This is a genomic window from Chelativorans xinjiangensis (genome assembly GCF_009812055.1).
GTDB lineage: Bacteria > Pseudomonadota > Alphaproteobacteria > Rhizobiales > Rhizobiaceae > Chelativorans > Chelativorans xinjiangense.
In genome coordinates, this window is the sequence record NZ_WQNH01000003.1 from 112,964 (window position 1) to 224,365 (window position 111,402).

Annotated in this window: 107 protein-coding genes, 1 tRNA gene, 1 other RNA gene and 1 riboswitch (1 of these 110 running past the window's edge); of the genes, 41 read left to right on the forward strand and 68 right to left on the reverse strand. The window is 65.6% G+C overall.

Annotation, left to right across the window (positions count from 1 at the left end; genetic code table 11):
* From GM910_RS03610 to GM910_RS03630, 5 genes are all read right to left on the reverse strand, one after another.
* On the reverse strand, positions 1-29 hold the 5' end (the start) of the coding sequence (locus tag GM910_RS03610) for a substrate-binding domain-containing protein (RefSeq protein WP_159586147.1). Its footprint begins 1,006 nt before the window's first position; the window shows 29 of its 1,035 coding nt (coding positions 1-29); its start codon is at positions 27-29; its stop codon lies beyond the left edge, outside the window.
* A 215-nt stretch (positions 30-244) separates the two neighbouring features.
* Complete coding sequence (locus GM910_RS03615) at positions 245-3,154, reverse strand: PAS domain-containing hybrid sensor histidine kinase/response regulator (protein ID WP_343032956.1); 2,910 nt, start codon at positions 3,152-3,154, stop codon at positions 245-247.
* A gap of 174 nt (positions 3,155-3,328) precedes the next feature.
* Positions 3,329-3,404: transfer RNA gene (locus GM910_RS03620), tRNA-Glu, on the reverse strand.
* 65 nt (positions 3,405-3,469) lie between these two features.
* Positions 3,470-3,883: a VOC family protein gene (locus tag GM910_RS03625; RefSeq protein WP_159586149.1), complete on the reverse strand. Its 414-nt coding sequence runs from the start codon at positions 3,881-3,883 to the stop codon at positions 3,470-3,472.
* Complete coding sequence (locus tag GM910_RS03630) at positions 3,880-4,269, reverse strand: fimbrial protein (RefSeq protein ID WP_159586150.1); 390 nt, start codon at positions 4,267-4,269, stop codon at positions 3,880-3,882. The genes GM910_RS03625 and GM910_RS03630 overlap by 4 nt, the downstream gene beginning before the upstream one ends.
* A 29-nt stretch (positions 4,270-4,298) precedes the next feature.
* Here GM910_RS03630 and GM910_RS03635 point away from each other — a divergent pair, with 29 nt between their 5' ends.
* Positions 4,299-5,324 (forward strand): RluA family pseudouridine synthase, encoded by a 1,026-nt coding sequence (locus GM910_RS03635; RefSeq protein ID WP_159586151.1) that lies wholly within the window; start codon positions 4,299-4,301, stop codon positions 5,322-5,324.
* Positions 5,325-5,500: 176 nt separating this feature from the next.
* Positions 5,501-6,421 (forward strand): RNA polymerase sigma factor RpoH, encoded by a 921-nt coding sequence (rpoH, locus tag GM910_RS03640; RefSeq protein WP_159586152.1) that lies wholly within the window; start codon positions 5,501-5,503, stop codon positions 6,419-6,421.
* A 33-nt stretch (positions 6,422-6,454) separates the two neighbouring features.
* Here rpoH and GM910_RS03645 read toward each other — a convergent pair whose 3' ends face one another.
* Complete coding sequence (locus GM910_RS03645; RefSeq protein ID WP_159586153.1) at positions 6,455-7,888, reverse strand: hypothetical protein; 1,434 nt, start codon at positions 7,886-7,888, stop codon at positions 6,455-6,457.
* A gap of 152 nt (positions 7,889-8,040) precedes the next feature.
* Positions 8,041-9,339 (reverse strand): adenylosuccinate synthase, encoded by a 1,299-nt coding sequence (locus GM910_RS03650; RefSeq protein ID WP_159586154.1) that lies wholly within the window; start codon positions 9,337-9,339, stop codon positions 8,041-8,043.
* A 208-nt stretch (positions 9,340-9,547) separates the two neighbouring features.
* Here GM910_RS03650 and GM910_RS03655 point away from each other — a divergent pair, with 208 nt between their 5' ends.
* Positions 9,548-10,474 carry a DMT family transporter gene (locus GM910_RS03655; protein WP_159586155.1) on the forward strand — a complete coding sequence of 309 codons (927 nt, stop codon included), beginning with the start codon at positions 9,548-9,550 and terminating at the stop codon, positions 10,472-10,474.
* A 10-nt stretch (positions 10,475-10,484) separates the two neighbouring features.
* Here the strand turns inward: GM910_RS03655 and GM910_RS03660 are convergent, their stop codons facing one another.
* The 24 genes from GM910_RS03660 to GM910_RS03775 all read right to left on the reverse strand — a co-directional run bounded on the left by GM910_RS03660 (position 10,485) and on the right by GM910_RS03775 (position 33,537).
* Complete coding sequence (locus GM910_RS03660; RefSeq protein WP_159586156.1) at positions 10,485-10,712, reverse strand: type II toxin-antitoxin system HicA family toxin; 228 nt, start codon at positions 10,710-10,712, stop codon at positions 10,485-10,487.
* Positions 10,713-10,738: 26 nt separating this feature from the next.
* Complete coding sequence (locus GM910_RS03665; protein ID WP_159586157.1) at positions 10,739-10,963, reverse strand: DUF1902 domain-containing protein; 225 nt, start codon at positions 10,961-10,963, stop codon at positions 10,739-10,741.
* 78 nt (positions 10,964-11,041) lie between these two features.
* Positions 11,042-12,640, reverse strand: a complete 1,599-nt coding sequence (serA, locus tag GM910_RS03670; RefSeq protein ID WP_159586158.1) for a phosphoglycerate dehydrogenase — start codon at positions 12,638-12,640, stop codon at positions 11,042-11,044.
* 65 nt (positions 12,641-12,705) lie between these two features.
* A complete protein-coding gene (locus GM910_RS03675; RefSeq protein WP_159586159.1) occupies positions 12,706-13,878 on the reverse strand; it encodes a phosphoserine transaminase in 1,173 nt (390 codons plus the stop codon).
* Positions 13,879-14,043: 165 nt separating this feature from the next.
* On the reverse strand, positions 14,044-14,745 hold the full coding sequence (locus GM910_RS03680; protein ID WP_159586160.1) for an outer membrane protein: 702 nt from the start codon (positions 14,743-14,745) through the stop codon (positions 14,044-14,046).
* 202 nt (positions 14,746-14,947) lie between these two features.
* Complete coding sequence (locus GM910_RS03685) at positions 14,948-15,793, reverse strand: outer membrane protein (RefSeq protein ID WP_159586161.1); 846 nt, start codon at positions 15,791-15,793, stop codon at positions 14,948-14,950.
* Positions 15,794-16,001: 208 nt separating this feature from the next.
* Positions 16,002-17,354, reverse strand: a complete 1,353-nt coding sequence (gene glmM, locus GM910_RS03690; RefSeq protein ID WP_159586162.1) for a phosphoglucosamine mutase — start codon at positions 17,352-17,354, stop codon at positions 16,002-16,004.
* A gap of 252 nt (positions 17,355-17,606) precedes the next feature.
* Positions 17,607-19,544: an ATP-dependent zinc metalloprotease FtsH gene (gene ftsH / locus GM910_RS03695; protein WP_159586163.1), complete on the reverse strand. Its 1,938-nt coding sequence runs from the start codon at positions 19,542-19,544 to the stop codon at positions 17,607-17,609.
* A 123-nt stretch (positions 19,545-19,667) separates the two neighbouring features.
* The gene (tilS, locus tag GM910_RS03700; protein WP_159586164.1) at positions 19,668-20,939 is read right to left on the reverse strand and encodes a tRNA lysidine(34) synthetase TilS; all 1,272 of its coding nucleotides are present in this window, start codon (positions 20,937-20,939) and stop codon (positions 19,668-19,670) included.
* A 65-nt stretch (positions 20,940-21,004) separates the two neighbouring features.
* Entirely contained in the window at positions 21,005-21,958 is a 954-nt protein-coding gene (gene ybgF, locus GM910_RS03705) for a tol-pal system protein YbgF (RefSeq protein WP_159586165.1), read from the reverse strand.
* 158 nt (positions 21,959-22,116) lie between these two features.
* Positions 22,117-22,626, reverse strand: a complete 510-nt coding sequence (gene pal, locus GM910_RS03710) for a peptidoglycan-associated lipoprotein Pal (RefSeq protein ID WP_159586166.1) — start codon at positions 22,624-22,626, stop codon at positions 22,117-22,119.
* Positions 22,627-22,806: 180 nt separating this feature from the next.
* On the reverse strand, positions 22,807-24,123 hold the full coding sequence (tolB, locus tag GM910_RS03715; RefSeq protein ID WP_159586167.1) for a Tol-Pal system beta propeller repeat protein TolB: 1,317 nt from the start codon (positions 24,121-24,123) through the stop codon (positions 22,807-22,809).
* A 49-nt stretch (positions 24,124-24,172) separates the two neighbouring features.
* Entirely contained in the window at positions 24,173-25,222 is a 1,050-nt protein-coding gene (locus GM910_RS03720) for a cell envelope integrity TolA family protein (protein ID WP_159586168.1), read from the reverse strand.
* Between the two features lie 5 nt (positions 25,223-25,227).
* On the reverse strand, positions 25,228-25,680 hold the full coding sequence (gene tolR / locus GM910_RS03725) for a protein TolR (RefSeq protein WP_159586169.1): 453 nt from the start codon (positions 25,678-25,680) through the stop codon (positions 25,228-25,230).
* Positions 25,680-26,408 (reverse strand): protein TolQ, encoded by a 729-nt coding sequence (gene tolQ, locus GM910_RS03730; RefSeq protein WP_159586170.1) that lies wholly within the window; start codon positions 26,406-26,408, stop codon positions 25,680-25,682. The genes tolR and tolQ overlap by 1 nt, the downstream gene beginning before the upstream one ends.
* A gap of 257 nt (positions 26,409-26,665) precedes the next feature.
* Positions 26,666-27,136, reverse strand: coding sequence for a tol-pal system-associated acyl-CoA thioesterase (gene ybgC / locus GM910_RS03735; protein ID WP_159586171.1), 471 nt, complete (start codon positions 27,134-27,136; stop codon positions 26,666-26,668).
* A 6-nt stretch (positions 27,137-27,142) separates the two neighbouring features.
* Positions 27,143-28,183, reverse strand: a complete 1,041-nt coding sequence (gene ruvB / locus GM910_RS03740) for a Holliday junction branch migration DNA helicase RuvB (protein WP_159586172.1) — start codon at positions 28,181-28,183, stop codon at positions 27,143-27,145.
* Positions 28,180-28,578 carry a type II toxin-antitoxin system VapC family toxin gene (locus GM910_RS03745; protein WP_159586173.1) on the reverse strand — a complete coding sequence of 133 codons (399 nt, stop codon included), beginning with the start codon at positions 28,576-28,578 and terminating at the stop codon, positions 28,180-28,182. The genes ruvB and GM910_RS03745 overlap by 4 nt, the downstream gene beginning before the upstream one ends.
* Positions 28,575-28,871: an AbrB/MazE/SpoVT family DNA-binding domain-containing protein gene (locus tag GM910_RS03750; RefSeq protein WP_159586174.1), complete on the reverse strand. Its 297-nt coding sequence runs from the start codon at positions 28,869-28,871 to the stop codon at positions 28,575-28,577. Before GM910_RS03750 ends, GM910_RS03745 begins: the two co-directional genes overlap by 4 nt.
* Positions 28,872-28,936: 65 nt before the next feature.
* Positions 28,937-29,557 (reverse strand): Holliday junction branch migration protein RuvA, encoded by a 621-nt coding sequence (ruvA, locus tag GM910_RS03755; RefSeq protein ID WP_159586175.1) that lies wholly within the window; start codon positions 29,555-29,557, stop codon positions 28,937-28,939.
* Complete coding sequence (gene ruvC, locus GM910_RS03760; RefSeq protein ID WP_159586176.1) at positions 29,554-30,069, reverse strand: crossover junction endodeoxyribonuclease RuvC; 516 nt, start codon at positions 30,067-30,069, stop codon at positions 29,554-29,556. The genes ruvA and ruvC overlap by 4 nt, the downstream gene beginning before the upstream one ends.
* A 132-nt stretch (positions 30,070-30,201) precedes the next feature.
* Entirely contained in the window at positions 30,202-30,732 is a 531-nt protein-coding gene (gene rcdA / locus GM910_RS03765; protein ID WP_159586270.1) for a protease adaptor protein RcdA, read from the reverse strand.
* 339 nt (positions 30,733-31,071) lie between these two features.
* Positions 31,072-32,715: an acyl-CoA synthetase gene (locus GM910_RS03770; RefSeq protein ID WP_159586177.1), complete on the reverse strand. Its 1,644-nt coding sequence runs from the start codon at positions 32,713-32,715 to the stop codon at positions 31,072-31,074.
* A 48-nt stretch (positions 32,716-32,763) separates the two neighbouring features.
* Entirely contained in the window at positions 32,764-33,537 is a 774-nt protein-coding gene (locus tag GM910_RS03775; protein ID WP_159586178.1) for a sulfite exporter TauE/SafE family protein, read from the reverse strand.
* Positions 33,538-33,832: 295 nt separating this feature from the next.
* Here GM910_RS03775 and GM910_RS03780 point away from each other — a divergent pair, with 295 nt between their 5' ends.
* The 4 genes from GM910_RS03780 (at position 33,833) to GM910_RS03795 (ending at position 37,030) form a co-directional block, all read left to right on the forward strand.
* A complete protein-coding gene (locus GM910_RS03780; protein ID WP_159586179.1) occupies positions 33,833-34,489 on the forward strand; it encodes a thiamine phosphate synthase in 657 nt (218 codons plus the stop codon).
* A 1-nt stretch (position 34,490) separates the two neighbouring features.
* On the forward strand, positions 34,491-35,474 hold the full coding sequence (locus GM910_RS03785) for a tetratricopeptide repeat protein (RefSeq protein WP_159586180.1): 984 nt from the start codon (positions 34,491-34,493) through the stop codon (positions 35,472-35,474).
* A gap of 160 nt (positions 35,475-35,634) precedes the next feature.
* Complete coding sequence (efp, locus tag GM910_RS03790; RefSeq protein WP_159586181.1) at positions 35,635-36,198, forward strand: elongation factor P; 564 nt, start codon at positions 35,635-35,637, stop codon at positions 36,196-36,198.
* Between the two features lie 37 nt (positions 36,199-36,235).
* A complete protein-coding gene (locus GM910_RS03795) occupies positions 36,236-37,030 on the forward strand; it encodes an inositol monophosphatase family protein (protein ID WP_159586182.1) in 795 nt (264 codons plus the stop codon).
* A gap of 18 nt (positions 37,031-37,048) precedes the next feature.
* Here the strand turns inward: GM910_RS03795 and GM910_RS03800 are convergent, their stop codons facing one another.
* Positions 37,049-37,987: an NAD-dependent epimerase/dehydratase family protein gene (locus tag GM910_RS03800; RefSeq protein ID WP_159586183.1), complete on the reverse strand. Its 939-nt coding sequence runs from the start codon at positions 37,985-37,987 to the stop codon at positions 37,049-37,051.
* Positions 37,988-38,223: 236 nt separating this feature from the next.
* Between GM910_RS03800 and GM910_RS03805 the strand changes: the two genes are divergently transcribed.
* From GM910_RS03805 to GM910_RS03815, 3 genes are read left to right on the forward strand one after another with little or no spacing between them, the layout of a single operon-like run.
* Positions 38,224-39,240 (forward strand): MotA/TolQ/ExbB proton channel family protein, encoded by a 1,017-nt coding sequence (locus tag GM910_RS03805; protein ID WP_159586184.1) that lies wholly within the window; start codon positions 38,224-38,226, stop codon positions 39,238-39,240.
* On the forward strand, positions 39,240-40,271 hold the full coding sequence (locus GM910_RS03810; protein ID WP_159586185.1) for a peptidoglycan -binding protein: 1,032 nt from the start codon (positions 39,240-39,242) through the stop codon (positions 40,269-40,271). The genes GM910_RS03805 and GM910_RS03810 overlap by 1 nt, the downstream gene beginning before the upstream one ends.
* Before the next feature lie 55 nt (positions 40,272-40,326).
* The gene (locus tag GM910_RS03815; protein ID WP_159586186.1) at positions 40,327-41,985 is read left to right on the forward strand and encodes an FAD-binding dehydrogenase; all 1,659 of its coding nucleotides are present in this window, start codon (positions 40,327-40,329) and stop codon (positions 41,983-41,985) included.
* A 3-nt stretch (positions 41,986-41,988) separates the two neighbouring features.
* On the opposite strand, the gene GM910_RS03820 is transcribed toward GM910_RS03815, so the two are convergent.
* Positions 41,989-43,794 carry an ABC transporter transmembrane domain-containing protein gene (locus GM910_RS03820; RefSeq protein ID WP_159586187.1) on the reverse strand — a complete coding sequence of 602 codons (1,806 nt, stop codon included), beginning with the start codon at positions 43,792-43,794 and terminating at the stop codon, positions 41,989-41,991.
* Positions 43,795-43,988: 194 nt separating this feature from the next.
* Here GM910_RS03820 and rpmE point away from each other — a divergent pair, with 194 nt between their 5' ends.
* Positions 43,989-44,210, forward strand: a complete 222-nt coding sequence (rpmE, locus tag GM910_RS03825) for a 50S ribosomal protein L31 (protein WP_159586188.1) — start codon at positions 43,989-43,991, stop codon at positions 44,208-44,210.
* A gap of 50 nt (positions 44,211-44,260) precedes the next feature.
* Here rpmE and GM910_RS03830 read toward each other — a convergent pair whose 3' ends face one another.
* Both GM910_RS03830 and GM910_RS03835 read right to left on the reverse strand, forming a co-directional pair.
* On the reverse strand, positions 44,261-44,560 hold the full coding sequence (locus GM910_RS03830) for an Rdx family protein (RefSeq protein WP_425482647.1): 300 nt from the start codon (positions 44,558-44,560) through the stop codon (positions 44,261-44,263).
* A 4-nt stretch (positions 44,561-44,564) separates the two neighbouring features.
* The gene (locus tag GM910_RS03835; RefSeq protein ID WP_159586190.1) at positions 44,565-45,314 is read right to left on the reverse strand and encodes a YebC/PmpR family DNA-binding transcriptional regulator; all 750 of its coding nucleotides are present in this window, start codon (positions 45,312-45,314) and stop codon (positions 44,565-44,567) included.
* Positions 45,315-45,495: 181 nt separating this feature from the next.
* Here GM910_RS03835 and GM910_RS03840 point away from each other — a divergent pair, with 181 nt between their 5' ends.
* Positions 45,496-46,290, forward strand: coding sequence for an MBL fold metallo-hydrolase (locus GM910_RS03840; RefSeq protein WP_159586191.1), 795 nt, complete (start codon positions 45,496-45,498; stop codon positions 46,288-46,290).
* A 4-nt stretch (positions 46,291-46,294) separates the two neighbouring features.
* On the opposite strand, the gene GM910_RS03845 is transcribed toward GM910_RS03840, so the two are convergent.
* The 4 genes from GM910_RS03845 to ssrS form a co-directional block, all read right to left on the reverse strand.
* On the reverse strand, positions 46,295-47,062 hold the full coding sequence (locus GM910_RS03845) for a TerC family protein (RefSeq protein WP_159586192.1): 768 nt from the start codon (positions 47,060-47,062) through the stop codon (positions 46,295-46,297).
* Between the two features lie 67 nt (positions 47,063-47,129).
* Positions 47,130-47,954: a TIGR00282 family metallophosphoesterase gene (locus tag GM910_RS03850; RefSeq protein ID WP_159586193.1), complete on the reverse strand. Its 825-nt coding sequence runs from the start codon at positions 47,952-47,954 to the stop codon at positions 47,130-47,132.
* Between the two features lie 9 nt (positions 47,955-47,963).
* Positions 47,964-48,551: a 5-formyltetrahydrofolate cyclo-ligase gene (locus GM910_RS03855; protein ID WP_159586194.1), complete on the reverse strand. Its 588-nt coding sequence runs from the start codon at positions 48,549-48,551 to the stop codon at positions 47,964-47,966.
* 105 nt (positions 48,552-48,656) lie between these two features.
* A non-coding RNA gene (ssrS, locus tag GM910_RS03860) (6S RNA) lies at positions 48,657-48,811 on the reverse strand.
* A gap of 1,186 nt (positions 48,812-49,997) precedes the next feature.
* Here ssrS and GM910_RS03865 point away from each other — a divergent pair.
* Entirely contained in the window at positions 49,998-50,438 is a 441-nt protein-coding gene (locus tag GM910_RS03865) for a GNAT family N-acetyltransferase (RefSeq protein WP_159586195.1), read from the forward strand.
* 141 nt (positions 50,439-50,579) lie between these two features.
* Here the strand turns inward: GM910_RS03865 and GM910_RS03870 are convergent, their stop codons facing one another.
* A complete protein-coding gene (locus tag GM910_RS03870; RefSeq protein WP_159586196.1) occupies positions 50,580-51,467 on the reverse strand; it encodes a LysR substrate-binding domain-containing protein in 888 nt (295 codons plus the stop codon).
* An 80-nt stretch (positions 51,468-51,547) separates the two neighbouring features.
* Here GM910_RS03870 and GM910_RS03875 point away from each other — a divergent pair, with 80 nt between their 5' ends.
* The gene (locus tag GM910_RS03875) at positions 51,548-52,720 is read left to right on the forward strand and encodes an MFS transporter (protein ID WP_159586197.1); all 1,173 of its coding nucleotides are present in this window, start codon (positions 51,548-51,550) and stop codon (positions 52,718-52,720) included.
* 225 nt (positions 52,721-52,945) lie between these two features.
* Here the strand turns inward: GM910_RS03875 and GM910_RS03880 are convergent, their stop codons facing one another.
* From GM910_RS03880 to hemC, 6 genes are all read right to left on the reverse strand, one after another.
* Positions 52,946-53,731, reverse strand: coding sequence for a glutamine amidotransferase (locus tag GM910_RS03880; RefSeq protein WP_159586198.1), 786 nt, complete (start codon positions 53,729-53,731; stop codon positions 52,946-52,948).
* Positions 53,732-53,739: 8 nt separating this feature from the next.
* The gene (locus GM910_RS03885) at positions 53,740-54,213 is read right to left on the reverse strand and encodes a tellurite resistance TerB family protein (RefSeq protein ID WP_159586199.1); all 474 of its coding nucleotides are present in this window, start codon (positions 54,211-54,213) and stop codon (positions 53,740-53,742) included.
* Between the two features lie 131 nt (positions 54,214-54,344).
* On the reverse strand, positions 54,345-55,970 hold the full coding sequence (locus tag GM910_RS03890; protein WP_159586200.1) for a heme biosynthesis protein HemY: 1,626 nt from the start codon (positions 55,968-55,970) through the stop codon (positions 54,345-54,347).
* A gap of 12 nt (positions 55,971-55,982) precedes the next feature.
* On the reverse strand, positions 55,983-57,371 hold the full coding sequence (locus GM910_RS03895; RefSeq protein ID WP_159586201.1) for a COG4223 family protein: 1,389 nt from the start codon (positions 57,369-57,371) through the stop codon (positions 55,983-55,985).
* 92 nt (positions 57,372-57,463) lie between these two features.
* Positions 57,464-58,180 (reverse strand): uroporphyrinogen-III synthase, encoded by a 717-nt coding sequence (locus GM910_RS03900; RefSeq protein WP_159586202.1) that lies wholly within the window; start codon positions 58,178-58,180, stop codon positions 57,464-57,466.
* A gap of 3 nt (positions 58,181-58,183) precedes the next feature.
* The gene (gene hemC / locus GM910_RS03905) at positions 58,184-59,113 is read right to left on the reverse strand and encodes a hydroxymethylbilane synthase (RefSeq protein WP_159586203.1); all 930 of its coding nucleotides are present in this window, start codon (positions 59,111-59,113) and stop codon (positions 58,184-58,186) included.
* 97 nt (positions 59,114-59,210) lie between these two features.
* On the opposite strand from hemC, the gene tsaD reads away from it, so the two are divergent.
* The 8 genes from tsaD to GM910_RS03945 all read left to right on the forward strand — a co-directional run bounded on the left by tsaD (position 59,211) and on the right by GM910_RS03945 (position 65,415).
* Positions 59,211-60,299: a tRNA (adenosine(37)-N6)-threonylcarbamoyltransferase complex transferase subunit TsaD gene (gene tsaD, locus GM910_RS03910; RefSeq protein ID WP_159586204.1), complete on the forward strand. Its 1,089-nt coding sequence runs from the start codon at positions 59,211-59,213 to the stop codon at positions 60,297-60,299.
* Complete coding sequence (locus GM910_RS03915; protein ID WP_159586205.1) at positions 60,296-61,282, forward strand: NAD(P)H-dependent glycerol-3-phosphate dehydrogenase; 987 nt, start codon at positions 60,296-60,298, stop codon at positions 61,280-61,282. Before tsaD ends, GM910_RS03915 begins: the two co-directional genes overlap by 4 nt.
* Positions 61,283-61,427: 145 nt before the next feature.
* Complete coding sequence (locus GM910_RS03920; protein ID WP_159586206.1) at positions 61,428-61,724, forward strand: YciI-like protein; 297 nt, start codon at positions 61,428-61,430, stop codon at positions 61,722-61,724.
* Positions 61,724-62,149: an EVE domain-containing protein gene (locus GM910_RS03925; RefSeq protein WP_159586207.1), complete on the forward strand. Its 426-nt coding sequence runs from the start codon at positions 61,724-61,726 to the stop codon at positions 62,147-62,149. Before GM910_RS03920 ends, GM910_RS03925 begins: the two co-directional genes overlap by 1 nt.
* Entirely contained in the window at positions 62,104-62,805 is a 702-nt protein-coding gene (locus tag GM910_RS03930; protein WP_159586208.1) for a class I SAM-dependent methyltransferase, read from the forward strand. The genes GM910_RS03925 and GM910_RS03930 overlap by 46 nt, the downstream gene beginning before the upstream one ends.
* Positions 62,806-62,862: 57 nt before the next feature.
* Positions 62,863-63,270 (forward strand): DUF1761 domain-containing protein, encoded by a 408-nt coding sequence (locus GM910_RS03935; RefSeq protein WP_159586209.1) that lies wholly within the window; start codon positions 62,863-62,865, stop codon positions 63,268-63,270.
* Positions 63,271-63,367: 97 nt separating this feature from the next.
* Positions 63,368-63,637, forward strand: a complete 270-nt coding sequence (locus tag GM910_RS03940; protein WP_159586210.1) for a helix-turn-helix domain-containing protein — start codon at positions 63,368-63,370, stop codon at positions 63,635-63,637.
* An 83-nt stretch (positions 63,638-63,720) separates the two neighbouring features.
* A complete protein-coding gene (locus GM910_RS03945) occupies positions 63,721-65,415 on the forward strand; it encodes a SulP family inorganic anion transporter (protein ID WP_159586211.1) in 1,695 nt (564 codons plus the stop codon).
* 4 nt (positions 65,416-65,419) lie between these two features.
* Here the strand turns inward: GM910_RS03945 and GM910_RS03950 are convergent, their stop codons facing one another.
* From GM910_RS03950 to GM910_RS03970, 5 genes are all read right to left on the reverse strand, one after another.
* Entirely contained in the window at positions 65,420-66,073 is a 654-nt protein-coding gene (locus GM910_RS03950; RefSeq protein WP_159586212.1) for a septation protein A, read from the reverse strand.
* The gene (gene ftsY / locus GM910_RS03955; protein ID WP_159586213.1) at positions 66,070-67,722 is read right to left on the reverse strand and encodes a signal recognition particle-docking protein FtsY; all 1,653 of its coding nucleotides are present in this window, start codon (positions 67,720-67,722) and stop codon (positions 66,070-66,072) included. Before ftsY ends, GM910_RS03950 begins: the two co-directional genes overlap by 4 nt.
* Positions 67,723-67,737: 15 nt before the next feature.
* Positions 67,738-69,021, reverse strand: a complete 1,284-nt coding sequence (gene mtaB, locus GM910_RS03960; RefSeq protein ID WP_159586214.1) for a tRNA (N(6)-L-threonylcarbamoyladenosine(37)-C(2))-methylthiotransferase MtaB — start codon at positions 69,019-69,021, stop codon at positions 67,738-67,740.
* Complete coding sequence (gene dapF / locus GM910_RS03965) at positions 69,021-69,902, reverse strand: diaminopimelate epimerase (protein ID WP_159586215.1); 882 nt, start codon at positions 69,900-69,902, stop codon at positions 69,021-69,023. Before dapF ends, mtaB begins: the two co-directional genes overlap by 1 nt.
* Before the next feature lie 173 nt (positions 69,903-70,075).
* A complete protein-coding gene (locus GM910_RS03970; protein WP_159586216.1) occupies positions 70,076-70,237 on the reverse strand; it encodes a DUF1328 family protein in 162 nt (53 codons plus the stop codon).
* Positions 70,238-70,460: 223 nt separating this feature from the next.
* On the opposite strand from GM910_RS03970, the gene GM910_RS03975 reads away from it, so the two are divergent.
* The 12 genes from GM910_RS03975 to lpdA all read left to right on the forward strand — a co-directional run bounded on the left by GM910_RS03975 (position 70,461) and on the right by lpdA (position 83,812).
* Positions 70,461-71,000, forward strand: coding sequence for an AprI/Inh family metalloprotease inhibitor (locus GM910_RS03975; protein WP_159586217.1), 540 nt, complete (start codon positions 70,461-70,463; stop codon positions 70,998-71,000).
* A gap of 63 nt (positions 71,001-71,063) precedes the next feature.
* Positions 71,064-72,233, forward strand: coding sequence for a cell division protein ZapE (gene zapE / locus GM910_RS03980; protein WP_159586218.1), 1,170 nt, complete (start codon positions 71,064-71,066; stop codon positions 72,231-72,233).
* A gap of 206 nt (positions 72,234-72,439) precedes the next feature.
* Complete coding sequence (mdh, locus tag GM910_RS03985; RefSeq protein ID WP_159586219.1) at positions 72,440-73,405, forward strand: malate dehydrogenase; 966 nt, start codon at positions 72,440-72,442, stop codon at positions 73,403-73,405.
* Positions 73,406-73,415: 10 nt separating this feature from the next.
* Entirely contained in the window at positions 73,416-74,609 is a 1,194-nt protein-coding gene (gene sucC / locus GM910_RS03990) for an ADP-forming succinate--CoA ligase subunit beta (RefSeq protein ID WP_159586220.1), read from the forward strand.
* A gap of 53 nt (positions 74,610-74,662) precedes the next feature.
* Positions 74,663-74,959: a hypothetical protein gene (locus GM910_RS03995; RefSeq protein ID WP_159586221.1), complete on the forward strand. Its 297-nt coding sequence runs from the start codon at positions 74,663-74,665 to the stop codon at positions 74,957-74,959.
* On the forward strand, positions 74,886-75,308 hold the full coding sequence (locus tag GM910_RS04000) for a PIN domain-containing protein (protein WP_159586222.1): 423 nt from the start codon (positions 74,886-74,888) through the stop codon (positions 75,306-75,308). Before GM910_RS03995 ends, GM910_RS04000 begins: the two co-directional genes overlap by 74 nt.
* A gap of 25 nt (positions 75,309-75,333) precedes the next feature.
* A complete protein-coding gene (locus GM910_RS04005) occupies positions 75,334-75,705 on the forward strand; it encodes a cupin domain-containing protein (RefSeq protein WP_159586223.1) in 372 nt (123 codons plus the stop codon).
* An 8-nt stretch (positions 75,706-75,713) separates the two neighbouring features.
* Positions 75,714-76,619, forward strand: a complete 906-nt coding sequence (gene sucD / locus GM910_RS04010; protein WP_159586224.1) for a succinate--CoA ligase subunit alpha — start codon at positions 75,714-75,716, stop codon at positions 76,617-76,619.
* A 140-nt stretch (positions 76,620-76,759) separates the two neighbouring features.
* Positions 76,760-79,744: a 2-oxoglutarate dehydrogenase E1 component gene (locus GM910_RS04015; RefSeq protein WP_159586225.1), complete on the forward strand. Its 2,985-nt coding sequence runs from the start codon at positions 76,760-76,762 to the stop codon at positions 79,742-79,744.
* A gap of 130 nt (positions 79,745-79,874) precedes the next feature.
* On the forward strand, positions 79,875-81,437 hold the full coding sequence (gene odhB / locus GM910_RS04020) for a 2-oxoglutarate dehydrogenase complex dihydrolipoyllysine-residue succinyltransferase (protein WP_159586226.1): 1,563 nt from the start codon (positions 79,875-79,877) through the stop codon (positions 81,435-81,437).
* Positions 81,438-81,740: 303 nt separating this feature from the next.
* Positions 81,741-82,352 carry a LysE family translocator gene (locus GM910_RS04025; RefSeq protein ID WP_159586227.1) on the forward strand — a complete coding sequence of 204 codons (612 nt, stop codon included), beginning with the start codon at positions 81,741-81,743 and terminating at the stop codon, positions 82,350-82,352.
* Between the two features lie 47 nt (positions 82,353-82,399).
* Entirely contained in the window at positions 82,400-83,812 is a 1,413-nt protein-coding gene (gene lpdA / locus GM910_RS04030; RefSeq protein WP_159586228.1) for a dihydrolipoyl dehydrogenase, read from the forward strand.
* A 120-nt stretch (positions 83,813-83,932) separates the two neighbouring features.
* On the opposite strand, the gene GM910_RS04035 is transcribed toward lpdA, so the two are convergent.
* From GM910_RS04035 to GM910_RS04055, 5 genes are all read right to left on the reverse strand, one after another.
* The gene (locus tag GM910_RS04035) at positions 83,933-85,000 is read right to left on the reverse strand and encodes a TraB/GumN family protein (protein WP_159586229.1); all 1,068 of its coding nucleotides are present in this window, start codon (positions 84,998-85,000) and stop codon (positions 83,933-83,935) included.
* Positions 85,001-85,063: 63 nt separating this feature from the next.
* Entirely contained in the window at positions 85,064-86,005 is a 942-nt protein-coding gene (locus GM910_RS04040; RefSeq protein ID WP_159586230.1) for a tyrosine recombinase XerC, read from the reverse strand.
* 93 nt (positions 86,006-86,098) lie between these two features.
* Positions 86,099-86,923, reverse strand: a complete 825-nt coding sequence (locus GM910_RS04045) for a DUF2066 domain-containing protein (RefSeq protein ID WP_159586231.1) — start codon at positions 86,921-86,923, stop codon at positions 86,099-86,101.
* A gap of 62 nt (positions 86,924-86,985) precedes the next feature.
* Positions 86,986-88,797 carry an ABC-F family ATP-binding cassette domain-containing protein gene (locus GM910_RS04050; RefSeq protein ID WP_159586232.1) on the reverse strand — a complete coding sequence of 604 codons (1,812 nt, stop codon included), beginning with the start codon at positions 88,795-88,797 and terminating at the stop codon, positions 86,986-86,988.
* Position 88,798: 1 nt separating this feature from the next.
* Entirely contained in the window at positions 88,799-89,446 is a 648-nt protein-coding gene (locus GM910_RS04055) for a thiamine diphosphokinase (protein ID WP_159586233.1), read from the reverse strand.
* 84 nt (positions 89,447-89,530) lie between these two features.
* Positions 89,531-89,634, forward strand: a riboswitch (TPP riboswitch).
* A 39-nt stretch (positions 89,635-89,673) separates the two neighbouring features.
* On the opposite strand from GM910_RS04055, the gene thiB reads away from it, so the two are divergent.
* The 4 genes from thiB (at position 89,674) to GM910_RS04075 (ending at position 94,689) form a co-directional block, all read left to right on the forward strand.
* Positions 89,674-90,675, forward strand: a complete 1,002-nt coding sequence (thiB, locus tag GM910_RS04060) for a thiamine ABC transporter substrate binding subunit (RefSeq protein ID WP_159586234.1) — start codon at positions 89,674-89,676, stop codon at positions 90,673-90,675.
* Positions 90,651-92,288, forward strand: a complete 1,638-nt coding sequence (thiP, locus tag GM910_RS04065) for a thiamine/thiamine pyrophosphate ABC transporter permease (protein WP_159586235.1) — start codon at positions 90,651-90,653, stop codon at positions 92,286-92,288. Before thiB ends, thiP begins: the two co-directional genes overlap by 25 nt.
* The gene (gene thiQ, locus GM910_RS04070) at positions 92,285-93,034 is read left to right on the forward strand and encodes a thiamine ABC transporter ATP-binding protein (protein ID WP_159586236.1); all 750 of its coding nucleotides are present in this window, start codon (positions 92,285-92,287) and stop codon (positions 93,032-93,034) included. The genes thiP and thiQ overlap by 4 nt, the downstream gene beginning before the upstream one ends.
* A gap of 260 nt (positions 93,035-93,294) precedes the next feature.
* A complete protein-coding gene (locus GM910_RS04075; RefSeq protein ID WP_159586237.1) occupies positions 93,295-94,689 on the forward strand; it encodes a M48 family metalloprotease in 1,395 nt (464 codons plus the stop codon).
* Positions 94,690-94,758: 69 nt separating this feature from the next.
* Here GM910_RS04075 and GM910_RS04080 read toward each other — a convergent pair whose 3' ends face one another.
* The 7 genes from GM910_RS04080 to GM910_RS04110 form a co-directional block, all read right to left on the reverse strand.
* Positions 94,759-95,622, reverse strand: a complete 864-nt coding sequence (locus tag GM910_RS04080) for an RNA polymerase factor sigma-32 (RefSeq protein ID WP_159586238.1) — start codon at positions 95,620-95,622, stop codon at positions 94,759-94,761.
* A 418-nt stretch (positions 95,623-96,040) separates the two neighbouring features.
* Positions 96,041-96,613, reverse strand: coding sequence for a CarD family transcriptional regulator (locus GM910_RS04085; RefSeq protein ID WP_159586239.1), 573 nt, complete (start codon positions 96,611-96,613; stop codon positions 96,041-96,043).
* Positions 96,614-96,974: 361 nt separating this feature from the next.
* Entirely contained in the window at positions 96,975-97,313 is a 339-nt protein-coding gene (gene fdxA, locus GM910_RS04090) for a ferredoxin FdxA (protein ID WP_159586240.1), read from the reverse strand.
* 169 nt (positions 97,314-97,482) lie between these two features.
* Positions 97,483-97,860, reverse strand: a complete 378-nt coding sequence (locus tag GM910_RS04095) for an RNA-binding S4 domain-containing protein (protein WP_159586241.1) — start codon at positions 97,858-97,860, stop codon at positions 97,483-97,485.
* 14 nt (positions 97,861-97,874) lie between these two features.
* Positions 97,875-101,003, reverse strand: coding sequence for a helicase-related protein (locus GM910_RS04100; RefSeq protein WP_159586242.1), 3,129 nt, complete (start codon positions 101,001-101,003; stop codon positions 97,875-97,877).
* A gap of 561 nt (positions 101,004-101,564) precedes the next feature.
* A complete protein-coding gene (gene phbB / locus GM910_RS04105; RefSeq protein ID WP_159586243.1) occupies positions 101,565-102,287 on the reverse strand; it encodes an acetoacetyl-CoA reductase in 723 nt (240 codons plus the stop codon).
* 127 nt (positions 102,288-102,414) lie between these two features.
* Complete coding sequence (locus GM910_RS04110) at positions 102,415-103,596, reverse strand: acetyl-CoA C-acetyltransferase (protein WP_159586244.1); 1,182 nt, start codon at positions 103,594-103,596, stop codon at positions 102,415-102,417.
* A gap of 230 nt (positions 103,597-103,826) precedes the next feature.
* Between GM910_RS04110 and phaR the strand changes: the two genes are divergently transcribed.
* The gene (gene phaR, locus GM910_RS04115; protein WP_159586245.1) at positions 103,827-104,423 is read left to right on the forward strand and encodes a polyhydroxyalkanoate synthesis repressor PhaR; all 597 of its coding nucleotides are present in this window, start codon (positions 103,827-103,829) and stop codon (positions 104,421-104,423) included.
* 103 nt (positions 104,424-104,526) lie between these two features.
* Here the strand turns inward: phaR and rpmF are convergent, their stop codons facing one another.
* The 3 genes from rpmF to mtgA all read right to left on the reverse strand — a co-directional run bounded on the left by rpmF (position 104,527) and on the right by mtgA (position 106,034).
* On the reverse strand, positions 104,527-104,709 hold the full coding sequence (rpmF, locus tag GM910_RS04120; RefSeq protein WP_159586246.1) for a 50S ribosomal protein L32: 183 nt from the start codon (positions 104,707-104,709) through the stop codon (positions 104,527-104,529).
* Positions 104,710-104,870: 161 nt separating this feature from the next.
* Positions 104,871-105,278, reverse strand: coding sequence for a hypothetical protein (locus GM910_RS04125; protein WP_159586247.1), 408 nt, complete (start codon positions 105,276-105,278; stop codon positions 104,871-104,873).
* Between the two features lie 18 nt (positions 105,279-105,296).
* Positions 105,297-106,034, reverse strand: coding sequence for a monofunctional biosynthetic peptidoglycan transglycosylase (gene mtgA, locus GM910_RS04130; protein WP_159586271.1), 738 nt, complete (start codon positions 106,032-106,034; stop codon positions 105,297-105,299).
* Between the two features lie 126 nt (positions 106,035-106,160).
* Here mtgA and GM910_RS04135 point away from each other — a divergent pair, with 126 nt between their 5' ends.
* A complete protein-coding gene (locus GM910_RS04135) occupies positions 106,161-107,075 on the forward strand; it encodes a polyprenyl synthetase family protein (RefSeq protein WP_159586272.1) in 915 nt (304 codons plus the stop codon).
* 92 nt (positions 107,076-107,167) lie between these two features.
* On the opposite strand, the gene GM910_RS04140 is transcribed toward GM910_RS04135, so the two are convergent.
* Together GM910_RS04140 and GM910_RS04145 are read right to left on the reverse strand one after the other, a co-directional pair.
* Entirely contained in the window at positions 107,168-108,139 is a 972-nt protein-coding gene (locus GM910_RS04140) for a glycerophosphodiester phosphodiesterase family protein (protein ID WP_159586248.1), read from the reverse strand.
* Between the two features lie 61 nt (positions 108,140-108,200).
* A complete protein-coding gene (locus tag GM910_RS04145) occupies positions 108,201-110,714 on the reverse strand; it encodes a hybrid sensor histidine kinase/response regulator (RefSeq protein WP_246225839.1) in 2,514 nt (837 codons plus the stop codon).
* A gap of 181 nt (positions 110,715-110,895) precedes the next feature.
* On the opposite strand from GM910_RS04145, the gene soxR reads away from it, so the two are divergent.
* Entirely contained in the window at positions 110,896-111,354 is a 459-nt protein-coding gene (gene soxR, locus GM910_RS04150) for a redox-sensitive transcriptional activator SoxR (RefSeq protein WP_159586249.1), read from the forward strand.
* The last annotated feature ends 48 nt before the right edge of the window (positions 111,355-111,402 follow it).

Sequence of the window (111,402 nt, forward strand, 5' to 3'; positions counted from 1 at the left end):
GCCGATGCCGTAAGGATGAGTTTCTTCATGAGGGCTACTCCCTGTTCGGAATTCGACGTGACACCATTTCTTTTTAGGGCGTCGGGGAGTCGCATAAAGGCACTATGTAACAGTTGGATGACAGTTCCGTGTCAGTGCCGTAAAGATAGACAGATGCACGCGTTGCGGGTTCCGGGAAAGCCATTTCTCAACCATTGAGGACCACGTTGCCGGCGCAGGTGCCGCCTGTTTCCGCCCGCCGGGCTCAAGCGATGACGGACTGCCCGCGCTGCCGCCCAGCCGCCCAGCGGCTGACCTTCTCGAGCAGGGTTTTCGGGCTGATCGGCTTCGACAGATAATCGTCCATACCCGCTTCCAGGCAACGCTCGCGGTCGCCCTTCTGCGCGTGGGCGGTCACACCGATGATCGGCGCATGCCGCCCGCCCTCTGCCTCCAGGCGGCGGATCTCCTTCGTGGCCTCCAGCCCGTTCATCTCCGGCATCGAGACATCCATCAGCACGAGCCGCGGGTTGAGCCTTCGGTAGGCCTCGACCGCCAAGCGGCCATTGTCGACGATCTCGAAGCGAAGCCCGCTTTCGCTCAGGATCTGGGTGAAGACGAGCTGGTTCACCTCATTATCCTCCGCCACCAGGATGTCGACGCCATGCACCGCCTCCCGGTCACCGGCCGTGCGTGGGATGACGGGCGAAGCGGATTGCGGCCCCCTTTCCGCCCCACCGGCGCCCTCGCTCGCCCGGCCGCGCACGCCCGGCGCGCCCTCGGGCTCGTCGACGCGGTGCTTCTGGATCGTGTGCACTATCGTCTCCAGCAGGCTCGACGCCCGCGCCGGCTTGACCAGTTGCGCATCGATGGCAAGCTCGCGCGCACTGGCGGTCGACAAGGATTGGTCGACGGAGCTTAGGAAGATCAGGGGCGTCCGTGCGATCTCTTCGTTGGCGCGTATGGCGCGCGCCATGTCGATGCCGGTCATGCCCGGCATCTGGTAGTCGACCACCGCGCAGTCCACCTGCACGCCGAGGCGGGCCGCCGCCCGGAGCACTTTCAGGCCCTCCTCGCCGCTTTCCGCCGCGCAGGCGTCGAAGCCCCAATGGGCCATCTGCTCGGCGAGGATCGTACGGTTGATGGCGTTGTCGTCGACCACCAGAACCCGCGCACCCGTCACGTCGCGCGGAGCGACCCTGGTCTGGGCATCGCTTTCGGCGTTCGGCAGCGTCAGGGTGAACCAGAAGGTCGAGCCCTTCCCTTCTTCGCTCTCGACGCCGATCTCGCCGCCCATCAGATCCACCAGGCGCGAGGTGATGGCGAGGCCGAGACCCGTGCCTTCATGCCGCCGGGTCGAGGAGGCGTCGGCCTGGCTGAACTTGTCGAAGATGAGGTCGAGTTTTTCCTTCGGGATGCCGATGCCGCTGTCGGTGACTTCCACCTTGATCCGCGTGTGCCCCTCCGCCGTCTCTCCGGTGACATCCACGAGGACGTGCCCGTGGTCGGTGAACTTGACGGCGTTGCCCAGGAGATTGGTGACGATCTGTCGAATGCGCCCCGCGTCGCCGACGAAGGTCTCCGGCAGATCCGGGTCGACGCGCACGATCATCTCCAGGTCCTTCTCCCTGGCGCCCGAGGAAATCAGCGTGGCAACGTCCTCCACGGCTTCGGCCAGCTTGAAGGGCTGCGGGTCGAGCACGAGCTGGCCGGCGTCGATCTTGGAGAAATCCAGGATGTCGTTGATGATGGTGAGCAGTGCACTGCCGGACTTGGCGATGATGTCGATGAACGTCTTCTGCTTCGGTGTGACCCCTGTCTTGGCCAGAAGCTCCGCCATGCCAAGCACGCCGTTCATCGGCGTGCGGATCTCATGGCTCATATTGGCCAGGAACTCCGACTTCGCCCGGTCGGCCAGGACGGCCTTCTCCTGGGCGATGCGCAATTCCTCCTCGCGGCGCTTCATTTCGGTGATGTCGGTGGTCGAGCCGATCAGGTATAGCGACCCGTCGGAGGCGACCAGCGCATCCTTGCGCGCGATCTGGTAACGCACCGCACCGTCCGCCAGCGTGTGCGTCTCCTCCACCACCTGACGTTCTCCTGTACGAAGGACGGCAAGGTCTCCTTCCATGAACGCTTCGCCGTTGGGTCCAAAGAGTTCCACGTCGGTCTTGCCGATCGCCTCCTCCCGCGGCACACCGAGCAGGTCCGACCATCCCTTGTTGACGTACATCAGCCTGAGGTCCGGGCGCTTCGCATAGATGGCGACGGGAACGTTGTCGATGAGGTTCCGGAAGACCTCGTTCTCGCGCATGCTCTCCTTGAGCTCGCGTTCGCGCTCCTTGATCTCGGTGATGTCCACGCGCACACCGACGAAGGTGCCGTCCTCGCCCCGCGTATCGAATACCTTGAACCAGCGGCCGTCGGGATTGCGCCGCTCGACGATGCGCGATTTATCCCCATAGAGCTTTGCGTAACGGTCGATCCAGGCTTCCGGATCGCTATCGTAGAGCCGGTCGAGCTCCGGGTCGCCGCTGCCGCGGAAATAGCCCGCCTTGTGCGCCAGCTCGATCGCCTCGCGCAGCGGTTTGCCTGGCTGCATGGCCGGCACCATGGCGGGAAGCGCGTCGTGGATCTTCTGGTTGGCGAGCACGAAGCGGTCGTCCCGGTCGTAGATGACGACGCCGGCCGGCAGCGTTTCCAGCACATGGGCGAGCTGCGCGCGCGCCTCCTCCGCGTCGACCTCGCGTTGCTTGAGGTCCGACACGTCGAAGATCGTGCAGGTCACGTAGTCCTTGCCGCTTGGAAGCCGCACCCGGTTCTTGCGCACGATGCGGCTGCCGCCGATACCCCGGAACTCGAAGTCCTCCTGCGCCTGGTAGTCCTCGCCGGTCTCCAGCACGCGCCGCTCCGTCTCCTCGAACAGGGCGGCGTCGGCGGGCTGCACGTAGTCACTGCCCTTCTTGCCGATCATGTCGCGCGGCTCGGCATCGAACAGCTTGGCGAACGCCTTGTTCACCAGCACGAAATCGAGGTTCGCGTCCTTGACGAAGATCGGGCTGGGAAGACCATCGAGCACCGCCTGGGCGAGCTTCCACTGCTCTAGCGCCGCGGCCGACGCGTCGCGATCCTCACGCCCCTGTCCGGACGCGGACTCTAGGTTTTTGCCCTTCACCCCCAAAGGTCGTCCTCTCGCAACACCCCCGAGTTTCCAAGGATGACCGCTAAGCCTTAACGATTGACTAAGCTTAACAGCGGGCTAACGCGGCGCGCATGGAGAGCGCCCGACGCCGGCCGCGAGGGCCTGCGGTTGTGCGCCGGCAGGGGGGCGACAGCGATTTCGAGAAAATGGCACTCCCAAGGGGAATCGAACCCCTGTTTCCGCCGTGAGAGGGCGGCGTCCTAGACCGCTAGACGATGGGAGCGTCCGGGTGAAGGCCGCGATATAGTCGTGATTGCCGGCAAATGCAACAGGCGCGATGGCGCTGCCTCAAACATTCGTAGCTCCGGGCTCGATGAGGTCCCAAAGGTTGCCGTAAAGGTCGGCGAAAACCGCCACGGTGCCATAGTTTTCCTGACGCGGCTCTTCGCGGAAGATAACGCCGCGCGCCTGCATGGCACGGTAGTCGCGCCGGAAGTCGTCCGTGTGGAGAAAGAGGAAAACCCTGCCGCCCGTCTGCCTGCCGATGGCCGCCTCCTGGGCCGGGCCGTCCGCCTTGGCAAGGAGCAGAGAGGCGCCGTCTGCGCCTTGCGGCCCCATCACCACCCAGCGCTTGCCCTCCCCGAGCGGCGTATCTTCAGAAACCTCGAAGCCGAGCTTTTCGCGGTACCAGGCGATCGCCTCGTCATAGTCGCGCACGACAAGCGTCGTCAGCGCGATGCGGCGCTTCGCCCCGGGGTTCATGGCGTCTCGTAGCCGATCTCGAAGCGGCCGACCGTCCGCCCTTCAGTCATGTCGTAGACGACGATCGCTTCGCCGCCCTCGGAAAGCCGGAGATGCAATGTCAGCCGGTTGCCCGAGACCGCGTGCGAAACGATGCGCGATCCCGCCGGCAGACGGATATCGCCCGACAGCGCATCGGCGGAGGGTGGCGCCTGCGTGAGGGCCGCATCATCGGCCTGCGGCGTCATGGACCTGTAGACAAGGGCCAGCACCACCGCCATAACCGCCACAAAGAGGATGGCGAGATTGATGCCCATGAAACGCACGAGCTTGCGGCGCACGCGCTCCGCCGCCGGGTCCAGCGGCTTGTCTTCGTCGGTGTGGTGCGGCGCTGCCGGTCCGGCCATGGGTGCCCAATCGCAGGATGTGTCGGAAAATGAGCGACCCTGATAGCGAAGCCGGCATGGAATTGAAAGAGCTTGCGGCAGACGAAGCGGCGACGGGCAAGCGGCTCGACCAGTGGCTCGCCGCAGCACTTGCGCCGGATATCTCGCGCAACCGCGTCCAGGCGCTCATCCGCGCCGGGGCGGTGACGCTCGAGGGTGCCGCCGTCACGGAGCCGAAGCGCAAGGTTTCCGCCGGCGAACTCTACCAGATCGTGTTGCCTGAAGCCGAAGCGCCGGAACCCGAGGGCGAAGCCATTCCCCTTACTGTTCTCTACGAGGACGATACGCTCATCGTCGTCGACAAGCCTGCCGGCCTGGTAGTGCACCCCGGTCCCGGAAACTGGACCGGCACGCTGGTGAATGCGCTCATCCACCATTGCGGCGACACGCTGTCGGGCATCGGTGGGGTGCGCCGGCCCGGCATCGTGCACCGGCTGGACCGCGAGACGAGCGGCGTCATGGTGGTGGCGAAGACGGACCGCACCCACCGGGCGCTGGCAGAGGCCTTCGCCGACCACGGGCGCACCGGCGATCTGGAACGCGCCTATGTGGCGCTGGTGTGGGGAGTGCCGAAGCGCCTTTCCGGCACCGTCGACGCCCCGCTCGGCCGCTCCACCCGCGACCGGACCCTGCGCGCCGTGGTGCCGGAGGGCCGCACCGACGCCCGTCTCGCCGTCACCCATTACACCGTGCTTGAGCGCTACGGCCAGCCGAACGACGAGATCGCCGCCCTCGTGGAATGCCGCCTGGAGACCGGCCGCACGCATCAGATCCGCGTGCATATGGCGCATATCGGCCATCCGCTCATCGGCGACCCCGCCTATGGCCGTGCCTTCCGCACCAAGGCGAAGCGCCTGCCGCAACCGCTGGCGGACATGGTTGCGACATTTCCGCGCCAGGCGCTGCACGCGCGCCTGTTGGCCTTCCGTCATCCCGAAACCGGCGCTATAATGCGATTTGAAGCGCCGATTCCGGCCGATATAGCGGAACTGATGGCGCGTTTCGCTCGTTTGTAACCGGAAGCAGGCGTAGTATCGCTTTTCACGGTCGGTCACGGTTTGTTGACTGTTATCGGAAGCTTTTGCTTTTCGGAATTTGTTCCTATATACCATATGGCGCGGTGCGCGCTGATGCGGCCGTGCTTTCCGTCCGCCTCGGTTAGGGGACGTTGAAGATGAGGAGGGTGCTGTAAATGGCCCAGACACTACCAAGCATCGTTTCGGGCGAGGGTGGTCTTACCCGTTATCTCGAAGAAATCCGCCGCTTTCCCATGCTGCAGCCGGAAGAGGAGTACATGCTTGCGAAGCGTTATCGCGAGCATGACGACACCAGTGCTGCGCACAGGCTGGTCACCAGCCATTTGCGGCTCGTGGCGAAGATCGCCATGGGCTACCGCGGCTACGGCCTGCCTATCGGCGAAGTGATCTCCGAAGGCAATGTCGGCCTGATGCAGGCCGTGAAGAAGTTCGAGCCGGAGCGCGGCTTCCGCCTGGCCACCTATGCCATGTGGTGGATCAAGGCGTCGATCCAGGAATACATCCTGCGCTCGTGGAGCCTGGTCAAGATGGGCACCACGGCCAACCAGAAGCGCCTGTTCTTCAACCTGCGCAAGGTGAAGGGCAAGATCCAGGCGCTCGACGAGGGCGACCTCAACCCCGAGCAGGTGTCCGAGATCGCCACCAGGCTGAACGTGAGCGAGGAGGAGGTGGTTTCCATGAACCGCCGCCTTTCCGGCGATGCCTCGCTCAACGCGCCCATCCGCGCCACGGAGGGCGAGTCCGGTGAATGGCAGGACTGGCTGGTGGACGAGCACGACAGTCAGGAAGAGATGCTGGTCGAGCAGGACGAGCTCGAATCCCGCCGCCGCATGCTGGGCGACGCGATGGGGATCCTGAACGACCGCGAGCGCCGCATCTTCGAGGCACGCCGGCTGTCCGACGAACCGCTGACGCTGGAGGAGCTTTCCGGCGAGTTCGACATCAGCCGCGAGCGCGTGCGCCAGATCGAGGTTCGCGCATTCGAGAAGGTCCAGGAAGCGGTGAAGGCTTCGGCAAGGAAGCAGGCACAGCCCCCGCGCACCGCTCAGGGCGAAGGCCAGGGCGCCGCCGTCTGATTCTCCCGCAAGGCAGAAGGGAAAAGCGGGGCCTTACCCGCTCGACGCCCTTTGCCAGGCTTCCAGTGCCTCACTGAATATCCGGTCGCCGGGCACGCCCTTTTCCAACGTGATGAGGGCGCGGCGGCCGGACGTATAAACGATCGGAATGTCGATCCAGCTCTGCCGCCGCATGAGCAGCGTGTTGGTCTCGACATCCGCCCTGTTGTCGCTCAGCGCCACGAGGAAGAAGCCCGGGGCGATCCTCGCCGGAATGCCGAGAAGCGGGCTGCCCGTATCCTGCTCCGACCGCTTCATGGCCACCCGCAGCACATTGTCGATGCTGCCGCCCTGAAAATCGTCGGGCGTCAGGAAGATGAGCTCCATGATGTGGCTTGCCGGCAAAGACTGATCGACGTTGCGCCGGATGGTCATCTTGAGCTGCAGTCCCTTGTCCGGAACGGTAGCCTCGCCGCGGATGGCCGGCTCCGGCGGTAGATTGTTGCCGGGCGACTCCTCGACGATCGACCATACCACCGCACCGCTGTCGGCAGAACCTTGCGACGCATTCGTGCGCTCCTCGTAGAAGATCGCCCTCTGCCCCACGGGGAGGGACGCTTCACCCTCAAGCTCGCCGGTGCCGCCATCCTCGCCCGGCGCGGCACCGCTTTGCGTGGCCTCGGCAACGGAGGTGCCCTCCCCCACACCCGCCTGGCCTTCGGCGGGGCCCGGATCGATTTCCCGACCGTCCGGCGTCAGGCGCTGGGTGAATTTGGGTGGCTGCTCGTCGCCCGCCGGCGCCGAACTCTCTTCCTCACCGCCCGCCTGCGTGGTTTCGGCGGGCTCCTCCCCCACCGCCTCAGGCGGTGTGGTGTCGGTATCCCGCGCCATCATCTGGTCGAAGCTCTGGAACCCGGCGAGCTGTGCCACGTCGTCGCGATAAAGCCACGCGCCGGCCGCTGCCGCGCCAAGCAGAGCCACGATGAGGAGCAGCGCGACCCATCCGCCCGCCCAGCGACGTCGGCGGTCAGGCTGGTCGCCGGGAAGGCTTATATCGTCATCATCCGTGCTGGATTCCGGCCCTTCCACGGGCACATCCGATGCACCGATCCCCGGCCATTCGGACGTTTGGCGATGCGCCTCATCGGAGCCTTGCGCTGCCGTCTCCGCAGTCGGCTCAGCTTCCGCCTCGTCGGCATCGGGGTAAGGGCGCAATCCGAACGGAGTGCTCAACTCCGCCATGACGTTGTCAAGATCGTCTTCCGCCGGGGCGGCAGGCTCCGCGTACTCGTCCTCGACAGTGCTGATGGCGTCTTCCAGCAGTTTCTTCTGGCGCTCGACAAGCTGCGGCGAAGGTGGCGGCGCGACCGCGGCCAGCTTGGCGTCGATGGTGGCGCGTGCCTTGTCGTAGATCTTCGCCCGCGTTGCGGGGGTATTCTCTTTCAGCGCACCGATCGTCTTGCGCAAAACCGCAGCAAAATCCGCCATGCCTAAACTGTCCGCTCCTACCCTCTCACTGTCCGAGTTTCACCCGCAACATGCATGAAATTGTGGTGACTCTACAGCATGGCCTCAAACAATGGAATCGCCTTCTAAAAGATCAGCTCGTAGATTCAAAGCGTTAGGTCTTCCGCTCCGAGCTAGTCCTGGAAGGGATCTGTTACCAGGATCGCATCCTCGCGTTCCGGGCTGGTCGACAGCAGCGCCACGGGAGCACCGATCAGTTCCTCGATGTGGCGCACATACTTCACCGCCTGGGCCGGCAGGTCGTTCCAGCTGCGGGCGCCGCGCGTCGTCTCCTTCCAGCCTTCGAGCGTCTCGTATATCGGCTGCAGCCGCGCCTGCGCCCCCTGGCCAGCTGGCAGATAATCGATCGTCTGCCCGTCGAGCCTGTATCCCGTGCAGACCTTGACCTCGTCAAGCCCGTCGAGCACGTCGAGCTTGGTGAGCGCGATGCCGCTCATGCCGTTCGCCACCACCGCCTGGCGCACGAGCACCGCGTCGAACCAACCGCAGCGCCGCTTGCGCCCCGTCACCGTGCCGAACTCGTTGCCCTGCGTGCCCAGAAAATCGCCGATCTCGTTGTCCTGCTCGGTGGGGAACGGGCCTTCGCCGACCCGGGTCGTATAGGCCTTGGTGATGCCCAGGACATAGTCGACGGCGTTCGGCCCCAGCCCCGAACCCGTGGCCGCCTGGCCTGCCACCGTGTTGGACGAGGTAACGAAGGGATAGGTGCCGTGGTCGATGTCAAGCAGCGTGCCCTGCGCGCCTTCGAACAGGATGCGGCTTCCCGCACGGCGCGCGTCGTCGAGGATTTTCCACACACGGTCGACATAGGGCAGGATGCGGTCGGCCACGGAGGAAAGCTCCTCCATGATGGCCGCGTGCGAAACTTCCGCGTGGCCCAGGCCCCGGCGCAGCGCATTGTGGTGTGTGAGAAGCCGGTCGACCTTGGCCGGCAGCGTCTCCATGTTGGCAAGGTCCATGACGCGGATCGCCCGGCGGCCGACCTTGTCCTCATAGGCCGGCCCGATGCCGCGCCGCGTCGTGCCGATCTTGGTGCCCGAGTTGGAGGCCGCGTCCTCGCGGAAGGCGTCAAGTTCGCGATGCAGAGACAGGATCAGCGCCGTGTTCTCGGCGATCTTCAGGTTCGCAGGCGACACGGCCACGCCCTGCTGCGCAAGGCGCTCGACCTCGGCCACGAAAGCATGCGGATCGAAAACGACGCCATTACCGATAACCGACAGCTTGCCCTCGCGCACCACACCGGAGGGAAGAAGGGAGAGCTTGTAGCTCACCCCGTCGATCACCAGCGTATGGCCGGCATTGTGCCCGCCCTGGAAGCGCACCACCACGTCGGCGCGCTCCGACAGCCAGTCGACAATCTTGCCCTTTCCCTCGTCGCCCCACTGCGAGCCGACGACCACAACATTCGCCATCAGTGCATCCTTCTTGCCGGTCTTGCGCGAAGCGCCCCGGCTGCTCGTGAAAAAACCACAGGCTCTATACCGTCATGCGCCTGGCGATGCGACTCCCTTTCAGCCGTGCCGCCCGCCTCCCGCCGGTTTTCTTTGCCGCGTTCGATTTACGAGGCGTGTTGAACCCGCTATTGCCTCCTACCTCCTCGAAGACCGCCCGGAAGACCCGATGCACAACAAAGCCTACGTCATCCTCCTCTTCACGACGCTCTTCTGGGGCGGCAACGCGGTTGCGGGGAAGCTGGCGGTCGGCCACGTCTCGCCTTTCGCCCTGACCTTCCTGCGCTGGATCATGGCGCTTGCCATTCTCCTGCCGCTGGCCTGGAAGCCCCTCAGGCGCGACTGGCCGCAAATCAGGAGCAACCTGCCGCTTCTGGCCATGCTCGGCACGGTCGGCTTCACCTGCTTCAACGCCGCCTTCTACAGCGCCCTCACCTTTACGTCGGCGGTCAATGTCTCGATCGAGCAGGCGGCCATCCCGATGGTCATCATCGTGCTGAATTTCTGCCTCTTCCAGGTAAGGGCGACAAGACTGCAGCTTGTCGGCTTCGCGCTTTCCCTTGTCGGCATTTCGCTGACCGCAAGCCATGGCGACCTGTCGCGGCTTGCCGAACTCGACATCAATATCGGCGATCTTCTGATGCTGCTCGCCGTCCTGTTCTACGGCATCTACACCGTGTCCCTGCGCTTCAAGCCGGACATCCACTGGCTGAGCACGATCACCGTACTTGCGATGTCGGCCCTGTTGAGCTCAGTCCCCTTCTTGGCCTGGGAATACGCGGCCGGCAGCCTCATCCTGCCGGATCTGCGCGGCTGGATGATCGTGCTTTACACCGCGGCAATGCCTTCGGTCCTCGCCCAGGTCTTCTATATCCGCGGCAACGAGCTCATCGGCGGCAACCGCGCTGGCCTGTTCGTCAACCTCGTGCCGATCTTCGGCACACTGCTGTCGATCCTCATCCTGGGCGAGGATTTCTACCCGTACCACGCCTTCGCGATAGCGCTCGTCTTCTGCGGCATCGGGCTCGCCGAATATAGCGGCCGCAAAGCGATAGGCGCTCCGCCACGCGTGCGGGCCCCGGTCGACGGGTCGTGATCGGCGGCCCCTAAAAGGCCTTGGGCAAACCGGCCTGCTTGAGGACGCCATTCGCCGTATGGCGCGACTTAATTGCGTTGTCGACGACAACCCGACGTCCGGTCACAGGATGGCGCCAAATCTCGTGATCACCCCTTCCAGGGCGGTGAAATACCCATCCGGCTCGTGAGAGTATGGCCTTCAAAGATTTGGTGTAGTTGTTCACCGCCCCGACCGGCTCCGAGGGTCGAGGCGACATGCCCGCGAAAACACCGAGACCAACGCTTATTCAGCAGCGACGGGCGCTGGCCCATGCGCCGCCGAGTGCACCACGAGATCGAACTCCGGCGAAACCGACTCGTCCTCGACGAGATCGGCGAGCTTGAGCGCAATTCCGTCACGCAGTTGATCGAGCGATTGTGCCTCGGTGGCAAGGCCAACCTGTTCACGCGCTATCGCGACCCAAACTTTGGCCTCGTCATCCCAATTCGCATCGATAGTGATTTTCATGCACCAGGCTCCTCTCCATCCAATATAGCGCATGGAGTCAAGGGAAAGAAGGCGCGGTCTTTTCCGCGCCTTCAAGCCCTACGCACTCACGTCGAAATGCAGCGGCTTGGCCGAGATGATGGAATCGTTCGCCCGCAATTCCTGCAGCACATTCTCCGGGAACGGCGCGTCGAGATACAAGAGCGCGATCGCGTCGCCCCCTGGCCGATTGCGGCCGAGCTGGAAGTTGGCGATGTTCACCCCGTGCTTGGCACAGATGGTGCCAAGCAGGCCGATGATGCCGGGCGTGTCGTAATTGGTGGTGTAAAGCATGTGCTCGCCCACCTCGGCATCGAGATTGATGCCCTTGATCTGGATGAAGCGCGGCTTGCCGTCCGAGAAGACCGTGCCGGCGATCGAACGCGTCTTGGCCGATGTCTTGACCGTCAGCTTGATATAGCCGTCGAAGACGCCCGACTTGTCGCGCTTGACCTCCGACAGGATGACGCCGCGCTCCTTCGCCATGACGGGCGCCGAGACCATGTTGACGTCGGAGACCTGCGGCCGGATGAGCCCCGCCAGCGCGGCGCTGATGAGGGCGCGCGTGTTCATGGCGGCGGTGGAGCCGTCGAAGACGACCTCCACCTCGCGAATCGCCTCCTCCGTCACCTGGCCGACAAATGCGCCCATCACCTCCGCCAGCTTGATGAAGGGCTTCAGCCGCGGCGCCTCCTCGGCGCTGATCGAGGGCATATTGATGGCATTGGTGACCGCGCCCTTGATGAGGTAGTCCGACATCTGCTCGGCCACCTGCAGGGCGACGTTTTCCTGCGCCTCTGTCGTCGCCGCCCCCAAATGCGGCGTGCACACCACGTTGGGCAGGTTGAACAGCGGATTTTCCGTGGCCGGCTCATTCTCGAACACGTCGACGCCGGCGCCCGCAACCTTGCCGGATTTCAGTGCCGCGACCAGATCGGCCTCGACGATCAGGCCGCCGCGCGCGCAATTGATGATGCGCACGCCGTCCTTCATCTTGGCGATCGCCTCGGCACTGATGATACCCCGTGTCTTGTCGGTCAGCGGCGTGTGCAGCGTGATGAAGTCCGCCCGGGCGAACAACTCGTCCAGCTCCACTTTCTCCACGCCCAGCTCCTCCGCCCGCTGGACGGACAGAAATGGGTCGAACGCCACCACGTGCATCTTCAGTCCGATGGCGCGCATGGCCACCACCGACCCGATGTTGCCGCAGCCGATGACGCCCAGCGTCTTGCCGGTGATCTCGACGCCCATGAAGCGGTTCTTCTCCCACCTGCCTTCATGGGTGGAGGCGTTGGCTTCGGGGATCTGCCGCGCCACCGCGAAGAGCATGGCAATCGCGTGCTCCGCCGTGGTGATGGAGTTGCCGAAGGGCGTGTTCATGACGATGATGCCGCGGCGCGAGGCGGCGGGGATATCGACGTTGTCGACGCCGATGCCGGCGCGGCCCACAACCTTCAGGTTGGTCGCGGCATTGATCAGCTTCTCTGTCACCTTGGTGGCCGAGCGGATGGCCAGGCCATCGTACTGGTCAATGATGGAGACAAGCTTTTCCTTGTCCTTGCCGAGATCCGGCTGGTAATCGACCTCGATGCCGTGCTGCCTGAAGATGTCGACGGCCATGGGCGAAAGCTTGTCGGAAACGAGAACGCGAGGTGCCATTTCAGGGCTCCTAATTAAGCGAATGCGATGGGAAGGATCAGCGCCGGCGCCGGCGCCGGACGGTTTCAGGCGCTCTGCAGCGCCGCCTTCTGCTCCTGGAATGCCCAGTCGAGCCAAGGCATCAGAGCTTCGAGATCGGAGGTCTCGACGGTCGCGCCGGCCCAGATCCTGAGGCCCGGAGGCGCGTCGCGATAGTGGCCGATGTCGTAGGCCACGCCCTCCTTGTCGAGCCGGGATACCATGCCCTTGGCGAAGGCCGCCCTGGCGTCGGCATCGAGCCGTGCCACCGTCTCGTCGACGATCGACAGGCACACGGACGTGTTGGAGCGCGTGGCCGGGTCCCGCGCCAGATGCGCGAGCCAATCGCTCTTTTCAACGAACCGGTCGATGACGGCGAAGTTGGCATCGGCACGGGCAATCAGCGCGTCGAGCCCGCCCACCGACTGCGCCCAGGAAAGCGCGTCGAGATAGTCTTCCACGCACAGCATGGAGGGCGTGTTGATGGTTTCGCCCTTGAAGACGCCCTCGATCAGCTTGCCGCCCTTGGTAAGGCGAAAGATCTTCGGCAACGGCCAGGCGGGCGTGTAGTTTTCCAGCCGCTCGACCGCACCGGGGCTGAGGATGAGGATGCCGTGCGCTGCCTCACCGCCCAGCACTTTCTGCCAGGAGAAGGTGACGACATCGAGCTTCGAAAAATCGAGCCGCTGCGCGAAGGCGGCGGACGTGGCGTCGCAGATGGTCAATCCCTTACGGCCGGCGGGGATGAAGTCGCCGTTCGGTACGCGCACGCCAGAGGTCGTGCCGTTCCAGGTGAAGACCACGTCGCGGTCGAAATCGATCTGCGCCAGATCCGGCAGTTCGCCGTAGTCCGCCTCGATGCGGCGCACGTCGCCGAGCTTGAGCTGCTTGACGACATCCGTCACCCAGCCGGAGCCGAAGGATTCCCAGGCAACCATGTCGACGCCGCGTTCGCCCAGGAGCGACCAAAGCGCCATCTCGACGGCACCGGTGTCCGACGCCGGCACGATGCCGATGCGGTAGTCTGCGGGAACCTTGAGAACTTCACGCGTGAGCTCGATGGCCCGCCCCAGCTTTTCCTTGCCGATCTTGGCACGGTGGGAGCGTCCGAGCGCGGCATCCTTCAACGCCTCGGGCGTCCAGCCGGGGCGCTTTGCGCAAGGTCCTGACGAAAAATTGGGATTGGCCGGACGGATGTCCGGCTTGGGGAGTGTGCTCATGATATTCTACCCTTCCAGATAGCTCGCCCCTCGGTGGGAAGGGGTGGCCCACGGACGGGGTTATGCTGTCAGGGCCGCCGCGTCAAGCATGTTCTTCCCGAGACAGAACAGCGCATGGCGGGCCGTCGGGCCCGCCATCGCAGAAACTTTGAGCCGTTGCCGGACTTACCAGAGATCGTAGCGCAATCCGACCTTGACCTGGTGATAGTCCACTCCCTCCTCGATGGTATTGGAGGACACGTCGAGATATTCTAGGCTCGGCGAGTTCAGATACTGATACCCCACATCCAGCGACATGTTCTTCGTCACCTGGTAGTTGACGCCCGCGTTGAGGGTATAGGCGAACTCGTATTGCCGGTCCGGTGGAGAGGGAGGCGTATTCAGCAGCGGTGAATCAACCTCCAGCTCGTGCTTGGAAAAGACGAGACCGGCGCCGGCACCGACATAAGGGGTGAAGCCGACAAAGGTGCCGAGGTCGACATAGCCGTTGACGATCGCGCCCAGGACCCGGTTCTCGCCGGATACGAGGTTGACCCCGTCGTCATAGTCAAAACTGTCGTCCCCGATATAGGCAAGATTGACGTCCGCCCGCAGCATGTCGGTGAAGTGATAGCCGACGCCGATGCTGCCGCCAAAACGATTGTTGTCCGCCTCCTCGCCGAAGAGGCTGAAGTCATAGACCGAATCGTTGACGCTATAGGTAACGTCGCCGCGCAAGTACCACCCGGAACCGAACTCCACCGGCACGTATTGCGGCGCTTCCTCGATGACGATGGGCGGGTCGTAATCTGCCGCACCGGCGGAGGTCGCCGGTGCCAGCGCAGCACCCGTGACGACCAGAACCAGACTGCTGGAAAACCTATACATAGTGACCTGCTCCCCGAAGTGCGCCGGAGCAGTTGCTCGCCCCCGCCGCCAGTCGAGAAGCAGTGTTAACCATTTCGGTTAAGCCATGGTTAAGGATAACAGTGAGTGAACGGGAAGAACCGGCCGATGCGATAGTGCGAGCGACACAAAAAAGGCCGCCCGGCGGAAAGCCGGGCGGCCGACAGGAGCGGTGGAAGACGTATTACTTGTAGACTGGCGGCTCGTAAGGCGGCGGGTCGTAGGCCACCATCTGCGGCACGACGCAGTTTGGATTGCCGCCGCCGAACGAATAGCGCAAACCCGCGCGCGCCTCGTGCACGTTGAAGCCGTCGTCGTAGCCCGGACCAACGCCGAAGCCCGATTCTTCGAACATGCGCCCGCCCTCGATGCGGCTGAAGCGGTAGCCGGCGTCGAGCTGCAGGTTTTCGGTCAAACAGTAGGACGCACCCGCCATGAGCGACCAGGCAAAGCGCCAATTCTTGGCACCCCTGTGCACATCCGTATCGCCGTCGATCGTGTTTTCGAGGTCGTCCCACTTCACATATGCGCCGCCGATACCAGCGCCGACGTAGGGTGTGACGCCGCGATAGGTGCCGAGGTCGACGTAGGCGTTGGCCATCAGGAGAAGCGCCGAATAGGCGGATTTGTCGGTCGAGGTGCAAGGCACGGGCGGATCGCCGCACTCGCCCGAGGTCGTGCCGCGGAAGTCCGACTTGAACCAGTAGTCCGCCGTGAAGTCGGTGCGTAGATAACGCGTCATCTGGTAGCCGACGCCAGCGCCAAGCGACATGGCGCCGTCGAGATCCGTGTTGTCGAAATCGTCCGTGCCGGGCGGCGGGCCGTAGGTGATGTATTCGGTGCCGCGCAGTTTCGACCAGTGATAGTTGATGTCCCCGCGCAGGTACCATCCGCCCGCGGCCACCTCCTTTTCAACGAACGGCGGCGGCGGCATCTCCACCACCGGCGGTTCATAGATATCGGCGGCGTAGGCACCAGTGGCGAAGGCAAACGCGGCAGCCGCGACAACCGGCTTCATCGTCTTCAGCATCTTTTCCATCCCCCAAGAAATGCGACGGCTGCACGGTTTGGCGCCCCGCTTGGTTGAGTCATGGCGAAGATTGAAGCAAAAAAGTTAAGCCCCACTTAACCCTAACGCGCAGTTTCCTGCGGCGGTCGCGTTATGCTTGCTCTTGGTTGAGCAAAGGGTCGAAGCCTTAAGAGACTACTCCGGCTTACAGGCTGAAGATCGATAAATCCTAGGCCGCCGTCCGAGCATCGCCGATGGCACCGATGATATCGTCGACCACGGCGTGGACCAGATCGGGATCGTCTCCCTCGGCCATCACGCGGATGAGCGGTTCGGTGCCTGAGGGGCGGATGACGAGGCGGCCGCTCTCGCCAAGCCGCGACTGCGCCTCGGCGATCGCCGCCTTGACGGGCGCCCGATCGAGCGGCTTGCCGCCGCTGATGCGCACGTTCTTCAAGACCTGCGGCACCGGCTCGAACTTGCGGCACACCTCGCTGGCCGGCCGGTTCTCGCGCTTGATGCAAGCCAAAACCTGCAGCGCAGTGACCAGCCCATCACCCGAGGTGGCGAAGTCGGAAAGGATGACATGGCCGGATTGCTCGCCGCCCACGTTGAGCCCATTGGCTCGCATGTGCTCCACCACGTAGCGGTCACCCACCTTGGTGCGATGCAGATCGAGCCCGCGGCCTTTCAGGAAGCGCTCTAGGCCGAGATTGGACATCACCGTGGCGGCGATGCCGCCGCCGGCCAGCCGCTCGCTCTCATGCCAGGACTGCGCAATCAGCGCCATGATCTGGTCGCCGTCGACCACAGTGCCGTTCTCGTCGACGATCACCACCCGGTCGGCATCGCCATCGAGCGCGATACCGATGTCGGCACGCACCTCGTGCACCTTCTTGGCAAGGCTCAAGGGGCTGGTCGAGCCGCAATCGCGATTGATGTTGAGGCCGTCCGGGTCGACGTGGATGGACACTACCTCCGCCCCCAGTTCCCACAGGGCGGCGGGCGCCACCTTGTAGGCGGCACCGTTGGCACAGTCGACGACGATGCGCAGGCCCGCAAGCGACATCGCCCGCGGCAGTGTGCGCTTGGCGAACTCGATATAGCGATCATGCACGCCATCGACGCGCTTGGCCCGACCGAGCATCTCGGCATCGGCCAGCGCCAGCTCGATGTCCTTGTCGAGCATCGCCTCGATGCGGCCTTCGATCTTGTCGGAGAGCTTGTAGCCGTCGGGCCCGAACAACTTGATGCCGTTGTCCTCGAACGGATTGTGCGAGGCCGAGATCATGACGCCGATATCGGCCCGCAGCGAACGTACCAGCATGGCGACCGCCGGCGTCGGGATCGGCCCCAGAAGGAACACGTCCATGCCCGCCGCGCAGAAACCGGAGACGAGCGCGTTCTCGATCATATAGCCGGAAAGGCGCGTGTCCTTGCCAAGCACCACACGATGGCGATGGTTGCCGTTCTGGAAGGTAAGGCCGGCGGCCATCCCCACCCTCATGGCCACCTCGGCGGTCATGGGAAATCGATTGGCACGACCGCGGATGCCGTCGGTCCCGAAATATCTCTTCGTCATATCTTTTTTTGCCCGCACCGATTTGGAAGTTTGTCGCAAAACTGCGGTCCCCATCTTCATTTGCCACAGGTTCGGGTGCTTATGCGCATCACTTTATGTCAGAAATCGTAACCGATCTATATGAACAGGCGCTTGCCCACCATGATTAACGGTAGGTAAACAAGCTTGATACGGGGAGAGAAGGTGCAATACCAAAACTGCGGAGCGCCAGGCCCCGCAGCTCTGTGGAATATCTGTCCGTTGCGAGGGATCCTACCCTTGCGGCTGTGGCTCCATCCCAGCGTCGGGCTCTTCGCCGCCCTTCTTGTTCTCCTTGCGCGCGCCCGCCTTGGGCACGGTGGAGCCGCGCGACGGCGGTGTATCATCGCCGAGGTCGCGCGACGGCTTCTCGCCGCGGATGATGGCACGGATTTCGTCGCCCGACAGCGTCTCGTATTCGAGCAGGCCTTCGGCAACAGCGATCCATTCCTTCTTCTTCTTGGTCAGGATTTCGCGCGCCTTGGTATAGGCCTCGTCGATAAGCCTGCGCACCTCCTCGTCGATCTTCTGCTGTGTCTCCTGCGACATGTTCTGATGACGCGCCACGGAGTGGCCGAGGAACACCTCTTCCTGGTTCTCACCATAGGCGACCTGACCGAGCTTGTCGGAAAAGCCCCACTGCGTGACCATGGCGCGGGCAAGTTTGGTCGCCTGCTCGATATCGGAGGCGGCACCCGAGGTGATGTTCTCCTTACCGAACTTGATCTCCTCGGCCACGCGCCCGCCCATCATGGTGGCGAGCCGCGAGATCATCCACTTGTAGCTCATGGAGTAGCGGTCGCCCTCGGGCAACTGCATGACCATGCCGAGCGCCCGCCCGCGCGGAATGATGGTCGCCTTATGCACCGGGTCGGAGGATGGGGTGTTGAGCGCCACCACGGCGTGCCCAGCCTCGTGGAAGGCCGTCAGCTCCTTTTCCTCCTGGGTCATGGCGTGCGAGCGCCGCTCCGCGCCCATCATCACCTTGTCCTTGGCGTCCTCGAACTCGGCCATGGTGACGAGACGCTTGTTGCGGCGCGCCGCCATCAGAGCGGCCTCGTTGACCAGGTTGGCGAGATCGGCACCGGAGAAGCCCGGCGTGCCGCGCGCCACAATCTTGAGGTCAACGTTCGGCGCCAGCGGCACGTTGCGCACATGCACCTTCAGTATCTTCTCGCGGCCGGCGATATCCGGGTTCGGAACCACGACCTGCCGGTCGAAGCGACCGGGACGCAGGAGCGCCGGATCGAGCACGTCGGGCCGGTTTGTGGCGGCGATCAGGATGATGCCTTCGTTGGCCTCGAAGCCGTCCATCTCGACCAGGAGCTGGTTCAGCGTCTGCTCGCGCTCGTCATTGCCGCCGCCCAGGCCGGCACCGCGATGGCGGCCGACCGCATCGATCTCGTCGATGAAGATGATGCAGGGCGCGTTCTTCTTGGCTTGCTCGAACATGTCGCGCACGCGGGAAGCACCGACGCCGACGAACATCTCGACGAAGTCTGAGCCGGAGATGGTGAAGAACGGCACGTTTGCCTCGCCGGCGACAGAGCGCGCAAGCAGCGTCTTACCCGTTCCCGGAGGGCCGACCAGGAGCACGCCGCGCGGGATCTTGCCGCCGAGCCGCTGGAACTTCTGCGGGTCGCGCAGGAATTCGACGATCTCCTCGAGATCTTCCTTGGCCTCGTCGACGCCCGCCACGTCCTGGAAGGTGACGCGGCCATGCGCCTCGGTCAAAAGCTTCGCCTTGGACTTGCCGAAGCCCATGGCGCGGCCGGAGCCCGACTGCATCTGCCGCATGAAGAATATCCACACGGCAAGGATGAGGATCATCGGCAGCCAGGAGATGAAGTAGCCCAGTATGGAGTTGGAGCCGTCCGATTCCGGCCGTGCATTGATGGTCACGCCACGCTCTTCCAGCCGCTGCACGAGGCTCGCATCTCCCGGAGAATATGTCTGGAAGGGCGTCTGGTTGTCCGTGTAGGTGCCGGTGATGCGGTCCCCGGTGATCGTTACGCTCTCAACGCGGCCGTTCGACAGTTCCTGAAGGAACTGCGAATAGGCGATGTCGCGCGTCGCCCCCCGCTGCTGCGGCGCCTGGAAGAGGTTGAACAGCGCGATGAGCAGAACGGCGATGATCGCCCACAGCGCAAAGTTTCTGTAATTCGGATTCATGTGCGTCCTGTAAGTGCGCCGAGGCCGGCATCATCCAAAGCACTGGTTTCAACTAACATAGGGAGCGTGCGCAACATTGCCAAGCGCAAGCCCACTATTGCACCCGTATCCCAACCGATATGGTTATCTGTTCTCCTTTTTGTGGCCGCGCCATGGCAAAGGCGGAATAGTCGCACCGCCGATCACCCCGGCGACCGCCCGCGCCGGAGCGAGATCGAACGAGGGCAAAAGCCGCGCCCACGGCCCCGCCACCGGCTGCAAGGAAACCGCCGCTCCTTCGCTTGCGCGGCCGAGACACCGCCCATCGCGCCAAAGCGCCGGTTCGGCCGCAAGGGCCGAGCGCATTAGGCCGGCGGGTGCGCCCACATCGGCAATCTCGGCTGCCCGCGCGTTTTCGGCTCCGAACGGAGCAAGCGCCAGATCCTTTCGCTCCCCACGCACCAAGGCGCGGTATCGCCCGTCCCAGATCATGCCGTCGGCCAATGCAAGCCGCGGCAGGTTGCGCCTCTCCCGGTATATATAGAGACGCCCACGCCTTACGGCGATCACCGCCCGCGACAGAGTGGCGCGAAAGCCGTCGTCTCCCGCACGCGCCAGGATAGCGGCGGTGCGCGCCTCATCGGGTAGATGCGGCGTGCCGCCGGCAACGGCCAGCAGGATGCGGAGTGTGTAGAGGGCGGCGCCCCTCTGCGCCTCTTGCAGCGCCGAATGCGGAAGATAAAGGAGGCCGGGCGCTCCGAGCCGCGCCGCGCCGGCGATAAGAGTGGCGGCACTTTCCCCTGCCTCCGCCCGTGCGCGGGCCGCTTCCCGCGCCTGGCCGACCAGCCGCTCGATATCCTCCTCGCCCAGCGCCTGGCGCACGCGCGCCCGCTCGAACCGCCTGTCCCTGTTGCTCGGATCATCGATCCAGCCGATGCCTCGCGCCTCAAGGAAGCCGCGCAGCGCGCTTCGGCGCACGTCGAGAAGTGGCCGGACAAACCAGACGCGGCCATCGTAGAGTGTCGCCGGGGCGATGCCGGCGATCCCCCGCCCGCCTCCGCGCTTCAGCCGCATGGTCAGTGTCTCGGCCTGGTCGTCCGCCGTGTGGCCGGTCAATACGAGGTCGCTGCCGGCCTCGCCCGCCGCGCCCGCCAGAAGCCGCAGCCGCGCTTCTCGCGCCGCGGCCGAAAGCCCCGTCGCCGGCTTCGGCCCCTCCCATCGAAGAACACGGTGCGCGATGCCGTGCGCTGCGCACAGCCTGCCGACCGCACGCGCTTCCTCGGTCGCCTCGGCGCGCAGGCCATGATCTACCGTCACGGCCAGAAGCGACGGTCCGCTTTGCGCGCTTTTCAGATAATCGTGGAGAAGGAGAAGAAGGGCGAGCGAATCGCCGCCGCCCGAAACTGCCGCGATCACGCATCTGCGCCCGGCAAGATCGATCGCGGAAAGGAGAGGAGCCGCCGCGGACGGGGACACCTGGCTCAGCAACCGGCGGTAGCCTGTTCCCGCCTGACCCGCTCCCTGAGCGCGTCGGAGACCTGCGGATAGCGCTGGCCGATCTCGGTGAAAGTCGCACAGGCGACGTCGATCTGGTCGAGCGCGGCAAGAGAGACGCCGAGCTTCAGGAGCATCTCCGGCGCCTTGCCGGCGTTGGGGTGGTCGCGGTTGGCCTGCAGGAAGACCTCCGCCGCCTCACGGTGGCGGTCCTGCCCCAAGAGCGCTTCGCCCAGCCAGAAACTGGCGTCGGCGGTGTGCTGCCCGTCGGGAAAGCGCTGCAGATACTGCCGGAAGCCGGCCTCCGCCGTACCATAGTCGCCGGAAAGAACGAACTCGTAGGCGTTGCGGTAAATCTCATCCGGATCGTCGGAGGGTGGCACGGCGGCGACGACGGAGCCGCCGCTGTCGGCCCCCTGGCCGCCCTGCAAGAGATCCACCGGTCCGCCGGTGCCGCTGGAGACGAGATTGCCGTCCTCGTCGAGGGTGATGGTGCCGAGCGTACGCGGCGGATCCCCGTGTGCCGGAGCGGTGGTATCCGCCGTGCTGGCCGTGCCCGTGGCTGGGTCGTCGGAGGGGACCGCAGGACGTTCAGCCCTCTCAACCGGTTCGGCGCCCGTCGCCTCGGAGCGCTTGCCCTCCAGCTCCTGGAAACGGAATTCGTTGTCTTCCTGCATGCGGCGCAGTTGGTCCTGCGTCTCCAGGAGCTGGAAGTTGAGCTCCTCCACCCGGCCGTTCAGCCGCCGCACCTCTTCCTCGAGGGCGACAAGGCGCGGGTCGCTCGCCTGGGCCAGGATGACGGGTGCACCATGCCGGCTTTCTTGGCCGATGGTGGGGGAATCGGGCAGACGCGGCTGGAATCCCGCTTCGCCGTTCCCCACCGTGGCGGCGAGGGAGAAGGTTACGACGGCCAGACCGCTCAAATATGTTCGGAACAGCATTCCTGTCTCGCTCTCGAAAAGGAAGTGATAAAGGCGGCGGCAGCGGCCACCGCCTCCCCTTTATCAGGCCGTGAGACTTCGGCCAAATTTTGATTGCACGCGCTATGCAAGAAGGGCGGCATCGTTTGCCGCCCTCGGGAACCACTCTCGCTCGGGCGTCAGCTTCCCGCCCCGCCCAACACCGTGACGGCGCGCCGGTTCTGCGACCAGCAGGAGATGTCGTCACAGACGGCCACCGGCCGCTCCTTGCCGTAGGAGATCGTGCGGATACGGTTCGCCGGCACGCCCTGCGACACCAGGAAATCGCGCACGGCAGCGGCGCGGCGGGCGCCCAGCGCCAGGTTGTATTCGCGCGTGCCGCGCTCGTCGGCATGGCCTTCCATGGTGATGGAGTGGGACGGATACTTGTTCAGCCACTGTGCCTGACGGGTAAGCGTGGCCTGCGCGTCCGAACGAATGACCGAGGAATCCGTATCGAAGAAGATGCGGTCGCCGACGCTGACCGTGAACTCCTGCGTGGAGCCTGGCGTTGCCGACCCCGCGCCCCCCAGGCCGAGTTCGGCCGCCGTGTTGGGAACCTGCTGCTGCGACCGACATCCGGCAACCGCAAGGGCGGCGAAAAGGGCGATGGCAACGGGATTTCTAGTCAGGGCTGCGATACGGCGCATTGCCGTCACTCCTTGGCATTCGAGTGGATTTCTTCAACACCTAGTAACCATGGTGCGGTTAACGCGCGCTCAAAAAACGAGGTTAACACTTCGTTGCTTTCGCTTTACCCCCGCCCGCACCACATTACAAAAGCCGTGATTCGGACGGTAGTGGCAAATGCGGCTGAAAGGCGGCGGAAATCATTTCAGCAGTGGAGACCACGCCGGGTCGGAGCCGAAATTCGGTGTCGCCACCGGCTGCTCGTTGCGGCCCGTGAGGTCGATGGAATAGAGCTTCGGCCCAACCGCGCCGGCATCCTGGCGGAAGAACATGATGACCCGGCCGTTGGGCGACCATGTCGGCCCTTCCTGCAGGAAGCCCGACGAGATGATCCGCTCGCCCGAGCCGTCGGTGCGCATCACGCCGATCTGGAAGTTCCCGCCGCTCTGCTTGGTGAAGGCGATGAGATCGCCGCGTGGCGACCAGACCGGCGTCGAGTAGCTGCCGTCGCCGAAGGAGATGCGGCGCTGGTTGCTGCCGTCGGCGCCCATGGCATAGATCTGCGCCCGCCCGCCGCGATCGGAGGTGAAGACCACCTGACTGCCGTCCGGCGAATAGGAAGGCGAGGTGTCGATGGCGTTGGTGTCGGTCAGCCGCGCCGTGTTCCGCGTCCTCAGGTCCATCGTGTAGATATTGGAATTGCCATCCTCGCGCAGCAGGCTCATGATGACCTTGTCGCCGTTGGGCGAGAAGCGCGGGGCAAAGGTCATGCCGGGGAAGTTGCCCACCAGCTCGCGCTGACCCGTTTCGAGCTGCAGCAGATAAACCTGCGGATTGCCGCTCTCGTAGGACATGTAGGTGATTTCCTGACGCTGCGGCGAAAAGCGCGGCGTCAGCACGATCGAGCGACCGTCGGAGAGGTACTCGTGCCTGGCGCCGTCCTGGTCCATGATGGCAAGCCGCTTGACGCGGTTGTCCCGCGGCCCCGACTCGCTGACATAGACGATGCGGCTGTCGAAATAGCCCTTCTCGCCGGTGAACTGCTCGTAGATCGTGTCGGCGATGATGTGCGCGACGCGGCGCCAGTTGTCCTGGTTGGCGAAGAGCTGCTCACCCGAGAGCTGCCGGCCCGCGAAGGTATCCCACACGCGGAACTCCACGCGCAGCCGGCCGTCCGGCTCCTGCGTCACGCGTCCTGTCACCACTGCCTGGGCGTTGATGACCCTCCAATCCTCGAAACGCGGCGTCACGTCGGGGTTGGATATCTTCTCGATGAAGGCGTTCTTCTCGATCGGCGCGAAGAGGCCCGAACGCCTGAGATCGGCAGAAATGACGCCAGCGATCTCGACGCCCATCGCATCGCCCGACAGAAAATCGGTGATGGCGATCGGCACCGGCTCGACGACACCCTTGTTGATGTCGATTTCGACCAGCGCCCGCGCCGGGACGACCGCCAGCGCGGCAATGCCTGCGACGAGTGCCACAACGGCGAGGGTCGTTTTCACGAATTTCCGCATCAGCTCATGCCTCTTGAATTCTCGGGTAGGCGCCCGGTACGGGCTTGCGTCAGAACATATCCGTGGGGTCGAAATTCATCTTCATCTCGGCCCAGGCGTTGTATTTTTCGGCGGGCAGGTTGTAAGGCTGGCACCGCAGGATAGCACGCCGTGCCGAGTCGGCTACCGCGCGCTCCACGCTTGAGCTGACGCTGGAAACGATCTCGGGGTTGCCTTCGACCGCACCGCTTGGGTCCAGTCGGAACTGGATCGAAATCCTCACGCCTTCCAGGCCCATGGCGCCCGCCGGCACCTGCCAGCATTGCTCCATTTTCCGGCGAATAGCGTCCTCTTCGCTCTGCGTCAGCGTCTCACCGGCGGTCGTGCGCTCGCCCCCGAGCGCTGCTTCTTCCGTGGAGCGCTTGGCACCGCCGCCGGAAGCCTGCTCCTTGTTCAGGAGCGCTGCAACCTGATCGAACAGCTCGTCATCCTTCTCCTCGCTCCTCGCCTGCTCGCGCGCCGTCGGCTTTTCCGTCTCCTTGCGTTCCGGCGCCTTGGCCGTCTGCGCCTTCGGCGGCTGCGGACGCGCCCGCGGCACGGGGGCCGATTGGGGCAGGCTCACGCTTTCGTCTTCCGTGTTCTCCGCCACCAGGGGCTCTTCGGCCGGCTCCGGCGTGACTTCCTGTCGAGGCTGCGGCTCCGGCTCGCGCTCGGTGGCCGGCGCGGGCACATCTTCAGCTTCTGCCTGCTGCGTCTCCTCGACGGGTTTCTCCACGGGCTTCGGCTGGGGCTCGGGGCCCGGAGGCGGTTCGGCCGTCCGCTCCACCGGTTTCGGCTTCGCCTCCGGCGTGGGCGGCGTCTTCTGATCCGTATCCGCCTCGCCTACCTTCTGCGCATTCTCCACCGGGTCGGGACGCTTGGTCGGCGTCGGAGTAGGCTTCTCCAACGGCGCTTTTTTGTCGCCTTCCTGAACCTGTGAGAAGCTGTCGACGGGAACGATGTCGACCGGCAGCGCCTCGACATCGGCCACTTCATAGGCGCGCGGCGCCGACAACGAGAATATCCCGAAGCCGAGAAGCACCGCGTGCATCGTGACCGATGTGACGAGACCGGTCTTCATGAAGATCAGCTGTCCTGTTCCTGCAAGGTGACGAGGCCGAGATTGCGGAAGCCGGCGGCCGAGATGCGCGCCATTACCCGCATCACCGTGCCGTAATCCGCGGACCTGTCGCCGCGCACATAGATGCGCTCGTCATAACCGGCCTGGGCGATGGCCTCCAGCTTCGGCACCACCTCGTCGATCGGGATCTCTGTTTCCTGGAGATAGATCAGCCCCTCGTTGTTGACCGATATGGTGATCGGCGTCGTTTCGGAATTCAACGCCCTGGCCTGCGTCTCGGGCAGGTCGATGGGCACGCCGACCGTCAAAAGCGGAGCGGCCACCATGAAGATGATGAGCAGCACCAGCATCACGTCAACGAAGGGCGTGACGTTGATTTCCGACATCAGAGCGTGCCGGCGCCCGCGGCGCCTGCGCCCGTTTCCGCCCCCGCGGGCCGAGGAAACCGACATGGCCATCAGGCGTACTCCTCTGTCCTTTGCTTCGGCGCAGCTTTCTCATCGATTTGCCGCGACAGTATGGCGGAGAACTCATCGGCGAAGCCTTCCATCCTGGAAGCCAGCTTTCCGGCGTCGGATGTCAGCTTGTTGTAGGCGATGACCGCGGGAATAGCCGCCAGAAGCCCCATGGCGGTGGCCAGCAGCGCCTCGGCGATACCCGGCGCCACCACGGCGAGGTTGGTGGACTTGGAGCCGGCGATGGCCTGGAAAGAGGTCATGATACCCACCACCGTGCCGAACAGGCCGATGAAGGGTGCCGAGGAGCCGATCGAAGCGAGGAAGCCGAGCTTGCCTTCGAGCCGCTCCATCTCGCGCGTCAGCGCCAGGTCCATGGCCTTGTCGACACGCGTCTGCAGGCCGAGCGGCGAGCGCGCACCCTTCTCGAAACTCTTCTTCCATTCGCGCATGGCCGCCACGAAGATCGAGCCCATGCCCGCCGTCTTGCGCTCCGAGAGCGAGCGGTAGAGCTCCTCCAGCGACTGCCCGGACCAGAACACCTGCTCGAAGCGGTTGAGCGCAACACGCATGCGCGCATAGGCAACCGTTTTGTCGACGATGATGGCCCAGGTCCAGATGGAGGCGCCGAGAAGGCCGATCATCACCAGCTTGACGACCCATCCTGCCTGCCAGAACAGCGCCCAGATGGACAAATCCCCACCCGGCGCGGTGAGCGCTACACTTTCCATGGACAAACATCCTCGTAAAATCTGGGCAGCATCTGTGCCGATCCGTCCCGCCCGCGTGGCCGCGTCACCCCAATGAAGCCGCAGCGCCCCCCGCGAGCTTTCATTCGCGCCTTTTTCCGGGAAATTTTGGTCAAAGGAAGGCGCGCGTGCCGCTGGTTATGCCTAGATCATATGGGGAGTCATGGTTAACGGTGTATTACGGATAAACCGATAATTGTCGGAAATCGCAATTATTCAAGGGCCTGTGCACCCGCACCTTACTCTGGACGGCGCAGAAAAGCCGCCGCCCACTCCTTGGGAAAACGTCGCGGCTTGCCCGAAACGCCGATAATCGCCGCCTCCACCCGCGCCTCCACCAAGAGTTCGCCATCGCGCGAAAGCTGCTGCGCCATGAAGATGCGCGCGCCGGAAATCCGCTCTACCCGCGTATCCACGGTCACGATGTCGTCGATGCGGGCGGGCTGACGGAACTCGATATCCATGCGCCGCACCACCCAGGAAAGCCGCTCCCCATGCTTGCCGTGCGCAAGCTCGGTGTGGTGGACACCGGCCAGACGCAGGAAATCCGAGCGCCCACGCTCCAGGAATTCGAGATAACGCGCGTGATAGACGACGCCGGTGAAATCCGTATCGGCGAAATAGATGCGCGCCTGCAGGCGATGACCCTCGGGCGTAAGCTGGCCGCTGAGGCCGGCGATCAGCGCGTCGTTGCGGTCGGCGTCGGACAAGGACTGCTATTCCTCCTCCTGGAACAGGCTGATCTGCGCCTGTGTCAGCTCCTTCGGCGCCGTCAGCCCCAGATGTTTCCACGCCCGCGCCGCCAGCACGCGCCCGCGCGGCGTCCGCTGGATGAAGCCCTGCTGGATGAGATAGGGCTCGATGATGTCCTCGATGGCATCGCGCGGCTCGGAAAGACCTGCCGCGATGGTGTCGATGCCGACAGGCCCGCCGCCGAAGTTCTCGACGATCATGGTGAGGTAGCGCCGGTCGAGCTGGTCGAGGCCGAGCGCATCCACCTCCAGCCGCGACAGCGCCTCGTCGGCCACCTTGCGCGTCACCTTCTCCGCGCCCGCGACGGAGGCGAAGTCGCGCACCCGACGCAGGAGCCTGCCGGCGATGCGCGGCGTGCCGCGGGCGCGCCGGGCAATCTCCTCCGACCCGTCCTCGGTCAAGGGCAGACCGAGAATGCGCGCCCCGCGGGTGACGATCGCCTGCAACTCCTCCACCGTGTAGAACTCCAAACGCACGGGAATGCCGAAACGGTCGCGCAACGGTGTGGTGAGCAATCCGAGCCGCGTCGTCGCCGCCACCAGGGTGAACTTCGCAAGATCGATCTTCACCGAGCGCGCCGCCGGCCCCTCGCCGATGATGAGGTCGAGCTGGTAGTCCTCCATCGCCGGATAGAGGATCTCCTCCACCGCCGGGTTGAGCCGGTGGATCTCGTCGATGAAGAGCACGTCGCGCTCTTCCAGGTTGGTGAGCAACGCCGCCAGATCGCCCGCCCTGGCGATCACCGGACCCGACGTCGCGCGGAAGTTGACGCCGAGTTCGCGCGCCATGATCTGCGCCAGCGTCGTCTTGCCGAGCCCCGGCGGCCCAACGAAGAGCACATGGTCCAGCGCTTCCCCGCGCCCACGCGCCGCCTCCACGAACACCTTGAGGTTCGCCCGCGCCGCCCTCTGTCCGACGAACTCGTCGAGCGTCTGCGGCCGCATGGTGGTGTCGACATCCTCGCCGCGCTTGTCGGAGGAGATGAGGCGGTCGGCCTCGCTCATGAAAGAAGCTCCATGCCGGGGACGCGGTTTGCGGCCTTTTTGTCGAAGGTCACGGTGTGCGAGCAGCCCGCGCTCAGCGCCGCGCTTGCGATGAGGTGATCCGCGATATCGGAAGAAGACGGGTCTCCCGCTTCCAACACTTCTGCCAGCCGTTCGCCGTACTGGAACGTGAACTCGGCGCTTGCCACCATCTGACGAAGAGCGTCAAGCACGGCCTGACGCGAATAGCCGAATCGCCGCCTTAGCACCCAAAGCGCCTCGAGCAGCACCACGGTGCTCACGAAGACCGGATCGGCCCCGCTTCGCTGGGCGAAGAAATGGCGCACAGCATCCGCCTGACTGGCGTTGTCGGCAACAAGAAGCCTCACCAGTACATTTGTATCGATGCCGATCACTCGATCCCCTTGCGCCACTCACGCATGATGCGCTCGTCCTCTTCAGCGGCAGCTTCCTGGGCAGCCTCCTCGATCGCCCGCTCCAACTCTTCGTCGTTCAGCGTCACGTGGTTGGGCGCCGGACCGAGAATACCTAAGAGATCGACGGCCCTGACGTTGCGTGGCTTGACCCAGGTCTTCCCGTTCTCCTCGATGAATTCGATCCGATCCCCCGGTTTCAAGCCGTACCGATCGCGAACTTCCTTGGGCAAGGTGACCTGTCCCTTGGCAGTGATTTTTGCCAGCACACCCATCTTTCCTTACCTTATCGATATTCCTTACCAATGAAAATAGTAAGGAATATGCGGCATTACAAGGCTCACCGCGCCAGTTCCCTCAGCCCCAGCCGGATCAGCGTGCCCGCCTCCGCGCCCTCGCCGGCCGTCTTAAGCGCCGCAGCCACCGCATTCGCCGCCACATCACGCGAATAGCCGAGATTGGCGAGCGCGGAGACCGCGTCGGAGACGGGCGCCGAGGCAACACCCTCGCCGAGCTCCTGCTTGAGCCCGATGGTACCCATCGCCTCGCCCGCATAGGCCGGCGCCTTGCTTTTCAGTTCCGTCACGATGCGCTCGGCTACCTTCTTGCCGACGCCCGGCGCCCGCGCCACCATCGCCACGTCCTTGAGGGCGATGGCGTTGGCAAGCTCTGCCGCGGACAGCGTCGACAGCACCGACAGCGCCACCTTCGCCCCCACACCCTGCACGTTGTTTTGCAACAGGCGGAACCACTCGCGCTCCAGCGCCGTGCGGAAGCCGTAGAGGCGGATCATGTCCTCGCGCACATAGGTCTCGATGAACAGCGTCACAGCCGTGCCGACGCCGTCCAGGCCCGCAAGCGTGCGCGCCGGGCAATAGGCCACGTAGCCGACGCCGCCGACGTCGACGATGCAGTGATCCTCGCCCATCTCGTCGACGATGCCCTTCAGCTTGCCGATCATTTTACCGCTTCCAGCGCCAGGCGGGAGACGACCGACTGCCGGTGATGGGCGTGGCAGATGGCAATGGCGATGGCGTCCGCCGCGTCGTCGGTATCGAATTGCGCTTTCGGCATCAGCACTTTCACCATCATGTGGATCTGCTTCTTGTCGCCGTGGCCGACGCCGATCACCGCCTTCTTGACCGCATTCGGCGCATACTCGGCCACCCGCAGGCCGGCGCGTGCCGGCACCAGCATGGCGATGCCGCGCGCCTGGCCGAGCTTCAGCGTTGCGGCCGCATCCTTGTTGACAAAAGTCGCCTCCACCGCAGCCTCCTCCGGCATGTGCGCATGCAATATGCCGGAGAGGCCGTCGTGAAGCTGGCACAACCGCGTGGCGAGATCGGTTTTCTCATCCGAGCGCACGGTGCCCGCCGCCACGAAACGCAGCGAGTTACCCAGCGTCTCGATGATTGCCCAGCCGGTGCGCCTCAGCCCCGGGTCGATGCCAATGATGCGAATCGCGCCTGCCATGGCACTACCATAGCCGCCGCCAGGCCTGTTGCCATCAACCAACGCTGCGAACAGGAACAATGGGAAGAAAAATCGCACAGCAGACGGCGTGGGCAGGGCAGCAATAGGCGCCCTTGCCGCCTGAGGACTGACTCAACCGCGCCCGAAGGCGGTTTGCAGAAGGGTGATCTGATCGGAAACGGGGTTGACCGCGAAGAGCTCATCGAAAGGCCGCTCCGCTTCCGGACCGTAGATTTCCTCGTCCATGCGCCGCACCAGCGCCTCCAGCCGCAGCGAGCGCCGCACCAGGCTGCGAAAAGCCTCGGGCAGCTCGGCCCAGCCCGGCGTATCCTCGTGGACGGAGGCGGTGTCGAGCCGTACCTTTGCCTTCTCGACCGCGACCTGTTCCCGCGTCATCTCGCCGGAGTTGGCAGCCCTTTGCAGCAGCAGCCACGAGGCAAGCTGCATGAGTCGCGTCGTCAGGCGCATTGATTCAGCCGCATAGAGCCCTGCCGCGGCCCGCGGCAGCTCCTTGGCGGCCAGGCGCCCGTCGCCATCGAGATATTCGGCCGCCTCTTCGACCAGCCCCATGCCCTCGTTGTAGAGCGGCTTGAATGAATGGGAGAAAACCCGCCTCTCGGCCAACTTGACCATGTTGGCGCTGCCCGTACTGCCCGTGATCATGCGTATCACGCCCCAATCCCAACGCGCCCGATCCGGCGCATGTCCATCTTTATTGCCTTCTTGAGAGCTGAAAATGCGCCTTGAAAAGCCTGAACGCAAGCCCTCGCTTAATAAAGCGTTAACGGCCGATTCCGGCGAAAATAGCGATGACTGAAACAAAAAAAGAGCCGCGGTTGCGGCTCTCAGGAGTTTAACAGGGAGGCGTCAAACAGAATGGCTCCAGCCACTCGGTAAGAATCCAGATCACTGGATAAACACAGTAAACACCCGTAAAGCTTAACAGGAGGTTAACGAAGTTGCGGATCTTCGATTAAAAACCATGGGAAAATGTCCTCCTCCTCACATCGTCTTTGCCAGATCGCGCAGCTTGAATTTCTGGATTTTCCCCGTCGACGTCTTCGGGATTTCCACAAAAAACACGTGACGCGGGCACTTGAACGACGCGAGCAGCCGCCGGCAATGGTCGATGATCTCCTCCGCGCTTGCTTCTTTCCCCGGCTTCAATTCGACGAAAGCCACCGGCGTCTCGCCCCATCTGTCGTCCGCGCGCGCCACCACGCCGCAGGCGGCAATGGCCGGATGCTTGTAAAGCGCGTCCTCCACCTCGATGGAGGAGATGTTCTCGCCGCCGGAGATGATGATGTCCTTGGAGCGGTCCTTGAGCTGGATGTAGCCGTCGGGGTGCAGCACGCCGAGATCGCCGGAATGGAACCAGCCGCCGGCAAAGGCCTCGTCCGTCGCCTCCGTGTTTTTCAGGTATCCCTTCATGACGATGTTGCCGCGGAACATCACCTCGCCCAATGTCTCGCCATCCGGCGGGACGGGCTTCATGGTCTCGGGATCCATCACCGTCAGCCCCTCCAGCGTCGCATAGCGCACGCCCTGCCGCGCCTTGCGCGTCGCCTGCTCCGGCCCATCGAGGCCGTCCCACGCCATCTTCCACTCGTTCACCACCGCCGGGCCGTAGGTTTCCGTCAGCCCGTAAAGGTGATTGACGATGAAACCGGCATCCGCCATCGCCGCCAGAACCGATTCGGGCGGCGGCGCGGCGGCCGTGTTGAAGATGACGGTCTGCGGGAAGTCGCGACGGTCGCTTTCCTCGGCGTTGACCAACGTGCCCATGACGACCGGCGCCCCGCACAGATGCGTCACTCCATGGTCGGCGATGGCGTCGTACATGGCCTTCGCCCGCACCCAGCGCAGGCACACATGGGTGCCGACCTGGATCGCCAGCGTCCAGGGAAAGCACCAGCCATTGCAGTGGAACATGGGCAGCGTCCACAGATAGACCGGATGCCGCCCGAAGCCGGCATGGATCGTATTGGCAAAGGCCATCAGCGCCGCCCCGCGATGATGGTAGACGACGCCCTTGGGATTGCCTGTCGTGCCCGAGGTGTAGTTGAGGGAGATGGCGTCCCACTCGTCGTCCGGCATCGCCCAGGCGAAATCGGCGTCGCCCGAGGCAACGAACGCCTCGTACTCGACGCTGCCGATCGGCTCGCCCTTGGGATGGGGCGCATCGGCGGGATAGTCCGGGTCGTCGTAGTCGATCACCAGCGGCTTCACCTTGGCCCTGGCCAGCGCCTCCTTCATGACGCCGGAAAACTCGCGGTCGACGATCACCACTTTGCTGTCGGCGTGGTCGAGCTGGAAGGCGATGATGGCCGCGTCGAGGCGCGTGTTGATCGAATGCAGCACGGCCCTCGTCATCGGCACGCCGAAATGCGCCTCCAGCATGGGCGGCGTATTGGACAGCATCGCCGAGACCGTGTCGCCCTTGCCGATACCGTGGCGGGCAAGGGCAGAGGCGAGCTGCCGCGAGCGCTGCCAGAATTCGCCATACGTGCGCCGGGTCTTGCCATGGATGATGGCCGGATGGTCGGGAAAGACCCGTGCCGCCCGCTCCATCAGCGTCAGCGGCGTCAGCGGCTGATGGTTGGCGGGGTTCCTGTCGAGATTCTGCGCGTAAGGATTGTCGTTCACGTTTTCCTCCCAGGCTTTTCCCTCATTCTTAAGCACGGGAGGTGCTCTTCACCAGCCCCAAAGGTTTGCCGTGCCGTCGTGGATGAGCTTGAGCGAAACGATCAGCACCATCGTGTACATGAAGGGATAAAAGACCTGCGGCTTCATGCGCTTGACGACCCACACGCCGGCGAGCGTGGCAAGCGGCGCCACCGGCACCAGAATCAGCGAGGCGGTCAGATTTGTCGCGTCGAACTGGCCGAGCGCGAAATAGGGGATCAGCTTCACCGCGTTGACGATGGCGAAGAAGATAACGCTCGTGCCGGTGTAGAGCTTCGGGTCCTGCTTCAGCGGCAGGGCATAGACCTGGTAAGGCGGTCCGCCCGCGTGGGCCACAAAGCTGGTGAAGCCGGAAACCGTGCCCCAGAAGAATCCCTTGGGAGGATTGTGGCTGGCGATGCGTTCGCCGCTGCGCACCGTGTCCACCACCCAGCGCATGAAGAACAGGAAGGTGACGATGCCGACGATGAGCCGCACGTGCCCTTCGGTGACGACGGCCGCCGTCAGCCAGCCGATGGTGATGCCGAGAAGCGCGCCCGGCAGCATGATGGCGAGCAGCCGCCGGTCGAAGAAGCCGCGCCAGGCCCACAGCGAGACGATATCCATGACGATGAGGATCGGCAGCAAGATGGCCGCCGCCTGCACCGGCGGCACCACCAGCGCGATCAGCGGCACGCCGAGCAGCGCCATCGCCCCGCCGAACCCGCCCTTGGACAGGCCGACCAGGATGACGGCCGGGATCGCGGCCAGGTAGAACAGCGGATCGCTAAGAATGGGAGCCATGCCGAGACGTCGATTGTGCGCTAGTGGTGCGATCCTGACAGATGGTACCCATCTGTCAGGGCAAATCGCCCCACCAGATCAATAGCTTGCGGGCTGACTTACCCAAACAGATGGGTACCATCTGTTTGGATCAGACCACTAGCGGCATAGACTCATTCCCGCCGCTTGACGAGGGGCGGCGGCGAAGTTTCCGATTTCTCTTGTGGGCTTACCGCCCCTTCGCTATGCCCCAATCATACCAAAAACGGCGGGCAGAACCGGCTGCCCTCCAGTGCCGAAAGCATATCGGAACGCCATGAGTGAAGTGGAAACGCCCAACCGCTGCCGCGTCGTGCTCATCGCCCCGCCGGCTGGCGCCGACGATGCGGCCCGCCTCGAGGCCGCGCTGTCGGGCGGCGACGTCGCCTCGCTCATCCTGCCCGACTACGGCGCCGACGAAGCGGCCTTCCAGGCCCATGCCGAACGGCTGACCCGGCTTGCCCAGGCGCGCGGCGTCGCCGTCATCATCGCCGGAGAGCCGCGCATTGCCGCCCGCGTCCAGGCCGACGGCATCCATGTCGAGGGCTCGAAGTCGGAGTTGGCGGATACCGTCCGTAAATATCAGGACCGGATGACGGTCGGCTGCGGCGGCGCAAAAACCCGTGACGACGCACTGGAGCTTGGCGAGACGCAGCCCGACTACATCTTTTTCGGCCGCTTCGGCTACGACAACAAGCCGGAGCCCCATCCGCGCAATCTCACGCTCGGCGCATGGTGGTCGCAGATGATCGAGCTACCCTGTATCGTGATGGCCGGCGCCGATGTCCAATCCGTGCAGGCGGTGGCCGGGACCGGCGCGGAGTTCGTCGCCCTCGGTACCGCCGTCTTCGCGCCGGATGCGGACCCGGCACGCATAGTGGCGGAAGCCAACAGGCTGCTCGACCGGCACGCGCCCGCATTCGAAGACAGGTGACATGAACCAAGCCGCCAAGCTCTTCCTCGTGATCCTCCTGCTTGCGCTCGCAATGGGCCGCCAGGCCGCGTGGGCGCAGGAGGACGGCACCACGGCTGAAGAGACGCAGGCCAGACCGGGCCTCCAGGAACCTCCGCCCGGCGAGGTTGACCCGAAGCGCTTCGGCAAGGTGCCGGACCTTGCCTTCGGCGCCTTCCAGCGTGGGCACTATCTCACCGCCCTGAATCTCGCCCGCCCCCGCGCCGAAGCGGGGAATTCCGCCGCGCAGACGCTGATGGCGGAGATCTACGCCCGTGGCCTCGGCGTCGCCCGCAACGCCGAGGAAGCGGCCAAGTGGTATGGCAGAGCGGCGGAGCAGGGCGACCCCGAGGCACAGATGCAATACGCCCTCATGCTCATAGACGGCCGTTTCGTGGAGGAGGATCGGGAAAAGGCCTACACCCTGATGCGCAGCGCGGCCGAAGCCGGAAAGCCGCTCGCCCAGTTCAACCTCGCGCAGATGATGACTGAAGAGGGCGCCTCCATGGAGGAGGCGGTCGGCTGGTACGAGCGCGCCGCCAAGACAGGCTTGCCCGACGCACAATATGCGATGGCACAGGTGCATGCCCATGGCATCGGCGGCAAACCGGAAGACGCGGCCGCTGCGCGGCGCTGGCTGCTGCGGGCCGCCCGCCAGAACTATGACACCGCACAGCTGGACCTCGGCACCTGGCTCGTCGAGGGCCGCGGCGGCGAGGCAAAGCCCGAGGACGGCTTTGCATGGCTGAAGCGCGCCGCCGATGGCGGCAACGTCGCCGCCCAGAACCGCGTCGCCAAGCTCTATCGCGCCGGCGTCGGCGTCGAGGCAGACCCCGTAGAGGCCGCCGCCTGGTATATTCTGGCGCGCCGCGCCGGCCTCACGGACCGTGAGATGGAGGATTTCATGGATGGCCTGACGAACGAGCAGTTGAAGGCTGCCCTGGAGCGCGCCAACAGGTTGCGATAACGCGGTACGGCAGTGAGGGAGCTTTGCCCTGCTACGCTACTGCCTTCTTGCCTCACCCACTTGTTCCCTTCCAGCCCGTCTTGCTTAGTTAAGTGTTTTGTGGTCTTGGGGGCGCCGGCTCGCGCCCATGCGACGCGGACACGTATCAGGACAGGTCACGATGAAGATCAACGGCAACGAAATCCGTCCCGGAAACGTCATAGAGCACAATGGCGGCCTGTGGGTCGCGGTGAAGACGAATGCGGTCAAGCCCGGCAAGGGCGGCGCATACAACCAGGTCGAGCTCAAGAACCTCATTGACGGCACCAAGCTCAACGAGCGCTTCCGCGCCGCCGAGACGGTCGAGAAAGTGCGGCTGGAGCAGAAGGACTTCTCCTATCTTTACGAGCAGGGCGACGCGCTGGTCTTCATGGATACGGAGACCTATGAGCAGCTTGAGCTGCAGAAGGATTTCGTCGGCGACCGCGCCGCCTTCCTGCAGGACGGCATGACCGTGACGGTGGAGCTGTATCAGGAAAAGCCGATCGGCATTTCGCTGCCCGACCAGGTGACGCTGCAAGTGGTCGAGGCGGACCCCGTGGTCAAGGGCCAGACGGCGGCATCCTCGTATAAGCCGGCCGTCATGGAAAACGGCATCCGCGTCATGGTGCCGCCGTTCGTCACCTCCGGCGAGAAGATCGTCGTCGACACCAACGACATCACCTATATACGCCGCGCCGACTGACGGCGCGTCTTACAACACAACACCAGGGACATTCTTCATGCCGCGTTCGGCCATCATAAACGTCATGGTTCAAGCCGCCATGAAGGCCGGGCGCTCGCTGGCGCGCGATTTCGGCGAGGTGCAGAACCTGCAGGTCTCGCTCAAGGGCCCCGGCGACTACGTCAGTCAGGCCGACCGCCGCGCCGAGGAGATCGTCCACGCCGAGCTTTCGCGCGCCCGTCCCGGTTACGCTTTCCTCATGGAGGAACGCGGTGTGGTGGAAGGCGAGGACGCCCAGCACCGCTGGCTGGTCGACCCGCTCGACGGCACCACGAACTTCCTGCACGGCATCCCCATCTTCGCCGTATCCATCGCGCTCGAACGGCAGGGCCAGCTTGTCGCCGGCGTCATCTACAACCCGGCTATGGACGAGCTCTACACCGCCGAGCGCGGCGGCGGCGCCTTCTTCAACGACCGGCGCATGCGCGTGGCCGCGCGCACCCGTTTGTCCGACACGGTGGTTGGCACCGGCATCCCCCATCTCGGCCGCGGCCACCACGGCCAGGCGCTCCTCGACCTGCGCAACGTGATGGCCGAAACGGCCGGCATCCGCCGCATGGGCGCGGCCGCGCTCGACCTTGCCTATGTCGCAGCCGGCCGCATGGACGGCTTCTGGGAAGACGCGCTGCAGCCCTGGGACACGGCGGCGGGCATCCTGATGGTGCGTGAGGCCGGCGGCTTCGTCACCGACAGATCCGGTGGCCAGGACATGTTCGGCACGGGCTCCATCGTCGCCGGCAACGAAGCCATCCACCGCGGCCTCCTCAAGGCTCTCGCGAAGCCGGTTCGCTGATTCTGCCTGTGCGTGACTTCACCTTCGTGGTTCGACCGAACCGCGAGGGCGGGATGCCGCGCGCCGGGACTGCTTCACATAAGACTGCCCGCAGCGCACGATCGCATCCTGCGCTATCTCGGGCGGGCTCCATGCAAAAACCCGCATGAAATCGGACGGGTCGAGCGTCAGATCGTCGAGCAGCGCCGCCACCATCTTTTGCCTGCCGATCAGATGCCCGGCCAGCCGCAAGAGGCCCGGAGGAACGGGCAAGAGCCGTCTCGGCCGCCCCATCCCCGTCCTGAGCAGCGCGAGTATCTCGCGGAGCGATACCTGCTCCCGGTCCGCGACCTCATAGGCCCCGCCGCCTACACCGCGCAGCCCCGCCTCCACCGCAACGGCGATCGCGTCACAGAGGTTTCCCACCGAGCACAGGGAGCGGCGGTTGGCGACCAGCCCGAAGGGCAGAGGCGCGCCCGTGGCCGCGAGGCGTTGCAGGCGTCCCCAGTTGCCCGGCGCCTCGTGTCCGTAGACGAGCGGCGGGCGCAGCGCTATCCCGGCCTTGCCCTTCGCCCCGGCAAAACGCCGCACATGGTCCTCGCCGGCGCGTTTCGAAAGCCCATAGGCGTTGACGCCCTCACGCGCCGCGATGCTGCTGATAAAAACGACTGCGCGCACGCCGGTAGCCGCGCACGCCTCGACGAGCCTCGCCGTCCCCGCGTCGTTGACGGCGAGATAATCCGCCTCGCTTGCATCGTCCCGATGCGCCAGCCCGGCAAGGTGGATAACGGCCTCGACCCCGGCAAGCGCCGCCTGCCAGTCGGTGGCGGCGTCGATCTCGCCAACCGCGAAGAAGCGCTCCGCCCCCTTGCGCGGGCGCCTGCCCGCCTCCACGACCTCGTGGCCGCGTGCCGCCAGCAGCGGCGCAAGATGGCGACCGATGAAGCCGGAAGCGCCGGTGACGAGCACTTTCGCCATGGAACTTGCCCTCGCTGGTTGGCCGCGTGTACATTTTCCCGGCAGGAGGAGGCAATAAGGCTTATTTCAATTTCGTCACAATTCCGTTTAGAGTCTCGGCCAGTCTCAGGTGGAGGTCGGGCGATGGATTGTATTTGGTGCCCCCGGGGCGGGCGATGTAGGCTACATTCATGTCGGGCAGCGCTCCGTGCCCGCAGCACGATCCGCCCACACGGCCTAACGAACTCGAGGGACATATGGCCTTGCTGAAATCGTTGGGAGCAGACGGTCTCACCCCCGAGGAGAGATACGATCCGCGAAGCCTTTCCAGCCCTCATGTTTTCCTCTATTCGATGCTGATCTTCCTGGCGATCACCGGCTTCGTGGCGGCAATCCTCTATCGCCAGATTTCCTCAGCGTTCCAGAGCAACCCGGGACTTAACGGGCTCATTCTCGGCGTGCTCGCGGTCGGCATCCTGTTGGCCTTCGCGCAGGTCATCAGGCTGTTTCGCGAGGTGCGCTGGATCAACTCGTTCCTGGCCGGGACCGAAGCCACGGACCCAGTCCTCCTCGCCCCTATGAAGGCGCTGTTGAGCCGCTCTTCCGCCATGGCGCTGTCCACCAGCTCCATGCGCTCCATCCTCGATTCCATCGCCACCCGCCTCGACGAGAGCCGTGACATCTCGCGCTATCTGATCGGCCTGCTCGTCTTCCTCGGCCTGCTCGGCACCTTCTGGGGCCTGTTGCAGACCATCAGCTCCATCGGCGACACGATCCAGTCGCTCGATCCGGGCTCGGGTGACGCCAACGACATTCTCGATTCGCTGAAGGCGGGACTGTCGGCGCCCCTGGGCGGCATGGGAACGGCCTTCTCGTCCTCGCTCTTCGGCCTGTCCGGCTCGCTCGTCCTCGGCTTTCTCGACCTGCAGGCCGGCCGCGCCCAGAACCGCTTCTACACCGAGCTCGAGAACTGGCTGTCCACCGTCACCGACTTGAGCTCCGACCTTACCGACAGCGCCAAGAACGGCACGTCGGAAGAGTTGCGCGCGCTGGCGGAGAAGTTGCGCGCCGTGCAGGAGACGGGGGGCAGCAACCCGCGCACCGCCGCCGCCATGGCGTCCCTCGCCTCGGGCATTTCCGGCCTGGTGAAGAACATGCGCCAGGAGCAGCAGATGATGCGCGACTGGGTGGAAGCGCAGGCCGAGGATCAGAAGGCGCTGCGCGAAACGCTCGACAAGATCGCCGCTTCCTTGAAGAAACGGGAAAATAACTGATGGCGCTAGCACGCGCGCGTCGCCGTGAGAGAGCAGTCGACTACTGGCCTGGCTTCGTCGACGCCATGGCGACGCTGCTGCTTGCCATCATGTTCCTGCTGTCGGTCTTCGTGCTGGCGCAGTTTTTCCTGAGCCAGGAGATCACCAGCCGGGACGCCGTTCTCGACCGTCTCAACGCACAGGTGAACGAGCTGACGCAGCTCCTGGCGCTGGAGCAGGCCAATGTGCAGGACGCCGAGGATCAGCTTGCCAATCTGCGCGCCTCGCTGGCCGATGCCGAGGCCGAGCAGTCGCGCCTCGAGCAGCTTCTGGCGAGCGGCACCGGCCGCAGCGAGGCGGCTCAGCAGCAGATCGGCACGCTCACCGGCGAACTCGAAGAAGAGCGCCAGGTCAGCCAGCGCGCCCTTTCCCAGGTGGAACTCCTGAACCAGCAGATATCCGCGCTGCGCCAGCAGATCGGCGCCCTGGAGGCCGCGCTCGACGTATCCGAGCAGCGCGACGTCGAAGCCAAGGCCAAGATCGCCGACCTCGGCCGCAGGCTCAACGTGGCGCTGGCCCAGCGCGTACAGGAGCTGAACCGCTACCGCTCCGACTTCTTCGGCCGCTTGCGCGAGATCCTCTCCGACCGCGAGAATATCCGCATCGTCGGCGACCGCTTCGTCTTCCAGTCGGAGGTGCTGTTCGCATCCGGCGCCACGGAGATCAACGAAAACGGCCAGGAGGAGATGCAGAAGCTCGCCAACGCCATCCTCGATCTGCAGAAGGAGATCCCGCCGGAGATCGACTGGGTGCTGCGTGTCGACGGCCACACGGACAATGTACCGCTGTCCGGCACCGGGCGCTATCGCGACAACTGGGAGCTCTCCACCGCGCGCGCCACGGCCGTCGTGAAATTCCTGATCGAAAACGGCGTGCCGTCGGACCGGCTGGTGGCCGCCGGCTTCGGCGAGTTCCAGCCGCTCGATGCGGCCGACACGCCGGAGGCGCGCGACAGAAACCGCCGCATCGAGCTGAAGCTGACCGAAAAGTGAGCAGCTTCCCCTTTCCAACGGCTCCAGTTAGGCTGGCCGAAACGGAGGGGGAATCATGGCCGGCGATGCCGACGCCATCGTCATCGGGAGCGGGCTTGCCGGTCTGACGGCAGCGGCCGAGCTGGCGGACGCCGGCAAGCGCGTCCTCATTCTCGAACAGGAAGGCGAGAATTCGCTCGGCGGCCAGGCCTTCTGGTCGCTCGGCGGGCTCTTCATGGTCGACAGTCCCGAGCAGCGGCGCATGCGTATCCACGACAGCCGGGAGCTTGCGCTTCAGGACTGGATGGGCTCAGCCGGCTACGACCGCGAGGAGGATCGCTGGCCGAGAACGGTTGCCGAAGCCTTCGTCGACTTCGCCGCCGGCGAGATGCGCGCCTGGCTCTATAAAATGGGCATGCGCTGGTTTCCTGTGGTGGGATGGGCCGAGCGCGGAGGGGCGCAGGCTCACGGCCACGGCAACTCCGTCCCCCGCTTCCACATCACCTGGGGCACCGGCCCTGGCGTTGTGGAACCGTTTGAGCGCCGAGTACGCGCGCATGTCGGGGAGGGATTGGTCACGCTGAAGTTCCGCCACAGGGCAACCCGGCTCATGAAGGCGAAGGGCGCGATAACGGGCGTTGCCGGCGACATCCTCGAACCCTCCACCGTGAAGCGCGGCGAGAAATCCGGCCGCACCGTCGTCGGCGATTTCGCCTTCAAGGCGCCCGTCGTCATCGTCGCTTCCGGCGGCATCGGCGGCAACCTCGATCTGGTGCGCAAGAACTGGCCCACGGACCGCCTCGGTCCGCCGCCTCAATCCATGGTCTCCGGCGTTCCCCATCACGTCGACGGCAGGATGATCGAGATCGCCAGAAAGGCAGGAGCCGCCACCGTCAACACCGACCGTATGTGGCACTATACGGAGGGCGTCAAGAACTGGTCGCCCATCTGGCCGGGCCACGGCATCCGCATCCTGCCCGGCCCTTCCTCCATGTGGTTCGATGCCCGCGGCAACCGTCTTCCCGCCCCCTGTCTCCCCGGCTTCGACACGCTGTCCACGCTGAGGCACATTCTTTCGACCGGCTTCGATTATTCCTGGTTCGTGCTGACCCAGAAGATCATCGAAAAGGAGTTCGCACTTTCGGGTTCCGAGCAGAACCCGGACCTGACCTCCAGGAGCTGGCTCCAGGTGCTGAAAAGCCGCCGCGGCTCGGGCGCGCCGCCACCCGTCGAGGCTTTCAAGGAAAAGGGCGAGGATTTCATCGTCCGTGACAATCTCCGCGACCTGGTGGCGGCGATGAACGCGCTTGCCGGCGACGGCCTTCTTGACCACGCCGACATCGAAGCGCAGATCTCCGCCCGCGACCGCCAGATCGACAACCCGTTCGCCAAGGATGCGCAGATCATCGCCATCCGCGGCGCCCGCGCCTATCTGGGCGACCGGCTCATCCGCACCGCCAAGCCGCACAAGATCCTCGACCCGCAAAACGGCCCGCTGATCGCCGTGAAGCTCCACATCCTGACGCGGAAGACGCTGGGCGGGCTGCACACGAACCTCGACGCGCAGACGCTGGACACTCAAGGCGAGCCGGTGCCCGGCCTCTATGCCGTAGGTGAGGCTTCAGGTTTCGGCGGCGGCGGCTATCACGGCTATAACGCGCTGGAAGGAACCTTCCTCGGCGGCTGTCTCTTCTCGGGCCGCAACGCCGGCCGGCATGCGGCGAAGGCGCTGTAGGCGTTACTCCGCCGCGCCCTTGAACACATCCGCACCCGCCTCGAACTGCAGGCTTGCGAGCCGTGCATAGATGCCGCCCCGGCCGACCAGCTCGGCGTGCGTGCCTTCCTCTACGATCTTTCCATCCGTCATCACCAGGATGCGGTCGGCTTTCAGGATCGTCGCCAGCCGGTGCGCGACGACGATGGTGGTCCGCCCCTCCATCAGCCCCTCCAGCGCCTTCTGCACCAGTGTCTCGCTTTCGGCGTCGAGCGCCGAGGTCGCCTCGTCGAGGAGCAGGATCGGCGCGTCTCGCAGAATGGCCCGGGCGATCGCCAGCCGCTGGCGCTGCCCGCCCGACAGCATCACCCCACGCTCGCCCACCTGCGTATCGTAGCCGTCTTCAAGCGCCACGATGAAATCGTGCGCGAGTGCTGCCCGCGCCGCCGCCGCCACCTCTTCCCGGCTCGCGCCCGGCCGCCCGAAGGCGATGTTTTCCGCCGCGCTCTCGGCGAACACCGTCACGTCCTGCGGCACGATAGCGAGCCGCCCGCGCACCGCTTGCGGGTCCGCCTTCCTGATGTCGACGCCATCGACCAGCACCTGGCCTTCGACCGGGTCGTAATAGCGCAGAAGCAGCGAGAAGATTGTGCTCTTGCCCGCCCCGGACGGCCCGACGATGGCCACCGTCTCGCCCGGCGCGACATCGAACGACAATCCGTGCAATGCCGAGCGATCCGGCCGGGAAGGGTAGGAAAAGTTCACGTTGCGGAAGGAGACGGCACCGCGCGGCGGCGAGGGCATGGCGACAGGCGCCTCCGGCACGGCAATCGCCGGCTCCTCGTCCAGAATTTCGCCCATCCGCTCGGCAGCGCCCGCCGCCTGTGAAAGCTCGCCCCACACCTCCGACAACGCGCCCAGCGCCCCGGCCGCCAGCACCGCGTAGAGCAGGAACTGGCCGAGCGTGCCGGCGGTCATGGTGCCGGCGAGGACGTCGTGCGAGCCGACCCACAGCACCGCGACCACGGAGGTGAAGGTGGTGAAGATGGCGAAGAAGGTAAGGAAGGAGCGCGCGAAGATGGAGGAGCGCGCCGCCGCGAACGCTGCCTCCACCGCCGCGCCGAATCGCGCCCTCACGCTTTTCTCGCTGGTGAATGCCTGCAGCACCCGCACGGCGCCGATCTGCTCGCTCGCATAGGCCGTCGCCTCCGCCAGCGTATCCTGCGCGCGCCTCGCTCGCCGCCGGACCGAGCGGCCGAAAGCGACGAGCGGCAGGACGATGAAAGGAATGGCAACGACAACCAGCAGCGAAAGGCGCGGGCTCGTGATCACCATCATCGCCAGGGCACCCAGCCCCATGATGGTGTTGCGGAGCGCCAGCGAGGCGGTTGCGCCGACCGCGGATTTGATCTGCGTGGCGTCGGCAGTCAGCCGCGACACGATCTCCCCAGACTGCGCACGGTCGAAGAAAGCCGGTGAAAGGCGCGTGAGATGGGCAAAGACATCGCGCCTCAGGTCGGCCACCACCCGCTCACCGAGCGTAACGACGAAATAGTACCGGCAGGCCGAGGCCACCGCCAGCACGGCGGCCACGACGATCAGCATGGAGAAATAGTTGGCGATGAAGGTGCTGTCGGCTTCCGAAAAACCGTGATCGATCATCCGCCTGACGGCCAGTGGCAGCGTCAGCGTGGCGGCCGCCGCAAGAAGCAGGAACAGGCAGGCGCCGACGACGAGGCCGCGATAGCGGCCAACATACGGCGCCAGGCGCCAGAGCGGATGGAGCGAGCGCCGCGCCTTCCCGTCCGATCCCGCACTGATCTCTGCCATGACATGCCCCTCCGGCACCCGTCGAAGATTCGAACGGTGCCGGCCTTGTGTCCATCGGGCGCCTGATGTATAGGCACGCGAACCTTTTCGAAGCCGTAGCGGTCAATGGCCGCGGCTTCAAGTTTTCAGCATGGGCGAGATTGCCGCAGCGCAAGTGCAGCGCCTAAATGCGGACGCAGATTCAGGACAGACCGATGAAAGCCGACATTCATCCCAACTACCACATGATCAAGGTCGTCATGACGGACGGCACCGAATTCGAGACGCGCTCGACCTGGGGCAAGGAGGGCGACACGCTGCAGCTCGACATCGACCCCACCACGCACCCCGCCTGGACCGGCGGCGCGCAGACGCTGGTGGACCGCGGCGGCCGCGTCTCCCGCTTCAAGAAGCGCTACGAGGGCCTGGGCATCTAAGCCCCGCCTTCACGGAAAACGAAAAAGCCCGCCGTTCGGCGGGCTTTTTGTTATCCGGCCGCGGGGCGCTCTTTGTCTAGATGCCCCATGTCACGTTCGGGATCGATCAGATCGCGCACGCGCCGCTTGAGTTCGGCCGCGTCGGGAAAGCCGCCGTCGCGCTTGCGCTCCCAGATGAGTTCGCCGTCGCAATGGACCTCGAAGATACCGCCGGTGCCAGGCTTCAGCGTCACTTCGGCCAATTCCGTGGAGAAGGTGGATAGCAGTTCCTGCGCCATCCAGCCGGCGCGCAGCAGCCAATGGCACTGGGAGCAATAGGCGATGGTCACGCGGTGATCGGTCATGCCCATCTCCTCAGGCCGCGCTCAGCTTGGCGAGGGTCTCGTCGTCGACCTCGAAGTTGGCGTAGACGTTCTGCACGTCGTCGTCGTCCTCGAGTGCGGCGATCAGCCTCAACACGGACTGCGCGCGATCCTCGTCCACCGGTGTGCCGGTCTGCGGCCGCCACACCGCCTTTATCAATTCCGCTTCGCCGAGCGCTTTTTCCAGTGTCGTGGTCACGTCGCCGATATCCTCGAATACGCAGGTGATCACATGGCCGTTGTCGTCCGACTGCACGTCCTCGGCGCCGGCCTCGATCGCCGCTTCCATCACCTTGTCGGCGTCGCCGGCCCCCGCCGGATAGACGATCTCGCCCACCCGGTCGAACATGAAGGACACCGAGCCGGTCTCCCCCAATGACCCGCCGGCCTTGGTGAAGGCGGCGCGCACGTTGGAGGCGGTGCGGTTGCGGTTGTCGGTAAGCGCCTCGACGATCACCGCCACGCCGCCTGGCCCATAGCCCTCGTAGCGCACTTCCTCGTAGTTCTCCGCGTCGCCACCCGTGGCCTTCTTGATGGCCCGTTCGATATTGTCCTTGGGCATCGATTGTGCCTTGGCGTTCTGCACGGCAAGCCGCAGACGCGGGTTCATGTCCGGGTCGGGCAAGCCGGACTTGGCGGCGACGGTGATCTCGCGCGCCAGCTTGGAAAAGACCTTCGACCGCGCCGCGTCCTGGCGGCCCTTGCGGTGCATGATGTTCTTGAACTGGGAATGGCCGGCCATGGGGCTCCTTCGTCGGAATATTCCTGCGCTTTCACGGATTGGCGGCCTTATAGTGAAATTGGCCGGCAACGTCCAGAAGGCGCGACGGCGTGCGTCCTCACGCAATGGTTACGGCGCCCTCCGTGGCGGGAGGCGCCATCATCGGTTAGGATGCCGGCCTTGCCGATCCCGGGAGATGCCGATGTCCGCCTTCCGCCTGATTGCTTCTATGTTCGCCTTTCTTCTGATGCCGTTCGCCGCCCATGCGCAGGAGACGCGGCCCAGCACCTGCCTCGCCATGGCCAAGGCACTGCCGAATGTGACCTTCGTCAGCCTCCAGCCGGCAGCCGGCGAGGAGGTGTCGATCACCTATGCCGGCCATTCCACCTATGTCATCGAAACGCCGGCCGGCGTGACGATCGCCACGGACTTTTCCGGCGCCTATGGCACACGCCCGACGCCGCGTGTGGTGACCATGAACAAGGCGCACTCCACCCATTTCACGTCCACTCCCGATCCGGCGATCGAGCACGTGCTGACGGGGTGGAACCCCGACGGCGGGCCGATCGAACACTCCCTGCTGGTCGACGACGTCTACATCCGCAACGTGACGACCGACATCAACCGCTTCGGCGTGATGGAAGAGGACGGCAACTCGATCTTCATCTTCGAGGTCGCCGGCCTGTGCATCGGCCATCTGGGCCACCTGCACCATCGCCTCGAAGACTCCCACTATGCCGCGATTGGCCGGCTCGACGTGGTGATGGTGCCGGTGGACGGCGGGCTCACCATGTCGCTCGACGGCATGAGCGAGATCGCGCGGCGGCTGTCGTCCTCGGTCATCTTGCCGATGCACCGCCACGCCACGCCGTTAGACTCCTTCACCCGGCGCATGGGCGAAGGCTTCGACCTCGACTTCCGCGATTCCCGCTCTCTCACCGTCTCGCTGACGACGCTGCCGCGCCGGCCGACGATTATCGTGCTCGAAGGGGTGTAGCGTCTCACGCCTCTTCCTCCCGCACCGCCTTCTGGCGCGCGCGCTTGCGTCGCGCCATCATGTTGAGCGCCTCGACCATCGCCGAGAAGCCCATGGCAACGTAGATATAGCCCTTGGGCACATGGAAGCCGAAGCCGTCGGCGATCAGCGTCATGCCGATCATCAGAAGGAAGCCGAGCGCCAGCATGACCACTGTCGGGTTGGCGGCAATGAAGCGTGACAGCGGTTCGGCCGCCAGGAGCATGACGGTGACGGCCGCAATGACGGCGATGAACATGATGGCGATCTCGTCGGTCATGCCGACGGCGGTGATGATGGAATCGATGGAGAAGACGAGGTCGAGCAGCAAGATCTGCACGATCGCCCCGCCTATCGACATCGTCACCACGCCGCCCATCATGTTTTCCTTCGGATCTCCCGGATCGACCGAGTGGTGGATTTCCTTCGTCGCTTTCCAGACCAGGAACAGCCCGCCGGCGATCAGGATGAGGTCGCGCCAGGAAAAGCCGTGGTCGAAAAGCGTAAACAGCGGCGCGGTGAGCTGGACGATGTAGGAGATGGTGGCGAGCAGCGCCAGCCTCAGGATGAGCGCCGCGCTGATGCCCAGCCGGCGGGCAAACGCCTGGCGCGCCTTAGGCAGCTTGTTGGTGAGAATGGAGATGAAGATCAGGTTGTCGATGCCGAGGACGATCTCCAGGACGACAAGGGTCACCAGCGCGACCCAGCCCTCGGGATTTGACACGAATGCGAAGTGGGAAATGAGCCAGTCCATGGCGGCAACCGTCTCTCTTTATGAAAAGGCAAAAGCCTCGCACAGGTAGGGCCGCCTCCCTCTCCCGTCAACGCCAGAAGGCGGGGATCGTCTCCTCCAGCCTCGGACCCAGCCTGAGGGGCGCTATCTTTTCCGCAAGTCCGGTACGGTCGGAGATTTCCAGGCCGACACCGCACAGCGTCGCCGGCCCCGTCGCCGCCTCGAAGCGCCCCTTGGGCACCTTGGCGATGAAGCGGTTGAGCGGCTCCTCCTTTTCCATCCCCAGCGAGGAATCGTAGTCGCCGCACATGCCGGCGTCGGAGATATAGGCCGTGCCGCCATTGAGGATCTGATGGTCCGCCGTCGGCTGATGCGTGTGGGTACCGATCACCGCGCTCACCCGCCCATCGACGAAATGGCCGAAGCACATCTTCTCCGACGTCGCCTCGGCGTGAAAATCGATCAGCACGGCGTCCGCCTGCTCGCCGAGAGGGCACGCGGCCAGCTCCTCCTCGGCCGCGCGAAAGGGGTCGTCCAGATCGGGATGCATGAAGACGCGGCCCATGATGTTTGCCACCAGCACGCGTGCGCCGTTCCTGGCAATGAAAAGCCCCGAGCCCCGGCCCGGCGTGCCCTTGGGGAAGTTGGCCGGCCTTAAGAAACGCTCTTCATAGGGGGCAAAGCTCAGTGCCTCGCGCTGATCCCAGACATGGTTGCCCGTGGTCACCACGTCGGCGCCGGCGTTGAGCGTTTCGCGGAAGATCTCCTCGGTGATACCGAAGCCGCCCGCCGCGTTCTCGCCGTTCACAACCACGAAATCGATGTTGAAGTCGGAGATCATACCGGGCAGTTTTTGCCAAACCGCTGTGCGGCCGGACCGCCCGACCATGTCGCCAAGGAAAAGAAGTCGCATCTCCCGCTCTTACAGGGATGGGGGGAAGCGGCGCAAGCCGCTTTCGGTGAGGATTTCCGGAATGACGACGTCGTGCGCCTCGTCCGGCACCCGGGCCACCTCCTGGCAGTCGAAGGCGATGCCGATGAGACGCAGCGCCGCGCCGTTCTTCTGGATACGCGCGATCGCCCGGTCGTAATAGCCCGCGCCGTAGCCGATACGGTGGCCGCGCCGGTCGAACGCGGCCAGCGGCACCAGCATCAATTCCGGCTCCAGCACCGCCGCTTCCTCGCCCGGCCCCTGTGTGCCGAAGCCCATGTCGATGAGCGGCGCCCCGCGCATCAATTCGCGGAAGACGATGGTGGTCTTGTCGAGGATCGCCGGCAGGCAGAGCCGCGCGCCCCTGTCGCCGAGCGCCGCCATCAGCGGCCGCACGTCGACCTCCGAGCGCATGGGCCAGAAGCCGGACACCACCGCGCCGGGCCTTGGCGCAATCTCCTCCGCCCACGCGGCAAAGCCCAGCGAAGCCTCGACCCGCCACCTTGGATCGAGCGCATCGCGCCGCGCCAGCGCCTCGCCCCTCAACACCCTCTTCGTCTCACGTGCCGTCACTGCCATCCGCCGGTCCTCTCAACGCCCGGGACAATAGGGGGCCGTTCGCTCGGCGGGAAGGCCGAGAGACGACATGCAGGCGAAGGAGGGCGACAGGGGAGAAGGGAAAAGATGCGATCCACGCAACCGATGGAATGTCGATCCCGGGAACCTACAAAGTAGGTGGGCGCCGTATAGCCAAGCCCACGAGCGAGGCCAGGGACAGCTCCCTTAAGGATCGATAAGGCCCCGGGGATATGATTTCCTGTCGCGAGGCGCAGACCGCAGACGCAATATAGGCCGGACGCAGGGGCCGCGCCAGTGGCAGACGGTTGCAATCGGGTGAATTGGGGAGGGCGCGGCGATGGCGGCTCCCCTCCCCCCTTCGACAAGCTCAGGATGGGGAGGGGTAAGGGGTGGGGGTGGACGCGCTCGGGTGCCGTCGTTGGTGATTGTCTTTTCTCGCCACTACGGATGCGCCGGTGCGCGTCGCCACGACCCCCACCCCTTACCCCTCCCCATTCTGAGCTTGTCGAAGGGGGGGAGGGGAGTTGCTAGCGCCGCGCCCTCCCTGACGAAGGACGTGCCTATCCGTTGCCGCGCTTCATCCGAAGCCGGGCTATGTCAAAGAACGTGGGAAGCGGGGCGCGTCTTCGGCACCGCAGGAGGCGCTTTGGGGGCGCCTCAAATAAGGCGCGTCCAACGCGCCCCGCCGGAGTCTGTCCCGACAGTCGGCCGATCACTCGGGCTTCCCGTTCTTCCCGGCTGCACCCAATTGGGGGCTTTGCCGGGCCGGACGAGAAGCCCTGGCGGCTTCTCCGCAATGCCGGCAACGCTGTCACCCAGCGCTCCCGGCACCGCCGGCCTGTCGCGGGCCCTCAGGCCTCCGGGTACCGAGCCCGAAGGGAGAGGTCTCCGCCGCTCTCCCTGATCCCCGGTCCGGACCCGGTTCCCGTAAGAGCGATGGGGACCATGATAAGGGGGCGGCGGGGAGCGTGAATAAAATTGGCGGGAAAAAAATCAAAAAAGTTGGTCGGAGTGAACGGAAACAATGGGTTGTCGGGAAAGAAAAAATCTTTGTCGCCACATTTTATCCCCGCGCAGGCAAGGCACCGCCGGCTGAGGTGAAGGGCGCCCGCCGCCTTTCCAACGCGCGTCATCCCTACCCGCGCGTCATCCCACCCGCGCGCGTCATCCCGGAAAGCCGAAGGCTTGTCCGGGACCCATTCCGTGACTCGTCCACCTTCCGGAATGGGTCCCGGACAGTCTCCGCTTCGCTCCGACTTCCGGGATGACGCGCGCGCGGGTGGAGTCGAGATAACGGAGAGAGGAGTGGCGCCCGGCATCGCGGCAGGTGGTGCCCTTGAAGGAAATGACCTTTGTCGGGGGGCCAGGCATAACGGCCGGGCACGATTGGTCCTTGCCATTCCCGTGCGTACCGACAAGATCGCCGCGATAAAATTGGGAAGCACGATGTCGGGAATTGTCATTCGCCGGTTTTCAGCCGAAGACCGTCCGCGCTGGGACGCGCTTTGGCGGGATTACAACGTCTTCTACAAGCGCAGCGTCGAGGATCGCGTGAGCGAGCGCGTGTGGTCACGGCTGCTGGACAATGCCGGCGAGCCGTACGGCTTCGCGGCGGAGATAGGCGGCGTGCTGGTGGGCTTTGCCCACTACTTCTTCGTTTTCTCGACCTCCGACTGGAACCCCCGCTGCTACATGCAGGACTTGTACACAGACCCCGCGGCGCGCGGCCAAGGCATCGGCCGCGCTCTTATCGAGGCCGTCTACGAGGAAGCGGACCGCGAGGGAGCCGCGCAGACCTATTGGCTGACCCAGGAATTCAACCACACCGCCCGCAAGCTCTATGACCGCGTGGCCAGGCTCACGCCCTTCGTCAAGTATCAGCGGTAGTCGGTAGTGTCTCAGTTCGACCTCATCTCGGCCGTTCATGGCAAGGAGTGACGGCCCTGAAAGTAGACCATGCAGGTGGCCGTCGTCATGGATCATATCTGTCGCAGAAGTCGGGTGCAGAACTGTCGTTTTAATCGGGATTTATGCGACTCCTGCTTCATGCATGATCCACTGCCGGAATGCAGCGATCTTGGGAATTGTGATCCTGTCTGGCCGAACAATGACAAAGTATCCCGCCGGCGTCGAAACAGATGCGTCGATTGCGAGCACGATGCTCCCGGCTTCCAAGGCTCGCGCGGCATAGACATCGCGCACGATGGCAAGGCCCTGTCCTGCGATAGCACCTTGGATCAGAAGCGCGTCGTCGGCGTAGCTCGGGCCTTTCGCCGCGCTACGGGTCGGCTTAGCGCCATTCGCCTCAAGCCATGTCGTCCAGTCGGCACGGTCCCGGTCTTGCAGCAACGGATAGCGCAGGCAGTCCCCCGGCGAGCTTAGTGGACCATCTGCCAAAAGCGACGGGCTTCCGACGGCTACAAGTCGGGGCGCAAATAAGCGGACGACATCAAAACCGGGGTAATTTCCGGAGCCATGCCGGATCGCCATATCCGCCGGACCATTCGTCAGATCCGCGAGCTGCACCGAAGTTTCAATTTCAACCTCGATCTGCGGATGCAGCACGGTGAAACGGCCAAGGCGTGGGGTCAACCAGCAGGCGGCAAATGACGGCACGGTGCTGACGACAAGGGTTTGCGGCCCCGGTCGGCGATCCTCAAGAAGCTGCACGGCCGCGTCGATCTGCTCGAAGTTGGTTGCGATCTTGCCAAAGAGGCGCAGGCCAGGGGCCGACAGTCTCACCTCCCGATTGCCACGCTCAAGAAGCTGGACGCCGAAACGCGATTCCAGCGCCTTCACCTGCTGGCTCACGGCCCCCGGTGTCACGTTCAGCTCGCGCGCGGCGCGTTTGATGCTGCCTTGCCGGCCAACCTCGACGAAGGTGCGTAGCGCGCTGAATGAAACAGGTGAAGTCATGCTCCTGAGTTTAGCTTAACTAAATCATTCAGCAAGAGATATGGTTTGTGCGGATGACGACGAAATGTATGTCTGCCGACATGCAAACAAACTCACACGCACGATCCGAGCATCTGTCGGCCGCCCTTGTTCGTCTCCTGGCGATAGGAGCCGGAGCGGCCGTCGCCAACAGCTACTACAATCAGGCGTTCCTCGGCCATCTCACGGCGGATTTCGGATTGGCGGCCGGAGCCGCCGCCATCATTCCCGTTCTAACACAAACCGGAAATGCGGCTGGTGTGCTGTTCCTCGCCCCGCTCGGGGACCGGCTGGAACGAAAGTCTCTGATCCTCATGACAATCGCCGCATTGGTGGTGGCGTTGATCGGCGCGGCGCTCTCGCCGGGCTTCATCTGGCTTGCCATCGCAAGCCTCGCGGTCGGCTTGTTTGCCACGGTCGCACAGCAGATCGTCCCACTTGCGGTGCATCTGGCACTGCCAGAGGAACGCGGCCGCATTCTCGGAAAGGTGACGGGGGGCATCCTGATCGGCATTCTATTGGCGCGAACCGCCAGCGGCACGATCTCGGACTACATGGGCTGGCCCTTCGTATTCTGGTTCGCGGCCAGTTTGATGACGTTGATCGGACTGGCGCTTGCGCTCTGGCTGCCGCGCGTCCAGCCCACCACGGATTTGAGTTATCCGCGCCTCATCGGTTCCTTATGGACACTGGTGCGGACGCACCGCGTCCTCCGGCGAGCAGTCGCCGTGCAGTTCCTGATCTTCGCGGCCTTCATAGGATTCTGGTCGAACCTAGCCTTGCTGTTGATCGAGCCGCCCTATCAACTCGGCGGGACGGCGGTTGGCCTTCTGGCGCTCGTCGGTGTCGCCGGCGCTCTCGCGGCTCCTATTGCAGGCGGTTTTGCTGACCGGCGTGGGCCGGCCATGGTTGTCTCGATCGGCGCGGGCCTCATGGTGATCGCTTTCGCCATCTTCGGTTTCTGGCAAGGCTCCCTGGTTGGCCTCGTCATCGGTATTCTGGTCATGGACCTCGCTGTGCAATCCTCGCAGGTCGCCAACCAGGCACGCGTCTATACCCTCGATCCGACAGCGCGCAGCCGGCTCAACACCGTGTTCATGGCGACCATGTTGTTCGGGGGTGCGGTTGGCGCTGGCGCTGGCGGTGCAGCCTATGCGGCGTGGGGCTGGACCGGAACATGCGCTTTCGGCGCGATCTCGGCCAGCTTGGCGCTGCTATTGTCGCGGAAATCCTAAATTTTGTGACCAGATCGCGACACTGAAACGTCAGGAAAAATTCCGTCGCAAAATTCGGACGCAAAACTCGACATTCCGCCAATGACTTTCGCGACAGCCAAGATCATCGTCCTGTGTCAGCTTTCTTGAAAATCCTGAACAAACCGGGCCGTCTCCTTCCCACCCACAGCCGAAATTCAAACTGAGACACGACCCGGCAGCCTCGGCGGCACCGCCGGGTTGGGCCTACGCCACACCCCGCCGGCCGACCTGGCGCCGTCCGGCGGGCTTTTGCGCCTCTGCTTCATCCCCCGCCGTCACGCGCTCTTCCGCCCCGCAGCCGAAGACGAGGTCGAGGAAGCCGACCAGCCATTGCTTCAGGTGCGTGTCCCAGATGAGGCGTCCGCCCAGATGGTCGCGCCCCGGCTGGGCGCCGGGCAGCACGAAGCGGTGCACGCCGTGCACCACCCAGCGCTGCATCATCACCCGCGTCAGCTCGGCGTGGAACTGGATGCCCCAGGCGTTGCGGCCGTAGCGGAAGGCCTGGTTGGGATAGTGGTCGGCGGTGGCCAAAAGGGAGGCGCCGGAGGGCAGCGAGAAGCCCTCGCGGTGGAACTGGTAGACCATCTCCGGCCAGTGCGTGAGCCGCCGTCCCTCCTCGGTGGCTTTGAGCGGATACCAGCCGATCTCCACCAGTCCGTCGTCGTGGCTCTTCACCTGCCCGCCCAGGTGGTTGACCAGCATCTGCGCTCCGAGGCAGATGCCGAGAAAGGGCTTCTCCTCCTTGAGCGGCACGGAAAGCCATTCCGTCTCGCGCCGCACGAAGTCGTCATGGTCGTTGGCGCTCATCGGCCCGCCGAAGATGACGGCGCCCTCGTGCTCGGCAAGGGTTTCGGGCAAGGGGTCGCCCAGGGGCGGGCGGCGGATATCGAGCGTGAAGCCGTTGCGCTGCAGAAGCTGGCCGACCCGGCCAGGGCTCGACATCTCCTGATGCAGCACGATCAGGATCTTCTTATCGGTCCCCCTGGCCATCTTCGCGGCTACTCGTCCCCTTCCCCATCTTCCGTCTTCTTCACGCGCTGGCGCATGATCACGCGTGTACGCGTATCGACGCCGATCAACTCGGCCACGCGCCACACCAGATTGTCCTCCAGCTCGTGCAGCTCGCCGTCGGCGAAGACGATCTCCCACATCAGCCGGATGAACTCGGCGCGCGCGTCCTCGTCGAGATGCCGTTTCAGAACGCTGGTGAAAGTGTAGAGATCGACCGCATCGGCCTCGGCCTCCTCACCGGCCTTCATCAGCGCCTTGAGCTCCGCGCCGTGCAGGTCATACGCCTGCGACAGCGTCTTCTTCAACCGCGCCTGCTCGTCCTTGCTGCGCTCGCCGTCGGCCGCCATCACGTGGATGAGCAGGGCGGCAGCGGCCACGCGCGGGTCGTCCGCGTCGAGGTGCCGTGAGGTATCGCCGCCTGCCGGCAGGTCTTTCAGAAAGAAGAGGATACGGTCGAACATCGAATTCCTATGGAATCATAGTGGATATGTTGCGGACAGGCGACAAGCCGCACAAGCGCGTTTTTTGCGCTTGCCACGACTGATAAAGAAAAAATGATCGCCAAGGTTCCCCAACCGTCCCGACCTGTCCATCAGAACAGCCGGAAACGGGAAGACCCGTTTGGCTTCGCCTCGTCCGGTTCGACACCGGGATCATCGGGGATCGGCGGTCGTTCCTCGGCAGGCTCGTCCGGCACCCCCGGTCTTTCGCCGCCCTCGCCGCTTCCGTCGGCGGGCGGGACCGCTTTCTCCGGCATACGCCGTGCGTCATCCGGCTCCGCCGGCGCCTCCCCCTCGGCCGGCGGCCGGGGGAAAGGCTCGGCGTCGACCGTCACGACAGCCTCGGCCTCGGCAGGCTCTTCGGCAGGCCGCTCAGCGGCCACCGCCGGCAGCGCCGCGAGCGCCTCTTCGCCTTCCACCACCTGGCCCAGCCGCTCCACCGGCACACGCCACTCGAAGGCGTCCAATTGCCCGGTCACCGGCGAGGCGGGTGCCCAGCGCTCCGAGACGACGCCGTCGGCCACCCAGGCCGGATCGCGCGGGGCGCGCACGGCCTTGGCGAGCCAATGGCGCACCCGGCCCTGGTCGCCGGTCTCCGCCTCCTCGATATCGGCCAGAAGCAGGAAGGCGCCCTCGCGCGGGGCGATCCGCACGGCTGCCTCCGCCGCGGCACGCGCCTCCTTGAACTCGCCTGCGTCGAGCGCGGCACGCGCCACCACCAGTTCCGATTCGACATGGTTCGGCTTCAGCCGCGACAACCGCTTCGCCCGCGCCAGCCGGTCATGGGTGGAATCGCCCGACCGCGCATGCACGTAAAGGTCCGCCACCTCGGGATGCGGCTCTTGTTTCCACACCGCTTCCAGCACCTTCGAGCCGCGGCGCAGGTCGTTTTCCCGGAACAGCGCGCGCGCCGCCGTCACCGCCGCCGGCACGAAATCCGGCTGCAGGCGGTTGGCCTCCAGCGCCGCCGCGCGCGCCGCGGTGGGGTCGGTGCTGAGCTGCTCCATCGCCTGCGCGGTGAGAAGGACGGCGCGTCGCCGCGCCTGCTTTTCGCGGTCTGCCTTGTGCGTCGCCTTCTGCGCCTCGACGAGCGCCAGCGCGCCCGGCCAGTCGCCCTCCTCGGTCTTGGCTTCGAGCGTGGCGTTCACCGCCCAGCCGAGCTGCGGCGCCTGGGTGGCCGCCCGGGCGGCATAGTGGCGGGCCGCCTCGCGCTCGCCCAGCCGCTCTGCCTCCAGATAGAGCCCGCGCAGCCCCAGAAGCCGCGTCTCCGGGTCGTCCGCCATGGCGGCGAATTTCTTTCGCGCCGCCTCGTGGTCGCCTTCGAGCAGGGCCGCTTGCGCGTCGAGCAGGTGAATGAGCGGTTCCTGGTCCGACGAGATCAGCTTCGCCGCCTGCTTGCCCATGCGCTGGGCAAGCCCGCCGTCGCCGGCGCCGGCGGCGATCATGCCGGTGGAAAGCGCCTGATAGCCCCGGTCGCGGCGCCGCACGCGGAAGTAGCGCGCCACCGCGTAGGGGCTGTTCCAGATGCTGCGGATCAGCCACCACACGATCATCACCACGGCAACGACCGCCACCACCAGCACCGCCGCCACCATCAGCGTCACCTCGTAGCGGTATCCGCCGAAGGTGATCACCAGGTCGCCCGGCCGCTCGGCCAGCCAGGCAAAGCCGAGGCCGAGCAGGAAGACGACGACGAGAAAGAAAAGAATGCGAAACATGAGCGCCCTTCCTCAAGCCGGCTTCAGCGCATCGGAAAGCGCCTGTTCGAGGATCCGGTCCGCCGCCTGTCTGGCGCGCAGCCTCTCGGCGAAGCCGCTTGCGGCCCCCTGCGCCTCGGGCGGCAGGGTTTCGTATTCGGCGAGCGCTTCGGCGTAGTCCCCCTTGAGCACGGCCGCTTCCATGCGCGCGGCGATGGCCTCCGGCGCCTCGCCCTCGACCTCGCCCACGGGGCGCACCGTGACGGCAGAGCGCGCGCTCGCCATCAGCCGGTCGAAGAAACCCGCCTCCGCGGGCGGGGCGGACGCCACGGCGGCGATGCGCGAAGCCACCGTCGGCGCCTCCTCGGCGAGTTCGGCGCGGGTGGGAATGCCCGTGTCGGCATATTGCCGCAACGGCTCGAGCTCGGGCGCATTGGGCGCAAGGGCGGAATAGGTCTCCAGTTCGCCGGCGAAGGGCTCGCCTCGCTCCACCGCCGAGCGCAACGCCGATGCCGCGACGACCAGCGCCAGCCGCGGCCCCTCGTCCTGGCTCGCCACCCGTTCGGAAAGCGCTTGCAGATCGCCGATAAGCGTATCGAGCCGCCCCGCGTTGGCGGAGGCCGCCTCCTGTGCGGCGGAGACCGTTTCGCGGACGTCCTCCACGGCCGATTGAAGAGCCGCCAGACGTTCGGCCGATGCATTGCCGGCCCCCGGCTGCCCGGTCGTTTCGGAAAGGCTTGCCAACTGGCTTTCCAGGCCGGAGAGGCGCGTATCGAGCGCTTCGAGGCCGGCGGTCTCGCCCGCCCCACCCGAGGAGACGCTTTCCTGCAGCGAAGACACCGTCTCGCGAAGCTCGGCGATCTGCCGACGCGGCTCGGCCAGCGCCTGCTCCACCGTATCGTCGGAAACACCAGCCGAAGCCGCCTCACGCAGCCGCGAGATCTCGCCGCGCATCGCCTCGACGTCCTGTTGGAGGCCGTCCACGGCCGGGTCCTGGACATCGTCGGGGGCGCCCGGTACGGGCAGCACGTTCGCCCATTGCAGACCGCCCGCCAGAACCAGCGCGATGACGCCGCCGGCAACACCCGCCGCCAGCGCATGGCCGGCCCCGCCGCCCGAGCGCTGCCCGGTGGGCGGGGGTTCCGAAACGGGTTCGTCCCGTGCGCCTGCGTCGGCCGTATCGGCGGCACCCGCTTCGTCCATCGGGGCTTCGTCCGTGGCGCCGGTGACCTCGCTCTCGTGGTCGTCCGGGGCCTGTGTTTCTTCTTTCCCGGCCGCGTCCGGCGTCTCCGCTGCGGCCGCCTCCTCAGCCTTGGCCGCCTCGGCTTCTTCCGATTCGCGCTTCACTTCGTCGGCTTCGAGATCGATCGTCACCGGCTCCCGTTTGGTTCTGGAGTGGCGCGTCCTCGGTGTCTTGGCCATCAGGCAGCTCCGCTGGCAGTTCCAGTTCTTGTCCGCTTGTGCGGCGCAGCACCTTCCCTAGCACAGGGAAAGGGCAAGAGAAGAGGCCGACGTTACATTCCTGCCTCGATGAGGGAAAACATCGCCTCCTCGGTCGGTTCCGCGGCAATGGATACCCGGCGCCGCGAGGCCTCGGGCAGACGCTCGGCGACGCGCGCGGAAATGGCAATAAAGACAGCGCCTTCGAACAATCCGGCCGTGGTGTGCTCGACGAGCCGCCCAAACATCTCCGCCGCCGCGGCGGAGTAGAAAAGCACCGCATCGACGGGGGCGCTGCCAAACGCCGCATCGATCTCCCTCGGCGACGGTGAGAGCGGCAGCGTGTCGTAGGTCTCGATAATCTCGACCGCAAATCCGGCTTCAGAAAGCCCTTGCTCCAGCGTCCCGCGGCGCACCCGTCCGGCGAGGACGAGCACGCGGCCGCCGGGCTCCACGCCCTTGGCGATGCGCTGCACGAGCTTTTCCGCATCCCCGGCGCCGGCGTCAGCGACCGTGAGCCCCGCTTCCCGCGCCGCCGCCCCGGTCCTCTCGCCAACCGCATAGGCCGGCAGATGCGCGATCTTCCGCAGAAGATCGGCCGGTGCGTGGCGTATGGCATTGGCGCTGGAAATCGCCACCGCGCTCGATTGCCCGGCCGCCGGCGGCGCGCTTGGCCTTAAGGGTTCTATCTTCGTCAGCGGCAGGACGACCGGCTCGAAGCCCAACGCCTTCAGCCGGGCCGCCGTGCGCGAGGCGCCGGGCTCAGGCCGTGTGACGAGGACGCGCCGCATCCCTCATTCCCAGCCCTGGAAAAAGTGGCTTCCCGCCCTCTCGCGGATGCGCGCGCCCGCCTCGGCGCCGATCTTCGCCGCATCCGCCGCCTCGCCCTCGCCGGCGATCTCGTGCGCCTCGCGCCCATCCGGCGTCAGGATCATGCCGGTGAAGCCGACCCTGCCGCCCTTAACCTTTGCCAGCCCGGCGATCGGCGTGCGGCAGGAGCCGTCGAGCGTGGCGAGGAAGGCCCGCTCGCAGATAAGGGCGAACCCCGTCGCCTCGTGGTGGATCGCCTTCGCCAGCGGCAGGATACGCCCGTCGCCGATGCGGCTCTCGATGCAGATCGCCCCCTGCCCCAGCGCCGGTGGAAAGGTGGCGGGATCCATGACGGTGCTCGCCACATGCTCCAGCTTCAGCCGCTTCAGCCCGGCGAGCGCCAGGAGCGTGCCCTCGGCAACGCCCTCTTCGAGCTTCCTGAGCCGCGTCTGCACGTTGCCGCGGAAGATGCCGACGTCGAGGTCCGGCCTCAGCCTCAGCGCCAGCGCCTGGCGGCGCAGCGACGAGGTGCCGAGCTTGGCTCCCCGCGGCAGATCCTCGAGCCGCTTCACCCGCCGGCCGATGAAGACGTCGCGCACGTCCTCGCGCTCCAGGAAGGCGGAAATCTCCAGCCCCTCCGGCAAGACGGTCGGCATGTCCTTGGAGGAATGCACGGCGAGATCGATGCGCCCGTCGATCAGCGCCTCCTCGATCTCCTTGGTGAAAAGGCCCTTGCCGCCGGCCTCGGACAAGGGCCGATCCTGGATGCGGTCGCCCGAGGTGCGGATGACGATGATCTCGAACGCGCCCTCCGGCAGCCCGTGCGCCGCCATCAACCGCGCCCGCGTTTCCGCCGCCTGGGCCAGCGCCAGGGCGCTGCCGCGCGTTCCAATCCTCACCACATCCGTTTGCATGCCGTCATGTCCGTGCTAACCGCATCTCGTGAACGCGGGATACTTCCCCTACCTATCGGGGATCGCCCGCATCGGCAACAAAGGCAGGCTGGACCGAATGACGCGCGTTCTGGGCATCGAGACGAGTTGCGACGAGACCGCCGCCGCCGTCGTCGCGCGTTCGGACGACGGCCGGCCTTCGATCCTGTCCAACATCGTGCTGAGCCAGATCGAGGCGCACGCGGCCTTCGGCGGCGTGGTGCCGGAGATTGCCGCCCGCGCCCATGTCGAGGCGCTCGACGGCGTCATAGACGCCGCCCTTGCCGAGGCCGGCCTTGCGCTCGACGACATAGACGCCGTTGCAGCCACCGCCGGCCCCGGCTTGATCGGTGGGCTGATCGTCGGCCTCACCACGGCCAAGGCCATCGCCGCGGCCACGGGGAAACCGCTCTTGCCCATCAACCACCTGGAAGGCCACGCCCTGACCGCGCGCCTGACCGACGGGCTCGATTTTCCCTACCTCTTGCTGCTCGTCTCCGGCGGCCATACGCAGATCGTCCATGTGGCCGGTCTCGGCCGCTACGAGCGCTGGGCGAGCACCATCGACGACGCGCTGGGCGAGGCGTTCGACAAGACGGCCAAGCTCCTGAGCCTACCTTATCCCGGCGGCCCCAATGTCGAGAAGGCCGCGCTGGGGGGCAATCCCAAACGCTTCGCCTTCCCAAGGCCGCTCAAGGGCGAGGCGCGGCCCGATTTCTCCTTCTCCGGCCTCAAGACCGCCGTGCGCCGCGCCGCAACGGAACGCGCGCCCTTGTCCGAGGCCGACATCGCCGATATCTGCGCCTCCTTCCAGCTCGCCGTCACGGAGACCCTCGCCGACCGGGTAGCGCTGAGCCTCAAGCGCTTCCGCAAAGCGCACCCGAAGCCGCAGCGGCCCGCGCTGGTGGTGGCCGGCGGTGTGGCCGCCAACGCGGCCATCCGCAAGGCGCTGGAAACCCTGTGCGAGCGCGAAGGGTTTCGCCTCGTGGCGCCGCCGCTGAACCTGTGCGGCGACAACGCCGCGATGATCGCCTGGGCCGGGCTGGAGCGGCTGGAAGCGGGGCTGCCGGAAGAAGGCGCCCTCGCCTTCGCCCCCCGCCCGCGCTGGCCGCTCGACACCGCATCGCAGCCGCTTTTCGGCGCCGGCAAGCGAGGAGCCAAGGCATGAGCGAGACCTGGAACATCGCCGTTCTCGGCGCCGGCGCCTGGGGCACGGCCCTCGCCCTCACCGCGCGCCGCGCCGGCCACAAGGCAACGCTGTGGGCACGCGACACCGAGGTTGCCCACGAGATCAACCACACGCATACGAACAGCCGCTACCTGCCGGGCGTGAAGCTCGACCCAAAGCTCGCCGCCTTGAGCGACGTTACCGCCGTCCTCGACGGCGCGCACTGCGTGCTAGCGGCCACGCCGGCGCAGACCTTGCGCGCCGTGCTCGGCGCCACCCGCGATACGCTTGCGCCGGACGTGCCCGTGGTGCTGTGCGCCAAGGGCATCGAGCGCGAGACCGGGCGGCTGATGTCCGAGGTTGCCCGCGAGGTGCTGCCGCAGAACCCGCTCGCCGCGCTCTCCGGCCCCAGCTTCGCCGCCGACGTTGCAGCTGGCCTGCCGACGGCCGTGACCGTCGCCGCCCATGACGGCGCGCTGGCGGCCGAACTCGCCGCTCGCCTCTCCGCGCCCAACCTGCGCTGCTATTCCAGCGCCGATCTTACCGGCGTGGAGATCGGCGGGGCGCTGAAGAACGTGCTCGCCATCGCCGCCGGCGCAACCAGCGGCGCCGGCCTCGGCGCCAGCGCCGTTGCCGCGATCGTCACCCGCGGCTTCGTGGAACTGAGGCGCATCGGCGCCGCCTTCGGTGCCGAGCCCGAGACGCTGATGGGCCTGTCGGGCCTCGGCGACCTGATCCTCACCTGCGGCTCCGCCCAATCGCGCAATTTCGCCTACGGCCTGGCGCTCGGCCGGGGTGAAAGCGTTGCGGGCTTGCCGCTTGCCGAGGGCGTCTTCACCGCCGGCATCGCTGCCAAGATTGTACGCGAGCGTGGGCTGGAGGCGCCCATCGTCGGGAGCGTGACGGAGATCCTCGAAGGCCGGCTCACGGTGGAAGCTGCCATGCAGGCGCTGCTTGCACGGCCGTTGAAGAGAGAAGTGTGAGTAGTGATTAGTGAGTAGTGAGTAGTGAGTAGTGAGTAGAAAATAGTTGTGAATATTAATTACTAAATAGATATGGCATATGCCAAAAACTATTAACTACTCACTATTCACTACTCGCTACTCACTAACCGAAAGGAACCGCCCAATGATCTACGTCATCCTGTGCCGGGACAAGCCCGGCCATCTCAATGTCCGCATGGACACGCGCCCCGAGCATGTCGCCTATCTGGACAAGCTTAATGCCGAGGGCACGCTGAAGTTCGCCGGTCCCTTTCTGGACGGCGAGGGAAAGCCCTGCGGCAGCATGGTCGCCATCGAGGCGGAGGACGGCGCCGCGGCCGAGACGATCGCCAGGGCCGACCCCTATGCTCTTGCCGGCCTCTTCGAATCCGTTGAAATACGCCCCTGGAACTGGGTCTTCAACAAACCGGAGGACGCGTGATGGCCTATTGGCTGTTCAAATCCGAACCCGACACCTGGTCGTGGGAGATGCAGAAGAAGAAGGGCGAGGAGGGCCAGGAGTGGGACGGGGTGCGCAACTTCCAGGCGCGCAGCAACATGCGGGCCATGAAGGTCGGCGACCTCGGCTTCTTCTATCACTCGGGCAAGGAGAAGGCCGTCGTCGGCATCGCCGAGGTGATCGCACCGGCCCATCCCGACTCCACCGCCGACGACCCCGCCTGGGAGTGCGTGGACATCCGCGCCGTCCGCGACGTGCCGAAGCCCGTCACCCTTGCCGACGTCAAGGCCAATCCGAAGCTCAAGGACATGGTTCTGGTCAACAATTCGCGCCTTTCCGTGCAGCCCGTGAGCGCGGCGGAATGGCAGGAAGTCTGCCGCATGGGCGGCCTCGAAAAGGCGCCGTGACCCGAAAGCTGACACGTGAAGGCGCGGAAGCCTTCATCCGCGCCAACACCACGCTCCGCGCCCCGCCCCATGTGCCGGAAATCCGCCTCCACCTTGCCGACGAGGCGCACGATCTTTGGCAGCGCACGGAGGAGGAGCTTGAGGCGATCGGCCTGCCGCCGCCCTTCTGGGCCTTCGCCTGGGCCGGCGGCCAGGGGCTCGCCCGCTATCTGCTCGACCACCCCGAGACGGTGCGGGGCCGCACCGTGTTCGACTTCGCCACCGGCTCCGGCCTCGTCGCCATCGCCGCCTGCAGGGCAGGCGCGGCGCAGGTGACGGCCGCCGACACCGACCCCTTCTCCGCAATCGCCTGCCATCTCAACATGGCGGCGAACGGCGTTGCCTTCGATCTGACCGCCGACGAGCTCATCGGCAGCGACCCGGGATGCGAGGTGCTCACTGCCGGAGACGTCTTCTACGACCGCACCCTTGCCGAAGTGCTCGCCCCCTGGTTCACACATCTTACCGCGGGCGGCACCACCGTCCTCGTTGGCGATCCGGGCCGCGCCTACCTGCCGAAGGCGCGCATGCAGCCCCTCGCCAGCTACTCCGTTCCGGTCACCCGCGCCCTGGAGGATGCGGAAGTCAAGCGCACCACGGTCTGGCGCTTCACTTGACGCTATAAGCGCGCGGGCGTTCAATCCCGCCGTGCATAAAATACGCGGAGGGGTCCTATGGACTTCGGCGGAATGAACTATCTGGCGATCCTCGCGGCGGCCGTCGCCGCCTTCGCCTTCGGCGCGGTCTATTATATGGCGCTCGGCAAGCCCTGGATGAAAGCCGCGCGGCTGAAGCCGGAAGAGATGAAGATGAGTCCGGGGCCCTTCATCACCTCCTTCGCCGCCGAGCTGATCATGGCCTGGGTTCTGGCCGGTGTCATCGGCCATCTGGGCACGGGCCAGGTGACCCTCTGGAACGGTGTGATCTCCGGCGCCTTCATCTGGCTCGGCTTCATGGCGACGATCATCGCCGTCAACCACCGCTACCAGGGCTTCGGCTGGGACCTCACCCTTATCGATGCGGGCCATTGGCTCGGCGTGGCGCTGCTGATGGGGGGCATCATCGGCTGGTTCGGGGTTTAGCTCTCCACGCGGAAAAGCAGGGCGTAGGCATCAACACTGATGTTCTAGACATCAGCATTCATCTATCGTATATGACACGTCGTCAGACGGAGCGTCCATGATCACGGCAGCACAGATGCGCGCCGCGCGTGCCCTTTTGGGCATCGACCAGAAGCGGCTTGCCGAGCTTTCCGGCGTCTCGCTCCCCACCATCCAGAGGATGGAGGCGAGCGAGGGCAATGTGCGCGGCGTGGTCGATACGCTTTCCAAGGTCGTCGAGGCGCTCGATGCCGCCGGCATCGAGCTGATCGGCGAAAACGCACCAAGCACCGGCAGCGGGCGCGGCGTGCGCTTCAAGGAAGCCGCGGTGAAGGGCAAGGCCGGCTGACGAGGAACGTGCAACGGCGACCGCCGGGCAGGCGCCACGATCCGCTGCCCACATGGCCCGCTGCCTATATGGGATAAACAGGGATGCTTGCCCGTACGCGTGAACCCGGCTTCATCGAACTCTTCACGCCAAAGCTCGTCACCGTCTTCCGCGAAGGCTACGGCCTTGCGGCATTCAAGGCCGATGTGCTGGCCGGCCTCACCGTTGCCATCATCGCCCTGCCGCTTTCCATGGCGATCGCCATCGCCTCGGGCGTCTCGCCGGAGCGCGGGCTCTATACGGCCATCGTCGGCGGCTTCTTCGTCTCTGCGCTTGGCGGCAGCCGTTTTCAGATCGGCGGTCCGGCCGGCGCCTTCATCGTCCTCGTGCTCGCCACCGTGCAGGTGCACGGCGTGGATGGGCTGATCCTCGCCACCTTCCTGTCCGGCCTCATCCTTTTCGCCATCGGTTTCCTGAGGCTCGGCACCTTTATCAAATACGTGCCCTATCCGGTTACCGTCGGCTTCACCTCCGGCATCGCCGTCATCATCCTTGCCAGCCAGATCAAGGACTTCCTGGGCCTTTCGCTCATTGGCCCGGAGCCGGGGCCGTTCGTTCCCAAGCTTCAGGCGCTCGGTGCCGCACTGCCGACCGTCAGCGTCTCCGCCGTGGCGCTCTCCGTGCTTGCCGTCCTCACCATCCTTGTCCTGCGCCGCTACCGGCCTCACTGGCCGGGCTTTCTGATCGCGGTCGCGCTCGCCACCCTTGCCGCCTGGCTGCTCGACCTGCCGGTGGAGACCATCGGTACGCGCTTCGGCGGCATCCCGCAGACGCTGCCCCTGCCGCACCTGCCGGAGCTGACGGTGGAGAAGATCACCTCCGTCCTGCCGGCCGCCCTCTCCTTCGCGCTTCTGGGCGGCATCGAAAGCCTGCTTTCGGCCGTCGTTGCCGATTCCATGAGCGGGCGCCGCCATCGCTCCAACTGCGAATTAGTCGCCCAAGGCACCGCCAATGTCGCCGCCGCCCTCTTCGGCGGGTTCTGCGTCACCGGCACCATCGCCCGCACGGCGGCCAATATCCGCGCCGGCGCGCGCGGGCCCGTTTCCGGCATGCTGCACTCGGCTTTCCTGCTCGTCTTCATGCTTGCGGCAGCACCGCTGGCGAGCTTCATCCCGCTTGCAGCGCTCGCCGCGATCCTCGTGATCGTCGCCTGGAACATGGCGGAGAAGCACCAGTTCGCCGCTCTCCTGCGCGGCGCGCGCGGCGACGCCGTCGTGCTGATGGTGACCTTCCTGCTCGTCGTCTTCCGCGACCTCACCGAGGGCATTCTCGTCGGCTTCGGCCTGGGGGCGCTGCTCTTCCTGCACCGCATGTCGCAGGCGGTCGAGGTCGACCGCGCGAACGCCATCACGCAGGCGGATCGCGCCGACAACGGCGAGGTGCCCTATGCGGCGGAGATCGCCACCGACGACGACATCGTCGTCTACCGCATCTCGGGCGCCTTCTTCTTCGGCGCCGCCGCAAGCGTCGCCGCAGCTCTCGACCGCATCGGCGGCCAACCCCAGGCCTATGTCATCGACATCGCCGCCGTCAGCGTTCTGGACTCCACGGCCGCCGCGACCATCGAAGGCTTCGCCCGCAAGGCGCGCGGCCAGGGCGCCACCGTCTATCTCGTCGGCGCCAGCCCGGCGATCCGCCACCTCTTGCGCACCCACGGCGTGCGCCCGCCCCATGTGCGGTTCTACAGCAAGCTCGACGGCGCCATCGCCGCCGCGAGGCGGGAGAAGGAAAGCGCTTGAGCGCTTACTCGCCCGGCTGCTTCTCTTCCAGCGAATGCCGCATGATAAGCGGCATCTGGCTCATGGTGAAGATGAGGGTGATGGGCATGATGCCCCACACCTTGAAGGCCACCCAGGCGTCGGTGGAGAAGGACCGCCACACGACCTCGTTGGCGACCGCCAGGAAGATGAAGAACAACCCCCAGCGCAGCGTCAGCTTGCGCCAGCCTTCCGCATCCAGCTTGAACGCGGAATCGAACACGTAGCCGAGCAGCGACTTGCCGAAGGCGAGCCCGCCGAGAAGCACCGCGGCGAACAGCGTGTTGACGATGGTCGGCTTCATCTTGATGAAGATCTCGCTGTGCAGGTAGAGCGTCAGCGCGCCGAAGACGAAGACGACGACGCCCGATACCAGCGGCATGATGGGCAGCGTGCGCGTGAGGAGCCAGGAGGCGCTGAGCGCGAGCGCCGTCGCCACCATGAAGAGCGCCGTGGCGATGAACAGCGGCCCGCCGAGGCTGCCCAGCGCCGGAAGGCGCTCCGCCAGCCACTCGCCGCGCGCATTGGCGAAGAAGAAGACCATGAGCGGGCCGAGCTCCAGCACCAGCTTGAGGAGCGGGTTGACCGCCTTGCGCTTCGGGTCCGACGGATCGCGTTCGAATATGGTCTTGTCAGTCACTCAGCAACTCCCGCGATCGCTTTTGCGAAATCGCTCGCCGAAAAAGGTTCCAGATCGTCGACCTGTTCGCCGACGCCGATGAAGTAGACAGGCAGCTTGTGCTTTGCCGCGATGGCGACGAGGATGCCGCCGCGCGCCGTGCCGTCGAGCTTGGTCATGACCAGCCCGTTGACCCCCGCAACATTGCGGAAGATTTCGACCTGATTAAGGGCGTTCTGCCCTGTCGTCGCGTCCAGCGTCTGCAGCACCGTGTGCGGCGCTTCCGCATCGTGCTTGCCGAGCACGCGGACGATCTTTTCCAGTTCCGCCATAAGCTCGGCCTTGTTCTGCAGGCGGCCGGCCGTGTCGATGATGAGCACGTCGCTGCCCGCCTGCTTGGCCTGCTCGTAGGCATCCCACGCAAGCCCCGCCGCATCCGCCCCGAGCTTGGAGGCGACCACGGGCGAATTCGTCCGCTCGCCCCAGATCTTGAGCTGCTCGATCGCCGCCGCGCGGAACGTATCGCCCGCCGCCAGCGTCACCGACAGGCCGCCTTCCCTGAGCTTGGCCGCCAGCTTGCCGATGGTCGTCGTCTTGCCGGTGCCGTTGACGCCGACGACGAGGATGACGTGCGGCTTGTGGCCAAGATCGAGCTCCAGCGGCACCGCCACCGGATCGAGCACCTTCTCGATCTCCTCGGCCATCACCGCCTGCACTTCCGCGCCTGAGATGTCCTTGCCATAGCGGCCGACCGACAGCGCGTCCGTCACGCGCATCGCCGTCTCCAGCCCCAGATCGGCGCGTAATAGGACGTCCTCCAGGTCCTGCAGCGTGTCCTCGTCGAGCTTGCGCTTGAGGAAGATGCCGGCAATGTTTTCGCGCAACTCCTTCGAGGAGCGCGACAAGCCTTCGCGCAGCCGCTGGAACCACGGCTTGCGCGGCGCCTGCTCCACCGGGAGCGGTGCTCCTTCGGCCTTGCGCTCGACGGCCTTTGAAACGGTAACCCTGGCTGCGCGCAAACCTTCATCGCCCGCGCCCGCCTCACCTCGCCCTTCGGCAGGTTCAGGATGCCCTTCGGCAGGCTCAGGATGAGGTGAAGCGTCGAGCGCCGCATCCTGCCTGACTGGCTCTGGCTCTGGCTCTGGCTCTGGCTCTGGCTCTGGCTCTGGCTCTGGCTCTGGCTCTGGCTCTGGCTCTGGCTCTGGCTCTGGCTCTGGAAGAGCCTCGGCCGGCTCCTTTTCCCCGGTCAAGGGAGGCGTTGCCTCTTCCCCGGTCGAGGGAGGCGTTGCCTCCGGGGGCGGGGAAGGGGGCCTCGGTTCGGGCGTAGCGGGGACCTCGGGCGCAGGCGTGGACGGCCGCTCCGGGGCGGGTTCGGGAACTTCCCGCGGCGGCTCGGGCACCTCCTGCGGGACCTCGGGCGCGGGCTCCGGGATTTCGGGCTGCGGCTCGGTCGGTTCGTCGGGTACCGGAACGGGTGTGGGCTCCGGCTCGCCCGGTGTTTCCGGCGGCTCCGGCGCCGGGGGCACGTCGGCGGGCTTTTCGGGCCTGGGCTCCGGCTCCGGAACGGTTTCCGGCCTCGGCTCGGTGGCCGGGGTCTCCCCCTCCGCCGACCGTTCCTCGACCGTCTTCTTGCCGAAGGAGAAGACCTTTTTGATGAAACCGAACGCCATGAATTCCTTATGCTCTCAAGCCGCTACCCGTTCAGCGGGAACCGCCGTCAGCCGCGCGCCGTCGTGTCCCGTGATAAAGGCGTCGACGATCTCGCCGGGCTTGCCGGCCTTTATGGCGGCAAGGGTGAAGCCTTCCGTGCGGCCGAGGCCCTTACGCTCAACGAGAACGCGCTGCCGCGTGCCCTCGAGCGCCATAAGGTGCGACCGGTACGCCCCGTCGCCCGCCGCCCGCAGCCGTGCCGCGCGCTCCTTCACCACCGCGCGGGGCAGTAGCGGCATACGCGCCGCCGGTGTGCCCTCGCGCGGCGAGAAGGGGAAGACGTGCAGATGTGTGAGCCCGCATTCCTCGACGATCCTGAGCGAGTTCTGGAACATCGCCTCCGTCTCGGTCGGGAAGCCGGCGATGATGTCCGCGCCGAAGACGGCGTCGGGCCTGAGCCGACGCACCTCGTCGCAGAAACGGATGGAATCGGCCCTCAGATGCCGCCGCTTCATGCGCTTCAGGATCATGTCGTCGCCCGCCTGCAGCGACAGATGCAGATGCGGCATGAGCCGCCCCTCCTCGGCGAGCGCCGCCATAAGGTCGGCGTCCGCCTCGATGGAGTCGATGGAGGAAAGCCTGAGCCGCTTCAATTCCGGTACATACCGCAGGATCGCCCGGGTCAACCGGCCGAGCCGTGGGCTGCCGGGCAGGTCCGCACCATAGCTCGTCAGGTCCACACCCGTCAGCACCACCTCGGTATAACCGTTGTCGACCAGGCGCTTCACCTGGTCCACCACCGCGCCCATGGGCACGGAGCGGGAATTGCCGCGCCCGTATGGGATGATGCAGAAGGTGCAGCGGTGGTCGCAGCCGTTCTGCACCTGCACGAAGGCGCGTGCCCGCCCCTCGATGGCATCCACCATGTGCGAGGCGGTCTCGCGCACCTCCATGATATCGTTGACGCGCACCTTTTCGAAGCGGTTGACGCCGAAATCCGGCAGCGCGCGATAGCTATGGCGTTGCAGCTTCTCCTCGTTGCCGAGAACGAGGTCCACCTCTTCCATCTCGCCGAAGGTGGCCGGCTCCGTCTGCGCCGCACATCCGGTGACGATGATGCGCGCCTCCGGCCTCTCGCGTCTGGCCTTGCGGATCGCCTGCCGCGCCTGGCGCACGGCTTCCGCCGTCACGGCGCAGGTGTTGATGACGACGGCGCCGCCGTCGAGCGCATCGAGCCCTGCAGCGCCGGCCTCGCGCTTGATGACCTCGGACTCGTAGGCGTTGAGCCGGCAGCCGAAGGTGACGACATCCACCGCCATCAGGCCGCCCCCTCCTTCTCGCGTTCCCATTCGCCCGTTGCCGGGTCGAAGCGGCCGGAAAACTCCCATTCCGCCGGCCCGGTCATGACCACGTGGTCGTCTCCACGCCAGAGGATGTCGAGCGGCCCGCCCGGAACGGTGACCGTGACCTGCCGTCCCGTGCGCCCCGTGCGTGCCGCCGCGACGGCCGCCGCACAGGCCGCCGAGCCGCAGGCCCGCGTCAGCCCCGCTCCACGCTCCCAGGTGCGGATGGTCATGGCATCCCGCGCCGTCACGTGGGCGATGGTGATGTTGGCGCGCTCGGGAAACATCGGATGATGCTCGAGGAGCGGCCCGAAGCGTTCCAGGTCGTAGGCGTTCACGTCGCCGTCCACCCAGAAGACCGCGTGCGGATTGCCCATCGATACGACGGAGGGCGAATGCAGCACCGGCGCGTCGATCGGCCCCACCTGCAATTCGATCATGCGCGTGTCGCGGAACTCTTCGGCCAGCGGGATCTCCTGCCAGCCGAAGCGCGGCCGGCCCATATCGACGGAGATCAGCCCGTCCGTATGCTCCTCGGCGTCGAGCACGCCGGCAACGGTTTCGAAGGTGAAGCGGCTCCGCTCGGTCTCGGCGGAAAGCGCCTGCACGACGCAGCGCATGCCGTTGCCGCAGGCCTGCGCCATGCTGCCGTCGGAATTGATGATCTCGACATAATAGTCGGTGCCCGGTGCCTTCGGATCGTGGATGGCCATGATCTGGTCGAAACGGGTTGCCGGATCGGCGGCGAGCGCGACGGCTGCGGCAGGCAGCACGCGATCCGCGCGCCCGCGCATGTCGGCAACGATGATTTCGTTGCCGAGCCCGTTCATCTTTGCGAATTGCGCCAGTTCCGCCATGGGTTCCGATCCCGTCGGGGTTTGGCGCCTATATGGCGGATGACGCCGCAAATTACCAGACACGCGGGGTCTTAGAGCAATTCCAGGAAAAGTGGGAACCGGCTTTCCGGCCGGAATTGCGACAAGACAACGAGTTAGACCAGTTCATCGGTTCCATGAAACGATGAATTGGTCTAGGCGATGGCGATGATTCCGAGGACGGCGAGCAGGAACAGGACAAGGACGAGGAGGATGAGGATTTTTGCCACGGCCATAGCCGCGCCGGCAATGCTGTTGAGGCCAAAAAGGCTCGCTATGGCCGCGATAATAAGAAGGATGAGAACCCATTTGAGCATGGAAATGTCCTTCGCAAGAACGAACGCCTTGCGATAACGCGATCTCCCGCAGCCGGTTCCCTGCCTTTTCGGTACACGCAGCGCGTGCAATAGTGGGTAATTTCTCTACGGAAACCGGTTCTTAACCATGACGGTGTGTGATAATTTCCAATCTTCGCCACGATTGAGCGCAAACAGGAGTGCGATCGAGGGCGCGGACCTTCGGCCCAAAACGGAGAGAGGGATGCTACACTCGAAAACCGGAATTCTCGCCATCTCGCTGTTGGCGCTTGGCTTGGCCGGCTGCCAGTCCGGCCGCTTCGGCACGGCGCAGGCGCCCGCGCCGTTGCCAGCCGCGCCTTCGGGCACGGTAAGCGGAAGCCAGCTTCCCCCGCCGACCGCACCGGCCGACGCCGGCGCATTTCCCGCCGCGCCCAACCAGCCGGGGACCGACGTCGCGGCGCTCGATCCTGAAGCGCAAGCGGCAGCAGCAGCGGCGGCACCCACGATCGACAAGAACAGCCTGCTCGGCTCGTGGTCGGTCAGCTCTGGCGGCTCCAACTGCCAGATGTTCCTGACGCTCACCAAATACGGCAATGCTTCCCGCGGCGGCACGCGCGGCTGTTCGGGAGCGCTCGCTGATATGCGTGGTTGGGACCTCGCGGGAAAGCAGCTCGAGATATATAACGATGCCGGTGACACGATCGCGCGCCTTTATTCGAGCGGCGGCGAACGGCTCGACGGCCAGACCACGACCGGCATGCCCGTCTCGCTCTCCCGCTGAACCGCAGGTGGGGCGCAACCCCGCCATGCCCATGAACCCGCCAGCCTCTTTCCGGTAACGCCCATGTCCCTGCGCGACGGCCTTGTGACGCATCTCACCGTCGCGCAGCGCTACACCCATATGGTGGAAACCGGCGCGGCCACCCACGATGCCGCGCAGGAGAAGGTGGCGGCCGCGCTCGACCGTCTGATCGACCGCATCGAGGAGCGGCGGCTGGCCCGCAAGTCGAGCGCGCTCGGCTGGCTCTTCGCGAAACGCCGCAAGAACGGCCCCGTCACCGGGCTCTATATCCACGGCGGCGTGGGACGCGGCAAGACCATGCTCATGGACCTCTTCTTCGAGCTCCTCCCCGTGCGTGGCAAGCGGCGCGCCCATTTCAACGACTTCATGGCCGATGTGCACGACCGCATCGCCCGCCACCGCGAAGCCCTGAAGAACGGCGAGGCGCGCGAGACGGACCCTATCCCTCCGGTTGCCACCGACCTGGCCAAGCAAGCCTGGGTCCTTTGCTTCGACGAGTTCTCGGTGACGGACATCGCCGACGCCATGATCCTGTCGCGCCTCTTCTCCGCCCTTTTCGCCAAGGGTGTCGTGCTGGTCGCCACTTCCAACGTGGCGCCGGAGGACCTCTACCGCGACGGCCTGAACCGCGGCCTTTTCGAACCCTTCATCGACATCCTGAAGCGCTACACCTCCGTTCTGCACCTCGACGCGACAACGGACTACCGGCTGGAAAAGCTCAATCGCCTGCCGGTATATATGACCCCGCTGAACGCCGAGACGGAGCGCATGATGGACGAGGCGTGGGAGACGGCGACGGACGGGCGGGAAGAAGGCGCGGAGGAACTGACCGTGAAGGGCCGCAAGGCGAGGGTCCCGCGCGCCGCCGGGCGCGCCGCCCGCTTCACCTTCGCCGACCTTTGCCAGCAACCGCTGGGCGCCCGCGACTTCCTCGCCATCGCCGACCGCTTCGATACGCTCTTCATCGACCGCGTGCCGGTGATGGCGCCAGCGCAGCGCAACGAGGCAAAGCGTTTCATCCTGCTTATCGACACCCTTTATGACAGCCGCGTCCGCCTCTTCCTCTCGGCGGAAGCAGGCCCCGACCAGCTTTACAGCGCACCCTCCGGCACGGAGGCCTTCGAGTTCTCGCGCACCGCCTCGCGCCTCATGGAAATGCAGAGCCGCGACTGGATGGAAAAAGGCGCCCGGGCAGCGGCTTCCGTCGCCTGAGCAAGGAAATTTTTTGACGTTTACGTAAATTAAAATACATCTAACCGATTGAAAACATAGAGGCGAAAATAATCGGTTGAATTTCTTTCCGTGACCAACTATGCCAATCGGGATCCTCGGGCTTCTCCTCGTCCTGCCCGAAACCCTGTAATTGCCGGATTTTCACACTCCCGGCGCGTCCAAATGGAATAGGGGATTTTCACCACATGGCTCGCGATAAGATCGCTCTCATCGGCTCCGGCATGATCGGCGGCACGCTCGCCCATCTGGCGGGCCTGAAGGAACTGGGGGATGTCGTCCTGTTCGATATCGCCGAAGGCATCCCGCAGGGCAAGGCGCTCGACATCGCCGAGTCCTCCCCGGTCGAAGGTTTCGACGCCAAGTTCCTGGGCGCCAACGACTACTCGGCGATCGAGGGGGCCGACGTGTGCATTGTCACCGCCGGCGTGCCGCGCAAGCCGGGCATGAGCCGCGACGACCTTCTCGGCATCAACCTGAAAGTGATGGAGCAGGTGGGCGCCGGCATCAGGAAATACGCGCCGAAAGCCTTCGTCATCTGCATCACCAACCCGCTGGACGCCATGGTCTGGGCGCTGCAGAAATTCTCCGGCCTGCCGAAGAGCCATGTCGTCGGCATGGCCGGCATGCTCGACTCCGCCCGCTTCCGCCATTTCCTCGCCGAGGAATTCAAGGTCTCCGTCGAGGACGTGACGGCCTTCGTGTTGGGCGGCCACGGGGACTCGATGGTGCCGCTCACCCGCTACTCAACGGTCGCCGGCATCCCCATCCCCGATCTCGTCAAGATGGGCTGGACCTCGAAGGAGAAGATCGACCAGATCGTCCAGCGCACGCGCGACGGCGGCGCCGAGATCGTCGGCCTCCTGAAGTCGGGCTCCGCCTATTACGCTCCCGCGTCCGCGGCCATCGCCATGGCCGAGAGCTACCTGAAGGACAAGAAGCGCGTCCTGCCCTGCGCGGCTCACCTTTCCGGCCAGTACGGTGTCAAGGATTTCTATGTCGGCGTACCGGCCGTGATCGGCGCCGACGGCGTCGAGCGTGTTATCGAGATCGACCTCAACAAGGCCGAGCAGAAGATGTTCGAAAGCTCGGTCGGAGCCGTCGTCGGCCTGTGCGAGGCCTGCGCAGAGATCGCGCCCAACCTGAAGAAGTAGGACCCGGCCCATGAACATCCACGAATACCAGGCCAAGCAACTGCTCAAGGGCTACGGCGCCCCCGTCGCCGAGGGCGTTCCGGTCTTCAAGCGGGAAGAGGCGGAGGCCGCCGCCAGGAAACTGCCCGGCCCGCTCTATGTCGTGAAGAGCCAGATCCACGCCGGCGGGCGCGGCAAGGGCAAGTTCAAGGAGCTCGGCCCCGACGCCAAGGGCGGCGTGCGGCTTGCCAAGAGCGTCGAGGAGGTGGTTGCCCACACCAGCGAGATGCTCGGCAACACGCTGGTGACCAAGCAGACCGGCCCCGAGGGCAAGCAGGTGAACCGCCTCTATATCGAGGACGGCGCCGACATCGACCGCGAGCTTTACCTCTCCATCCTGATCGACCGCACCGTCGGCCGCCCGGCCTTCGTCGTCTCCACCGAGGGCGGCATGGACATCGAGGCGGTGGCCGAGGAGACGCCGGAAAAGATCCTGACGCTGGCCATCGACCCGGATAAAGGCGTGACGGCGGAGGATATCGCCAAACTCAACGCCGCGCTGAAGCTCGAAGGCGACGCGGCGAAGGACGGCGAGACGCTGTTCCCCATCCTCTATAAGGCCTTCACCGAGAAGGACATGAGCCTTCTGGAGGTCAACCCGCTGATCGTCATGGAGAACGGCCGCCTGCGCGTGCTCGACGCCAAGGTCTCCTTCGACAACAACGCCCTCTTCCGCCATGAGGACGTCGTCGCGCTGCGCGACACGACGGAGGAGGACGAGAAGGAGATCGAGGCCTCCAAATACGACCTCGCCTATGTGGCGCTCGACGGCAATATCGGCTGCATGGTCAACGGCGCCGGGCTTGCCATGGCGACCATGGACATCATCAAGCTCTACGGCGCCGAGCCCGCCAACTTCCTCGACGTCGGCGGCGGCGCTTCGAAGGAGAAGGTGACGGCCGCCTTCAAGATCATTACCGCCGACCCGAACGTGAAGGGCATCCTCGTCAACATCTTCGGCGGCATCATGCGCTGCGACGTGATCGCCGAGGGCGTCATCGCCGCGGTGAAGGAAGTGGGCCTGAAGGTGCCGCTGGTCGTGCGGCTTGAGGGCACCAACGTCGCGCTCGGCAAGAAGATCATCTCGGAGAGCGGGCTGAACGTCATCCCCGCCGATGATCTCGACGACGCGGCGAAGAAGATCGTGGCGGCGGTGGGGAGTTGAGATTTTACACATAATCACACATATTAAGACTGTGTGATTATGTGGAGGTTGCGATGAAGAACGTGACGCTGGCCATTGACGAGACACTGCTTGAGCAAGCCCGCAAGCTCGCCGAGAAGCGGAAGACCACGCTCAACGCGATGGTCCGCGGCCTGCTTGCCCACGAGGTCGAGCAGGAAGATCGGATCGCGTGGGCGAAGGAAGGCATGCGGCGGCTGATGGAAGAAAGGCCTCTCGATTTAGGGCCTGCCTATGAGTGGAACCGGGACGAGATCTATGCCGAACGAGAGGATCGAATGCTTTCTCGACTCGAACGTCCTCCTCTACGCGGCTTCGGAGAGGACACGTGATCCGCTTCGTCACGACATCGCACATGACCTCGTTCTCGGGACGCTTTTCGGCGTATCGGGTCAGACGCTTGCCGAGTTTGCCAATGTCGCGCGCCGCAAGTCTCTCGCCAATGACGGTGTGGTGGACCGGTGGTTGGCATTTCTCGGGCAGCTTCCGTTCGTGCCAGTCGATCAGGCCTATGTCGCCGCGGGGCTTCGCATGGCCAGAAGGTACCAGCTCAAATACCATGACGCGGCGCTGCTCGGCGCGGCGGAGCGGCTCGGTGCGCCCGTTTTCTACACCGAAGACCTCAACCACAACCAGATTTACGGGTCTGTCCGAGCCGTGAACCCGTTTCTCGAACAGTGATAGCCATCGCAGAAGAACGAGCCTGATGCCACCCCGAAAGATCAATCTCTTGGACGCCGCCGACCGGCAGATTCACAAGGTCTTCGATCCCCACATCGCAGGCGACGTGAACGATTCGCAGGTCAAGATCGCCAAGTTCGGCGAGGTGTTCGACTGGCACGCCCACGACAACGAGGACGAGGCCTTTCTCGTCCTGCGCGGCCGCATCGCCATCGACTTCCGTGACGGCTCCGTTGAGCTGGACGAGGGCGAGTTCGTCGTCGTGCCGAAGACCGTCGAGCACCGCCCCCGCTCGCTCACTCCCGAGCCCGTCGTCCTCATGTTCGAGCCTGCCACGACCCTCAACACGGGCAACGCCGAGAGTGATTTGACTGTCACCGAGTTGAAGCGGCTTTAGGAGAAAGAATGTCCATCCTCGTCAACAAAGACACCAGGGTTCTCGTCCAGGGCCTTACCGGCAAGACCGGCACCTTTCATACCGAGCAGGCGCTTGCCTATAACGGCACGAAGATGGTGGGCGGCGTCCACCCGAAGAAGGGCGGCGAGACCTGGGGCTCGGTCGAAAGCGGCGCGCAGCTTCCCATCTTCGCCTCCGTGGCCGAGGGCAAGGAGAAGACGGGGGCGAACGCTTCCGTGATCTACGTGCCGCCGGCAGGGGCGGCAGCCGCCATCATCGAGGCGATCGAGGCGGAAATCCCGCTCATCGTCTGCATCACCGAAGGGATTCCCGTGATTGACATGGTCAAGGTCAAGGCGCGGCTCGACAAGTCGAATTCCCGCCTGATCGGGCCGAACTGCCCGGGCGTGCTTACCCCCGACGAATGCAAGATCGGCATCATGCCGGGCAATATCTTCAAGAAGGGCTCGGTGGGCGTTGTATCGCGCTCCGGCACGCTTACCTATGAGGCCGTGTTCCAGACCACCAACGAGGGGCTCGGCCAGACGACAGCCGTCGGCATCGGCGGCGATCCCGTGAAGGGCACGGAGTTCATCGACGTCTTGGAGATGTTCCTGGCCGACGAGGCGACGGAATCCATCGTCATGATTGGCGAGATCGGCGGCTCGGCGGAAGAGGATGCAGCGCAGTTCATCCTGGACGAGGCGAAAAAGGGCCGCAAGAAGCCGATGGCGGGCTTCATCGCCGGCCGCACCGCCCCTCCCGGACGCACCATGGGCCACGCCGGCGCGGTGATCTCCGGCGGCAAGGGCGGCGCCGAAGACAAGATCGAAGCCATGGAGCGCGCCGGCATCAGGGTCTCGCCCTCGCCCGCGCGCCTTGGAAAAACCCTTGTCGAGGCGATCAAGGGTTGAAAAGTTCTGGAACGCCGACCGGCGCAATCCGGTTGGCGTCCGGTAAAGTGAGTGTAACGAGTAGGACGAAAAGCGTCCGCAACGGCCGGGGTTGAAGGCCGAAACATAAGGAGACGGAGCGAAAGGCTCCGGAAATGGCGATGGCGCGGCAAGATCAGGCCAACGACGAATTCTCCCTCACATCCTTCCTCTACGGCGGCAACGCCGCCTATATCGAGGAACTCTACGCCGACTACGAGGCCGATCCGGCTTCGGTCAACGAGGACTGGCGGGCCTATTTCAGCCAGCTCAAGGACAGTGCGGTGGACGTGAAGAAGGCCGCCGCCGGCGCCTCGTGGAAGAAGAAGGGCTGGCCGATCACCGCCAATGGCGAGCTGGTCTCGGCCCTCGACGGCGACTGGGGGCCGCTGGAGAGCCATTTCGACAACAAGATAAGGGAAAAGGCGGCCAAGATAGGCGCCGCGATGACGGAAGCCGAGGTGCAGCGCGCCACGCGGGATTCCGTCCGCGCCATCATGATGATCCGCGCCTACCGCATGCGCGGGCATCTGCACGCCGATCTCGACCCCCTGGGCATCGCCAAGCCGCTGGAGGATTACAACGAGCTCTCGCCCGAGGCCTACGGCTTCACCGAGGCCGATTTCGACCGGCCGATCTTCATCGACAACGTTCTTGGGCTCGAGACCGCCACCATCCGCGACATGCTGGCGATCCTCAAGCGCACCTATTGCTCGACGCTGGGCGTCGAGTTCATGCACATCTCCAACCCCGAGGAGAAGGCCTGGATCCAGGAACGCATCGAGGGGCCGGACAAAGGGGTGGACTTCACCGCCAACGGCAAGAAGGCCATCCTGCAGAAGCTGATCGAGGCGGAAGGCTTCGAGCAATTCATCGACGTGAAATACAAGGGCACCAAGCGCTTCGGCCTCGATGGCGGCGAAGCGCTGATCCCGGCGCTCGAGCAGATCATCAAGCGCGGCGGCCAATTGGGCCTGAAGGAGATCGTGCTAGGCATGGCCCATCGCGGCCGCCTCAACGTGCTTAGCCAAGTCCTGGCCAAGCCGCACCGCGCCATCTTCCACGAGTTCAAGGGCGGCTCCGCCGCGCCCGACGACGTGGAGGGCTCCGGCGATGTGAAATACCACCTCGGCGCCTCCTCCGACCGCGAGTTCGACGGCAACACGGTGCACCTGTCGCTGACGGCCAACCCCTCGCATCTGGAGATCGTCAACCCGGTCGTCATGGGCAAGGCGCGCGCCAAGCAGGACCAGGTCTATGGCCGCACGCGCGAGGAGGTCGTACCGCTGCCCGAGCGCGCCCGCGTCATGCCGCTGCTCCTGCACGGCGACGCCGCCTTCGCCGGGCAGGGCGTGGTGGCCGAGTGCTTCGGGCTTTCCGGCCTGCGCGGCCATCGCGTGGCGGGCACCGTGCATTTCATCATCAACAACCAGATCGGCTTCACCACCAATCCGCGCTTCTCGCGCTCCTCGCCCTACCCCTCGGACGTGGCGAAGATGATCGAGGCGCCGATCTTCCACGTGAACGGCGACGACCCGGAGGCGGTCGTCTATGCGGCAAAGGTGGCGACCGAGTTCCGCATGCAGTTCCACAAGCCTGTCGTCATCGACATGTTCTGCTACCGCCGCTACGGCCACAACGAGGCCGACGAGCCGGCGTTCACGCAGCCGATCATGTACCGCGAGATCCGCAAGCACCCGACGACCGGCGCGATCTATTCCAAGAAGCTCTTGGACGAGGGCCTCGTCACCGACGACGAGATCGAGCAGATGAAGGCGGACTGGCGCTCCCAGTTGGAGGCCGAGTTCGAGGCCGGCCAGTCCTACAAGCCCAACAAGGCCGACTGGCTGGACGGTGCCTGGTCCGGCTTGAGAAAAGCCGACAACGAGGACGAGCAGCGCCGCGGCAAGACTGCCGTTCCGGTGAAGACCCTGAAGGAAATCGGCAAGAAGCTGACCGAGGTGCCCGAGGATTTCGAGGTCCACCGCACCGCCCAGCGCTTCCTCGACAACCGCAAGAAGATGATGGAGTCGGGCGAAGGCATAGACTGGGCGACGGCCGAAGCGCTCGCCTTCGGCTCCATCCTTCTGGAGGGCAATCCGGTGCGCCTGTCCGGCCAGGATTCCGAGCGCGGCACCTTTTCCCAGCGCCACTCCGTGCTCTACGATCAGCGCGACGAGAACCGCTTCATCCCGCTCAACAACCTGGGGCCCCAGCAGTCCTACTACGAGGTCATCAACTCGATGCTCTCCGAGGAGGCCGTGCTTGGCTTCGAATACGGCTATTCGCTGGCCGAGCCGCGCGCGCTGACGCTCTGGGAAGCCCAGTTCGGCGACTTCGCCAACGGCGCCCAGGTGGTCATCGACCAGTTCATCTCGTCCGGCGAGCGCAAGTGGCTCAGGATGTCGGGCCTGGTCTGCCTGCTTCCGCACGGCTATGAGGGCCAGGGGCCGGAGCACTCTTCCGCACGCCTGGAGCGCTTCCTGCAGATGTGCGCCGAGGACAATATGCAGGTGGCGAACGTCACCACGCCGGCAAACTACTTCCACATCCTGCGCCGGCAGTTGAAGCGCGACTTCCGCAAGCCGCTCATCCTGATGACGCCGAAATCGCTCCTGCGCCACAAGCGGGCGGTCTCCACCCTGCCGGAAATGTCCGGCGAGAGCTCCTTCCATCGGCTCCTGTGGGACGATGCGCAGTATCTCGACAAGGAGATCAAGCTCGTCAAGGATTCGAAGATCCGCCGCGTCGTCATGTGCTCCGGCAAGGTCTACTACGACCTCTACGAGGAGCGCGAGAAGCGCGGCATCAACGACATCTACCTGTTGCGTGTCGAGCAGCTCTACCCCTTCCCGGCAAAGGCGCTGATCACCGAATTGTCGCGTTTCCGCAATGCGGAGATGGTCTGGTGCCAGGAGGAGCCCAAGAACATGGGCGCCTGGTCCTTCATCGACCCCTATCTGGAATGGGTGCTGCAGCACATCGAGGCCAAACACCAGCGCGTGCGCTACACCGGCCGTCCCGCCGCCGCCTCGCCGGCGACGGGGCTCATGTCGAAACATATGGAGCAGCTCGCGGCCTTCCTGGAAGACGCGTTGGGCAGCTAGAGCATGATCCCGAAAGTGGATAGTTTCGGATAAGATCATGCTGAAACAATGAGATAGATCGTGATACCGAATCCACGAAGAGGTATCACGATCTAGCAACCGATCGAACAGAACCAACGGAAACAGATCCATGGCCACCGAAATCCGCGTTCCCACACTGGGCGAATCCGTCACCGAGGCGACCATCGGCCGCTGGTTCAAGAATGTCGGCGACGCCATCAAGATCGATGAGCCGATCGTCGAATTGGAGACCGACAAGGTGACCGTCGAGGTCCCCGCCCCCGCCGCCGGCACGCTCGAGGAGGTCGCCGTCAAGGAAGGCGAAACGGTGGAAGTCGGTGCGCTTCTGGGTGCCATCGCCGACGGCAAGGCGGCCGGCGCCGAGAAGCCGGCGGAAAAGCCCGCGAAGAAGGAAAAGGCAGAGGGACAGGTGAAGGCGGAGAAAGTCGAGGGACCGGCCGGCGCGGGCGGCAAGCTCGTCGAGGTCAATGTGCCTTCGGCCGGCGAATCCGTCACCGAGGCCGAGGTCGGCGAGATCTACAAGAAGGTCGGCGACGTGGTGAAGGCCGACGAGGCCATCTTGGAGCTGGAGACCGACAAGGCCGCTCAGGAGATCATGGCGCCCGTCACCGGCGTGCTGCGCGAACTCATGGTGAAGACGGGCGATGAGGTTCAGGTCGGCGCCCTTCTCGCCCGCATCGAGGAGGGCGTGGCAGACACCACCGCCGTGAAGAGGGAAAGCGGCGAGGCAGCGGCAGCGCCCGCCGAAAAAGAGACCGGCGCCGAGGAAACGGCCCGCCCGCCCGCACCCTCCGCCGCCAAACTGTTGAAGGAGCAGGGGCTGAAGGCCTCCGAGATGACCGGCACCGGCAAGGACGGCCAGGTGCTCAAGGGAGACGTGCTGGCGGCGATGGAGCAGCGCGGCCGCGCCGCGCCCAGCGAGCCCGCCGAGGCGCCGAAGGTCGCCCGCGCGCCCGCGCCGGCCGAAGACAAGGAGCGCGAGGAGCGCGTGAAGATGACGCGCCTGCGCCAGACAATCGCCCGCAGGCTCAAGGAGGCGCAGCAGACGGCTGCCATGCTCACCACCTTCAACGAGGTGGACATGACGGCGGTGATGGACCTGCGCAAGAAGTACAAGGACCTGTTCGAGAAGAAGCACGGCGTGAAGCTGGGCTTCATGGGCTTCTTCACGAAGGCGGTGTGCCACGCGCTGCATGAGATCCCGGCAGTGAACGCCGAGATCGACGGCACCGACATCGTCTACAAGAACTTCTGCCACATCGGCGTCGCCGTCGGCACAGAGCGCGGCCTTGTCGTTCCCGTCGTGCGCGATGCCGACCGCATGGGGATCGCCGAGGCAGAGAAGGAGATTGGCCGGCTGGGCGCGGCCGCCCGCGACGGCAAATTGTCGATGGCCGAGATGCAGGGCGGCACCTTCACCATCTCCAATGGCGGCGTCTACGGCTCACTGATGTCGACACCAATACTGAACGCCCCGCAGTCGGGCATCCTCGGCATGCACAAGATCCAGGAACGGCCGATGGTCGTCGGCGGCGAGATTAAGATCCGCCCGATGATGTACCTGGCGCTCTCCTACGATCACCGCATCGTCGACGGCAAGGAAGCGGTGACCTTCCTCGTGCGCGTCAAGGAGGTGCTGGAGGATCCGGAGCGGCTGGTGCTCGATCTTTAGGATAAGGAAGGGTCAGGGGGACTTGCTCATGTCCGGAGACGACGATTCTCTGTCACGCCCCCCTCTGCCCTGCCGGGCACCTCCCCCACGAGGGGGGAGATTGCGCCTGCCGCGTGCTTCGGCGTTTCTCCCGCCACGTGCTTCTGCGTTTCTCCTGCCACGCCGAAGATTGGCGAAGCCATCGATGACAGCTGATCTCCCCCCTCGTGGGGGAGATGCCCGGCAGAGCAGAGGGGGGCGCGAAGGGGCGCTGACCTTTCCGGATAGCCGACCGTCCCGCCCCACCTTCCCGGAGTCCCGCCGATGAGCATCGAGTTCCTCGTCACCTCCCTGATCGTCATCCTCATCCCCGGCACCGGCGTCGTCTACACCGTCGCTACGGGCCTTGCGGCCGGTCGCAGGGCGAGTTTCGCCGCTGCCTTCGGCTGCACGCTCGGCATCCTGCCGGCCCTCTTTGCTTCCGTTGTCGGCCTTGCCGCCCTTCTCCACACGAGTGCGCTGTTGTTCCAGGCGATCAAGCTCGCCGGCGTCGCCTATCTTCTCTATCTCGCCTGGCAGACCCTGAAGGAAGCAGGCCCGCTCAGGATCAATGCCGGCGAACGCCGGCCGCTGGCCGCGATGGCGGTCGTCAGGACCGGCTTCCTGATCAACATCCTCAACCCGAAGCTTTCCCTCTTCTTCCTCGCCTTCCTGCCGCAGTTCATCGATCCCGCCGCCGGCTCGGTCAGCCAGATGCTCATCCTCGGCGCCGTCTTCATGGCCATGACCTTTGCCGTCTTCCTCGTCTATGGCGGCTTCGCCGCCCTCGTCGGCGAGAAGGTCTTGAGAAGCGAGACGGTGATGAAGTGGATGCGGCGCGCGACGGCCGCCGCCTTTGCCGGCTTTGGCCTGCGCCTCGCCTTCGCTGACCGATAATCCTCACCGAACCAACACGCCGCCTTCCACCCCAAACGGAGAGAACGATGCCCACCACCTACGACGTCGTCGTGATCGGAACCGGCCCCGGAGGCTATGTCTGCGCCATCAAGGCAGCCCAACTCGGCCTGAAGACGGCAGTGGTGGAGAAGCGGCCGAACCATGGCGGCACCTGCGTCAATGTCGGCTGCATCCCGTCGAAGGCGCTGCTGCATGCCACCGAGATGTTCGCCGAGGCCGGGCATTCCTTTGCCGACCTCGGCATCGACGTCGGAAAGCCGAAATTCGACCTGAAAAAGATGCTGGCCCACAAGGACAAGACGGTCGAGCAGAACGTCAAGGGCCTCGACTTCCTGATGAAGAAGAACAAGATCGACGTCTTCCGCGGCACCGGCAGGATCGCCGCCGCCGGCAAGGTGGTGGTCGCCGGCGAGGACGGCAAGGAAGAGACGGTCGAGACGAAGAACATCGTCATCGCCACCGGCTCGGACGTCGCCGGCATCCCCGGCGTCGACGTCAAGTTCGACGAGAAGGTGATCGTCTCCTCCACCGGCGCGCTGGAGCTGACCAAGGTGCCGGAGACCATGGTGGTGGTCGGCGGCGGCGTCATCGGGCTGGAGTTGGGCTCGGTGTGGGCGCGGCTGGGCGCCAAGGTGACGGTCGTCGAATATCTCGACACCCTCCTTGCCGGCATGGACGGCGAGGTGGCCAAGCAGTTCCAGCGCATGCTGTCCAAGCAGGGCTTCACCTTCCACCTGGGCGCCAAGGTGACGGACGTCTCCAAGGCGGGCAAAGGCGCCAAGGTGACCTTCGAGCCGACCAACGGCGATGCCTCCCAGACCGTCGAGGCCGCCGTCGTTCTGGTGGCCACCGGCCGCAGGCCCTTCACCGACGGGCTGGGGCTGAAGGAAGCGGGCGTGGAGGTGGACGAGCGCGGCCGCGTGAAGACCGATGGGCACCTGGGAACCAACGTGAAGGGCATCTACGCCATTGGCGACGTGATCGCCGGTCCGATGCTCGCCCACAAGGCCGAGGACGAGGGCGTCGCCGTTGCCGAGATCATCGCCGGCCAGGCCGGCCACGTGAACTACGACGTCATCCCCGGCGTCGTCTATACGAGCCCCGAGATCGCCTCCGTCGGCAAGACGGAGGAGGAGCTGAAGAAAGCCGGCGTGGAATACAACGCCGGCAAATTCCCCTTCAGCGCCAACGGCCGCGCCCGCTCCATGCTGCACACGGACGGTTTCGTGAAGATCCTCGCCGACAAGAAGACCGACCGCGTGCTCGGCGCGCATATCGTCGGTTTCGGCGCCGGCGAGATGATCCACGAGGCGGCGGTGCTGATGGAGTTCGGCGGCTCGTCCGAGGATCTCGCCCGCACCTGCCACGCCCACCCGACCATGTCGGAAGCGGTCAAGGAGGCCGCGCTCGCCACCTTCGCCAAGCCGATCCATTCCTGACTGGAAGCGCGCCGACCTTACAGCGCCGTGCGTCCTTTAGGACGCACAAAGGACGCTGTAGGTGATTGAATCTACGCATCGTGCTTCTCGAAAATCGATTCCGATTTTCGAGCCGATGCGTTAGTCGGCGCGGCTGACCGTGTAGCCTTCCTCGCGCAGCAGCGCGACAAGCCCCGTCTCGCCCGGCAGATGCAGCGCGCCGACGGCGATGAAGGCTCCGCCCTCCTCGAGCAGGGGAATGGCCCGCTCGGCCATGACCCTGTTGCGGGCCTTGATCAGTTTCTCCTCGAAGGCCGCGGAGCCGGCCGCGAACTGTGCGCCTTGCGGCAGCAGGCTCGTGATCGCCGGCAGGACCATGCCGATATCACCGTCGAGATAGAGCCCGATCATGGTTTCGGTGACGTCGTCCACGTTCTCGCCCAGGTCGATCGTGCTGATAAGCCCCTCGATATGCATCTCCATCGGCAGCGAGGCTATGGCCGAAAACTGCTCTCTCGCCGTTTCGAGGCCGACAAGCCGCTTGCCCGCCGCCCTCGCGTCCCTTGCAAGCTTGTCATCGAGCACCACCGCGCCCGCCTCCTGCCGCTCCACCTCGCAGGCCGGCTGCGCGACGAGCGAGAGAAGCATCCACGGCTTCAGCTTGACGACGCTCTGGAGCGGCACGCCGTAGGTTTGAAGAGCGGTGCGAAGCCGCTCCTGCTCTTCGAGCGTCAGATGGTCGGTCAGCGCCTCTCCGGGCGGGAACATCATCAGCTCCGGCGTTTCCGCCAGAGCCGCCATCAACACCTTCTGGTCGAGCACGTCCGTGGTCTCGATGGCGACGGTATCCGCTGCGGCGAAGGCGGCTTGTGCCGCGGCCGGCATCGCCACCACCCGCGGGTCCGTCATGTGCATTGTGCCGAACAGGAAGGAGGGCGCGCCGCCCCTCCCCTCGACACGCCACAACAGCCCCTCGCCATTGGGCGTGGCCGCGGCCTCCTCCCGCATCCGCCGCAAAAGCGCCGGATCGCGCTCGGAAAGCGCTTCGACGAGATTGGTGCCCTCGCAGGCCACCTCCTCGGCGCGGGCACGCCCGCTGACAAGAACCAGCACCGCTGCGAAGAACAGTACGAACAGGAGATTGACCGCCGCCACGAGGCTCAGCGAAAGGGCGGCAACGCGGTCGGCGAGGGCACGGGTTCGTTTCATGGGTTCGTTGTTACCGCATGAAAGCGGCAAAAACCGTTAAGCCGGCCATGCAAATTGCGCTCTTCACGCACGCGGATGCGCATTGTCGTAGATCTCCAGGAGCCGCGAGGTATCGACTGCCGTGTAAACCTGCGTCGTCGACAGGCTGGCGTGGCCCAAAAGCTCCTGGATGGCGCGCAGGTCGCCGCCGCGGCCAAGCAGATGGGTGGCGAAAGAGTGGCGGAGCGCATGCGGCGTTGCCGTCTCCGGCAGGTTGAGCGCGGAGCGCATCTTCTTCATCTCGCGCTGGACGATGGCCGGCTGCAGGGCTCCGCCCCGTACGCCGCGGAAAAGCGGCGCCTCGGCGCTGAGATGATAAGGGCAGAGCCGGCGGTATTCGGCAACGGCCTGGAAGACCACCGGCAGCACCGGCACCACCCGGGTCTTACCACCCTTGCCCGTCACGCGCAGCGTGCTGTCTCCGGCCGTCGCGACGTCTCCGCCCCTAAGGGCAAGCGCTTCGCCGATGCGCAGGCCCGCGCCGTAGAGCAGCGCAAGCACGGCGGCATTGCGCGCGGCGACCCACGGCTCCTCCGCAAGCTGCCCCTCGCCCGAGGCGACGCGCCGCGCATCGGCCGCCGTCAGCGGCTTCGGCAGGCCCTTCGGCGCCCGTGGCGCGCGCAGCGCCCCGGCGCCCGCCGCATTCACCAGCCCGCGACGCTCCAGATAGCGCAGCAGCGAGCGGATGCCGGCAAGCCCCCGGCCGAGCGTGCGCGCCCCGGCGCCGCCGTTGCGCCGCGAGGCCAGGAAAGCGCGCAGGTCCGCCGGCCGCAGGTCGGCGATCTCGGCGATCCCCGGCGCACCGCCGCAATGGCCGGTGAGAAACTGCAGAAGCTGCCGCGTGTCCCGCTCATAGGCTTCCACTGTCAGCCGCGCCAGCCGCCGCTCTTGGCTGAGCGCGGTCAGCCACGCAGCGCGCGCCCTTTGCAGGTCGGGCTTTGCGGAAACGAGAAATTCTTCGCTCATTCTTCACCCGATGCTAAACCTCAGGGGCGATGGTCCTGCCGTCAGGCAGGCACTGTCGCCCCTTGGGGTTAGCATCGGGTGAAGAATGCCTTGCTATCTCTGGCTCTCGCTCGACAGGATCCGCATCGCCCCGGCCAGGGCCTCGCGGAAGACGGCATCGAAGGAAACGCCGGTGGCCTCCCACGCTTCCGCCCCGTTCTCCGAAACGAGCTGCCAGGTCGATGTCCAGCGAAAAGCCGTCTCGTCCCACACCAGCATCCCGCTCAAAACGACCTCGCCGCCGAGCGCTTCGCGCACGGTCTCCAGCCCGTCGATCCTCGTCGCGCCCAATGATGCGTGGTCGATCGGCACCGCCGCAAGCATCGCCTCGCCCGGCAGCTTCGCCTTCAGCCCGAGGCGCCCTGCAATCTCCGAAAGCGCCTCCCGCTGGCCGATGCCGAGGGTGGAATCGCGCGCCAGCACGAACCGCCGCGCGCCGTTGTCGATACCGATGAGAAGCGTGATGACCGGTCGCTCCGTCCATGGCGCGCGGCCCAGCGTATCGAGCGCCTCATCGATCTTTGCCGGCGAAAAGTCCACCTCAAGGACGTGCGGCCGCTCACGCGTCCCCTGCTCGTCGTGCACCGGAATGCCCGCCATGCGGTCGCGCAGCGAATAGGTCTCGACGAACTCCGCCGCCCGCTTCCCCAGTTCCGCCGCCTCGGGTGAGCCGGCAAGGCTCGTGTCGCCGGAGACTTTCACCAGGACCTCTTCCAGGCAGGCGGCAAAGCCGCGCTGTTTTTCCGCTGCCAGCGTGCCGGTGATGATGGTCATGGCACTGTAGAGCCGATCCGGTTCTTGTGCGCGGACACTTGCCGCGAGGAAGAGCGAAAGCGCGATACACAGTGAGATGGTCGATCTGGCGACGGCGGTGGGCATGAGACACACTGCGGCTGGAAGCTCGAAGGATAGCACAGGCAACTTCGGCAGGCAGCCCGTCTTTATCCGCCCTCCATCTCCTCGCGCAGCATTTCAAGCTCCAGCCACTCCTCCTCCAGCCGCCCACGCTCGCCTCGCTTTTCATCAAGCTCCTTCGTGAGCTGTGAAAAGGCGGCCGCGTTGCGGGCATAGAGCGTGGGGTCGGCGAGCTTTTCCTCCAGCCCGCCGATCTCCGCCCCGAGCGCTTCGATCTTCGAAGGCAGGGTCTCCAGGACGAATTTCTGCTTGTAGGAGAGTTTTCTCGTCCCCGGCTTCGGCTCCCGGCGCGGCGCGGCCGGTTTGTCCGCCTGCTCGGGCACACGCGCCTTACGGCCTGCCAGCCCGACGCCCTTGCGCTGCGCCATCATGTCGGAGTATCCGCCCGCATACTCCGTCCACCGCCCATCGCCCTCCGGCGCAACGGTTGTGGTTACCGTGCGGTCGAGGAAGTCGCGGTCGTGGCTGACCAGGATGACAGTGCCGGGGAAGCCTTCCACCAGTTCCTGCAGGAGGTCGAGCGTCTCCATGTCGAGGTCGTTGGTGGGCTCGTCGAGGACCAGCAGGTTGGCGGGGCGGGAGAGAAGCCGCGCCAGCACCAGCCGCGCCTTTTCGCCGCCGGAAAGCTCGCGCACGGGCGTGCGCATCTGCTCGGGCTTGAAGAGGAGGTCCTGCATATAGGAGACGACGTGCCGCTCCTGCCCGTTGACCACCACGCTGTCGCCGCGGCCGTCGGTGAGGAAGCGGGCCAGCGTCTCGTTCGGATCGAGGGCGGCGCGGTTCTGGTCGAGGGTAGCGACTTCCAGGTTGGCGCCGAGGCGCAGCGTGCCGGCATCGGGCGCGGTGACGCCGATCAGCATCTTGAGCAAGGTCGTCTTGCCCGCCCCGTTGGGGCCGACGAGACCGACCCGGTCGCCGCGCAGGATGCGGGTGGAGAAGTCGCGCACCACCGTGAGGTCGCCGAAGCGCTTCTCGATCCCCCTGGCCTCGATGACGAGCTTGCCTGATTCTGCAGCATCGCTCGCCGTCATGACGGCGATGCCCTCCGGCCCGCGATGGGAGCGGTGGCGGGCGCGCAGGTCCTGAAGCTCGGAGAGCCGGCGCACGTTGCGCTTGCGCCGGGCCGTCACCCCGTAGCGCAACCAGTGCTCCTCGCGGGCGATCTGCCGGCCGAGCTTCTGCTGGTCGCGCTCTTCCTCCTCCAGGAGCTTGTCGCGCCAATCCTCGAAATGGGCAAAGCCCTTGTCGAGTCGCCGCGTCGTGCCACGATCGAGCCACACCGTGGCGCGGCTGACGCGCTCCAGGAAGCGGCGGTCGTGGGAGATCATCACCAGCGCCGAGGAGGAGCGGGAAAGCTCTTCCTCCAGCCATTCGATGGTGGCGAGGTCGAGGTGGTTCGTCGGCTCATCGAGAAGCAACAGGTCCGGCTGCGGTGCGAGAACCTTGGCGAGTGCGGCCCGCCGCGCCTCGCCGCCGGAGAGCGAAGCCGGCTCCTCCTCGCCCGTCAGCCCCAGCTTGCCCAGCACCAGCGCCACGCGGTTTATATCGTCGGCCGGCCCCAGCCCCGCCTCGACATAAGCGCGAACGGTGGCAAAGCCCTGCCAGTCCGGCGCCTGCGGCAGATAGCGCATGGTGGCCGTCGGCTGCCGGAACACCTCGCCCGATTGCGCCTCCACGAGGCCTGCCGCGATCTTCAAGAGGGTGGACTTGCCCGAACCGTTGCGCCCGACGAGTGCGATGCGCTCGCCCGGCCCCACCATCAGCGAGGCGCCGGCAAGCAGCGGCGTGCCGCCGAAGGTGAGGTGGATATCGTCGAGCTTCAGAAGCGGCGGCGCCATGTCAGCCCTTTTCCGGCCTGTGGAGATGCACGATGATCAGCGCCCGGCCCTGGCGCAGCGTGACGGCAAGCTGGCCGCGCACCTCGTTTGAGAGAGTCAGCGAGGAGCCGAAGGGAACCTCCACGGCGTCGAGCGGCCACTTCGCCCCCTCGACGGTGAGGCCCGAAAGCGCGGTGAACGCGAGAATGCTGAACAGCGTTCCCTCGGCATAGTCGAAGCTGTGACGGCGGCCGGTGGTGAGCGGCTGCCCTTCCTGCGCGCCGCTGGTGAGCAGTGTCGGCACGCCGGCCTCGGCAAGCCGCACGGCCTGGGTAAGGTGCAGGTAGCCGTGGTCGGGGCGTGCCCCGCCGAAGGCGCCGACGAGCACCAGCGACGTGGCGCCGAGGCCAAGCGCCGCCTCGATGGCGATGTCGCCGTCCGTCTTGTCCTTATCTCTAGGGTGGACCTCGCGCGGCACGTGCGCGAACGCCTCACTCAGCCCGTCGGACACCGAATCGAAATCCCCCGTCCACAGTTCCGGGGTGATACGAAGCGTCTCGGCATGGCGCATGCCGGAATCGGCGGCGATGACGCGAGCCCCGGCAATCTGGGCGTCGAGTTCGGGCGTGCGGCGAAGCTCGCCGCCAAGCAGGATGGCAAATCGGCTCATGGACGCGGGCATTAGCACGGCGGGCGGGGGAAGCGGAAGCGGCGTGTCCACTTGCGCTCCACACCACCCCGCTCTATCTTCCCGTTCGCTCTAACGGGGTGCCGGCTGCCGACCGGCTGAGAGGCATGTGCCAACCCGCTGAACCTGATCCGGTTTGCACCGGCGGAGGGATTAGACGCTGCGATCAAGGCGCCTCATTCCCCTGGAACGAAAGAGAGGAGGCGCTGATGCGCTGGATTGTTGCAAGCTCGATATGCGCATTGGGCCTGGTTGCCGCTGGCGGCGCGCAAGCCCAGGAAAAGCTCACCGTCTACACCTATGAAAGCTTCACCGCCGACTGGGGCCCCGGCCCGGTGGTGGAAAAGGCGTTCGAGGCGGAATGCGGCTGCGACCTCGCGTTCGTTTCGGTGGCCGACGGGGTGGCGCTGCTCAACCGGGTGCGGCTCGAGGGCGAGGACACGCAAGCCGATATCGTGCTCGGCCTCGACACCAACCTTACCCATGAGGCGAAGGAGACGGAGCTGTTCGCACCGCACGGCATCGATCTTTCCAGGGTCGAGGTGCCGGGCGGCTTTTCCGACGACGTCTTCGTGCCCTACGACTACGGCTATTTCGCCTTCGTCTATGACACGCAAGCCCTCGACAGCCCGCCGCAGAGCCTGAAGGCGCTGGTGGAGGCGGACAGCGACCTGAAGATTGCCATCCAGGACCCGCGCACCTCCACGCCGGGGCTCGGCCTGCTCTTGTGGGTGAAGGCGGTCTATGGAGACGAGGCGGCCGAGGCCTGGGCGAAGCTGAAGGACAAGGTGCTGACGGTGACGCCGGGTTGGAGCGAATCCTATGGGCTGTTCACCGGCGGCGAAGTGCCGATGGTGCTGTCCTACACCACCTCGCCCGCCTATCACCGGATCGCCGAGGGGACCCAGCGCTACGCGGCCGCGGCCTTCGGGGAAGGGCACTATCTGCAAGTGGAGGTGGCGGCGAAGACGGTGAAGGGGGCGGACAATCCGCTTGCCGAAGAGTTCCTCGCCTTCATGACCGGCCCCCGCTTCCAGGACGCCATTCCCGAGACCAACTGGATGTTCCCGGCGGGAGAGACCTCCAAGCCGTTGAACCCGGTCTTCGATGAACTGGTGGAGCCGGCCGAGACGCTGCTCTTCTCCCCGCAGGAGGTGGCGGAGAACCGCAAGGCCTGGGTCGACGAGTGGCTGTCCGTGATGAGCCGGTGACGGCACGGCGACAGGGACAAGGCCGCATCACCGCCGGCGTGCTGGCGCTGGCGGCGATCGGCCTTCTCATCAGTGGGGCCTTTTTCGGGCTCGGGCAGGAAGCGCTGACGGCTTGGCGGAGCGCGCTTTCGGCGTTCGATCCCTATCTTTTGCGGGTGGCACGCTTCACGCTGTGGCAGGCGGCACTCTCGACGCTGCTTTCGGTTGCCCCGGCGACCCTGGTGGCGCGGGCGCTGGCCCGCCATCCGCGCTTCTTCGGGCGCGGCCTCATCCTGCAGCTTTTCGCCGTGCCCCTGGCGCTGCCGGCCATCGTCGCCGCCCTCGGCGTGCTGGCGCTCTATGGGCGGGCCGGCTATTTCGCGCCGCTGTTCTCCGTCCTGTCGGAAGAGCGCTGGCCGGGCATCTACGGTCTTTCCGGCATTCTGGTCGCCCACGTCTTCTTCAATCTACCGCTTGCCGCGCGCCTCTTCCTGGCCGCGCTTGAAAACGTGCCGGCGGACCAGTGGCGGCTTTCCGCGCAACTCGGCATGGGAGCCTTTTCCTCCTTCCGCTTCATAGAGTGGCCGGCCCTGCGCGCCGCCCTTCCCGGCGTGGCGGGGCTCGTCTTCATGCTGTGCGCCACCTCCTTCACCATCGTTCTGACGCTGGGCGGCGGACCGCGGGCGACGACGCTCGAGGTGGCGATCTACCAGGCGCTGCGCTTCGATTTCGACCCCGCGCGGGCCATTGCGCTGACGCTGGTGCAGGTGGCGCTGACGGGGGCGATCGTGCTGGCGCTCGCCCGCCTGGGCGCCGCCATGACGGGCGATGCGAGCCTGCCGGTGGCGCCGCGCCGGGCGCTGTTTCCCGGACGTGGGGAAAGGGGCCTCAACGCCGCCGTCATCCTCCTGGCGCTCGGCTTCGTGGCGGGGCCGATGGCGGCGACGGTGATTGCCGGGCTGCAGGCCGACCTTGGCCGCCTTGCCGGCGAGAACGCCGTATTTTCGGCGACGGCGACGAGCCTCGTGCTTTCCGCCCTCGCCGCCCTTCTGTGCCTGCTTCTGTCCCTATCGCTGGTAATGGCGCGCCGCGCGCTGGAGCTTGCCCGCGCGGCCCCAGTGCCGGGCCTTCTCGAACGCATGAGCGACACCGGCGCGGCGATGGTGCTGATCGTGCCGCCGATCGTCATCGGCGCCGGCTGGTTCATCCTGCTGCGGCATTTCGGCGACGTCTTCGCCTTCGCGCCGGTGATGGTGGTGACGGTGAACGCCGTCATGGCGATGCCCTTTGCCATGCGCGCCGTGCGGCCCGCCTACGACGCAGCGAGCGCACGGCATGAGAAACTGTGCGCCGCGCTTGGCATTTCCGGCTGGAACCGGCTTCGCCTCGTCGACTGGCCGGCGCTGAGGAAGCCGGCCGCGACCGCTTTCGCCTTCGCCATGGCGCTGTCGCTCGGCGACCTCGGCGTCATCGCGCTGTTCGGCAGCGACCGGGTGCAGACGCTGCCTTATCTGCTGTTGCAGCGCATGGGCAGCTACCGCACCGCGGATGCCGCCGGCATCGCGCTTTTCCTGGGGCTATTGTGCCTTGGGCTGATGTTCGCCGCCACGCGCTGGGGTAAGGGAAGGGGATGACGCGGCATGACGATCCCGGCGGCGCCGCCATCCGGCTGGAAGGCCTGCGCTTCGCCTATCCCGGCGGGGCGGCGATGCGCTTCGACCTCAAGATCGGCGCCTCGGACATCGTGGCGCTGATGGGGCCGAGCGGCTCCGGCAAGTCGACGCTTTTGAACCTGATCGCCGGGTTCGAGGCGCCCGATACCGGCCGGGTGCTGATCGGCGGCGAGGACGTGACCCACCTGCCGCCGCACCGGCGCCCGGTCTCGATGGTGTTCCAGGAAAACAACCTCTTCGCCCACCTCACCGTGGCGCAGAATGTCGGGCTCGGCCGCTCGGCGGGCTTGCGCCTTTCCAAGGCCGACCAGATGGCGATCACGGACGCCCTCGCCCGCACCGGGCTTGCCGGCAAGGAAGAACGGCTGCCGCACGCGCTTTCCGGCGGTGAGCGGCAGCGCGTGGCGCTGGCGCGGGTGCTGGTGCGCGAGCGGCCGGTGCTTTTGCTCGACGAGCCCTTCGCCTCGCTGGGCCCGGCCCTACGCGACGAGATGCTGGACCTGATCGCCGCGCTTCACCGCGGGCAGGCAATGACGATCCTCATGGCCACCCACGACCCGCGCGACGCCGAGCGCCTGTCGAAGACGCTGATCTTCCTGGAAAACGGCGCCATCGCCGGTGTGGGGGCGACGACGGATTTCCTTTCGGGCAGAAGAGGATCGGCGGCCTTTGACCGCTATCTGGGCGCGCGGAAGGCGCCGGAATAGGCGGAGGCCATTGCCCAGCCCGAATTTGCCATTATTTACCGTCACAGGCGAAGCCCCCTACGTGCTGATTCTTGTCTTCGACGGAAGACTGTGGCTAGGTCCGCAAGGAGGCGGCACACCGCCGAACGAGCTGTCGAAAGGATATCGCGCTGCTTCACCGGAAGGTCACGAGAACGGCGACGGGCCGCACGCGGGGCACCTCCCTGCGCCGGGTGCTTTTTGCCGGACTCCTGACGGCGGGGCTGGGCGGGTGCCAGGCGATGGAGTTCACCGAGGCGGGCTTCGTTCCCTCCTCCAATCCGGTGACCGTCGACACGGTCACACGCGGCGACCGGCTGGCCAACATCGCCCGCCGCCAGCACCCGAAGATCCTGCAGACCTATGGCGGCGAGTATTCCGACCCCAAGCTGGAGCGCACGCTTGCGCGGGTGGTGGGCAAGCTGACGCTGGATCCGGACAACCCCTCGCAGGCCTACCGCATCGCCATTCTGGACTCACCCAATATCAATGCCTTCGCGCTTCCCGGCGGCTATCTTTACGTGTCGCGCGGGCTCCTGGCACTGGCCAACGATTCGGCCGAGGTGGCCGCCGTTCTGGCGCACGAGATGGCGCATGTGACGGCCAACCACGGGCTGGAGCGCCAAAAAAGGGAAGCCGAGGCGAATCTTACGAATCGCGTGGTCGACGAGGTGGTGAGCTCCGACGTCAATGCCCGGGCCGCCGCCCTGCGCGGCAAGCTGCTGCTCGCCCAGTTCTCCCGCAACCAGGAGCTGGAGGCCGACAGGATCGGCATCCGCTCGATCGGCCGCGCCGGCTACGACCCCTATGCGGCGTCGCGCTTCCTTCGCTCCATGGACGCCTATCAGAGTTTCCGTGACGTCAGCGGCACCGGCGAATCCTCGCTCGATTTCCTGGCTAGCCACCCGAACACGCCGCGCCGCATCGAGCTGGCGCAGGAGCATGCACGGCAGTTCGGCGCGCCGGGCACCGGTGCCCGCGACCGTGAGGCCTATCTCCAGGGCATCGACGGCATGGTGTACGGCGACAAGCCGGACGAGGGCTACGTACGCGGGCGTGACTTCCTGCACCCCACCCTCGGCGTTGCCCTTTCGGTGCCCGAAGGATTCATGATCGACAATTCCACCGGTGAGGTGACGGCCAAGGGCCCGGACGACCTCGCCTTCCGCTTCGACGGCACTACGGTCTCTCGCGGCACCACGCTGAAGGACTACCTGCAGGGCGACTGGCTGAGCGGGCTGGACCCGAGTTCCATACGCGAGACCAGCATCAATGGTCGCGAGGCCGCCACTGCCCGCGCCTATACGGACGAATGGCAGTTCGACGTGACGGTGATCCGCGTCGGCGAGCAGGTCTACCGCCTGCTGACCGTCGCGCCGCTGGACAGCGACCGGCTGGACGCCGTGGCGCGCACCATCGCCGACAGCTTCCGCGTGCTGGACAAGGCGGAGATCGCCGCGCTCAAGCCGCTCAGGGTGCGCGTGGAGACGGTGGGAGCCGGCGACACCGTGGCCACCTTCGCCAACCGGATGAGGGGCGTTGACCGCAAGTTGGAGCTATTCCGCATGCTTAACGGGCTCGGCCCCGGTTCGGCCCTGTCGGTCGGCGACAAGGTGAAGATCGTCACGGATCGATAGGTGGATAGAGCACCCTGCGTCCGTTCGGGCGCTACACAAGGACGCTCTAAGTCTTTGTATCTACGCGTCTCAACCGACCTGCGCGGCGATCTCGGGGTGCCGTTTCACCAATGCGGTGCGCAGCTTTTCCAAGGCGCGCGATTCGATCTGGCGCACGCGCTCCTTGGAGATGCCGAGCGTGGCGCCCAGTGCCTCCAGCGTGGCGCCCTCCTCCGAAAGCCGCCTTTCGCGCAGGATCGTCAGTTCGCGCCCGTTGAGGGTCTCCAGCGCCTGGTTGAGCCATTGCGCACGGCGCTCGCCGTCGATCGTCTCGCGCGCCAGTTCGTCGGGCGAGGGGTCGTTGCAGATCAGGAACTCGATGCGCTCGGAGGCAAGATCGTTATCGCTTTTCAGCGGCGCATTGAGCGAGGTGTCGGAGCCGGCCAGTCGCGCGTCCATCAGCGCCACGTCGTCCTCCGAAACCCGCAGCGCCAGCGCCACCTCGCGGTAGATCTCCTCGGGTGGCGTAGCGCCGCCGGCTTTCTGAAGCTTGGCTCTCAGCCGCCGAAGATTGAAGAACAGCGCCTTCTGGGCGGAACTCGTGCCACCGCGTACGATGGACCAGTTGCGCAGGATGTAGTCCTGCATGGAGGCTCGGATCCACCAGGTAGCATAGGTCGAGAAGCGCACCTCACGCGACGGGTCGAAGCGCGCGGCCGCCTCGAGCAGGCCGACATGCCCTTCCTGGATGAGGTCGCTCATCGACAGGCCGAAATTGCGGAAACGGCTTGCCATTGAGATGACGAGCCGCATATGCGCTATGGTCATCCGGTGAAGCGCCTTCTGGTCCTGGCATTCCTTCCATCGGACGGCAAGCGCGTGCTCTTCCTCGCGCGCCAGGTAGGGCGCCTTCATGGCTGCCTTAACAAGCCTTCGCCCAGCGCTCTGCTGCATCTTCCTAAGCGCTCCTGCGGTCTCCGATGATGGCCGGCTGCAACAGCCCATTCCCGCACCCGGCCCGCACCCAGTTAAGCTCGTGTAGAATAACCCAAGTGGAAGGCAAAAGTTCCAACGGCACGAAACAGTGATTATGAAGTGAACTGCCTTCCCGAGACGGGATATGCAGTTTGAAAGGCTTATGCGGAGCCCGGCGTCGGCCTTTATGTTTGACCGCTGGTGGCGCGTCGATGTTCAGGCATGGATCCTCGGGTCAAGCCCGAGGATCCATGCCTGAACGGTCCCGATAGACAAAATGGTCAAAGCGAAGGGCCGCCCTCCGTCTGCTAAAAAAGTAGCCGGAAAATTAAAAAGGCCCAACCGCAAAGCGGCCGGGCCTGGTATTCAAATCGGCGATGCCGTGAAAGAAAGAAGCTTACGCAGCCTCTTCCTTCTCCGTCTCCTCGTTGTCGGCCTTGGCGCCACGGCGCGGACCCTTGGCGAGGTTCACCTCGATCAGGCGAACGGCTTCGGTCTCCGAGACCCGGTTGACGGCGGCGATCTCGCGCGCCATGCGGTCGAGCGCGGCCTCGTAGAGCTGACGCTCGGAATAGGACTGCTCCGGCTGGTTTTCGGCGCGGTAGAGGTCGCGCACCACCTCGGAGATGGAGATCAAGTCGCCGGAGTTGATCTTGGCGTCATACTCCTGCGCCCGGCGCGACCACATGGTGCGCTTGACGCGGGCACGGCCCTGCACGACCTTGAGTGCACGGTCCACGTAATCCGTCTCCGAAAGCTTGCGCATGCCGATCGAGGTCGCCTTGGCGACCGGCACCTTGAGGCGCATCTTGTCCTTCTGGAAATCGATCACGAACAGCTCCAGCTTGTGCCCGGCCACCTCCTGGTCCTCGATCGTCACGATCTGTCCGACCCCGTGCGCGGGGTAGACGATGTATTCACCCGTCTTGAACCCCTGCCGTTGTGCCGACTTCTTCTGCTGGTTTGCCATACGCTTAAACACTCCTGTTCTCGATAGGGCGGAGTACGCCCGCGCCCGCCCGTGCTGAAGGCCGGTTCGCAATTGAAAGGCGCTGGAGGAGATGGTTTCCGGGCGACCCTGCTGCTGCTCACGCACGTCGCCATGGCCAAGTAGCCTTGGCCCGGATGTGAAACCCCACCTTTCAGTGATTATTTCGTCTGCGCCATCAAAAGACGTATTGTCACCGGCATGTTGAAAAAAAGTAACACAAAAAGCTGAAAGAATCAACTATTTGCTGCATGTGCACAGTCGCAGCCGGTGGGCGATCCCCAGCCGGTCTTTCGCTTGCGACATGGTGACGCGGCGCTGATTGCGGCCGCGCGGCCCGTTTCTAATCGCCTTCACCGGGCTCGGGCGAGAAGTATTTCTCGAACTTGCCTTCGACGCCGTCGAACTCCTCGGCGTCTGCCGGCGGCTCTTTCTTGGCTGTGATATTTGGCCATTTGTCGGCATATTCGGTATTGATCTGCAGCCATTTGTCGAGCCCCGGCTCGGTGTCGGGTTTGATCGCTTCGGCGGGACACTCGGGCTCGCACACACCGCAGTCGATGCACTCGTCCGGGTGGATAACGAGCATGTTCTCGCCCTCGTAGAAGCAATCGACCGGGCACACCTCGATGCAATCCATATACTTGCACTTGATGCAGTTGTCGGTCACGACGTAGGTCATTTCGGGCTCTCGGGTCGTCTATGGCGTCGGCGCGTGAGGTAGACCCTTTACAGGGCCGTGGCAAGGGTCGCCATTCCCCTGCCGAAGGTCGCGGGGGAACAGCTTTCCCCGGCGCGTGGGAGGAGACAGGCAAGGCGCCAAACGGCAGGCGTCTCGCGCCCCCAATCGCTCACCCCTCGCCCTTCCAATCATCAAGCTCTCGCCTTTCCTTCTTCGTCGGGCGGCCGGCGCCGCGTTCGCGCAGCGGCTGCAGCGCAGAGGCTGCCGCCGGCGGGGCGGGGGGCGTGAGGTCTTCGTAGAGAAGGCGGGCTTCGGCTGCCGGCCCGCGCCGCTCACCGGCCTCGAGGATGCGGTAGATCAGGATGCGGCGGTCGAGCGTGATTGTCAGCACGTCGCCCGGCCGCACCAGGTACGAGGCCTGGTCGATCTTGTTGCGGTTGACGCGCACGCGGCCCGCCTGGGCAAGCCTGGCGGCGAGCGAGCGCGACTTGACCACACGCGCGAAGAACAGCCACTTGTCGATGCGCTGGCGTCCTTCGGCGGTCACGGGTGGCGCGGTCCCTACTTGGTGAGTTGGTCCCTGAGGGCGGCGAGCTTGGCGAAGGGCGAATCGGGATCGACCTTCGCCGGGCGGTCGCCGCGTGGCGGCCGGTTGTCGGGCGGGCCTTTTCGCTGGCCGTCCTTACCCTTGCGCGGCCCCTTGCGCTGGCCCTCGTCGGCGTGGCGCGGGCGGCCCTTGCCGCGCGCCTGACGGTCGCCGTCCTGCTTGTCGCGACCGCGCGGCGGGTGGCGCCGCTCGGTGCGCGCCTGCCGCCAGACGGTGACGGGCTTCGGCACTTCCTCGGCGTCTGCATCCGCGGATGCCTCGCCGGCTTCGACCTCCACGGGCTGTGCAGGCCCCTCGCCGCTGGCAAGGCCTTCCGCCTCGCCGGCCGGCGCGACGGTCTGCTCCGGCTGCGTGGCCACGGCCTCGTTCTCGACAGCGGAGCCATCCGGCGATGGCGCCTCCACGGGCGCCGTCTCCGTCGTCCGCTGCGATTCAGCAGCAGGGTCGAGCGCGGCGGTCTCTCCCTCGCGCTCCGCCGGTTCTTCCGCGGCAGTCTCTTCCCCGCTCTCGGCCGGTGTCTCCTCCGCCCGTTTTTCCTCGGCAGGTGCCGCAGCCGCTTCCTTTGCCACCATCTCGGCCTCGGCGCTCCGGTCCAGCGTTTCGAGCCTTGCCGTCACCTCTTCAGCCGGCTTCGCATCGCCGCGATAGCCGAGCCCCTTGAGGATGGCTTCCATGTCCTCGGCGGTCGCGCCCAGGATCGACATCATGGCGGGAGTGACGACGAAGGCGCCGCTGTCATAGGCGCCGTCGGGCCGCTTGCCGGTCCCCGGTCTCCAGTTGACCGCCGGGCGGATGAGGTCGGCCAGCCGCTCCAGGATGTCGACACGCACTGCCCGGCGGCCGAGATTGCGGAAGCCGGCGAGGCGGTAGAAGGCGCGCTCGAAGCCGGGCTCGGTGACGATGGAGGTGCGGCCGGCAGCAAGCGCCCCCACCACGTCTCCGTAGCCGGACTTGTCCCTTGCATCGTTCTTGAGCGCCCAAAGAAGCGTCGAGAGCCCGGCCGGCCCCGGCTTGATGAGGGCGGGCACGAAGACGTGGTAGGCGCCGAAGCGCACGCCGAGCCTTCTCAGCGCCGCCCGCGCCTCCTGATCGAGCGAACGCACCTCCTCGGCCACGTCGCGGCGGTTCAAAAGGCCGAAATTCTCCGCCAGCTGGAAGGCAAGCCCACGTGCGATGCCGCTCAGCATCTCGGCATTCTTCAGGTCGAGAAGCGGCTTTAGCTGGCTTTCGATCTGGAAATTGACGAAGCGCTCGGCACGCGCCGCCACCTTGTCGCGTGCCGGCCCGGTGAGCTGCTCGTCGGCGAGCAGTATCACGCGCGGCCTCAGGGCGTCGTCGCCCGCCGCCAATGTGGCCACCGGCGCGCCGAGCCAGCGCAGGATTCCGTCGGAGCCGAGCGCCAGGTCGCCGTTGGGTGCCGCGGCGAAGCGTTCGGCGCGGGTCTCGAACTCCGCAGCAAGCGCCTTCTGCGCCGCCGTCTTGACGGCGCGGGCGTCCTCACCCTCCGCGCTTTTATCGGCGGTGAAGCGGAATCCCTGCATCTCGCCCACGTGGTGGCCTTCGACCAGGACATCGCCGGCGGGGCTGATTTCTGCTTCGGGCATTGCATTCTCTCTCAAGCGCTTCATGAGCACGGAAGTCCTGCGGTCAACGAAACGTTTCGTCAATCGTTCATGCAGGGCATCCGACAGCCTGTCCTCGATCTCGCGTGTTTTTTCCTGCCAGTGTGTCGGATCGGACAACCAGCCAGGACGGTGAGAAACGAAGGTCCAGGTGCGAATCTGGGCGATTCGTGCCGACAGCGCGTCGATTTCGCCCTCGGTGGAAGAGGCGCGGCGCACCTGGTCGGCCAGATAGTCCTCGTCCACATGGCCGCTGCGGGCGAGATCCGTGAAGATGGCGCCGACCAGCTCCGCATGCTGGGCAGGCGCGATCTTGCGGTAATCGGGCAACGCGCAGGCATCCCACAGAAGCGCCACCTCGTTGCGCCTGGCGGCAAGCGCACAGATATTCTCGTCCTTCGACAGGTGATCGAGCACGCGCAAATCCGCCGCCGGCAGCGCCCGCGTCAGGCCCTCGGCCGGCGGCGCGGCCTCGAGCGAGGTCTTCAGCGCGTCGATGCTGGAGAGATCGACGTCGGCCGAGCGCCATTGCAGCATCTTCACCGGCTCGAACTGGTGCGTCTCGATGCGCTCGATCAGGGCGTCCGCGAAGGGATCCACCCTGCCGGTGACGCCGAAGGTGCCGTCGCGCACGTGGCGGCCGGCGCGGCCGGCGATCTGCGCGAGCTCTGCCGCCGAGAGGTCGCGGTTCTGGAAGCCGTCGAACTTGCGGTTCTGGGCGAAGGCCACGTGGTCGACGTCGAGGTTGAGCCCCATGCCGATGGCGTCGGTGGCGACGAGGTAATCGACGTCGCCCGACTGGTAGAGCGCGACCTGGGCATTGCGCGTGCGCGGGGAAAGCGCACCCAGAACGATGGCCGCACCGCCGCGCTGGCGGCGGATGAGCTCGCCGATGGCATAGACCTCGTCGGCCGAGAAGGCGACGACGGCAGAGCGGCGCGGCAGGCGCGTGATCTTCTTCGAGCCCGCGTAAGTGAGCACCGACATGCGCGGGCGCGTGACGACGGAGATGCCTCTCAAAAGCCTCTCCAGGATGCCGCGCATGGTGGCCGCGCCCAGAAGCAGGGTCTCCTGCCGGCCGCGCAGGTGGAGGATGCGGTCGGTGAAGATGTGGCCGCGCTCAAGGTCGCCGGCAAGCTGCACCTCGTCGATGGCGACGAAGGCGGCGTCGGTCTGGCGCGGCATCGCCTCAACCGTGCACACGGAGTAGCGCGCGCCAGGAGGCACGATCTTCTCCTCGCCGGTGATCAGCGCCACGTTCCGCTCGCCGACGCGGCTCGCCACGCGGCCGTAGACCTCGCGCGCCAGGAGGCGCAGCGGCAGGCCGATGAGGCCGGACTCGTGCGCCACCATCCGCTCGATGGCCAGATGCGTCTTGCCGGTGTTGGTGGGTCCCAGAACCGCCGTCACGCCGCGCCCGTCGAGGACGGCAGGTTCGCTGTACTTTGGCTGAATGTTCATCCGCAGCCTGATCTCGCATGCGTGGTGCGGAAGCGCAAAGCCCCCGCTACCGCCGCAGACATATAGGAAGTGACCCGGGGAGCGAAAGGCAAAAAACGCTCCCGATTAATCTTTGGAACGAGTCTGGAACGAATCGGCGACGAATCACCGACCTGACGATGTTCTCTGTTTGTACACCACAATATATGGGGCTCCAAGCGTCGCTCACAGCCACATCGTGAATCGCTGTTCCGGCGCTCTGCACGATTCCGCTGCCGCACGTTAACTTTTGCCCTTCCGTTCGATGCCGGCGCGGTGCCACTATAGCGAAGCTTCAGATTTCATTAATGTTTCCAAAGCCTTCGTTAACGGCTTCGTGCCCTCGGAACGGCTCGCCGTTAACGTTCCGGCCAAACCCGGAACGAAACGGCGACGAATCAGCTATCGGAGAATATTCCCCTTTCGTTCCACACAAGATGTTGTGTCTTCAATAGCTTGTCGACCGACGCTCCACAGGATTCCCACAGGTGGGCCCGCGGGGCTGTTAACAGTTTCGTCTCGTTATGGGGCACATGCGCCTATTCAGGCGATGTACTGCCCGCCATTGGCCGTCAGCGTTGAGCCGGTGATGAAGCCGGCCTCGTCGGAGGCGAGGAAGACGACGCAGCGGGCGATCTCCGCCGCCTCGCCCAGCCGGCCGACGGGGATCTGGGCGATAATCTTCTCGCGCACCGCCTCCGGCACGGCCATCACCATATCGGTGGCGATGTAGCCGGGGCAGATGGCGTTGACGGTGATGCCGGTGCGCGCGCCTTCCTGCGCCAGCGCCTTGGTGAAGCCGAGATCGCCGGCCTTGGCGGCCGAATAGTTCGCCTGGCCCATCTGGCCCTTCTGGCCGTTGATGGAGGAGATGGTGATGACGCGGCCGAACTGGCGCTCGCGCATGCCGGACCACAGCGGGTGCGTCATGTTGAAGACGCCGGACAGATTGGTGTCGATGACCTCGCGCCATTGCTCGGGCGTCATCTTGTGGAACATGGCGTCGCGGGTGATGCCGGCGTTGTTCACCAGCACGTCGACGGGCCCCAACTCAGCCTCCACCTGGGCGATGCCGGCCGCGCAAGCCCCGTAATCGGCCACCGACCACCGAAAAGCGGGAATGCCCGTCTCCTCGGTAAAGCGCTTCGCCGCCTCCTCGTTGCCGGCATAGTTTGCAGCGACCTTGTAGCCCGCTTCCTTCAGTCCCACCGAAATGGCCGCACCGATGCCGCGGGTGCCACCGGTCACGAGTGCCGTTCTGGACATGTGTCTCCTCCCAATATGGCACTGATAAATGGTGAATAGTGAATGGTGAATAGAATCGCTTCAATCGCGCGAGTTTCTATTCGCCACCACAAATCTATTCACCATTCACCATTCACTATTCACCCTCTCACCGCTCCACGCACAGCGCCACGCCCATGCCTCCTCCGATGCACAGCGTGGCGAGGCCCTTCTTCGCGCCGCGGCGGCGCATCTCATAGAGAAGCGTGTTGAGCACGCGAGCGCCGGAGGCACCGATGGGGTGGCCGATGGCGATGGCGCCGCCGTTCACGTTCACGATCTCCGGATTCCAGCCCATGTCCTTGTTGACCGCGCAGGCCTGCGCGGCGAAGGCCTCGTTGGCCTCCACCAGATCGAGATCCTCGACGCGCCAGCCGGCCTTCTCCAGCGCCCGGCGGGAAGCCGGAATGGGGCCGGTGCCCATCACCGCCGGGTCGACGCCGGCGGTCGCCCAGGAGGCGATGCGCGCCAGCGGCTCGACGCCGCGGCGGGCGGCCTCCTCCTCGCTCATCAGGACGACGCCGGCCGCACCATCGTTGATGCCGGATGCGTTGCCGGCGGTCACGGTGCCTTCTTTGTCGAAGGCGGGGCGCAGCTTCTGCATGTTCTCGAGTGTGGCGCCGTGACGGATATACTCGTCGTCCTCGACGACGATGTCGCCCTTGCGCGTCTTGACGGTGACAGCCGCGATCTCGTCCTTGAAGCGGCCCGCCTTCTGGGCGGCCTCGGCCTTGTTCTGCGAGGCGAGCGCGAAGGCGTCCTGCTCTTCACGGGTGATCTGGAAAGCGCGGGCGACGTTCTCAGCGGTGATCCCCATGTGGTAGCCGTTGAAGGCATCCCACAGGCCGTCGCGTATCATGGTGTCGACCATGGCGTAGTCGCCCATCTTCACGCCGCCGCGCAGGTGCGCGCAGTGCGGCGACAGCGACATGGATTCCTGGCCACCGGCGACGATGACGCTCGCGTCGCCGCAGGCGATCTGCTGCATGCCGATGGCGACCGCCCTGAGGCCGGAGCCGCACACCTGGTTAATGCCCCAGGCCGTCGTCTCCTTGGGCAGGCCGGCGGCGACTGCGGCCTGGCGTGCCGGGTTCTGGCCCTGACCGGCCGTCAGCACCTGGCCGAGGATGACCTCGTCGACTTCCCCTCCCTCCACCTTCGCACGCTCAAGGAGGGAGCGGATGACCACGGCGCCGAGCTCGTGCGCGGGCGTTTGGGCAAAGGACCCGCTGAACGCACCCACGGGCGTGCGCGCCGCGCTGGCGACGACGATGGCGTTGGAAGACGGCATGGCTCACTCCCTACTTGGCGATGATCACTGCATAACTGCTTTTGTTGCGTTCATTCGGCAGCGCGTCAAGCGCACGCTGCCTCCACGATCGGTGAAAATGCGGCGCGCGCGAAATTGCGTTCGCGCTTGCAGCGAAAACCGCTTTCAATTGCCGCACTCTTTCGCATATCCTGCCTGCCAAGCGGGACCGTGAGGATCCGCTGTGAAGTAGCGCAGGGGGAGGTCTGCGAATGCCTGGAAAAGATGATCCGGTGGTTATCAAGAAATATGCCAACCGCCGCCTCTACAACACCGGCACCAGCACTTACGTGACGTTGGAGGACTTGGCCGAGATGGTCAAGCGCGACGAGGATTTCGTGGTGCAGGATGCCAAGACGGGCGATGACATCACCCATTCCGTTCTGACCCAGATCATCTTCGAGCTGGAGAACGACAAGAACGGGCAGAACATGCTGCCCATCTCCTTCCTGCGCCAGCTCATCTCGTTTTACGGGGATCAGATGCAGATGGTGGTGCCGAGCTTCCTTGAGCAGTCCATGCTGGCCTTCGCCAAGGAGCAGGAGCGCCTGCGCGAACAGATGACGCAGGCCTTCGGCAAGACGCCGATGGGCGACATGATGCAGATGAACGCGCCCATGAAGATGGTCGAGGAGCAGACGCGGCGCAACATCGAGATGTTCCAACAGGCCATGCGCATGTTCTCGCCGACGCCACCCGGCGGCTCCAACGGGCCGCGCGAGGAGGCCGGCGAGGCGGGCGACCTGAAGGAGCTGCGCGAGCAGGTGGCGGCCATGCAGCGCAAGATCGACTCGATGTCGAAGGATTAACAACTTCCGGGTCGAAGGATTAACCCGCGTTAACGCGCCGCCAAAAAAGGGAAAGGCCGGCGCTAGGCCGGCCCTTCCACATGTTGCCTGAGATCCGAAAAGCTTACGCTTCTTTCGGTTCCAGTACCTGACGGCCACGATACATGCCCGTCTTCAGGTCTATGTGATGCGGGCGGCGCAACTCGCCCGAATCCTTGTCCTCGACATAGGTCGGCTTCTTGAGCGCATCGGCCGCGCGGCGCATGCCACGCTTCGACGGCGACGTCTTTCTTTTAGGTACAGCCATTGTGCTCTCCGCTATTCGGTCAACTGCTCTTGTGGCCCCGCTCGTTCAGGGGCCTTGCAATGCGGCCGTGCAATTTGGAATTCGCGCCGCCTATACACGGCAATCGACCCTTTGGCCAGTGGGGCGCGGCGATTTTTTGCGCCGGCGCCGAGCAAACCGGCTCAATCCTCGCTTTCGGCGCGTATGGCGTAGCGGTCGACGAGCGCCGGATGGATGAGCTTCGCGTGCAGCATGAGAAGGACGGTTTCGGCATCCCGGCCCTCCCCCGCCTCCAGGGCCGTCTCCATGCGCCGCGTGGCCGCGGCGAGACGCGCCTCGCCGTTTTCGTGGGCGAAGAGTTCGCCGCCGAGCGCACAGAAGGCCATCAGCTCGCCCACGGAAGGATAGGCCGCAGGAGGCGGCTCCGGCGTCTCTTCGCTCGTCATCAAGCCGACGGCTGCAAGTTTCACGCCCTCGGGCACCTGGGCGGGGTGGAGGCCCGCATCCCGCAGCGCCTCGTCCAGCCGGCGCATGTCCTCAGAGCGCCCGAAAATGCCGAAGAAGCCGATGGAGGAGCCGCGTTTTACCATACCGTACCTCCGCCGCGCTCAGTCGAGGCAGCCGACATAGGCGCCAGCCCTTGCAGCGCGCCTTTCGATGATTGAGGCCAGCCTGCCCAGCCCCGCAGACGGTCTTGCCGGGTTACGCCCGACGGGATTGGGCAGAGTGACCGCCAGAAGCGCCGCCTGCCGCGCCGACAGGTCCCTGGCCGGGCGGCCGAAATGGTATTGGGAAGCGGCCTCCACACCATAGATATTCGGGCCCCATTCAGCGATGTTGAGATAGATCTCCATGATGCGCCGCTTCGGCACCACCGCATCGAAATAGAGCGCCAGCGGCGCCTCCATGACCTTGCGCACGTAGGAGCGGCCGGACCACAGGAAAAGGTTCTTCACCGTCTGCATGGGGATCGTCGAGGCCCCACGCGGGCGCTCGCCGGAAAGCGCATCGCTGACGACCGTATTGAGCGCCCCCCAATCGACACCGGAATGGGCACAGAACTGCCCATCCTCCGACATCATGACGGCGTGCGCGACGGCGGTACCCATATCCTCGAGCGGCATCCAGCGGCGGTCATAGCCCTGCAGCGTCACTAAGTCGGCCAGCATCAGGGTCGACACCGGATGCACCCACGAAACGCGGTAAAGGAGCGTGAGGCCGAACGGCAGCAGCGCGAGGATGACGAGAGCGGCGACAAGCCGGCGCAACCATGCCCTGCCCCACCGGCGCGCGCGCGACCGCTTCCGCCGGCGCCCGCCAGCCGGCCGTCTTTCCCCTTTCACCATCGGCGCCGGCAAGTTCTTCTCCCAATCGGCTTCCCGCCTTCGAATACCGGCCATGGATGAGGCTGGCAACGGGGAATGGGCACCCCGCCCTTGACCACGGCGACGAATAGCGCCATCGCTCCCGCCATGGAAGACGCGACACCCCCCTTCGAGGCCCTGCTTGCGCTGAACGCCGAAGCCGTGGAGGCCATGCTGCGCCGCCTGCTCGACGCGCGCCCGCGCGAAGGAGAGATCGTGCGGCCGGCGCGCCTGATGGCGGCCATGCGGCACGGCGTGCTGAACGGCGGAAAAAGGCTGAGACCCTTCCTGCTTGTCGAAAGCGCCCGCCTCTTCGACGCCGAGGGTGAGGCGGCGCTGCGCGTGGCCGCCGCGCTCGAGTGCGTGCACTGCTATTCGCTCGTCCACGACGACCTGCCGGCCATGGACGACGACGATCTGCGCCGCGGCCAGCCGACGGTGCACCGCGCCTTCGACGAAGCGATGGCGATCCTCGCCGGCGACAGCCTGTTGACCTACGCCTTCGACATCATCGCCGGCGAAGAGACGGAGTTGCCCGCCACGACCAAGCTCGACCTCGTGGCGCGGCTGGCGCGGGCGGCCGGCGCCGGCGGCATGGCCGGGGGCCAGGCGCTCGACCTCGCCGCGGAGCGCGAGCCGCCCGGCGAGGAAGGCATCGTCGAGCTGCAGGCGATGAAGACCGGTGCCCTCATCCGCTTCGCCTGCGAGGCGGGCGCGGTGATCGGCGGCGCGAGCGAGATCGAGCGCGAGCGGCTTTCCGCCTTTGGCGCGGCCGTCGGCCTCGCCTTCCAGCTTGCCGACGACCTTCTCGACCTGACGGCAAGCCCGGAAGCCATGGGCAAGGCCACGGGCAAGGACGCGGCGGCCGGCAAGGCGACGCTGGCCGGCCTCAACGGCGAGGACTGGGCGCGCCGGCAGCTTTCGGGCCTCGTCGCGCAAGCCGAGGAGCTGCTGGAGCCCTTCGGCGAAAAGGCCGCCGTGCTGTGCCAAGCAGCGCGCTTCGTCGCCGAGCGAGAACGGTGAGGCGCACCCCCTTCCATCATAGACGATTCACGTGTGGGTTCATGTGCGCCTGAGGACTACTCTTGGGGGAAGGGGTAATGCAGCGCGCGGCTTCAGTTGGCCTTCAGCATGGGGCCGACCGTTTCGATGCGGTTGGTCCACACGTAGCCGCCGAAATGCTCCGGCACCCGCGCGAGATCCTCGACCGTGTCGATGCCGGATGTCCCCGCGTCCTCACCCGAATAGGGGCCTATAAGGATGATCTCGCTGCCGTTCGCCGCCATGCGCGCATGGAAGCGGTCGGGCCAGCCCCACATCAGCCAGGCATAGTTGACCGGCACCATCACATAGGTGTTGCGGCAGGCTTCGGGCACGTGGCCCGTCCAGCCGAGCGCCAGATAGCGCATGAGGCAATCCTTCATCGCGCCGGCGCCGAACCCCTTGAGGCCATCGACCAGCATCACCGCGCGGTCCGTCGGCGCGTCGCCGCCATAGACGCCCCACACACGGCCGCGCCAGTCGGGCCGGTCGGCGAGCATTGCCGCCAGCATGTCGCCCTCGCGCGCCTCGCGGCTTTTGTAGTTGATCAGGAAACGCCCGTCGGGAAAGGCCTCGAAAACCTCATCAAGCGACGGCATCAAGCCGACGCCCTTGCCGCGCAGGGGATGGGTGGCGCCGCCGTCGGCCGTGTAGCCGTAGCCGACATCGAGTGTCTTCAGGAAAACCATGTCGTGCTCGCGCGTCACGCCGGCGCCGTCGGTCCGGCAATCGAGCGTCCAGTCGTGGATCACCGCGAACTTTCCGTCGGTCGTCGGGTGCACGTCGATCTCCACCACAGCCGCCCCGGCCGCGAACGCCGCCCGCATCGAGGGAACGGTGTTCTCGATGAAATCGTGCTCCGGCGGGAAGATGCGCGTTGCCGTGCAAGTGTCGTTCTGGATGCCGGCACTGTCGAAGGTCTGGTGCACGCCGCGGTGGGCGATCAGCCTCACCGCCTGGTCCGCCGGCCGCGCCGCCAGCCAGGACGCGTTCCAGAGATAGATGGCGGCCACGATGACGAAGAGGCCGATCAGAAATTTCCGCATTGCGAATCTCCTGCCTCGAAACGAGGGGAGACCTCGCCGCCGTCTATGGTCAAATTACGGCCTACGCACTCGCCAGCTCTTCCACCCGCCCTCGCCATTGCGCGATCTTGGCCGAGAGCTTCTGCGGCGAGATCGGCTTCGACAGATAGTCGTCCATGCCCGCCTCCAGGCACTTCTCGCGGTCGCCGGTCAGCGCATGCGCGGTGATGCCGATGATCGGCGTGCGGTGGTTCAGTCCGTTCTCCGCCTCGCGGATCGCGGCCGTCGCCTCGAGGCCGTTCATCTCCGGCATGGAGACATCCATCAAGACGATGCGCGGCTTGAGGGCGCGGTGCATCTTCACCGCCGTCTTGCCGTTGCTGGCGATGCGGTAGTTGAGGCCGAGTTGGTCGAGCACCTGACTGAAGACGAGCTGGTTCACCTCGTTGTCCTCGGCGACCAACACGTCGAGCACCGCCGAGGAAGGCCGTTCCGGCCGCTGCGGCCGCGCTGCCGGCTCAACGGGGCTGACCAGGCGCGGCCGGGGAAGCGGGCGCGGCGCCGCCGTGCCCGGCTCGCTTGTCTGGGCGGCCTGCATGGCCGCGACGATGGTTTCCAGAAGTGCCGACGAGCGGGCGGGCTTGTTCAGTTGCGCGGCGATATGGCCCTCGGCCACCAGCCGGCCGGTTTCGGCCTGGTCGACGGAGGTCAGAAGCACGATCGGAATGGCCGCGCTCGCCGGGTCCGCCTTGAGCCGGCGAGCCACATCGGCGCCGTTCATCTCCGGCATCTGATAGTCGAGGATGATGCAGTCCACGGCAGCACCCAGCTCGGCCGAGCGGCGCAGGAAGGCAAGGCCCAGTTCGCCGCTTTCGACGGCCGCGCAGTCGAAGCCCCAGCTCCTCATCTGCTCGATAAGGATGTCGCGGTTGATGGGATTGTCGTCGATGGCCAGCACCCGGGCACCGGAAACGTCGATGGGGACGGGACGCGGCTTGGCGTCGGTATGATCGATGTCGAGCGTCATGGTGAACCAGAAGACGGAGCCCTTGCCCGGTTTGCTGTCCACGCCCATGGTGCCGCCCATCAGGTCGATGAGGCGCGAGGCGATCGCCAGGCCGAGGCCGGTGCCCTCGTGCCGGCGGGTGGAGGAGGAATCGACCTGGGCGAACTTCTCGAACACCGCCTGGAGCTTGTCCTCGGGTATGCCGGGACCGGTGTCCTCCACGCGTACCGTGATCTCCGCCTTCCCGCCGTTCGCCGTGCCCGAAACGTCCACCAGAACGTGTCCACGCTCGGTGAACTTCACGGCGTTGCCGACGAGATTTATGGCGATCTGGCGAAAGCGGCCCATGTCGCCGACGAAGGAGAGCGGAAGCGCCGGATCGATGCGCACGATCAGCTCCAGGTCCTTCTCGGCAACGCGTGGGGAGACCAGCGTCGCCACGTCCTCGATCGCCTCGCCGAGACGGAAGGGCGCCGGCTCCAGCGTCAACTGCCCGGCATCGATCTTGGAGAAATCGAGGATGTCGTTGATGATGGTCAGAAGCGCCGCGCCCGACTTGACGATGACATCCACGAACATGGACTGGCGCTGGTCGAGCTCGGTGCGTGCCAGCAGCTCCGCCATGCCCATGACGCCGTTCATCGGCGTCCTGATCTCGTGGCTCATATTGGCCAGGAACTCGGACTTCGTCCTGTCGGCCGATTGCGCGCGCATCTTTTCGGCCGCCAGCGACACGTTGGCATCGTGCAGCTCCTGATGGGCGTCGTGGATGCGCCGGATCATGGGAAGGAAGACGCGCACGCCGACCAGCAGCGTCGCCAGGATCATCAAGAAGGCGACGAGCACGAGGGTGAACTCAAGCGCGCCGTAGGTCGAGACCGTCTCTTCGTGCAGCGCCTTGGAGACGGCATTGATGTGCGGCCTGACCTTCTGGTTGGCCAGCACCTGCAGCTCGGTGAAGACCCGGCGTGCGGCGGGGACGGAATAGTCGCGAAAAATGTCCAGCCGGTTGGCCAGCGTCATCACGCTGTCGAGCTCTTGCTTCAGCGAGGCTCGGCCCTGTCCGCCGTCCCAGACCTTGCGTACCGATTCGGGAACTGCCGTCCCGGCGACGCTGTCGATAAGCGGGTCCGCCTGCTCTTCTCCTGCGAGGCCGGTGCCGTCGTCCATGGTGATGCGGCGGCTTTCCAGCATGGCGATGTCGCCGCTGGCCGCCATCTCCATGGCTGTGTAGCCCTTTTCCAGACGTGCCAGCGCCGCACTCAGGTCCGTCCGCGCCGTCTCCAGAAGCTCTGCTTCGCCGACATCTCCTGCCGGCTGGGGGCCGTATTGATGGTCGCTTGCCGGATGGACGGCCTCGTGCGCGGCCTCGCTGTGCGCGCTTGCATGCTCCAGCCGCAGGGCGTTGTAGAGGACGTCCCCCGTGGCATCGGCCATATAGTTCAGCAGGGCGCTGAAGCGAACCTGGTCTTTGGCCCTCTCCATCTGCCAGAGCACCACACCGGTGCCCAGGATGACGGCCAGAACGAAACCGACCAACACGGCGACCATTCGCCCACGCATGTAGCGACGCGTTACCACAGTTGACATCGACGGTGCCCCAATCCGCTTTCCCGGTCCCCTAAAGATCGAGCATACCGCTTAAGCGGCGATTAACGATGGTGAAGATGGCGCCTGGGTGCGCGGGAAACGGTGTTTTCGCCCACGCGTCTTGACCGGCCGGCGCTTCGCTCTCAAGTCTAGTTGAGGTTTATTTCAAGGGAGCCGCCGAATGGGGCAAGATGCGCGAATCCCGCGTCGCGAACTCGGCGTCGGCGAAGTGGCGCGGCGTAGCGGCGTCGCCGTCTCGGCGCTGCATTTCTACGAAGCCAAGGGGCTGATCACCAGCCACCGCACCGGCGGCAACCAGCGCCGATACGGCCGCGACGTCCTGCGGCGGGTCGCGGTGATAAAGGTGGCGCAGCGGCTGGGCGTGCCGCTCGCCATCATCGGCGACGCGCTGAAGACGCTACCCGAGGCGCGCACGCCGACCGCCGCCGACTGGCGCAAGCTTTCGGAACATTGGCGCGCCGATCTCGACGCCCGCATCCAGAAGCTCACACGGCTGCGCGACAGTCTCGACGAATGCATCGGCTGCGGCTGCCTCTCCGTCGACACCTGCCCGCTGCGCAATCCGTACGACGAACTCGGCGAAGCCGGCCCCGGCCCGCGCCTGCTCGATCCTGGATGAGGCGTTCCTCGTTTCCCTTGCAGGGTGATCGCTATGGTTTTCGTGCAG

Bases quoted from the DNA above. Each gene is read 5' to 3' on its own strand.
- GM910_RS04100 (WP_159586242.1), bottom strand. From the start codon at position 101,003: ATGAACATTCAGCCAAAGTACAGCGAACCTGCCGTCCTCGACGGGCGC.
- thiB (WP_159586234.1), top strand. From the start codon at position 89,674: ATGCGCTGGATTGTTGCAAGCTCGATATGCGCATTGGGCCTGGTTGCC.
- phbB (WP_159586243.1), bottom strand. From the start codon at position 102,287: ATGTCCAGAACGGCACTCGTGACCGGTGGCACCCGCGGCATCGGTGCG.
- sucD (WP_159586224.1), top strand. From the start codon at position 75,714: ATGTCCATCCTCGTCAACAAAGACACCAGGGTTCTCGTCCAGGGCCTT.
- GM910_RS03865 (WP_159586195.1), top strand. From the start codon at position 49,998: ATGTCGGGAATTGTCATTCGCCGGTTTTCAGCCGAAGACCGTCCGCGC.
- zapE (WP_159586218.1), top strand. From the start codon at position 71,064: ATGTCCCTGCGCGACGGCCTTGTGACGCATCTCACCGTCGCGCAGCGC.
- GM910_RS03635 (WP_159586151.1), top strand. From the start codon at position 4,299: ATGAGCGACCCTGATAGCGAAGCCGGCATGGAATTGAAAGAGCTTGCG.
- fdxA (WP_159586240.1), bottom strand. From the start codon at position 97,313: ATGACCTACGTCGTGACCGACAACTGCATCAAGTGCAAGTATATGGAT.
- hemC (WP_159586203.1), bottom strand. From the start codon at position 59,113: ATGCAAACGGATGTGGTGAGGATTGGAACGCGCGGCAGCGCCCTGGCG.
- ftsY (WP_159586213.1), bottom strand. From the start codon at position 67,722: ATGGCGTTCGGTTTCATCAAAAAGGTCTTCTCCTTCGGCAAGAAGACG.
- GM910_RS03660 (WP_159586156.1), bottom strand. From the start codon at position 10,712: ATGTCGCCTCGACCCTCGGAGCCGGTCGGGGCGGTGAACAACTACACC.
- odhB (WP_159586226.1), top strand. From the start codon at position 79,875: ATGGCCACCGAAATCCGCGTTCCCACACTGGGCGAATCCGTCACCGAG.
- GM910_RS03645 (WP_159586153.1), bottom strand. From the start codon at position 7,888: ATGGCGGATTTTGCTGCGGTTTTGCGCAAGACGATCGGTGCGCTGAAA.
- tsaD (WP_159586204.1), top strand. From the start codon at position 59,211: ATGACGCGCGTTCTGGGCATCGAGACGAGTTGCGACGAGACCGCCGCC.
- GM910_RS03840 (WP_159586191.1), top strand. From the start codon at position 45,496: ATGTCCGCCTTCCGCCTGATTGCTTCTATGTTCGCCTTTCTTCTGATG.
- GM910_RS04050 (WP_159586232.1), bottom strand. From the start codon at position 88,797: ATGGCGCCGCCGCTTCTGAAGCTCGACGATATCCACCTCACCTTCGGC.
- GM910_RS04145 (WP_246225839.1), bottom strand. From the start codon at position 110,714: ATGTCAACTGTGGTAACGCGTCGCTACATGCGTGGGCGAATGGTCGCC.
- GM910_RS03655 (WP_159586155.1), top strand. From the start codon at position 9,548: ATGCACAACAAAGCCTACGTCATCCTCCTCTTCACGACGCTCTTCTGG.
- rpoH (WP_159586152.1), top strand. From the start codon at position 5,501: ATGGCCCAGACACTACCAAGCATCGTTTCGGGCGAGGGTGGTCTTACC.
- rpmF (WP_159586246.1), bottom strand. From the start codon at position 104,709: ATGGCTGTACCTAAAAGAAAGACGTCGCCGTCGAAGCGTGGCATGCGC.
- GM910_RS03880 (WP_159586198.1), bottom strand. From the start codon at position 53,731: ATGGCCAGGGGGACCGATAAGAAGATCCTGATCGTGCTGCATCAGGAG.
- GM910_RS03945 (WP_159586211.1), top strand. From the start codon at position 63,721: ATGCTTGCCCGTACGCGTGAACCCGGCTTCATCGAACTCTTCACGCCA.
- GM910_RS04125 (WP_159586247.1), bottom strand. From the start codon at position 105,278: ATGGTAAAACGCGGCTCCTCCATCGGCTTCTTCGGCATTTTCGGGCGC.
- GM910_RS03805 (WP_159586184.1), top strand. From the start codon at position 38,224: ATGGCCTTGCTGAAATCGTTGGGAGCAGACGGTCTCACCCCCGAGGAG.
- efp (WP_159586181.1), top strand. From the start codon at position 35,635: ATGAAGATCAACGGCAACGAAATCCGTCCCGGAAACGTCATAGAGCAC.
- GM910_RS03625 (WP_159586149.1), bottom strand. From the start codon at position 3,883: ATGAACCCCGGGGCGAAGCGCCGCATCGCGCTGACGACGCTTGTCGTG.
- GM910_RS03850 (WP_159586193.1), bottom strand. From the start codon at position 47,954: ATGCGACTTCTTTTCCTTGGCGACATGGTCGGGCGGTCCGGCCGCACA.
- GM910_RS03685 (WP_159586161.1), bottom strand. From the start codon at position 15,793: ATGCTGAAGACGATGAAGCCGGTTGTCGCGGCTGCCGCGTTTGCCTTC.
- soxR (WP_159586249.1), top strand. From the start codon at position 110,896: ATGGGGCAAGATGCGCGAATCCCGCGTCGCGAACTCGGCGTCGGCGAA.
- GM910_RS04135 (WP_159586272.1), top strand. From the start codon at position 106,161: ATGGAAGACGCGACACCCCCCTTCGAGGCCCTGCTTGCGCTGAACGCC.
- GM910_RS04045 (WP_159586231.1), bottom strand. From the start codon at position 86,923: ATGCCCACCGCCGTCGCCAGATCGACCATCTCACTGTGTATCGCGCTT.
- GM910_RS04035 (WP_159586229.1), bottom strand. From the start codon at position 85,000: ATGAAACGAACCCGTGCCCTCGCCGACCGCGTTGCCGCCCTTTCGCTG.
- GM910_RS03935 (WP_159586209.1), top strand. From the start codon at position 62,863: ATGGACTTCGGCGGAATGAACTATCTGGCGATCCTCGCGGCGGCCGTC.
- GM910_RS03870 (WP_159586196.1), bottom strand. From the start codon at position 51,467: ATGACTTCACCTGTTTCATTCAGCGCGCTACGCACCTTCGTCGAGGTT.
- GM910_RS03895 (WP_159586201.1), bottom strand. From the start codon at position 57,371: ATGGCCAAGACACCGAGGACGCGCCACTCCAGAACCAAACGGGAGCCG.
- GM910_RS03650 (WP_159586154.1), bottom strand. From the start codon at position 9,339: ATGGCGAATGTTGTGGTCGTCGGCTCGCAGTGGGGCGACGAGGGAAAG.
- phaR (WP_159586245.1), top strand. From the start codon at position 103,827: ATGCCTGGAAAAGATGATCCGGTGGTTATCAAGAAATATGCCAACCGC.
- GM910_RS03810 (WP_159586185.1), top strand. From the start codon at position 39,240: ATGGCGCTAGCACGCGCGCGTCGCCGTGAGAGAGCAGTCGACTACTGG.
- glmM (WP_159586162.1), bottom strand. From the start codon at position 17,354: ATGACGAAGAGATATTTCGGGACCGACGGCATCCGCGGTCGTGCCAAT.
- mdh (WP_159586219.1), top strand. From the start codon at position 72,440: ATGGCTCGCGATAAGATCGCTCTCATCGGCTCCGGCATGATCGGCGGC.
- mtgA (WP_159586271.1), bottom strand. From the start codon at position 106,034: ATGGTGAAAGGGGAAAGACGGCCGGCTGGCGGGCGCCGGCGGAAGCGG.
- GM910_RS03975 (WP_159586217.1), top strand. From the start codon at position 70,461: ATGCTACACTCGAAAACCGGAATTCTCGCCATCTCGCTGTTGGCGCTT.
- tolR (WP_159586169.1), bottom strand. From the start codon at position 25,680: ATGGCCATGTCGGTTTCCTCGGCCCGCGGGGGCGGAAACGGGCGCAGG.
- GM910_RS03785 (WP_159586180.1), top strand. From the start codon at position 34,491: ATGAACCAAGCCGCCAAGCTCTTCCTCGTGATCCTCCTGCTTGCGCTC.
- GM910_RS04025 (WP_159586227.1), top strand. From the start codon at position 81,741: ATGAGCATCGAGTTCCTCGTCACCTCCCTGATCGTCATCCTCATCCCC.
- GM910_RS03835 (WP_159586190.1), bottom strand. From the start codon at position 45,314: ATGGCCGGCCATTCCCAGTTCAAGAACATCATGCACCGCAAGGGCCGC.
- GM910_RS04055 (WP_159586233.1), bottom strand. From the start codon at position 89,446: ATGAGCCGATTTGCCATCCTGCTTGGCGGCGAGCTTCGCCGCACGCCC.
- pal (WP_159586166.1), bottom strand. From the start codon at position 22,626: ATGCGCCGTATCGCAGCCCTGACTAGAAATCCCGTTGCCATCGCCCTT.
- GM910_RS03940 (WP_159586210.1), top strand. From the start codon at position 63,368: ATGATCACGGCAGCACAGATGCGCGCCGCGCGTGCCCTTTTGGGCATC.
- GM910_RS03815 (WP_159586186.1), top strand. From the start codon at position 40,327: ATGGCCGGCGATGCCGACGCCATCGTCATCGGGAGCGGGCTTGCCGGT.
- GM910_RS03920 (WP_159586206.1), top strand. From the start codon at position 61,428: ATGATCTACGTCATCCTGTGCCGGGACAAGCCCGGCCATCTCAATGTC.
- GM910_RS04040 (WP_159586230.1), bottom strand. From the start codon at position 86,005: ATGAGCGAAGAATTTCTCGTTTCCGCAAAGCCCGACCTGCAAAGGGCG.
- GM910_RS03630 (WP_159586150.1), bottom strand. From the start codon at position 4,269: ATGGCCGGACCGGCAGCGCCGCACCACACCGACGAAGACAAGCCGCTG.
- rpmE (WP_159586188.1), top strand. From the start codon at position 43,989: ATGAAAGCCGACATTCATCCCAACTACCACATGATCAAGGTCGTCATG.
- GM910_RS03915 (WP_159586205.1), top strand. From the start codon at position 60,296: ATGAGCGAGACCTGGAACATCGCCGTTCTCGGCGCCGGCGCCTGGGGC.
- GM910_RS03665 (WP_159586157.1), bottom strand. From the start codon at position 10,963: ATGAAAATCACTATCGATGCGAATTGGGATGACGAGGCCAAAGTTTGG.
- GM910_RS03845 (WP_159586192.1), bottom strand. From the start codon at position 47,062: ATGGACTGGCTCATTTCCCACTTCGCATTCGTGTCAAATCCCGAGGGC.
- GM910_RS03800 (WP_159586183.1), bottom strand. From the start codon at position 37,987: ATGGCGAAAGTGCTCGTCACCGGCGCTTCCGGCTTCATCGGTCGCCAT.
- ruvB (WP_159586172.1), bottom strand. From the start codon at position 28,183: ATGAGCGAGGCCGACCGCCTCATCTCCTCCGACAAGCGCGGCGAGGAT.
- GM910_RS03900 (WP_159586202.1), bottom strand. From the start codon at position 58,180: ATGCGGCGCGTCCTCGTCACACGGCCTGAGCCCGGCGCCTCGCGCACG.
- mtaB (WP_159586214.1), bottom strand. From the start codon at position 69,021: ATGGCGGTGGATGTCGTCACCTTCGGCTGCCGGCTCAACGCCTACGAG.
- lpdA (WP_159586228.1), top strand. From the start codon at position 82,400: ATGCCCACCACCTACGACGTCGTCGTGATCGGAACCGGCCCCGGAGGC.
- GM910_RS04085 (WP_159586239.1), bottom strand. From the start codon at position 96,613: ATGGCAAACCAGCAGAAGAAGTCGGCACAACGGCAGGGGTTCAAGACG.
- GM910_RS03795 (WP_159586182.1), top strand. From the start codon at position 36,236: ATGCCGCGTTCGGCCATCATAAACGTCATGGTTCAAGCCGCCATGAAG.
- GM910_RS03680 (WP_159586160.1), bottom strand. From the start codon at position 14,745: ATGTATAGGTTTTCCAGCAGTCTGGTTCTGGTCGTCACGGGTGCTGCG.
- tolB (WP_159586167.1), bottom strand. From the start codon at position 24,123: ATGCGGAAATTCGTGAAAACGACCCTCGCCGTTGTGGCACTCGTCGCA.
- GM910_RS03995 (WP_159586221.1), top strand. From the start codon at position 74,663: ATGAAGAACGTGACGCTGGCCATTGACGAGACACTGCTTGAGCAAGCC.
- GM910_RS04140 (WP_159586248.1), bottom strand. From the start codon at position 108,139: ATGCGGAAATTTCTGATCGGCCTCTTCGTCATCGTGGCCGCCATCTAT.
- GM910_RS03820 (WP_159586187.1), bottom strand. From the start codon at position 43,794: ATGGCAGAGATCAGTGCGGGATCGGACGGGAAGGCGCGGCGCTCGCTC.
- dapF (WP_159586215.1), bottom strand. From the start codon at position 69,902: ATGGCGGAACTGGCGCAATTCGCAAAGATGAACGGGCTCGGCAACGAA.
- ruvC (WP_159586176.1), bottom strand. From the start codon at position 30,069: ATGGCAGGCGCGATTCGCATCATTGGCATCGACCCGGGGCTGAGGCGC.
- tolQ (WP_159586170.1), bottom strand. From the start codon at position 26,408: ATGGAAAGTGTAGCGCTCACCGCGCCGGGTGGGGATTTGTCCATCTGG.
- GM910_RS03675 (WP_159586159.1), bottom strand. From the start codon at position 13,878: ATGAGCACACTCCCCAAGCCGGACATCCGTCCGGCCAATCCCAATTTT.
- GM910_RS03750 (WP_159586174.1), bottom strand. From the start codon at position 28,871: ATGGGTGTGCTGGCAAAAATCACTGCCAAGGGACAGGTCACCTTGCCC.
- ftsH (WP_159586163.1), bottom strand. From the start codon at position 19,544: ATGAATCCGAATTACAGAAACTTTGCGCTGTGGGCGATCATCGCCGTT.
- GM910_RS03970 (WP_159586216.1), bottom strand. From the start codon at position 70,237: ATGCTCAAATGGGTTCTCATCCTTCTTATTATCGCGGCCATAGCGAGC.
- GM910_RS04015 (WP_159586225.1), top strand. From the start codon at position 76,760: ATGGCGCGGCAAGATCAGGCCAACGACGAATTCTCCCTCACATCCTTC.
- GM910_RS03830 (WP_425482647.1), bottom strand. From the start codon at position 44,560: ATGGGCATGACCGATCACCGCGTGACCATCGCCTATTGCTCCCAGTGC.
- GM910_RS04005 (WP_159586223.1), top strand. From the start codon at position 75,334: ATGCCACCCCGAAAGATCAATCTCTTGGACGCCGCCGACCGGCAGATT.
- ruvA (WP_159586175.1), bottom strand. From the start codon at position 29,557: ATGATCGGCAAGCTGAAGGGCATCGTCGACGAGATGGGCGAGGATCAC.
- GM910_RS03780 (WP_159586179.1), top strand. From the start codon at position 33,833: ATGAGTGAAGTGGAAACGCCCAACCGCTGCCGCGTCGTGCTCATCGCC.
- GM910_RS03890 (WP_159586200.1), bottom strand. From the start codon at position 55,970: ATGTTTCGCATTCTTTTCTTTCTCGTCGTCGTCTTCCTGCTCGGCCTC.
- GM910_RS03720 (WP_159586168.1), bottom strand. From the start codon at position 25,222: ATGAAGACCGGTCTCGTCACATCGGTCACGATGCACGCGGTGCTTCTC.
- GM910_RS04110 (WP_159586244.1), bottom strand. From the start codon at position 103,596: ATGCCGTCTTCCAACGCCATCGTCGTCGCCAGCGCGGCGCGCACGCCC.
- ybgF (WP_159586165.1), bottom strand. From the start codon at position 21,958: ATGCTGTTCCGAACATATTTGAGCGGTCTGGCCGTCGTAACCTTCTCC.
- GM910_RS04000 (WP_159586222.1), top strand. From the start codon at position 74,886: ATGCCGAACGAGAGGATCGAATGCTTTCTCGACTCGAACGTCCTCCTC.
- GM910_RS03775 (WP_159586178.1), bottom strand. From the start codon at position 33,537: ATGGCTCCCATTCTTAGCGATCCGCTGTTCTACCTGGCCGCGATCCCG.
- rcdA (WP_159586270.1), bottom strand. From the start codon at position 30,732: ATGATCACGGGCAGTACGGGCAGCGCCAACATGGTCAAGTTGGCCGAG.
- GM910_RS03855 (WP_159586194.1), bottom strand. From the start codon at position 48,551: ATGGCAGTGACGGCACGTGAGACGAAGAGGGTGTTGAGGGGCGAGGCG.
- GM910_RS04080 (WP_159586238.1), bottom strand. From the start codon at position 95,622: ATGCAGCAGAGCGCTGGGCGAAGGCTTGTTAAGGCAGCCATGAAGGCG.
- thiQ (WP_159586236.1), top strand. From the start codon at position 92,285: ATGACGCGGCATGACGATCCCGGCGGCGCCGCCATCCGGCTGGAAGGC.
- GM910_RS04075 (WP_159586237.1), top strand. From the start codon at position 93,295: ATGGAGTTCACCGAGGCGGGCTTCGTTCCCTCCTCCAATCCGGTGACC.
- sucC (WP_159586220.1), top strand. From the start codon at position 73,416: ATGAACATCCACGAATACCAGGCCAAGCAACTGCTCAAGGGCTACGGC.
- GM910_RS03925 (WP_159586207.1), top strand. From the start codon at position 61,724: ATGGCCTATTGGCTGTTCAAATCCGAACCCGACACCTGGTCGTGGGAG.
- GM910_RS03875 (WP_159586197.1), top strand. From the start codon at position 51,548: ATGCAAACAAACTCACACGCACGATCCGAGCATCTGTCGGCCGCCCTT.
- serA (WP_159586158.1), bottom strand. From the start codon at position 12,640: ATGGCACCTCGCGTTCTCGTTTCCGACAAGCTTTCGCCCATGGCCGTC.
- GM910_RS03930 (WP_159586208.1), top strand. From the start codon at position 62,104: ATGGCAGGAAGTCTGCCGCATGGGCGGCCTCGAAAAGGCGCCGTGACC.
- GM910_RS03885 (WP_159586199.1), bottom strand. From the start codon at position 54,213: ATGTTCGACCGTATCCTCTTCTTTCTGAAAGACCTGCCGGCAGGCGGC.